Here is a 111,748-nt window from a genome sequence, read left to right on the forward strand (position 1 = left end):
CGCAACAATCTCGCTTACGCCTACGAGTCGGCGGGGGATCTGAAGCGGGCCATCTCTCTCTATACGGCCACTTTGGCCCAGCGCGAGCGGGTCCTGGGCAACACCCATCCCGCTACCCTGACCAGCCGCAACAATCTCGCCAGCGCCTACCAGTCGGCGGGGGATCTGAAGCGAGCCATCCCCCTTTACACGGCCACTCTGGCCCAGCGCGAGCGGGTCCTGGGCAACACTCACCCAGCTACCCTGACCAGCCGCAACAACCTTGCCAGCGCCTACGAGTCGGCGGGGGACCTGGAGCGAGCGATCCCTCTCTACACGGTCACTCTGGCTCAATGTGAGCAGGTTCTGGGCGACACCCACCCCGACACCCTGAGCAGTCGCAACAATCTCGCTTACGCCTACGAGTCGGCGGGGGATCTGAAGCGGGCCATCTCTCTCTATACGGCCACTTTGGCCCAGCGCGAGCGGGTCCTTGGCAGCACTCACCCCGATACGCTGACCAGCCGCAACAACCTCGCCTACGCCTTTCAGACGGCGAGGGACTTGAAGCGGGCCATCCCCCTCCTGGAGGCCACTTTGGCTCAGCGCGAGCGGGTCCTTGGCAGCACTCACCCCGATACGCTGACCAGCCGCATCAACCTCGCCAGCGCTTACGAGTCTGCGGGGGACCTGGGCCGGGCCATCCCTCTCTACACGGCCACCGTCGCACAGTGTGAGCGGGTCCTGGGCGAGACCCACCCCTCCACTTTGATCAGCCGCAACAATCTCGCCTACGCCTACGAGTCTGCGGGGGATCTGAAGCGGGCCATCCCCCTCTACACCACCGCCCTCGCCCGGCGCGAGCAAGTCCTGGGCACCACTCACCCCGACACCCTCGCGAGTCGCAACAATCTCGCCTACGCCTACCATGCGGCAGGGGACTTGGAGCAGGCGATTCCCCTCTTCGAGGCCACCCTCGCTCAGTGCGAGCAGGTTCTTGGTGACACCCACCCCGACACGCTGAGCAGTCGCAACAATCTCGCCAACGCCTACCATGCGGCAGGGGACTTGGGGCGAGCCATCCCCCTCCTGGAGGCAACCCTGGCTCAGCGTGAACGGGTTCTGGGCAGCACTCACCCCGATACTCTGACCAGCCGCGACAACCTTGCCGGCGCCCGTCAGCAGGCCGGGCTGTACAGCAGGGAAGTACAGCAACCTCAGTGACCGAAGCTGTCCCTCAAGGGCTGCCCAAGACCGGTTGACCACAATGGATACGGGGCTGTCTCTTCGCAGAGTTCGCCGCCCGCCAAGTCGTCAGTCACGAGGCGACCTCGGTGGGGCATGGGGCCCCTTGGTCACTCTTCCTCGCTCGCCATCGCGTTGATCGCAGCCGCTGCGATGGCGCTGCCGCCTCTGCGGCCTCGCACGATCAAGTGGTCCAAGGCGGCGGGGTGTTCGGCCAGGGCTTCCTTCGATTCTGCTGCGCCTACGAAGCCGACCGGGACGCCGATCACCGCGGCCGGGCGCGGGGCTCCCTCCTCCATCAGTTCCAGGAGGCGGAAGAGGGCCGTGGGGGCGTTGCCCACGGCCACCACGGCGCCGTCCAGGCGGTCGCGCCACAGTTCCAGGGCGGCCGCGCTGCGCGTGGTGCCCAGTTGCGCCGCCAGGCCCGGTACCGACGGGTCGGAGAGCGTGCAGATCACCTCGTTGTCCGCCGGCAGCCGCTTGCGCGTGATGCCGCTCGCGACCATGGAGACATCACAGAGGATGGGTGCGCCCGCACGCAGGGCTTCGCGGGCGCGGGCCACCACCTGGGGCGTGTACGCGAGGTCGTCGACCAGGTCCACCATGCCGCAGGCGTGGATCATCCTGACCGCGACCTGGCTGACGTCGGCGGGCAGTGCCGCGAGGTCCGCCTCCGCGCGGATGGTGGCAAAGGATTCGCGGTAGATGGCCGCGCCGTCCTTCTCGTAGTCGAACACTGTCTTCTCGCTCATCCGTTGACGTCGTTCCGGGCGCGAGCATACCGATCATGGTTCGAACGGCGGTTCCTTCGGGGGTGGGGGCGGTGCCTGGGGCGGGCCGGCGGCATTGCCCCACGACCCCGCCCGCGCCTCACGCCCCCGCCCCGGCGCCGGTACCCCAACCCCGTTCCGGGAAAGACGCCTCCCTACGCCGTCTCCTCCACCACCCCGCTCAGCGACAACGCGAACCGCCCCTCCGTGTCCGTCCACCAGTGGGACAGGGCGAAGCCCGCCGTGGCCAGTTCGCGGCGGACGCCGTCCGCGCGGAACTTCGCCGAGATCTCGGTGCGGATCTCCTCGCCCTCGGCGAGGTGGACCGCCAGGTCCAGTGCCGGGACCTTCACGGTCTGCGTGACGCCCGACCGCAGCCGCATCTCGATCCACTCGTTCTCGGGGTCCCACAGCGCCACGTGCTCGAAGGTGTCGAGGTCGAAGTCGGCACCGAGTTCGCGGTTGACGACGCTCAGCACGTTCTTGTTGAACGCCGCCGTGACGCCGGCCGCGTCGTCGTAGGCGGTGACGAGCACCGACGTGTCCTTGACCAGGTCGGTGCCGAGCAGCAGGGTGTCGCCGGGCGACAGCAGCGACCGTACGGACGCGAGGAACGTCGCGCGCTCGGCGGGCAGCAGATTGCCGATCGTGCCGCCGAGGAAGGCCACGAGCCGCGGCCCGGGGGTGTCCGGGAGCGTGAGACCGGCGGTGAAGTCGGCGATCAGCGCGTGGACGTTCAGGCCGGGCCGCTCGGCGATCAGCGCGTGACCGGCCTGGGTGAGCGCGCTCTCGCTGACGTCCACGGGCACGTACGTGTGCAGGTCCGGCATCGCGTCCAGCAGATGGCGGGTCTTCTCCGAAGATCCCGAACCCAGCTCGACGAGTGTGCGCGCACCGCTCGCGGCGGCGATCTCGGCGGCCCGCGACAGCAGGATCTCGCGTTCCGCGCGCGTCGGGTAGTACTCGGGCAGTTCGGTGATCTTCTCGAACAGCGCGCTGCCGTGGGCGTCGTAGAACCACTTCGGCGGCAGGGTCTTGGGCAGGTGTCCGAGGCCGTTCAGGACATCGGCGCGCAGGGCCGCGTCCGTGGCGTCCTCGGGAAGGGTGCGTGTCAACAGGAACGGACTCACGTACGGGGCTCCTTGTGCGGTGCGGGTGCCATGTCGTCGTCGCTCATGTCCTTGAGCGGGGTGAGCAGTACCTCGGTGTGGTTCGCGGTGAGGAGGGTGCGGTCGGGGACCTCCCGCCAGAGCGGGTCGTCGTCGTACGGCTCGGAGGCCACGAGGGTGCGCCGGCCGGGCTCGGACAGGTACCAGAGGGTGTCGCCCCAGGCCGTCGCGGTGATCGTCTCGCCGTTGGTGAGGAGGAGGTTGAGCCGGGACCCGGGGGCCGCCTCGGCGACCTCCAGGACGGTGTCGGCCAGCGCCTGACCCTCCTCGTCGCCGGCGCGCAGCCGGTGCAGGACCAGGGCCCACACGAACGCCGAGTCGCAGCGGGCCTCCAGCGACAGCAACTCGGCCGCGGGCAGGCCCGCCACGAGCGGGGCGAGACTGTCGGGCCAGCCGCGGACGGCGCCGTTGTGGCTGAACAGCCAGGGGCCCGCGGCGAACGGCGCCGCCGCGGCCTCCCCGTCCGCGCCCGCCACGGTCGCGTCCCGCACGGCGGCGAGCAGCGCCCGTGTCCCGATCACCCGGGCCAGGTCGGCGAACGACTGGTCGCCCCAGATCGGCCCCGTGCGCCGGTAGCGGGCCGGCACCGGGTCCCCGTCGGCATACCAACCGACCCCGAAGCCATCGGCGTTGACGGTCCCGTGCCGCTGGTGCCGGGGCGCCCACGACTGCCGGAACAGGCTGTGCTCCGGTGCCACGAGGAGCGTGCCGAGCTTCTCCTCGCTTCCCAGATACGCCAGGTGACGGCACATCAGGCGGTCCCGTCGCGGGCCGTGCGGAACCCGGAGAAGATCTGCCGCCGGATCGGATAGTCCCAGTTGCGGAACGTGCCCCGGCAGGCCACCTGGTCCACCGCGAACGAACCGCCGCGCAGCACCTTGTACTCCGGACCGAAGAACACCTCCGAGTACTCCCGGTAGGGGAACGCGACGAACCCGGGGTAGGGCTCCAGATCGCTCGACGTCCACTCCCACACGTCGCCGATCAACTGCCGTACGCCGAGCGGCGAGGCGCCCGCCGGGTAGCTTCCCGCCGGGGCCGGGCGCAGATGCCGCTGGCCCAGGTTGGCGTGGACCGGCGAGGGGTCCTCGTCGCCCCACGGGTAGCGCGTGGACCGATCGGACACGGGGTCGTGGCGGGCCGCCTTCTCCCACTCGGCCTCGGTGGGCAGCCGCCGCCCCGCCCAGCGCGCGTACGCGTCGGCCTCGTACCAGCACACGTGCAGCACCGGCTCCTCGGGCGGTACGACCTCGGTCACCCCGAAGCGGCGCCGCAGCCATTGTCCGCCCTCGCGTCGCCAGAACAGCGGCGCCTCGATGCCATGGGCGCGGATGTGGTCCCAGCCGGCCGGGGTCCACCAGCGCTCCTCGCCGTAGCCGCCGTCCTCGATGAACGCCTGGTACGCGGCGTTCGTGACCGGAGTGGTGTCGATGAAGAACGACGGGACCGTACGCCGGTGCGCGGGCCGCTCGTTGTCGAGCGCCCACGGTTCGGTGGAGGTTCCCATCACGAACGGGCCCCCGGGCACCAGGACTTCGGCCGGACCGGTGAACGGCGGGGCAGGCGCGGGGTCCGGCGCCGTGAGGGCGGCGGGTCCTCTGCGGAGCTGATGGGTGATCAGCATGGTCTCGTCGTGCTGCTGTTCGTGCTGCGCGATCATGCCGAACGCGAACCCGGACCGGGTCAGCCGGTCGCCCTCGAACGCGGCGCCCTCCAGGACGTCCAGCGCCCGGCCGCGCACCTCGGCCGCGTACGTACGGGCCTCGGCGGGCGGCAGCAGCGGCAACGAGGGGCGTTCGGCCCGGGAGTGCTCGAACGCGTCATAGATCCCGTCGATCTCGGGCCGCATCGCCTCACGCCCCGCGACCGCCCGCAGCAGCCACAGTTCCTCCTGGTTGCCGATGTGCGCGAGGTCCCAGACGAGCGGGGACATCAACGGCGAGTGCTGCGCGGTGAGATCGGGGTCCTCCACGCAGGAGGTGAGCAGGGCGGTGCGGTCACGGGCGGTGGTGAGCGCGTCCAGCGCGCGCTGCCGGAGCGACTCCGGATCCGTGCGCGGACCGGAAGCGGTCGTGTCGGAAGCGGTCGTGCCGGTCATGTGTTCATGTCCTTCCCGTCGGACAGGCCCTGGCGGCGGCCGGCCGGGTGCCGCCCGGACAGGCCGTCGTGATGAGCCGCGGCCGCACCGACCAGGTCGTCGGCGGGGCAGCGGCCCCGGGCCACGTAGCGTTCGGTGAACTCGGCCACCGCGTCGAGCACTTCGGTGGTGGCGCCGAGCCGGGGCAGTGCCTCGTACGCGGCCGCGAAGCAGACCGCCGCGGCCTCGCGCAGCTCCGGATCGGCGAGGCCGAACCGCGCCGCGTCCTGCCACAGCGGGTTGCGCGGCGCCGGTGCCGGCCCGGCCCGTTCCGCGAGCGGCTTGACGGTCCGGTAGGCGATCTCGGCCGCGTCCGGGTCGTCGAACAGCGCCGCCGTCACCGCGAGCGGGACGATCCAGCCGTCCTCACCGGGCTGCGCGTCGATCATCCGGAGCTCCAGATGACCGCGTGGCCGTACCGGCGGGAACAGCGTGGTCATGTGGTACGCGAGGTCCTCCCGGCCCGGTGGCGCGGCGGACCGCGTCCAGTCCCGGAAACTGAGGCCCTCCGGGACCTCCCAGGGTCCCTCGGAGGCGCGTACGCACATCACCGGCGCGTCCAGCACGCGCCGGGCCCAGGCCGCGCGGGGGTCGCCGTCCAGCGGCGGCGCGTCGGTGCGGCCGGGGTCCATCGACGCCCACAGCGACTGACGGGTGGAACGCCAGCCCGTGTGCCGCCCGTGGGCCATCGGGGAGTGGGCGAACGCGGCCACCAGGACCGCGCCGAGCTGATGGGCCAGCCACCAGCGGCGCCCGTGCCCGAGCGGGCCCGGCTCCTCGTACCCGGCGTCCACGCACACCTGGACCGAGGCGGACGTGCACATCATGGCGCGGCCCTCGGGACCCGCGCGGTCGAGGTACCGCTCCATGGCGTCGTATCTGGGCTCATGGAGATAGCGGCTCGGGGGGTTCCAGGGGTCCTGGCCGAAACCGCTGAGGCCGAGGCCCGCCTCGCGCAAGGTGGCGCGTACGGCGTCGAGGTCGGCCGAGACGGATCGCACGCACTCCATCAGGGAGGCGGCGGGTGCGGAGCTGAGCTCGAGCTGTCCACCGGGTTCGACGGTCAGGGCCGAATTCAGGGGCAGGGTCCGCACGGCGGCGTACGCCGCTTCGAGTCGTTCAGGGGGTATCGGGAGCCGCGGTCCCCGCAGCTCGTGGATGAGCCATTCCACCTCGACACCGAGCAGGCGGGGCGGACCGGTCTTGAAACAGATGCCACGGACCAGTGCCTCCACCTCGGCCTCGGTGACGGAGGAGCGTCGTCGCTCCGTACAGTCACTCACCGAATCGGACATGTCGGGATCCTCCTGAGATTCCACCATGCCGCCGGCCTGGGGCCTGGTGGGCCGGACCGGCGATGACCGTTCCACCCAAGACCCTCTCGGCGGTTCGCACAAGGGTGCAAATCATTTCTTTGTGGACTGGTAGGCACTCTTTGCGGGGCCGCGAAACTCTGTTGCGCGGCAGGACCAGCATCGCTCACGATGCGTTCATGGGCACGACGGGGGAGCGCACGCAGGCCGCGTCCGTGGCGCGTACGGGGGTGGCGCCATGAGCGCGCGCCTGCGTGCGATCGCCCGTGAGACCGAGGAGATCGTGGCGGCCGGGGGCTACCGCGGACCCTCCGGGTCGGCTGTGTCCATCGCCGCGGCGGTCGAGGCCGCGCGGGCCGGGACGGTGCTGAACGGACCGGAGCCGGTGGGCATACCCTCGGTGACACCGGTCGTGACGTCCTTCGAGGTCACGGGCGAGAGCAGCCTGGAGGCGGCCCGCCGGCTGGTCTCGGCGGGCGGGGACCCGGTCGCCGTGCTGAACTTCTCTTCGGCTCGCAACCCCGGCGGCGGCTATCTGAACGGCGCGCAGGCGCAGGAGGAGGCCCTCTGCCGGGCCTCCGCGCTGTACACCTGTCTGCTGCGGGCCCGTGCCTTCTACGACCATCACCGCGCCCACCGTGACGCGTTCTACACGGACCGTGTCATTCACTCGCCCGGCGTACCGGTCTTCCGGGACGACCGCGGCGGGCTTCTCGACGAGCCGTTCCGGGCCGGTTTCCTGACCGCGGCGGCACCGAACGCCGGGGTCGTCCTGCGCACCGCCCCGGAACGGGCGGCCGACCTGCCGGGCGCGCTGGCGGTCCGTGCCGAACGCGTCCTGGAGACGGCCGCCGCCCACGGCTACCGTCGCCTGGTCCTCGGCGCCTGGGGCTGCGGAGTGTTCCAGAACGACCCCGCGCAGGTGGCGCGGGCCTTCCACGGGGTGCTGGCCGGTGGCCGCCTCGACGGGTACTTCGACCAAGTGGTCTTCGGCATCCTGGACCGCACACCGGGCCGGACCACCCGGGCGGCGTTCGAGCACGTGTTCGCGCCAGAGCCCCGCCCGGTGTGAAGCCCGCCCGATGTGCCTCTCGGGCCGTCTGAATCCCCGCCCGATGTGATCCTCGGGCCGGTGTGAAACCCCGCCGGGCGTCTCGGCTGCGAGCGGCAGCCCTTCCCATCCCAGCCCGGCCGAGCGGCGCGGCTGCCAGGCAGGAGACCGGGGAGCCCGGGAACGGACGCGCTCAGCGCCAGCCGTACCGCTCCCGCAGCCGGTGCACGACGGAGTTGAACCGCATCCGGTCCAGCGCGCACGCCTCCCGTCGCATCCCGTCCTCGTGCAGCCGCAGCACGCGGTCCACGTTCACCCAGGAGTCCCGCCCGGTCCGGTCCCACGGTCCGCTGCCGATCGGCACCCACTCGCGGTCGCCGATGTGCGCCTTGCTGGAGAGCTGGACGGCGAGCAGCGTGCCCTCGGCCTCCCGGGCCACGACCAGCACCGGGCGGTCCTTGCCCCGGCCGTCGTTCTCCTCGAAGGGGACCCACGTCCAGACGATCTCACCGGGATCGGGGTCGCCGTCGTGCGCGGGGGAGTACTCGGTCTTCACGGGGCCGACCTCGCGGGGCTCGGCCTCGGTGGTGGCGGAGGGGCCGTAGCGGCCGGGGACGGCTTCTTCGGTGTCATCGGTAAAGGCAGTCACGCGGGCCACCGTAAAGCCTGCGTGCCAGGTCGCGGCGGGCGGGTCCGGGCCGGACCGCTCCGAGACGTCTGCGAGGTCGGTCCAACTCCCGTGCGGCTCCCACCGTACGGAGTGCGGTGCGCCGGGGGGACACGGCGACGGGCGTACGGGAGCTGTGGCCAACTCCCGTACGCCCGCGCCCTGCTGATCAGAACCGTCGGCGCCTGTGCGCCCGGGCCCTGCTGATCAGAACCACTGACGCTGGTATGCCTCGGCGCACCTGCCTCTCACCGGCACCGGTACGCCGCGGCGCATCGGTCTCACCCCTCGTTCTTCTCCACCGGAACCTTCTCGCTGACCGGCGGCACGAACCCGTTGAGCTCCGCCGCCGGGTTCTTGGCCGGGGTGCTCTCGGGGTTCATCGAGGCGAGCAACTGGCGTGCCAGGCCGAGGCCCGTGCCGCCCATGGTGAGCGCCTTGGCGAACAGGTCCGCCATGCCGTCGGCGCCGTTGAGCAGCACCATGTGGTCCACGTTGCCGAACGCGCTCGCGCCCGCCTGGACGATCTCCGGCCAGTTCTCGGCGAGTTGCTGGGCGACCACGGCCTCCTGGTTCTCGGCCAGCGCGGCGGCGCGGGCCTGGATGGCCTCCGCCTCCGCGAGACCCTGGGCCCGGGTCGCCTCGGCCGCCGCCAGGCCCTTGGCCTGCGCCGCCGCGGCCTCGGCCTCACCGGTGGCGCGGGTCGCCTGGGCGGCCGCGGCACCGCGTGCCTTGGTCGCCTCGGCCTCGGCGTTGGCCGCCGCCTTGACCCGGGTCGCCTCCGACGCCGCGGCGAGCTCGGTCTCCCTGGCCTTGGCCTGCGCGGCCGAGATCCGCGCGTCGCGCTCGGCCTCGGCCCGTGCCCGGATCTCGTACGCCTTGGCGTCGGCCGGCTTGCGGACGTCCGCCTGGAGTTGCTGCTCGCGGCGGTGCGCCTCGAGCTCGGCGACCCGTGTCTCCTGGACCACGACATCCTGCTGAGCGGCCGCCGCGGCGAGCGGGCCGGCCATCTGGGCCGTCGCCGCCGCCTTGTCCCGCTCGGCCTGGTAACCGGCCTGCTGGATCTCGCTGTCCCGGGTCGCCTCCGACATCCGCGCCGCGGCCTTCTGCTCGGCCTCGGTGGCCAGCCGGTTCGCCTCGGCCTGCGCGATACGGGCATCACGCTGGACGGCGGCGGCGTGCGGCATGGCCAGGTTCCGGATGTAGCCGGTCGGGTCCTCGATCTCGTGGATCTGCAGCGAGTCGACGATCAGGCCCAGCTTCTCCATCTCCGTACCGCAGGCGGCCCGGGTCTGACCGGTCAGCTTCTCCCGGTCGCGGATCATGTCCTCGACGGTCAACCCGCCGACGATGGAACGCAGATGGCCGGCGAACACGTTGTGCACCCGCTCCGCCATCATCTTCTGCTGGTCGAGGAAGCGACGCCCCGCGTTGGCGATCGACACGAAGTCGTCGCCCACCTTGAAGATGACCACGCCCCGCACCTTGAGCGGAATGCCCTGGGTGGTCACGCAGTCCACGTGCAGTTCGGTCTCGTTGAGGTCGAGCGAGATCTTCCGCACCGCCTGCACGCCGGGGAGGACCAGCGTGCCGCGTCCCGTCACGATGCGGAATCCCATGCCTTCTTCGAGACCTTCGGTCCGATGCTTCGAACCGGAGATGATCAACGCTTCGTTGGGCTCCGCGACACGCCACATGAGCTTGAAGACCACAACGATGAAGATCAGGGCGAGGACTACCGCCCCCGCCACGACGCCGACAACCATCGGCATACGCCCCCTTTGGATGGTGCCCTTTCGGCACCGAACGAACGGGAGTGTGCTCCTCGCCGACAGCCGGGTACAGGGCTGCGCGAATCCTTGTTGCGTTCTTGACGCATACGGCTCTCACCTGGGACGAGCGCAGCTCAACTGTCGTATGGAGAGCATCGGTTCGCCCTCGGGAAAGGGAGCGGGAAGCGACGCCCGGGGTGGGGGAGCGGGGCGTCGTTCAGCCCTCGTACGCGGGCGAGACGTACACCGTGCGCGGCGGCAGGTACTCCACCACCATCACCACCGTGCCCCGCTCGATGCGGTCCTTGGGCGCGGCGGGGTACGCGAGGAAGTGCTCGGCTCCGCCCCGCACCCGGACGATCACCTCACCGACGAGCCCGGGCCCGACCGTGCCGGTGACGCGTCCCATCAAACCGACCATCGAGGCATCGTCCATGGCCACAGAGTAGAGCCGGAACTCGCCTACGCGGCAGGGGAGTCCACCACGGCTTCGTGCGGGGGCCACAGGTCGTGCCAGCGCAGGTCCGCCTCCAACTGGGCGGCCAGGGACACCAGCAGCGGCTCGCTGTCCGCCGGGCCGAGCAACTGCGCGCCGACCGGCAGGCCTTCGCCGACGAAGCCCGCGGGGACGTTGACGCCCGGCCAGCCGAGGACGTTCCAGGGCCAGGCGTACGGGCAGGCCGCGATCATGGCCCGGTCGGTGCGCAGACCGCTCAGGCCGAGCATCGCGCCGACGGCAGGCGGGGGAGCGGCGGTGGTGGGCGCGAGCAGCACATCGTAGGTGTCGAAGAGGGCGCCGACGCGCTGATGCAGTGCCGCCTCGGCCCGGCGGGCCACCCGCAGGGGCGCGCCGCCGAGCAGCCGGCCGAAGCGCGCCGCGCCGTGCGTGCGCGGGTCGAGGAGTTCGGGGAACGGTACGGCGCGCACGTGCTCGGCGATACCCGCCGTGGCGCGCGGCACGAACGTGAGCCCGATGGGCCCGTAGCGGGGATCGGCCTCCTCGACCGTGTGCCCGAGGCGGGCGAGCCGCTCCGCGAGCGCGCGGACCTTCGCCCGTACGGCGGGGTCGAGCCGGGCGGGCACCGCCGTGAAGGGCGGCTTCAGCGACAGCGCGATGCGCAGCCGGCCCGGGTCGCGGCCCACGGCGTCGTGGACGCGCAGCCTGGCCGGCCGGTGCAGATCGCCCGCGTGGCTGCCGCTCGCCGCGTCCAGCAGCAGGGCGGCGTCCGCGACGGTGCGGGCGAGCGTGCCGTTGACCGTGATGCCCTGGAAGGACTCCGGGCGGGGCCAGGTCGAGATGCGGCCGCGCTGCGGCTTGATGCCGACCAGGTGGGTCCAGGCGGCCGGGATGCGAACGGAGCCCGCCCCGTCCGAGCCCAGCGCCGCGGGGACCAGGCCCGCGGCCACGGCGGCCGCGGAGCCCCCGGAGGAACCGCCCGGGGTGTGCCCGTGGTGCCAGGGGTTGCGGGTCGCGCCGAAGGCCGGGCCCTCGGTGAAGGGCCACTGGCCCAGCTCGCAGGTGTTGGTCTTGCCGACCACGACGGCCCCGGCCGCGCGCAGCCTGCGGACGGCCTCGCCGTCCTCGGGCACCGGCGGGAAATCCCCCGCGCAGCCGAACGCGGTCGGTTCGCCCGCCACGTCCATGTCGTCCTTGACCGCGACCGGCACCCCGAGGAGCGGCCGCCTGCCGCCGGCGGCCAGTTCCGCGTCCGCCGCGTCGGCCTCCGCGAGGGCGGCCTCGGCGCGTACCCGCCGGAAGGCGTTCACGGTGGGCCGGGCCGCCTCGATCCGGGCGAGCGTCCGCTCGACCAGCTCGCGCGAGCTCACCTCGCCCGCGGCCAGCGCACGCGCGCTCTCCGTCAGTCCTGGGGCACGGTCGGGATCCATCCGGGTCACCTCCGAAGCGGTCGTCTACCGAACGGTAACCTCTGCGCCCGCAAGACGGTACCGGGCCCTCAACCTCCTTTACGGACGCGGGAGTTCCGTAAACGCCGGGCTCGATCGGGTGACCCGGCGCGAGACGGTGTCCGGGCCCTCTGCAAGGATGCCTCGCGTCATGGCGCAGATACCGAAACAGTCCGCCGGCCGGCCGGCGCCCGCACGACGTCCCGTACCGACCAGTGCCGACGTGGCACGCCTCGCGGGTGTCTCCCGCGCGACCGTCTCGTACGTCCTGAACAACACCAGCGCGGTCCGTATCAGTGAACCGACCCGGCGCCGGGTCCGCGAGGCCGCCGAGGAGCTCGGATACGTTCCGCACGCGGCCGCGCGCAGTCTGCGCGCCGGACACAGCCGCATGGTCCTGATGCCCGCCCCGACCGCACCCGTGGGCCCGCTCTACCACCGGTTCTTCGCCGAGCTCCAGGCCGAGCTGGGCCGGCTCGACTACACGGTCGTGCAGCACGGCAGCGTCGGCCTGCGCGGCGACGAGGCCGCCCGCGCGTGGGCCGAGCTGCGCCCGGTCGCCGTCCTGGTGCCCGGCAGCGGCCTGGGCCCCCAAGGTGTCGCCGTCCTCAAGCGGGCGGGCGCCCGCGCCGTGGTCACCCTCGGACCCGAACGGGTCGAGGGCGCCCACGCGCTGCTCATGAACCACGACCGGGTCGGCCACTGCGCGGGTGTCCATCTGCTCTCCGGAGGCCGTCGCCGCATCGGTGTGGTGATGCCCGCGGAGAGCGGCCTGGAGATCTTCTCCAGGCCCCGCCTCGACGGCGTCCGGCGGGCCCTGCGCGGCACGGACGCGACGGTGACCGAACTGCCGCTGGCGTACGAGGAGGAGGCCGCCGCCCGGCTCGCGGCGCGCTGGCGCTCCCTCGGCCTCGACGCGGTGTTCGCGTACAACGACGAGTACGCGATGCTCCTCATGCGCGCCCTCCAGGACGAGGGCGTCGCCGTGCCGGAGGAGACCGCCGTCGTCGGCGCCGACGACCTCATGCTCGGCCGGCTGCTGCGGCCCCGGCTGAGCACCGTGCATCTCGATCTGCCCTCCGGCCGCGACCTCGCCGAGCTCGTCGACCGCGTGGTCCGCGAACCGGGTGCCGAGCCGGAGACGCACGAGGTGCTCGGCGCGCGAGTGGTGCACCGCGCGTCGAGCTGAGAGAGGCTGGTGCCGCGGCGGGCGGACGGTGGCCCGCCGCGCGGCACCCGGCCCGTCCGCCCGGCCCGTGCACGGCGGGACGGCCCCGTGCCGGACCTCGGACCCGGCGGCATCGGACACCGGAGGAGCGTCATGCGGACCACGGTCGGCATCATCGGCGCGGGCCCGGCAGGACTCCTGCTGGCCCGGCTGCTGCACCGGACGGGGATCGACTGCGTCGTCCTGGAGAGCCGGGACCGGGCGTACGTCGAACACCGCCAGCGCGCCGGCATGCTGGAGCAGGGCACGGTCGACGCCCTGCGCGAGTGCGGCGCGGGCGCGCGGCTGGACGCCGAGGGGCTGGTCCACCACGGGATCGAGCTGCGCTTCGAACGGGAGCGCCACCACATCGACTTCCCCGGGCTCACGGGCGGCCGGACCGTCACGATCTACGCCCAGACGGAGATCGTGAAGGACCTCGTTGCCCTTCAACTCGCGGACGGGCCACCCCTGTTGTTCGGGGCCGAGGCGCTCGCCGTGGAGGATCCGGACAGCGCCTCGCCCCTCGTGCGGTTCACGCACGAGGGGCGGGAACGGGCGCTGAACTGCGACTGGGTGGTGGGCTGCGACGGTGGCCACGGCGTCGCGCGCGCCGCGTTCCCGGCCGGCACGGGCCGCTCGTACGCCCACGACTACCCGTACTCCTGGCTCGGGATCCTCGCCGATGTGCCGCCCTCCTGCGAGGAGTTGATCTACGCCCGGGGTGCCGGCGGCTTCGCCCTGCACAGCATGCGTTCCCCGTCGGTGTCCCGGCTCTACCTCCAGGTCCCGAACGGCACCGACGCCGCCGACTGGCCCGACGAGCGTGTCTGGGACGAGTTGGCCGCGCGGTTCGCGGTCGACGGGGACTGGCGGCTGGAGCGGGGACCGGTCACCGCCAAGTCGGTCACCCCCATGCGCAGTTGGGTTCACGAGCCGATGCGCCACGGGCGGCTCTTCCTGGCCGGGGACGCCGCCCACATCGTGCCGCCGACCGGCGCCAAGGGGCTCAACCTCGCGGTGTCGGACGTACGGCTCCTGGCCCGCGCGTTCGCCGCGCTGCACAGCACCGGTTCGACGGACCTCCTGGACCGCTACTCGCGAACGGCCCTCGAACGGGTGTGGCAGGCCACCCGTTTCTCGTACGACATGACTAAGATGTTGCACGCTCAACCAAATGAGGATGCCTTCGAACACCGGATGCAGCTCGCGCGACTGCGCCGGATCACGGCATCGCGTTCCGCCGCCGCCGAACTGGCAGCGAACTACACGGGACTTCCGCTGGACCCCCAGCCGCAGGAGTCACCGAAGTCCCGCTGGTGATCAGTGAACGAACGGAGAGCCGACATGCCGCTGCTCGACCCCACGACCTGGCAGTCCCGCCCCCTCTCGGGCGATGAACACACCGTCACCGAACCCGCCACCGGCGAGAGCCTCGGCAGCGTCACCCTCGCCGCCGCCGAGGACGTCGCGAGTGCCGCGCGGACCGCGCGCGCCGCACAGACCGAATGGGCCAGGACCCCGCACTTCGTCCATGCCGCCGTGCTGCGCCGGGCGGGCGACCTCTTCGCCGCGCACGCCGACGAACTGCGCGACTGGATCGTGCGGGAGTCCGGCTCCATCCCGGGCAAGGCGGACTTCGAGCTGCACGTCGCCGCCCAGGAGTGCTACGAGGCGGCCGCCCTCGCCTCCCGCCCCACGGGCCAGGTCCTGCCGTCGGAGGCCCCGCGGCTGTCGTACACCCGTCGCGTCCCCGTGGGCGTCGTCGGCGTGATCGCGCCCTTCAACGCGCCGCTCATCCTCTCGATCCGCTCGGTCGCCCCGGCGCTCGCGCTCGGCAACGGCGTCGTCCTGAAGCCGGACCCGCGCACGGCCGTGTGTGGCGGCCTCGCGCTCGGAGCCGTCCTCGCCGAGGCGGGACTTCCCGACGGGCTGCTCCAGGTCCTGCCCGGCGGCGCCGAGGTCGGCCGCGCCCTGGTCACCGACCCGCTGATCCCGGTCATCTCCTTCACCGGCTCGACCGCCGCGGGACGCGCGGTCGGTGAGGCGGCCGGACGCCATCTCAAGCGCGCGCACCTGGAGTTGGGCGGGAACTCCGCCCTGGTCGTCCTGGAGGACGCCGACATCGAGGCGGTCATCTCGACGGCCGCCTGGGGCTCGTTCTTCCACCAGGGCCAGATCTGCATGACCACCGGCCGCCACCTGGTCCACGCCTCGCTGTACGAGGAGTACGTCGAACGACTCGCCGCCAAGGCCGACTCGCTCGCTGTCGGCGACCCGCACCGCGAACAGGTCCACCTCGGACCCGTCATCGACGACGCCCAACTCGCCAAGATCCACGGGCTGGTGGAGTCCAGCACCGCCGGCGGCGCCAAGCTGGCCGCGGGCGGCACGCACGACCGGCTCTTCTACCGGCCCACCGTCCTCGCCGGAGTCGACGACACGACCCCGGCGTACGCGGAGGAGGTCTTCGGCCCGGTCGCGCCCGTCCGCTCCTTCGGCACCCTCGACGAGGCGGCCGCCCTGGCCTCGGCGGGGCCGTACGGCCTCTCGCTGGGGATCGTCACCCGGGACACGGCCCGCGGCCTCGACCTCGCCGAACGCATCCCGACCGGGATCGCGCACATCAACGACCAGACCGTCAACGACGAGGCCGTCGCACCCTTCGGTGGTACCGCCGCCTCCGGCACCGGCGCCCGCTTCGGCGGCGAGGCCAACCTGGACGCCTTCACCGACCTGCGGTGGACGACGGTGCGCGGCGACGTGGCCGGCTACCCCTTCTGACGTGACCGGCTGCCCTGCCAAGGGGAACCGGCGGCTTCCGGCTTCCAGTGGGGAACCGGCGGCGCGGCGGGCCGAGGGGCTACTCGGCGTTCTCGGCGCCGCCGGTGCCCTGCTCCTTGGCCGCCGCCTGCTGGGCCGCGACCGACTTGCGGACCTCGTCCATGTCCAGCTTCCGGGCCTGCCCGATGACGTCCTCCAGGGCGGCCGCGGGCAGCGCCCCGGGCTGGGCGAAGATCGCGACCTGGTCGCGCACGATCATCAGGGTCGGGATCGACTGGATCTCGAAGGCCGCGGCCAGCTCCGGCTGCGCCTCCGTGTCGACCTTGGCGAAGACCAGGTCCGGGTTGGCCTCGGCGGCCTTCTCGTAGACCGGGGCGAACTGACGGCACGGCCCGCACCACTCCGCCCAGAAGTCGATCAGGACGAACTCGTTGTCCGTGACCGTCTGGTCGAAGTTCTCCTTGGTGAGCTCAACGGTGCTGCTCATTCCACTTCCCTCTTCCTCGTGTCCGGGTCATGCCGCTCAGCACAACGCCACCCACCGGGGGCCTATTCCGGGCCCCTACCCGTGTGGCCACGGCGCACGCCAGCAACCAGACTGGCCCCATGACGGAAACGGAATCCATCGCCTACGACGTCGTGGTGCTCGGTGCCGGGCCCGTGGGGGAGAACGTCGCCGACCGCGCCCGCGCCGCCGGCCTCTCCACCGCGGTCGTGGAGAGCGAGCTCGTCGGCGGCGAGTGCTCGTACTGGGCCTGCATGCCCAGCAAGGCCCTCCTTCGCCCGGCCATCGCCCGCGCCGACGCCCGCCGTGTACCCGGCCTGTCCGCCGCCGTACAAGGCCCCCTCGACGCCTCCGCGGTGCTCGCCCACCGCGACTGGTTCACCTCGGACTGGAAGGACGACGGACAACTCGCCTGGCTCGACGGCATCGGTGCCGACTTCCACCGCGGACACGGCCGGCTCGCCGGACCGCGCACCGTCGCGGTCGACGGGCCCGACGGCGAACGGCGCCTGCTGACCGCCCGGCACGCGGTCGCGGTCTGCACCGGCACCCGCGCCCTGCTCCCCGACCTGCCGGGCATCGCCCAGGTCAAGCCGTGGACGAGCCGTGACGCCACGAGCGCGCACGCCGTACCCGGACGACTGATCGTGGTGGGCGGCGGTGTCGTGGCCGCCGAGATGGCCACGGCCTGGCAGGCGCTCGGCTCCCGGGTCACCCTCCTGGTCCGCGGCAAGGGCCTGCTGCCCCGCATGGAGCCCTTCGCCGGCGAACTGGTCGCGGAGGCCCTGACCGAGGCCGGCGCGGACGTCCGCACCGGCGTCTCGGTGACCGCCGTCTCACGCGAGAACTCGGCCGTGGTCGCCCTCACGGACACCGGGGAACGCTTCGAGGCCGACGAGATCCTGTTCGCGACCGGCCGCGCGCCGCGCACCGACGACCTCGGCCTGGAGACGGTCGGCCTGGAGCCGGGCAAGTGGATCGAGGTCGACGACAGCCTCCGGGCCGTCGGCAGCGACTGGCTGTACGCGGTCGGCGACGTCAACCACCGTGCCCTGCTCACCCACCAGGGCAAATATCAGGCCCGTATCGCGGGTGCCGCCATCGCCGCCCGTGCCGCGGGCGTGCCGATCCTGGAGACGGACCCCTGGGGGGCGCACTCCGCCACCGCCGACCACGCGTCCGTCCCGCAGTGCGTGTTCACCGACCCGGAGGCGGCGGCCGTGGGCCTCTCCCTCGCGGAGGCGGAGCAGGCCGGGCACCGGGTCCGGGCCGTGGACGTCGACATGGCCTCGGTGGCCGGTGCCGGGCTGTACGCGGACGGCTACCGGGGCAAGGCCCGCATGGTCGTCGACCTCGACCGCGAGATCATCCTCGGTCTCACCCTGGTCGGTCCCGGCGTCGGCGAACTCATCCACTCCGCGACCATCGCCGTCGTCGGCCAGGTCCCGGTCGACCGCCTGTGGCACGCCGTCCCGTCCTATCCGACGGTCAGCGAGGTCTGGCTGAGGCTGCTGGAGGCGTACCGGGACGCGTGACGGGGATGCGTGACCGGGCCGCGCCCGGCGTGCCCGCCCGGGAGTCGGACGGGCACGCCGGGCACCCGGGCACGCCGGGCACGCCGGGCACCCGGATGCCCGGCGGCGTGGATGCCCGGACGCCTGACGTGCCGGGCCCGGTCCCCGGTGGCCGGTGGCCGGTGTCCCGCGTCAGGACAGGGACACCAGTTCCCGGTACTCGTCGCTCCACAGGTCCTCGTCCGCGTCCGGGAGCAGCAGCACCCGGTCCGGGCGCAGGGCGTCGACGGCCCCCTCGTCGTGGGTGACCATGACGAGCGCGCCCGGATACGTGGACACCGCGGCCAGGACCTCGGCGCGCGAGGCGGGGTCCAGGTTGTTGGTGGGCTCGTCCAGGAGCAGCACGTTCGCGCCCGAGTGGACCAGCCCCGCCAGGGCCAGCCGGGTCTTCTCGCCCCCGGAGAGGACACCGACCCGTTTGCCGGCGTCGTCGCCCGTGAACAGGAACGAGCCGAGCACCCGCCGTACCTCCCCGTCGTCCAGGTGCGGCGCCGCGGCGGCGAGGTGGTCGCGGACCGTCCCGGCGGGGTCGAGCGTGTCGTGTTCCTGCGCGAAGTAGCCCACGCGCAGCCCGTGCCCGCGCACCACCCGCCCGCCGTCCGGATCGTCGTGACCGGCGAGCAGCCGCAGCAGCGTCGTCTTGCCCGAGCCGTTCGGGCCGAGGATCACCAGGCGGCTGCCCCGGTCGACGGCGAGATCGACGCCGCCCAGGACGCGCAGATCGCCGTACGACTTGGCCAGCGCGACCGCGCCGAGCGGCACGCGTCCGCACGGTGCCGGCTCGGGCAGCCGGATCCGGGCCACCTTCTCCGTCTGCCGGACCGGTTCGAGACCGGAGAGCAGGCGGTCGGCGCGGCGGTCCATGTTCCTGGCCGCCACGGCCGTCGACACATGGGCGCGCATCTTGTCGGCCTGCGCGTGCAGCGCCGCCGCCTTGCGTTCGGCGTTGGCGCGCTCGCGGGCCCGCCGTCGCTCGTCGGCGTCGCGCTGGGTGAGGTAGGCCGCCCAGCCGGTGTTGTGGACGTCGAGCGTGGCGCGGTGCGGGTCCAGGTGGAAGACGCGGTTGACCACGTCGGCCAGCAGGGAGGTGTCGTGGCTGATGAGGACGAGCCCGGTCCGACGGCTTGCCAGGAACCCGCGCAGCCAGTGGACCGAGTCGGCGTCCAGGTGGTTCGTCGGCTCGTCGAGGAGCAGGGTGCCTTCGTCGGCGAACAGGATGCGGGCGAGTTCGACGCGCCGCCGCTGTCCGCCGGACAGGGTGCCGATCGGCTGGTCCATCACCCGGGTGGCCAGACCGAGACCCGCGGCGACCCGGGCCGCCTCGGCCTCGGCCGCGTATCCGCCGCGTGCCTGGAACTCGGCCTCGGCACGCGCGTAGGCGTTCATGGCCCGTTCGGATCCGTCGGCCATCGCGGCCTCGGCCGCCCGCAGGGCCCGTACGGCACGGTCGAGACCGCGGGCCGACAGGATCCGCGCGGTGACCGTGACCGCGGGGTCCGCCGCGGCCGGGTCCTGTGCGAGGTGACCGACGGGTCCGGTACGGGAGACGGAGCCGGCGGCGGGCCGCGTCAGCCCCGCGAGGGTGCTGAGGAGGGTGGTCTTGCCGGCGCCGTTACGGCCGACCAGGCCGATGCGGTCGCCGGGGGAGACGGTGAAGGAGATGTCGGACAGCAGCAGGCGCGCACCGGCGCGCACGTCGACACCGCGAACGGTGATCATGGGAAAACGCTCCAGAAGTCAATCGGCTCGAGGACACACGTGTGGCGTGGAAGCGGGTCCTGGAGCTAAGAGACGCGGGGCGTAGACATACCCGCAGGCTAACGAAACCGGTGCCGGAGCGCCTGCGAATTTCCGCCGGGGCCCGGCACGGGGCCGGGGGAGCGGCCCGGGCGGCACCAGGTGCGCCCCCGGCGCGGGATCGAGGCGGGCGGGTCACGGCACCTTGGCGAGTGCGCGTGCGGCGAGGGCGTGCCTGGCCCGGGCGGACCGAAGGGGGGCGGGCCCCGAGACGGCCCTGGGCGAGCCGGCTTCGGCTCATGGCGAGGGGTCCGTACGGCACCGGGTGTGGCCCGGCGCGGGGCCGAGGCGGGCGGGTCACGGCGCCCTGGCGAATACTCGCGCGGCGAGGGCGTGCCTGGCCTCGGCGGACCGAAGGCGATCGGGCACGGCATCCTGGCGTGTGCCGACCCGGTACGGGCGTGAGCTGGCCCCGACAGCCCCGACAGCCCCGAGGCGAGCGCACCCCGACTTCTGGCGAGGACCCGGCACGGGCGCAAGTGCCCCGGCGTGAGTGCCCGGCGCCGCACCGGGCGGGTGGCCCGGCGAGCGGTCGGCGAGGAGCCTCGGGATCAGTCCGGCAGGGTGAAGCCCAGGGTCTCGGCCGCGTGTTCCGGGGTCGGCTGGGACCAGAGTTCCGCAGCGGCCTGGTTCGAGGACAGCGAGCGCAGCTCCGCGCGGTCGAGGTAGAGCATGCCGTCCAAGTGGTCCGTCTCGTGCTGGACGATCCGCGCGGGCCAGCCGCCGAACACCTCGTCGACCGCTTTCCCGTGTTCGTCGAGCGCCCTCAGCCGCACCTCGGCGTGCCGGGCCACCACGGCCTGCCAGCCCGGAACGCTCAGACAGCCCTCGAAGAACGCCGCTCGCCCGGGGCCGATCCCCTCGTACGAGGGATTGACCAGCACCCGGAACGGCTGCGGCACCCGCCCACGGGCGAGGCGCACCTCGTCGGAGACCGGCGCGGGGTCCTCGATGACCGCGATCCGCAGCGGCACGCCGACCTGCGGCGCGGCGAGGCCGACCCCCGGCGCCGCGTGCATCGTGGCGCGCAGGGCGGCCACGAACCGGGCGAGGAGCCCCGGGTCGAGCTGCCCGTCGAACGGCTCCGTGCCCCGGCGCAGCACGGGGTCACCGGCCGCGACGATCGGCAACGGGCCCTCGTGGCCGAGAAGTTCCTCGACCAGGTCGCTCAGGGGGATGCGCGGGGCGCTGCGGTCAGGTTCGGATGCCATCGCGCCAGGATGCCAAGCCGGGACGGGGCGATCGAGGCGGCACGGGGGAGTGCCGCGACTTTCCTCGTGTGGCTCGGGACACACGACGGTCGGTCCGGTGCCCCGCCGCCCGTCTGTCCGCCCACGCGACGCACGGAAGGCCGGTCACCGAGGTGACCGGCCTTCCGTGAGAGCCCCGGGACCCGTAGTGAGACCCGCAACGAGACCCGGATCAGGCCCCGTCGAACTCGCCCCCGAGCGCGGACGCGATCCGCAGGTGCGACGCGGCCTCGTCGGGCCGGCCGAGCCGTTCGAGCGTGCGTCCCAGCATCAGCCGGGCGTAGTGCTCGACCGGGTCGAGCTCCACGAGCGTGCGCAACTCGGCCTCGGCGCGGCGCAGTTGAGCCGAGTGATAGTAGGAGCGCGCCAGCAGCAGCCGGGGTCCCGTCTGCTCCGGCACCTCCTCGACCAGCCCGTCCAGCACACGTGCCGCCGCGGAGTAGTCCTTGGCCTCGAAGAACATCCGCGCCCGCTCCCAGCGTTCCGCGGCCGTCCCGTGGTCGTAGTACGTCGTGTCCACCACCGACCTCCTTCGACGGGCCACAACCGGGCCGGTTGGTTGAATATTCCACGACCCGATTCACGGCCCGGTCCACGACCCGATTCACGGCCCGGTCCGCGCCCTGGTCCGCGGGCCCGCGCGTAGGCCCGTGGACGAGCCCGGGCGCGCCGGCGCCCCGGACCGCTACGCGCCGGCGAGTTCCGCCTCGGCCCGCTCCGTGACGAGGGCCAGTACGCGACCGGCGGCGGCCAGGTCCTCGGCCGGGATCCCGGCGTACACCCGGGCCGCGATCGCGTCGCCCGCGGCGCGGATCGACGCGAACAGCTCCCGGCCGCCGTCCGTCAGGGACACCTGCCCGGGCGCCGGCTCCACCAGGAGCCCGCGTGCCGTCAGTTCCTCGACGGTCCGCCGGGCCGCCGACTCCTCGATCTTCAGGGCGCCGGTGAGGCGGCCCGTGACCCGCGCCGCCTCGGCGGTGCCGCCGTGGTCGGACACGGCCCGCAGGGCCACCGACTGCTCGAACGTGGTGCCGCTGCGAGCCAGCACCCGCTCCAGGGCGGCGCGGCTCGCGTAGTGGGCGAGGCCGATGACCTGGCCGTTGACAGGGGGAACAGAGGTGGTCATGACTACTCCTCGGGTGAATCCTCTTCGTAAGGGGGTGACGCCTCGCCGGGCCGCTTCCCGGCTGCGGTGTGCGCGTCGAGCGGTACGTCGAGCAGGACGGCCAGTTCGTCGCTGAACGCCCGTGTGCGTTCGCCGCCGAGGCCGCCCAGTGGTTCGAGAAGCCGCTCCAGAAGGCCCTGGACCACGGAGATGGCGCGGCGGGTGACCTCGCGCCCGTCCTCGGTGAGCGTCAGCCGCACCGCCCGGGGGTCCGCCGGATCCCTGGTGCGGTCGAGCAGGCCGGCCGTCTCCAGGGAACGAGCCAGCTTCGACACGTAGAGCGGTTCGAGCCCGGTGTGGTCGGCGAGTTGGCGCTGACTGGGGTGCCGTCCGTCCCGGTGCATGCCGTACAGGGACGCCACCAGCGAATACTGCGCGTGCGTCAGGCCCAGCGGGCCCACCGCCCGGTCCACCGCGACGCGCCATTTCATCGACAGGCGCCAGACGAGGAATCCGGGCGTCGCGTTCTCGGAAACCGGCTTCGCTGTACTCATGAAAGAAACAGTACATGGCTACTATGTCCATGGCTACTATTTTTCGGAAGGTCCACCGCGCCGGTTCTGGGCCATGTGCCCCTCAATGGGCGGATAGATGGACTGACGAGAAGCCTCCGGCGGGGCTAGGTTGGGCGCCATGAGCAATCTTGATCGGGAGCCGGTACCCGCCCCCTGCGGCGGCCGCGGGTTCGTGGTGGCCGAGCCGGTGCGTGAACTCCTCAGCCCCCGCCGGGTCAAGCTCGGCGAGTCGACCGAGGTCCGCCGTCTGCTGCCCAACCTGGGCCGGCGCATGGTCGGTGCGTGGTGCTTCGTCGATCACTACGGTCCCGACGACATCGCCGACGAACCCGGCATGCAGGTCCCGCCGCACCCGCACATGGGCCTGCAGACCGTGAGCTGGCTGCACGAGGGCGAGGTGCTGCACCGCGACTCGACGGGCAGCCTCCAGACGATCCGCCCGCGCGAACTCGGCCTGATGACCTCGGGCCGCGCCATCAGCCACTCCGAGGAGAGCCCCCGCGCGCACTCCCGTCTGCTGCACGGCGCACAGCTCTGGGTCGCGCTGCCGGACAGTCACCGGCACACCGACCCGCACTTCGAACACCACGCCGAGCTGCCCGTCGTCACCGCCCCCGGCCTGCGGGCCACGCTCCTGCTGGGCACGCTCGACGGAACGGCCTCGCCCGGCACGACGTACACGCCCATCGTCGGCGCCGACCTGGCCCTGACGAGCGGCGCGGAGGTGCGCCTGCCCCTGGAGCCCGACTTCGAGTACGCCGTCCTCGTCATGTCCGGCGAGGCCCATGTCGACGGCGTGCCGGTGCTCCCGGGCTCCATGCTCTACCTCGGCTGCGGCCGCACCGAACTCCCGCTGCGCGCCATGTCGGACGCGGGCCTCATGCTGCTCGGCGGTGAGCCGTTCGACGAGGAACTGATCATGTGGTGGAACTTCATCGGCCGCACCCAGGAGGAGATCGAACAGGCCCGGGACGACTGGGCCAAGGGTGCGCGCTTCGGTGAAGTGAGGGGGTACGACGGTGCGCCGCTGTCGGCGCCGGAACTGCCCCCGCTTCCGCTGAAGCCGCGCGGAAGGGTGCGCTGACCGGAGCGCCGGCGGGGCGATCGCGCCGGCGGCGAGCGCGCTGGTGAGACCACCCTGGTGGAGCGTGCCCGGCAAGAAGCCCGGCAGGGCGGGAAGGCCGGCCGACGTGTGACACCCTCGTCCGCCGGCGGCCGATGTGCGACGACCTCGCCCGCCGGCGGCCGACGTGCGACATCCTCGCCCGCCGGCCGGCCGATGTGCCGCGACCTCGCCCGCCGGGAACTCCCCGCCGACGGACCAGACCGGCCGCGGACAGCTCCCCAGGGCGTCTACACGGTCCGGTTCGATCCGCGGGTCCGGTCCGAGGTCGTACGAACCGGCCTGGCCCGCTGTACGAGAGACGTGGCGGCCTTCTCCCACTCGGGGTGCTCGAAAGTGAACCCGGCCGCGCGCAGCCGCCCCGGCACGACGCGACGGCTCTTGAGTAGCAGCTCCGTGTCCGAGCGCAGTGCGAACGCCCCCAACTCGGCCATCCAGCGCGTCGCCGGCAGGCCCAGGGGGACGCCCCAGGCCGTACGCAGCGCCCGCATGAAGGCGCGGTGCGGAAGCGGCCCGGGCGAGGCGAGGTTCACCGGCCCGTCGAGGTCGTCCCGGGCGATCAGGAACTCCACCGCTCGCACGAAGTCCTCGTCGTGGATCCAGGAGACGTACTGCGCGCCGCCGGCGACCGGACCGCCCAGCCCGAGGCGCGCCAGCCGCGACAGCACGTCGAACACGCCGCCCCGATCCGGGCTCATGACCATCGCCGAGCGCAGCGCCACCTTGCGGGTCGCTGGAGTCTGCGCCTCGGCCTGCGCCCGCTCCCAGTTCCTCGCGATCTCGACGCTGTACGCCCAGTAGTCCGGCACCCCGGCCTCCGTGCCGCCGATCACCCCGGTCGCCTCGTCGTTCGCCGTGTCGAAGCTGTGGGCGTAGACCGTCGCCGTGCTCATCTGCAGCCAGACGCGCGGTGGCCGCGCGGCGGCGGCGATGGCCTCGCCGACCACCCGCGCCGAATCCACCCGGGAGTCCATCATGGCTCGCAGGTTCTCGGTGGTGTAGCGGCAGGAGACGCTGCGTCCGGCCAGGTTGATCACGGCATCGCAGCCGTCGATCGCCGCGGCCCAGGGGCCGAGCGTGGCCCCGTCCCATCCGACGTCGTGCGCCCGCGCGGGATGCCGGGTCACCACCGTGACCTCGTGGCCGGCCGCCGTCAGCGCGCGGTCGAGAATCGTGCCCACCTGTCCGGTTCCCCCGGGCAGCACTACCTTCATCGGACCCCCTCAACTTCCCTCGGCGTCAGCGTAGTCCCTCGTTTTGAACATGTTCAACTCGGGATTCCGGTGCATGTCGGCGCGAGGCGGCCGGCTCGGGTGGCGGGCCCCGTTCGATTTATTCGGCCCAGGCGCGCTCCAACTGGGTGTGGAAGGTGGCGGGCCGGCGCCCGATCAGCTCGGCCAGCGTCGGGTCGACAGCGGTGAACTCGCCATTCCGCGCCGCCGCGAAGATGCTCAGCATCAGGTCCGCGATCGGGGCCGGGGCGCCGTGCGCGAGGACCTGCTCGCGGAAGGTGTCGTCGGGGACGACGGTGCGGGTGAAGGGCCGTCCGGTGGCTCGCGTCGCGATCTCCGCGACGTCCCCGAAGTCGAGCGCCGCCGAGGCGGTGAGCGGCGGAGTGGCCCCTTCGAAGCGGGCGTCACCGAGGAGGATCGCGGCCGTGGCCTCGGCGAGGTCGTCGTGGCCGGTCCAGGTCACGGGGCCGTCGGCGGGGAGGGCGATGTCGCCGGTGTGACGGGCGGACTCCAGGAACTGCAAGGCGCTGGAGGCGTAGAAGCCGTTGCGCAGCGCGGTCCAGGGCAGGCCCGTGGCGCGCAGCATGTCCTCGGTCCGGGCGTGGTCGCGGCACGCCTGGAAGCGGGAGTCGTGGGCGGCGCCCATCTGGCTGGTGTAGAGGATGCGGCCGGCGCCGGCCTTCACGGCGGCGTCGACGGCGGCGCGGTGGCCGGTGACGCACTCCTCGCCCGTGCGGTCGAGGGAGACGAGGAGCAGGTGCTCGGCCCCCTCGAAGGCGTGCGCGAGCGAGGCGGGGTCGTCGAAGCTGCCCTGCCGGACGCGGACGCCGCGATCGGCGAGGTCCCCGGCCTTGCGGGGGTCGCGGACGCTGACGCCGACGCGGTCGGCGGGGACGCGTTCCAGGAGGTGCTCGACGGTGCGGCGGCCGAGCTTTCCGGTGGCTCCGGTCACGATGATCATGGCGTTCTCCCGGCGATGGTTTCAGTGGAATCACTTCAACGATAGCACCGATACTTCCAGTGGAATCAAATTCTCGATATCATCGGTACATGGTCAGAAGCGACTCCCCCGACACCCCTCGTCACCGCATCGTCGAGGCGGCCGTAGAGCTGCTGGAGAAGGGGGGCCCCGACGCGATGAGTACCCGAGCGGTCGCCGCCGCCGCCGGGATGCAGCCGCCGGCGATCTACCGCCTGTTCGGCGACAAGGAGGGGCTGCTGGAGGCGGTCGCCGAGCACGGCTACGGGCAGTTCCTGGAGAGCAAGCGCGCGCGGCTCGACCTCGACCCCGAGGACCCGGTGGAGGAGCTGCGCAGCGGCTGGGACCTGGTCGTGGAGTTCGGGGTCTCGCGCCCCGAGCTGTTCGCGGTGATGAACAGAGCCACCGGTCGGGGCGTGGACACGGCGCACCGTGCGGGCCTGGAGATCCTCTACGGCCGGGTGCGGCGACTGGCGGCCGGGGGATGGCTGCGGGTCGACGAGGAACTGGCCGCCCAGATCATCCAGGCCACCGGGCAGGGCGCGGTCACCACCTGGCACTCCACTCCCGCGGAACGCCGCACGCCAGAGCTGCTGACCGTCCTCCGCGAGGCCATGGTCGCCGCCGTCACCCGTGCCGAACCGACGGTGCCCGCCACCGAGACCGGCCCTGCCGCCGCGGCCCGCGCGTTGCGCGCGGCTCTCCCCGACGACGCCGATGTCCTGAGCGACGCCGAGCAGCGGCTGCTGCGCGAGTGGCTCACCCGCCTGGCGTCGGACGGTGGCACCTCGCGCGCCTGATCGCGGTCGGCGCGAGAGTCGTACCGTCGAGGCATGGACCCACGACGAACCGAGAGGGGTGCGATCACGTGAGCCGAATCCTGGTGACCGGCTCGGCGGACGGGCTGGGGCGGGCCGCGTCGGACGCGCTGCTGTCCGCCGGCCACGACGTCGTGGTGCACGCCCGCAACGAGCGGCGCGCGGCAGCCGTGCAGGACCTGGTCGGCCGCGGGGCGGGCCTGGTCGTGGGTGATTTCACGGATCGTGACGCGGTGCGGCGCATCGCCGCCGAACTCGACGCCGCCGCACCGCTCGACGCCGTGATCCACAACGCCGGCGTGTGGAGCGGGCCCGCCGTCATGCCGGTCAACATCATCGCCCCGTACCTGCTCACGGCCCTGCTGCGCGGGCCGCGCCGGCTCGTGTACCTGAGCAGCGGCTCGCACTACCAGGGATTCCCCTCCACCGACGGGATCGACTGGCGGGGCGACGGGCCCGGCTCGTACGCCGACAGCAAGCTGTTCGTGACGGCGCTCGCCGCCGCTGTGGCCCGACTGCGCCCCGAAGGGCCGAGCAACGCCGTGGACCCGGGCTGGGTGCCCACCAGGATGGGTGGCCCCGGGGCTCCCGACGATCTCGAACTCGGGCACCGGACACAGGTGTGGCTGGCCACGAGCGACGATCCGCAGGCCCTGACCAGTGGCGGCTACTGGTATCACCGGCAGCGGCAGGAGGCGCATCCTGCCGTGCACGACCAGGCCTTCCAGGACCGCCTGTTGCGCACGCTGGGCGAGGAGACCGGTACCGCCCTCGCCTGACCGGGGGCGGGGGAACGGGACCTGCCGCCTTCCCCGGCTCGGGGCGGACCGAGGAAGGCGGCGCGCGGTCCTGTGCGTCCGTCGGGTCAGACGGTCGGGACCGCGCCCACGGAGTCGTTCCGGACGTCGCGCCGGGACAGGGCGAGGTAGGCGACGAAGCCCACGATGGCGACGGTCCAGGAAGCGGTGACCGGGCCGAGGCCGAGGCCGAGACCTCCGCGCGCGTGGCCGAGCGCCATCCAGTCGGCGACCGACGCCCCGAGCGGGCGGGTGATGACGTACGCGGTCCAGAAGGCGGCGACCGCGTTCAGGGAACCCCAGCGGTGGGCGACGGCCGGGACCGCGATGGCGACGGCGTACAGGACGGCCGAGCCCAGGTAGCCGAGGCCGACCGTGGCGGACAGGTCCCCGGCCGCCGTGCCGAGCGCGAAGGTGGCGAGCACGGTCGCCCAGTAGAAGACCTCGCGGCGGCGGGTGCGGATGCTGTGGATCGAGAGGGTGCGCTCGCTCGCGTACCAGAGGGCGAACACGGCGCCGAGCACGACCAGGAACAGCGGCGTCGAGATCGCGTAGGGAACGCCGAGACCGACGTGGAGCACGTCCGCGGCCATGGTGCCGAACACGCTGACCATGACGATCGCGGTCCAGTAGATCCAGGCGACGTAGCGCCGGACGGCGAACTGGAGCGCCAGCGAGGCCGCGAGAGCCAGTCCGCCGAGCCCCACGGCGGGTACGGGCCCGAGCCGCTGGGCCAGGAGGTCGGAGGCGGTCTCACCCATGCCGGTGGTCAGCACCTTGATCACCCAGAAGTACAACGTGACTTCCGGGACCTTGCTCGCCAGGACGGCGGCGGGCGGGACGGCTGGGGAGGGACGGGTGAGATGGAGGTGCTCGGTGCTCATGGGCGGCACCATGACACGCCCGGACCCTCGCGCCACAGAGGGCTTTGCCATGGCTTGGACGCTTCTGGAGCAGGACTTGCCAGGAGCCGCGACGAGCCTGAACACAACCTGAACGGCCCGGCGGAACGCCTGGTCAGCGCCATGATCCCGGTGATACGAAAGGAGGTCGCGCGGGGTTCGCCGCCCCGCCGCGCGAAGCGTCGTTCACGCTCCCCCGACCAGGACGACCTCCAGGGTGCGGGGACCGTGCACGCCCTCCACCCGGTCCAGCTCGATGTCGCTGGTGGCGGACGGGCCGGAGATCCAGGTCAACGGGCGTGCGGGGTCGAGTCGTTCCATCGCCTGGGGGACCGAGGCCACCACCTGCCCGGGGACCAGGACGACACAGATGTGGTGGTCCGGGATCAGGGTGATCCGGCGTCGGCCCTGGTCCGGGCCGCCGTCGAGGACGATCGTCCCGGTCTCGGCGACGGCGAGGGCGCAACCGGTCACCACGCTCTCCACCTCGTCGAGCTCACGGGGCGTGCTCACGGCACGGTCCTCGACCCGGGCGGGTTGCGCCGCCGACATCCACGCGGGCGGCAGCCCGGGCGGCACGAGCACGTGCCGGGACCCGCGTTCGGCGAGCAACCGTGCGACGACGTGCGGCAGTTCGTCCTCGGTGGCGCGGTGCACGATCGCCCGGTAGTCCGCCAGGTTCTCCGCGAGCAGGTCCACCGTCTCCGCGACACTCCGAGCGCCGTGTTCCCGCAGATAGCTCCGGCCGACCGCTTGCTCGTAGCGGGCGTCCGGATCGGGCCGTCCGGGCCCGGGCGGGGTGTCGTCCCGGGGCACGTCCGCGAGGGCCCGCCGCACCCGTCCGAGGACAAGATCCCTGCTGTTCACTTCGTCATGTCCTTTCCACCCCGGGTGCGTTGCCACCACGCGCGGAACGATTCCGCCGGAACCGTGGGGAGTTCACGGGTCCCGCTCCACGCCCGGCCGGGGCCCGGCAGGGTCCGCGGATGGAAGCGGCGGGTCCCGGACGCCAGGCGCTGCCCGGCGCGCAGGGCTCCGGGACGGCTGAACGCCCAGCGCGCCGCGCGCATCGCCGCCCGCTCGGCGGCGTGTCCCCCGGCCGGCTTCAGGACGACCGTGTTGCCCTCCCGGGTCGCCCGCCCGCCCTGGACGATCCGCTCCCGCAGATGGACGAGCACCTCGGGGATGTCGATCGCGACCGGACAGACCTCGTAACAGGCGCCGCACAACGAGGAGGCGTACGGCAGGGAGGCGTCGATCTCGCTCGCGGTGCCCCGGAGCTGGGGGCTGAGGATCGCGCCGATCGGGCCCGGGTAGACCGAGCCGTAGGCGTGGCCGCCCGCCCGCTCGTACACCGGGCAGACGTTGAGGCACGCCGAGCAGCGGATGCAGCGCAGCGCCTGGCGTCCGACCTCGTCGGCGAGCGTGTCGGTGCGGCCGTTGTCCAGCAGGACCAGATGGAACGTCCGGGGACCGTCCCCGTCCGTGGTGCCCGTCCACATCGAGGTGTACGGGTTCATGCGCTCGGCCGTCGAGGAGCGCGGCAGGGTCTGGAGGAACACCTCCAGGTCCCGCCAGGTCGGCACGGTCTTCTCGATGCCGACGACCGAGATCAGGGTCTCGGGGAGCGTCAGGCACATCCGCCCGTTGCCCTCGGACTCGACGACCACGAGGGTGCCGGTCTCGGCGACCATGAAGTTGGCGCCGGAGATGCCGACCTTGGCGCGCAGGAACTTCTCGCGCAGATGCAGGCGTGCCGCCTCGGCCAGTTCCGCGGGCGTGTCGGTGAGCCCCTCGGGCGCCGGCCGGCCCCAGGCGCCCATCTCGCGGGCGAAGATGTCACGGATCTCGCCGCGGTTGCGGTGGATGGCCGGGACGAGGATGTGCGAGGGCCGGTCCTTGCCCAACTGCACGATGAGTTCGGCGAGATCGGTCTCGTACGCGTGGATGCCCGCGGCCTCCAGCGCCTCGTTGAGCCCGATCTCCTGCGTGGCCATCGACTTGACCTTGACGACCTCGCTCTCGCCGGTCGCCTTCACCAGGTCCGTGACGATCCGGTTGGCCTCCTCGGCGTCGGCGGCCCAGTGCACCACGCCGCCCGCGGCGGTCACCGACTCCTCCAACCGCACCAGGTAGTGGTCGAGATGACGGAGCGTCTGGTCCTTGATCCGCTTGCCCGCCTCGCGCAGCTCGGCCCAGTCGGAGACCTCGGCGACGGCCTTGGCGCGCTTGGCGCGGATGGTGTGGGTGGCGTGGCGCAGATTGCCGCGCAGGGTCGCGTTGCCGACCGCCTCGCGCGCGGCCTCCGGGAAGGCCGGCATGCCGACGAACGTTCCGCTCATGCCCGCGACTCCTCTGCCGTGCTCGCCAGGATCTCCGCGATGTGCACCGGCCGCATCCCCGTCCTGAGGCGGCCCATCGTGCCGCCGATGTGCATCAGACACGAGTTGTCCGCGGCGCACAGCACCTCGGCGCCCGTCGACTCGGCGTTGCGCACCTTGTCGGCGCCCATCGCGGCGGAGACGTCGGCGTTCTTGAGGGCGAAGGTGCCGCCGAAGCCGCAGCACTCCTCGGCGCCGGGCAGTTCCCGCAGTTCCAGCCCCCTCACGGCCCGGAGCAGCCGGAGCGGCCGGTCGCCGAGTCCCAGGCCGCGCAGCCCGTGGCAGGTGGGGTGATACGTCACGGTGTGCGGATAGTACGCGCCGACGTCCGTGACACCGAGGACGTCCACCAGGAACTCGGTGAGTTCGTACGTCTTCGGCACGACCGGCGCCAGCGTCCTGGCCAGCGTGTCGCCGCGGCCCTCCGCGCGGGCCCGTTCACCCATCCGCGGATACAGCTCCCGCACCATCGCCCCGCACGATCCGGACGGCGTCACGACGGCGTCGTACTCCCCGAACACCTCGGCGAAACGCCGGGCCAGCGGCTCGGCCTCATGGCGGTAGCCGGTGTTGTAGTGGGCCTGACCGCAACAGGTCTGCCCCATCGGGAAGTCGACGTCGACCCCCAGTCTGGACAGCAGGTTCACCACCGCGCGGCCCGTGTCCGGATACAGCGTGTCGTTGACACAGGTCAGGAACAGGGCGACACGCATCGCGGCTCCTCGGGGTCGGTCATGGACGGGTGCAGGGTACGCGGCGGGTACGCCGGGAAGGCGGCGCGCGCCCGCCGTCCGGGCGGCGCGTTCCACCGAACGCCCCACGGTGTGCGGCGCTTCACGGCGCGCCGAGCCTCGTCTCGGCCGCGCGCCACGCCGCCGTGTCGCCCCGCGGCTCGTAGCGCCGCAGCGGCTGGGTGCGCGCCACCAGGTCGCGCATCTCGGCGCGGTCGCCGACCAGCCCGTGCGCCCGCGCCTGGACGAGGACGTTGCCGAGCGCGGCCGCCTCCGCCGGGCCCGCCACGACGGGCAGCCCGCAGGCGTCGGCGGTGAGCCGGCACAGCAGCTCGTTGCGGGCGCCGCCGCCGACGATGTGCACGGCGTCGACCGGATGTCCGGTCAGGGACCGCGCCTGCTCGATCGCCCGGCGGTGCGCGAGCGCGAGGGAGTCGAGGATGCAGCGGGTGATCTCGGCGCGGGAGCCCGGCACCGGCTGGCCCGAGGCCCGGCAGGCGTCCGCGATCCGCGACGGCATCCGGCCCGGGGCGAGGAACGCCGTGTCGCCCCCGTCCACGACGGACCGCAGCGGCGCCACCTCCGCGGCGGCCGCCAGGAGTTCACCCAGGTCGGGGCCGCCCCACTCCCGTACGCACTCCTGGAGCAGCCACAGCCCCATGATGTTGCGGAGATGGCGGACCGTGCCGTCCAGGCCCAGTTCGTTGGTGAAGTTGGCGGCCCGGCTCGCCTCGGTGAGCACGGGCGCGTCCAGTTCGAGCCCCACCAGGGACCAGGTGCCGGTGCAGATGTAGGCGAAGCGTTCCCCGGTCGCGGGGACCGCGGCCACCGCCGAGGCCGTGTCGTGCGAACCGACCGTCGTCACCGGCACCGGGCCCCTCGTCCCGGTCTCCTCCAGCACGCGCGGCAGCAGCGTTCCGGCCGGGTCGCCGGGACGGCGCAGCGGCGGGAACAGCCGCAGATCGATCCTGAGCCGCTCCGCGAGGCCGTACGACCAGTCGCGTGTCCTCGGATCGATCAACTGCGTGGTGGAGGCGTTGGTGAGCTCGGTGCCCATCTCACCCGTGAGCCAGTACGCGAGCAGGTCCGGGACGAGCAACAGATGCCGGGCCGCGTCGAGTTGGGCGGAGGAGCGGGCCGCCGTGAGCTGGTACAGGGTGTTGAAGGGCGCGTACTGCAGCCCGGTCGCCCCGTAGAGTTCGGCGGCCGGCACGCTCGCCCACACCTTCTCCGCGACACCCTCGGTGCGCGCGTCGCGGTAGTGCACCGGGTTGCCCAGGAGGGCTCCGTCGGCGTCCAGCAGACCGTAGTCCACCGCCCAGCCGTCGATGCCGACGGAGTCCACCTGCCCGGCCGCGCGCAGTCCGTCGAGGACACCCGCGTACAGCCCGAGGACGTCCCAGCGCAGCCCCTCCGGGACGCGTACCGGCCGGTTCGGGAAGCGGTGCGCCTCGGTCAGGTCGAGCGTGCCCGGCCCGACGCGGCCGACCATGACGCGTCCGCTGGACGCGCCGAGGTCGACGGCGGCGAAGCTCTTGCGGTCCGTCATCGCAGGAAGGCGGCGGCGACGCCGGCGTCGACCGGGATGTGCAGCCCCGTGGTGTGCGTCAGGTCCCCGCCCGTCAGGGCGAACACGGCGGCCGCGACATGCTCCGGGAGCACCTCCCGCTTGAGGATGGTCCGTTGGGCGTAGAACTCGCCGAGCTTCTCCTCCTCAATGCCGTACGTCGCCGCCCGCTGCGCGCCCCAGCCGCCGGCGAAGATGCCGGACCCGCGCACGACACCGTCCGGGTTGACACCGTTGACCCGGATCCCGTGTGCCCCCAACTCGGCCGCCAGCAGCCGCACTTGGTGGGCCTGGTCGGCCTTGGTCGCGGAGTAGGCGATGTTGTTCGGGCCCGCGAAGACGGCGTTCTTGGAGGCGATGTAGACGACGTCGCCGCCCAGCTTCTGCGCGATCATGACCCGGGCCGCCTCGCGCGAGACGAGGAAGGAGCCGCGCGCCATGATGTCGTGTTGGAGGTCCCAGTCCTTCGCGGTGGTCTCCAGGAGCGGCTTGGAGACGGAGATGCCCGCGTTGTTGACCACCAGGTCGACACCGCCGAAGGCGAGCACCGCGCTCTTGAAGGCCTCGGCGATCTGCTCCTCGGAGGTGACGTCCACGGCCACGGCCACGGCCTTGTCTGGGCCGCCGAGTTCGGCGGCGACCCGCTCGGCGCTGGGGGCGTCGAGGTCGGCGACCACCACGCACGCGCCCTCGGCCACCAGCCGTTCGGCGATCGCCCGGCCGATCCCGCTGCCCGCGCCCGTCACCAGGGCGACCCGGGTCGCGAGCGGCTTGGGCTTCGGCATCCGCCGGAGCTTCGCCTCCTCCAGGGCCCAGTACTCGATGCGGAACTTCTCCGACTCCTCGATCGGCGCGTACGTCGAGACGGCCTCGGCCCCGCGCATCACGTTGATCGCGTTGACGTAGAACTCGCCCGCCACCCGGGCCGTCTGCTTGTCCTTGCCGAAGGAGAACATGCCGACTCCGGGGACCAGCACGATCGCCGGGTCCGCTCCCCGCATCGCGGGGGAGTCGGGCAGCGCGTGCCGCTCGTAGTAGGCGGCGTACTCCCGGCGGTACTCGGCGTGCAGCTCCGCGAGCCGCGCGACCGCCTCGTCGAGGGAGGCGGCCGGCGGGAGGTCGAGGACGAGCGGCCTGACCTTGGTGCGCAGGAAGTGGTCCGGGCACGAGGTCCCGAGAGCCGCGAGGCGCCCGTGCTCGGTGCGGGCGAGGAAGTCGAGCACCTCGTCGGAGTCGGTGAAGTGGCCGACCTGCGGGCGGTCCTGGGAGGCGACGGCCCGGATGTGCGGGGCGAGCGCGGCGGCCCGCTCACGACGTTCCGGCGCGGCGAGCGCCTCGTACCCCTGGACGACGGGTCCGAACGGCCCCGCCTTCCCCCGGCCGGCCAGGAAGTCCTCGGCGGTGCGGATGATATACAGCGAGTTGCGCTCGCACTCCTCGGCGGTGGCGCCCCACGCGGTGATGCCGTGGCCGCCCAGGACGCAGCCGACGGCCTCCGGGTTGGCCTCCTTGACCGCCGCGATGTCCAGCCCGAGCTGGAATCCGGGCCGCCGCCAGGGGACCCACACCACGCGGTCGCCGAAGCACTCGGCGGTCAGCTTCTCCCCGTCGGCCGCGCAGGCCAGCGCGATCCCCGAGTCGGGGTGCAGATGGTCGACGTGCGCCGCGTCGACGAGCCCGTGCATCGCCGTGTCGATGGACGGAGCGGCGCCGCCCTTGCCGTGCAGGCAGTAGTCGAACGCGGCGACCATCTCGTCCTCGCGCTCGACGCCCGGGTACACCGAGGTCATCGCGCGCAGCCGGTCGAGCCGCAGCACCGCGAGCCCGTCCTCGGTGAGGGTGCCGAGGTCCCCGCCGGACCCCTTCACCCACATCAGTTCCACGTCACCGCCGGTCACGGGGTCGGTGTCGGTGCCCTTCGCGGAGGTGTTGCCGCCCGCGTAGTTGGTGTTACGGGGATCGCCGCCCAGCCGACGCGACCGCGCCAGCAAAGCCTCGGCTTCCGGATGGGGTGCCATGTTCCAGGTCCTTTGAGAGAGGGGGAGGGGGAGCGCCCCGTCAGGGACGCGGGTGCGCGTGGAGGAGTGGGGAGGAGGAGCGCCTCGTCAGGGGCGCGGGCCCGCATGGAAGAGAGGCGAGAAGGAGCGCCCGTCAGGGGTGCGGGGAACTGCGCGACGAGCCACGACGCATCGCGCATCCCGCGGACTACGGTGTGGGGCAGACGCGACACGGGCTCGCTCGGACGAGAGGGAAGAGGAGCGCCCGTCAGGGGCGCGGGGAACTGCGCGACGAGCCACGACGCATGGCGCACCCCGCAGACCACGGAGTGGGGCAGACGCGACACGGCGGGGGCCGACGGGGCCGACGGGCCGACGAACCGACCGCGCCGGCCGGTCCAGCCCCCGCCGAGGGCCCCGCCCCAGAGAAGCGGACCCGAGCAACGGGCTAGGCCCCCCACCCCGCCTGGTTCCCCCCGACCCGCTCGGCAGCGATCCGCTCCCCCCACCCGGACCGCCGATACGCGGCCACCGGATCCGGGTCGAGCCCCAGCTCGGTGCGAACCTCCGCGAGCAGCGGCCGCACGTCCGTGCTGTAGGCGTCCATGAGCACCGCGTTGGCGGCCAGCACATCCCCGCTCCGCTGGGCCTCGGCGAGCGCGGCGCCGTCCACCAGGAGCGCCTTGGCCGTCGCCTCCTGCACGTTCATCACGGACCGGATGATCGCCGGGATCTTCGCCTCGATGTTGTGGCACTGGTCGAGCATGAAGGCGACGTCCGGCGTGAAGCCGCCGCCGCGGATCACCTCGTACATGATCCGGAAGAGCTGGAAGGGGTCGGCCGCGCCGACCATCAGGTCGTCGTCGGCGTAGAAGCGGGAGTTGAAGTCGAAGGCGCCGAGCTTGTTCTCGCGCAGCAGCGTGGCGACGATGAACTCGATGTTGGTGCCGGGGGCGTGGTGCCCGGTGTCGACCACGACCTGCGCCTTGGGGCCGAGCTTGAGGCAGTGCGCGTACGCCGTGCCCCAGTCGGGGACGTCGGTCGCGTAGAAGGCGGGCTCGAAGAACTTGTACTCCAGCAGCATCCGCTGGTCGTCGCCGAGCCGCGCGTAGACCTGGGAGAGGGCCTCCGCCAGCCGGTCCTGGCGTGCGCGGAGGTCGTCCTGGCCGGGGTAGTTCGTCCCGTCGGCGAACCACAGCTTCAGGTCCCGCGAACCCGTCGCGTCCATGATGTCGACGCAGTCGAGCAGGTGGCCCACGGCCTTGCGGCGCACGGCGGCGTCCGGGTGGCAGACGGAGCCGAGCCGGTAGTCGTCGTCCTGGAAGGTGTTGGAGTTGATCGCGCCCAGCTTCAGACCGCGCTCCTCGGCGTGCTTCGCCAGCGCCGCGTAGTCGTCGGTCCGGTCCCAGGGGATGTGCAGCGCGACGGTCGGGGCCGCGCCGGTGAACTCGTGCACCTTGGCCGCGTCGTCCAGCTTCTCCCACGGTGTGCGGGGCACACCCGGTTGCGCGAACACCTTGAATCTGGTTCCCGAGTTCCCGTACGCCCACGACGGCGTCTCGACGGCCTGGGTCTTGAGCGCGGCCTTCACCGCGGCGAACTCGGTCACTTCGGGGCTCCTACGACTTCGGGTGCGACAGCTTCAGGGAAAGGGCTGCTCTGAAACGATTCAGCAGCGAAGTTATGAGCCCCCCGAAGGGCTGTCAACCCCTCCGGCGCGGACCGATCACCGTGACCCTCTTGTGACACCGGACCGTCGAAGAATTTCGAGACGAACCCATTGACGCGACCTGGGTGGCATGCCTAACGTCCCGGCAATCCAATTGAAACCTTTCACGACGCTGTGGGGCCGTCCCGCCGGCGTCGTCGAGGAGCCCCTCATGACCCACCCGTCCGACACGGGACCGGCCCCGGTGCTGGCGCTGAAGGACCTCTCGAAGTCCTTCGGCGCCGTGCGCGCCCTGCGGGACGTGTCCCTGGAACTGTTCGCCGGTGAGGTGCACGCGCTCGCCGGAGAGAACGGCGCGGGCAAGTCGACCCTCATCAAGACGCTCGCCGGCGTGCACCGACCGGACGCCGGCCAGGTGCTGCTGGACGGCCGACCCACCGTCTTCCACGGCCCCGCCGACGCCCGCGACGCGGGCATCGCGGTGATCTACCAGGAGCCCACGCTCTTTCCCGACCTGTCCATCGCCGAGAACATCTTCATGGGCCGTCAGCCCCGGCGGGCGCTCGGTCGCATCGACCACAAGGCGACCCACGCGGCGACCGCGGCCCTCATGAAGCGCCTCGGCGTCGCGCTCGACCCCGATCGTCCGGCGCGCGGACTGTCCATCGCCGACCAGCAGATCGTCGAGATCGCCAAGGCGCTCTCCTTCGACGCCCGCGTGCTGATCATGGACGAGCCCACCGCCGCCCTCACCGGCAGCGAGGTGGCCCGGCTGTTCGGCGTGGTGCGCACCCTGCGCGAGCAGGGCTCCGCGGTGCTGTTCATCTCGCACCGGCTGGAGGAGATCTTCCAGATCTGCGGGCGCGTCACGGCCCTGCGCGACGGGGCCCTGATCTCCAGCGAGCCGCTGGAGGGCATGACGGAGGACGACCTCGTCCGCAGGATGGTCGGCCGCGACCTCGACGAGCTCTACCCCAAGCAGGACGTCGAGGCGGGCGACGTCGCCCTCAGCGTGCGGCGGCTGACTCGGGAGGGCGTCTTCACCGACGTCTCCTTCGAGGTCCGGCGCGGCGAGATCGTCGGACTCGCCGGACTCGTGGGCGCCGGCCGCACCGAGGTCGCGCGGTCGGTGTTCGGCGTGGACCGCTGGGACGCCGGAGAGGTGGAGGTCGAGGGCCGCGCGCTGACCAACGGCGCCCCCTCCGTCGCCATGGCGGCCGGACTGGCCCTCGTCCCCGAGGACCGGCGCGCCCAGGGCCTGGTGATGGACATGTCCATCGAGCGCAACATCGGCCTGACCGGGCTGCGGACGACGGTCAGGGCGGGCCTGATGGACCGCGGGGCCGAACGCAGCCGTTCCCTCGACTGGGCGGTCAGGCTCCAGGTGAAGTACGCCCGGATCGCCGACACCGTCGCCACGCTCTCCGGCGGCAACCAGCAGAAGGTCGTCCTCGCCAAATGGCTGGCCACCGGCCCCAAGGTGCTGATCGTCGACGAGCCGACCCGTGGCATCGACGTCGGCACCAAGGCCGAAGTGCACCGGCTGCTCGGCGAGTTGGCCGCCGACGGGGTGGCCGTCCTGATGATCTCCTCCGACCTGCCCGAGATCCTCGGCATGGCCGACCGCGTGCTCGTGATGCACGAGGGCCGGCTCACCGCCGAGATCCCACGCTCCGAAGCCACCGAGGAATCCGTGATGGCCGCCGCCACCGGGAGGGCCGCCGCATGACACCCGCCGACAGGGCCGCCCGCATGACATCCGGCGGGCAGGCCGCCCGCACGACATCCGGCGGGCAGGCCACCCGCATGACCACGATCATCCCCCGGAGGGCCGCCGCATGACGGTCACCGCGCCCACCCCCGCCCCCGCCACCGAGGTTCCCAGGTCCAGCGGCACCCGGCTCGTGGACCGCGTCTTCAAGATGCGCGAACTCGCCATCCTGGCCGTCTTCCTGGTGATGATCGCCGTCACCCAGCTCGGCAACAGCGAGTTCCTGTCCGAGCAGGGCATCAAGGACCTGCTGCTCAACGCGACGATCCTCGTGCTGGTCGCCACCGGCCAGTCGCTCGTCGTCATCACCCGCAACGTCGACCTGTCGGTCGGCTCGACCCTCGGCATCAGCGCCTTCGCGGCCGGCACCTACCTCCAGGGCGGCGGCGACCCCGTCGTCGCGGTCCTCCTCGCGGTGCTGCTCGGCGTCGGCTGCGGACTGGTCAACGGCGCGCTCGTCAGCCTCGGCCAGGTGCCCGCCCTCGTCGTCACCCTCGGCACCCTCTACATCATCCGCGGGCTCGACTCCATCTGGGTCGGCTCCCGTCAGATCACCGCGGCCGATCTCCCCGGCGGCTTCGTCGACTTCGGCTCCGGCGGCCTCTCTGCGGTCCCGTATCTCGCGCTGATCGCCCTGGCCGTCCTGGTGGTGGCCGCGTACTACCTCAAGCACTTCGGCAGCGGTCGCGAGCTCTACGCGCTCGGCTCCAACCCGGAGGCCGCGCGGCTCGCCGGCATCCCCGTCCGTAAACGCATCCTCACCGCGTACGTCGTCTGCGGCGGCCTCGCCGGACTCGCGGGCGCCCTCTATCTCGCCCGGTTCGGCAACGTCGACTCCGGAACCGGCAACGGCTACGAACTCACCGTCGTCAGCGCCGTCGTGGTCGGCGGCGTCGTCTTCACCGGCGGCTCCGGCAGCGTCTACGGCGCCGCGCTCGGCGCCCTGCTGCTCACCTCGGTCAACAGCGTCCTGCCCGCCCTCGGTGTCAGCTCCGTCTGGGTGCTCGCCATCAACGGTGTCCTGCTCATCCTCGCCATCGCGGTCGACCGGGTCGTCGCGCTGCGCGTGGCCTCCGCACTGAAGAAGAGGAACGCCCGCCATGGCTGACTCCGCTCTCGCGCGCGCCGTCCGCTGGGACACGGTCGTCGGCGCCCTCCTGATCGTCCTGCTGCTCTTCTCCTTCTCCTTCGTGGACGGCTTCGGCAACGCGCTCAACCTGTCGTTCCTGATCGGCAACACCCTGCCGATCGCTCTGATCGCCCTGCCGATGACCCTGCTCGTGGTGGCCGGCGAGATCGACCTGTCCGTCGCCTCCACGGCTGGGCTCTCCGGCTCGGTGATGGGCGCCCTGTGGAACCAGGGCATGGCGATCGAGACGATCATCCCGCTCTGCCTGGTGCTCGGCGTGGTGTGCGGGCTCGTCAACGGCCTGCTGGTGACCCGGCTCGGACTGCCCTCCCTCGCCGTCACCATCGGCACCCTCGCCGCCTACCGCGGCATCGCGCAGATCGTGCTCGGCTCCGACGCCGTCACCGACTTCCCCACCCAGTACCAGGACTTCGCGGCCGGACGCATCGGGGACAGCTTCGTCCCGCAGGCGCTCCCGCTCTTCCTGGTACTGCTCGCCGTCGCCGTCGTCGTGCTGCACGCCACCCCCTTCGGGCGCTCCGCGTTCGCGATCGGCGCCAACGAGGAGGCCGCCCGCTTCGCCGGCATCCGGGTCAGGCGGCAGAAGCTGATCCTGTTCGTCGCGACCGGCTTCATGGCCTCGCTGACCGGGGTGTTCTGGGCCCTGCACTACGCCAGCGCCCGCTACGACAACGCCACCGGCCTCGAACTGTCCGTCGTGGCCGCCGTCCTGCTCGGCGGCATCGACTTCGACGGCGGCAAGGGCACGCTCGGCGGCGCGATCGCGGGCGTCTTCCTGCTCGGCTCGCTCCAGAACGTGATGAGCCTCCTCAACGTGTCCGCGCAGTCGCAGATCGTCGTCACCGGCGTCCTGCTCGTCGTCTCCGTGCTCGGCCCCCGGGTCGGGCGCCAGATCTCCGTGGCGAGGGCGGGCCGCAGAGCCGCCGCCCCGACGCCGGTCCCGTAACTCCGCTCGGCTCAGCCCCGTACGCGTCACCTCGGTCCGCTCACCCTCGTAAAGGAACCCTCAGTCATGCGCACATCATCGATCCGCCGTACCTGCGCGGCGCTCGCCGCCGTCACCTCCCTCGCCCTGGCCGTCTCCGCCTGCGGTGGCACGACCAAGAACGACGTCAAGGACTCGGGCGGCTCCGGCGCCGCCGCCGGCGCCACGGCCGACCCGAACGCGGCCACCAAGAAGGGGCTCACCGTCGGCTTCCTGCCCAAGGCGGTCAACAACCCGTACTTCACCTCCGCGGACAAGGGCGGCGAGAAGGCGCTGACGGAACTGGGCTCCAAGTACAAGGAGGTCGGCACCAACAGCGCCACCGACACCAGCGGCCAGGTGAGTTACGTCAACACGCTCACCCAGCAGCAGGTCGACGCGATGGCCGTCTCCGCGCAGGACCCCGGGGCCCTGTGCACCGCGCTCAAGCAGGCCATGACGAACAAGATCAAGGTCGTCACGTACGACTCCGACACCAAGGCCGAGTGCCGCAACGCCTTCGTCTCGCAGGCGAGCGCCGAGGACCTCGGCCGCACCGAGGTGCAGCTGCTCGCCGAACAGATCGGCTACAAGGGCGAGATCGCGATCCTGTCCGCCGGGCAGACCGCCACGAACCAGAACACCTGGATCGACTACATGAAGCAGGAGCTGAAGGACCCCAAGTACAAGGACGTCAAGCTGGTCAAGATCGCCTACGGCAACGACGAGGCCCAGCAGTCCTTCCAGCAGACGCAGGGCCTGCTCCAGGAGCACCCGAACCTGAAGGGGATCATCTCCCCGACCACGGTGGGCATCAAGGCGGCCGCGCAGTACCTGTCCGGCTCCAAGTACAAGGGCAAGGTCAAGCTGACCGGCCTCGGTACCCCCAACGACATGCGCAAGTACGTCAAGAACGGCACGGTCGAGGGCTTCGAGCTGTGGGACCCGGCCAAGCTCGGCGAGCTGGCCGCGCGCACCGCCGTGGCGCTCGCCTCGGGGCAGATCACCGGCAAGGAGGGCGAGACCTTCAAGGCCGGCGCCATGGGCTCCTTCACCATCGGCAAGGACGGTGTGATCAGCCTCGGCAAGCCGACCGTCTTCGACGCGAAGAACATCGACCAGTTCGACTTCTGACGTCCCGCCGGGCCGGCGCCGCCACGGCGGGCCGGCCCGACTCCCAGGCCCCGGAGGGTCATCGATGCAGCGCGTGTGCTTTCTGCTGAAGGTCCGTGCGGACCGCCTCGACGAGTACCGCGAGCGGCACGCCGCCGTGTGGCCCGAGATGCTCGACGCGCTCTCGGCCACCGGCTGGCACAACTACTCGCTCTTCCTGCGCGAGGACGGTCTGCTGGTCGGCTACCTGGAGACCGAGGACTTCGCGGCCGCGCGGGCCGACATGGAAGCCACCGACGTCAACGCCCGCTGGCAGAAGGAGATGGCGCCGTTCTTCACCGCGTTGGACGGCGCCCGACCCGACGAGGCCATGACGCCCCTCACCGAGGTGTTTCACCTCGCCTGACGCGCACCGCCCGGCCGGCCCGCGCACCCGTACCGCCCGTTCCGCCGGCCGGCCTCGCGCACCCGTACCGCCCGCACGGGCCGAACCCGTCCGCCCGCAGCCCGATCGAGGAGCCCGTACATGAGACGACGCACCGTACTGACGACGGCCCTGCTGGGCACCGTGGCCGGTCCCGCGCTCGCGGCGGGGACGGCCCGGGCGGCCGTCCCCGGCCCCTCCGTGACGCGGACCGGCACCACCCGACTCGACCCGCAGGCCCTCTACTTCGTCTCCTACGACGGGCTGGTCAACAACAACTCGTTCCAGAAAAACGGCCTGTTGACCTACCGCGGCCACCAGTACGCGGCCTGGTACACCGGTGACCGCAGCGCGGTCGTCGCCCGCCGCGTCCTGGGCGCCTCCACCTGGTCCACGATCACGCTCGGCCACAAGCTCAAGAGCGACGACTCCCACGACGTGATCTCCATGGGCGTCTCCCGGACCGACGGCCGGCTGCACCTGAACATGGACTCCCACAGCGACGGCTTCTTCTACGTCAAGTCGGTGGCCGGGCTGCTCGACAACCCCACGTCCACGGCCTGGACCTCCGCCGTCCTCGGGGCCGTCCAGACCTCCCTGGACGGTCTGGCGCTCACCCCGCAGTTCACCTATCCGCAGTTCGTGGCGACGCCGGAGGGCCGCCTCCAGCTCTCGTACCGCGTCGGCGTCTCGGGGAACGGGCGCAACGCGCTGGCGGAGTACGACGGTTCGTCCTGGACCGCGCTCGGCGAGTGGTCCGCCTCCACCGGGACCTACACCGGCGCGCACGGGTCGAGCACCGCCCGCAACATGTACCTGCACGGGATCGACTACGACGTGAACGGGCGGCTGCACTCCTTCTTCACCTGGCGCGAGCAGAACGCCGCCGTGATGTGCAGCCCCGGCGGCATCACCAACCACGACACCGGATACGTCTACTCCACCGACCGGGGCCGGAGCTGGCGCAACGACGCGGGCACTGTCGTCGGCACGACGGGAACCGCGGGCACCGTCGCCGTCACCGACCCCGGACTCGTCGTCGACCCCCTCGACCCCGACCACTCCCTGATGAACCAGGAGAGCCAGGCCACCGACTCCGCGGGCCTGCCGCACGCGATCATCAGCTACGTGCCCGGACGCTTCGGGCAGTGCACCACCGACTACGTGAAGGACCGTACGGCGAACGGCCGGGCCTTCCACCTGCGCAAGGGCTCCGCGGGCGGCTGGACCAAGACCGAGATCCCCCTCGCCCTGAACTCCAGCCAGCGCACCAGACTGGTCCTCGACCGCTACGACAACGCCTACGCGATCCTGCCGTACGGGCGGATCGCGGGCGCCTCGAAGTCCTCCGGGCACACCGACTGGACCCTCCTGTTCGACGGCGCCGGCCTGAACGCCTTCGGCGAGGTCGTCATCGACGAGACACGCGTCCCACAGGACGGAACCCTGTCCGTCATGTACCAGGAGAAGTCCGCCGGCACCACGCCGTCGGCCCTGCACGTCGCCGATTTCCGCCTGCCCGCCTGACCCCTGGCTCCGGCCCTCTCGCGGATAATGTGAGGGCCCGCCCGCCGCTACTCGCTCTACTCGTGGAGGTTCCCGCCCGATGGTCCAGTCGGTGGGTATCAAGGACGTCGCCCGTGCCGCCGGAGTCTCGGTCGGCACGGTCTCCAACGTGATCAACCGCCCCGACTCGGTGGCATCCGAGACCAGGGCCCGCGTCCTGTCCGCCATCGACCGGCTCGGCTACGTGCGCAGCGAGTCGGCACGCCAGCTCCGGGCCGGACGCAGCCGGATCATGGGGCTCCTCGTCCTCGACATGGGCAACCCGTTCTTCGTGGACGTGGCGCGCGGCGCCGAGCGTGCCGCGCGGGAGGCCGGGCTCGGGGTGATGGTCTGCAACAGCGCCCAGTCCCCGAGCGAGGAGGCCGACTATCTGTCGCTCTTCGCCGAGCAGCGGGTGCGCGGCGTGCTGCTGACGCCGTCGGACGCGAGCGGGCGCAACATCGAGGCGTTCCGCCGCAACGGCATCCCGTTCGTGCTGGTCGACCGGGTGGCCGAGGGCACCACCGAGTGCTCGGTCTCCGTGGACGACGTGGCGGGCGGCGCGCTGGCCGTCCGGCACCTCGTGGACGCCGGGCACCGCTCGATCGCGTACGTCAGCGGACCACCCGGGCTCAGCCAGGTGAGGGACCGCCGTACGGGCGCCCTGAACGCCCTGCGTGAGGCGGGCCTCGGCCCGGAGAACCTGCGCGAGCTGCCCACCGAGCGCCTGGACGTGGCAGCCGGGCGCGACGCGGGCGCCCGGCTCCTCGGCCTCGCCGAGCGGCCCACCGCCGTCTTCTGCGCCAACGACCTGCTCGCCCTCGGCCTCCTCCAGGCGATGTACGCGGCCGGCGTCGGCGTGCCCGACGACCTCGCGATCGTCGGCTACGACGACATCGAGTTCGCGGCCGCCGCGGCCGTCCCGCTCACCTCCGTGCGCCAGCCCGCGGTCACCATGGGAGCCCTCGCGGCCGAGCTGCTCCTGGAGGAGATCGACGCGGAGACCGCGCCCACGCCGCACGAACACCGCCGCGTCGTGCTCCAGCCGGAACTGGTCGTGCGCCGCTCCAGCCTGGCGGCGCGCTGACCAGCGGTTCAGTTCCCCGTCACCGGCCCGCTGAGTCACTGTTCAGTTCGTCTTCCCGGTCCCCGGCCCGCGGAGCCCGGGCGACATGTGCTGAACTGGGACGCAGCCTGGAATCCGTACGACTCGGGAGACCTGTTGACCGTCAGCTACCGCCAGCCCGGTGTCGTCCTCACCGACCACCGTTTCACCGTGCCGCTCGACCACGACCGACCGGCGGGCGAGACCATCGACCTGTTCGCCCGCGAGGTCGTCGCGAGCGACAAGGCGCACCAGAACCTGCCGTGGATGGTCTACCTCCAGGGCGGCCCCGGCTTCGGGGCGAATCGTTTCGTCGGCCGTCAGGCCTGGCTCGACCGGGCCCTGAAGGACTTCCGCGTCCTGCTCCTCGACCAGCGCGGCACCGGACACTCCACACCCGCCAACCGGCAGACCCTCCCGCTGCGCGGCGGCGCCCGCGAGCAGGCCGACTACCTCGCCCTCTTTCGCGCCGACTCCATCGTCCGCGACTGCGAGGCCATCCGGCCCGCCCTCACCGGCGGCGCCCCCTGGACGGTCCTCGGCCAGAGCTTCGGCGGCTTCTGCACCGTGCACTACCTCTCCAGCGCCCCCGAAGGGCTGAGCGCCGCCGTCGTCACCGGCGGTCTGCCCTCGCTCGACGGGCACGCGGACGACGTGTACCGCGCCGCCTACCCGCGCATCGAACGCAAGGTCGCCGCGCACTACGCCCGCTACCCGCAGGACGTCGAGCGCGCCCGCCGCATCGCGGAGTACCTGCTCCAGCACGAGCCGGTGCTCGGCGGCGGCTACCGCCTGACCGCCGAGGCCTTCCAGTCGCTCGGCATCCTCCTCGGCGGCAGCGACGGCAGCCACCGCCTGCACTACCTGCTGGAGGACGCCTTCGTGCGCACCCCGCAGGGCCACGCGCTCTCCGACGCCTTCCAGGAGGAGGTCCAGTCGCTCCTGTCGTACGCGGGCCACCCCCTGTACGCGCTCGTCCACGAGGCCATCTACGCCCAGGGCGGCCGGCCCACCGCCTGGTCCGCCGAGCGGGTGCGCGCCGAGTTCCCGCAGTTCGACGCGGCCAAGACGCTCGCGGACGACGGGCCGCTGCTGTTCACCGGCGAGTCCGTGCACCCCTGGATGTTCGAGTCCGACCCGGCTCTGCGCCCGCTGCGCGACACCGCCGAGGAGCTGGCCGCCCGCACCGACTGGGCGCCGCTGTACGACCCGGCCCGGCTCGCGGTGAACGAGGTGCCGGTGGCGGCGGCGGTCTACCACGACGACATGTACGTCGACGCCGGCCACTCCCTGGCCACCGCCCGTGCCGTGCGGGGTCTGCGCACCTGGGTGACCGACGAGTTCGAGCACGACGGGGTGCGGGCCGGCGGTCCGCGCGTCCTGGACCGGCTGCTCGCGCTCACGCGCGACGACGTCTGATCCGGCCGTCCTCCTCTAGGATTCTGACGGACCGTCAGAATCCTGAGGGGGTACGGATGATCGACACCACCCGCACGGACGTCCCGGAGGACGAGCGACGCCTGCGCCTCGACGTCGAGGACGGCATCGGCGTCCTCACCCTGTGCCGGCCCGCGAAGCTCAACGCCTGGAGCTGGGAGGCCACCCGTCAACTCGGCCTGATCGCCGACCGGATCCGCTTCGACCCGTCGGTCCGGGCGGTGCTCCTGCGGGCCGAGGGGCGCGCCTTCTGCGCCGGGATCGACGTGAGCGCCCCGGGCGGCGCGATCACCGGCCGCTCGGGTGCCGAGCGCGCCCGCGCCTACTACGAGGGCATCCGCTGGGCGCACGAGCGCTTCGCGGCCTTCGCGCGGCTGCCGCAGCCCGTCGTCGCGGCCGTCCAGGGCTACTGCCTCGGCTTCGGGTTCGAGCTCGCGCTGATGGCGGACATCAGGATCGCCTCCCGCGACGCCGTGTTCGCCCTGCCCGAGGCCCAGTTGGGGCTCGCCGTCGACGCCGGCGGAGACCTGCGGATCGCCCGCGAGGCGGGCGCGGGATGGGCGAAGTACCTGGCGCTGACCGGGAGACGGCTCGACGCGGCGACGGCAGAACGCCTGCGCCTCGTCCAACTCCTCACGGACGAAACCGCGTTGGACGAGACGGCCCGAACCGTCGCCGCCGAGATCGCGGCGAACGCGCCGCTCGCCGTGCAGGGCGTCAAACACGGCATCGACGCCTACGCCGAAGCCCCGCTGACCGCCGCCCTCGACCGGACCGCCCTGTCGGCCGCGCTCACCCTCACCTCGGACGACGCGGCCGAGGGATACACGGCCAAGGGCGCCCGCCGCGCGCCCCGCTTCGAGGGGAAGTGACCCACGTGTTTTGATCGGTCACTGTTGTGTACGACGAGACAGGCAGGGGGGACCGATGCACGACAGTGAACTTCTCGCGGACAGGTTCGAGGAGCACCGGGGCCAGCTGCGGGCGGTGGCCTACCGGATGCTCGGATCGCTGAGCGAGGCGGACGACGCCGTCCAGGAGACATGGCTGAAGCTCGGCCGCACCGACCCGGACGAGATCAGGAACCTGGCCGGCTGGCTGACCACCGTGACCGGCCGGGTGTGTCTGGACATGCTGCGGTCCCGCACCGCGCGCCGCGAGGACCCGCTGGAGCCCTCGGGCACCTTCGTGCCCGACCCCGTCGTCAGCCCCCTGGACCGGATCGACCCCGAACAGGAGGTGCTGCTGGCCGACTCGGTCGGTCTGGCCCTCCTCGTGGTCCTGGAGACGCTGGAGCCCGCCGAACGGCTCGCCTTCGTCCTGCACGACATGTTCGCGGTGCCCTTCGACGACATCGCGCCCATCGTGGGCCGGAACACCGCCGCCACCCGGCAGCTCGCCAGCCGGGCGCGACGGCGCGTCAAGGGAGCCGCCCCCGAGCCCGAGCGGGACGCCGTCCGGCAGCGCGAGGTCCTCGACGCCTTCCTCGCGGCGTCACGCGGAGGCGACTTCGAGGCGCTCGTCGCCGTCCTCGACCCCGATGTCGTGCTGCGCGCCGACGCGGGCGCGCTGGTCGGCGGCGTGACCGTGTCCAAGCTGGTGCGCGGGGCCGAGGCGGTGGCCGGTCAGGCCCTCGCCTTCCGCCGGTTCGCGGCGAGTTCGCGGCTCGTCCGGGTCAACGGGGAGGCGGGTGTCGTCGCGATCGTGGACGGCCGGCCGCAGTCGGTCATGGGCGTCACCGTCGCCGACGGCAGGATCGTCGCGATGTACATCCTGGCCGACCCCGACCGGCTCGCCCGGCTCGACCTTGCGGGGGACAAGCCGGGGGAGTGACCGTCAGCCGGTGAAGGGACCACGCCCCAGTTGGTCCCGCACCGGCGTGACCGGCGGGGCGACCAGGTCCCTTCGCTGCCAGTTCGCGCCGTCGACCACCAGGGTGTGACCGGTGATGAAGCGGGCGTAGGGGGACGCCAGGAAGGTGGCGGCCCAGCCGAGCTCGCGGGGCACGCCGACGCGCAGGGCCGGCTGCCGCCGGCCGAGCGCGTCGGCCGCCCCGTCGCGCGTGCCTGAGTCGTCCGGCGTGTCTTTGCCACCCAGTGCGTTCCCGGGGTGCCGGTCATCACGGCCGGGGGACCGGTCATCCCGCTCGCCGTCGCCGTCCGGGCCGGCCCCGGCGCGCCGAGCGCCCTGGCCGGGCCCGTGGTCCCCGGGGCTGGAGCCGGCCCCGCCGCCCGTGCCGCGGGCCAGGTTGCCGCGGATGTCCTCCGTCATGTCCTCGTGCGGCATCAGCCCCGGCACCAGACCGTTGACCTGGATGCCGTACGGTCCCCACTCGACCGCCAGGGTCCGCACCAGGCTCTCCACGCCGGCCTTGGCCGCCGCGCTGTGCGCGAAACCGGGACCGCCGGTCCAGGCGTAGGACGCTCCGACGTCGATGACCGAGCCCGGCGTGCCCGCCGCGAGGTGACGCCGGCCGAACTCACGGGTCATCAGAAACGTTCCGGTGAGCGTGATGTCGACCACGGCCTGCCAGGCGTTGGGGGACATGTCCTCGGTGGCGACGGGGAAGTTGGCGGCCGCGTTGTTGACCAGCACGTCGGGCAGCCCGCCCTCGTCGAACACCTCGGAGACACGCTTCGGGTCCCGGATGTCGCAGACCGCGGACCTGACCCGCGTGCCCAGCTTCGCCAACTCGGCCCGGGCGGGCGCCAGATGACGCTCACGGCGGCTGACGATCAGGAGGTCGGCGCCCAGCCGGGCGAACTCCGCCGCGATCGCCCTCCCGAGTCCGGTGCCGCCGCCGGTGACCAGCACCAGCGAGCCGTCGAACGTCCCGGCCGGCAGGGCGCTCGCGCCCAGCGGGGGAGGGGCGGGGAGACCGGGGAGCGCGATGTCGTCCATGGCGCACTCGATACCCGGTGCGCCGTCAGACATCAAGAGCGGGAGCGAGCACATCGCGGCGGGGACGCGGGGCCGCCGAATCGGCCCGGCTCAGGGCGGGTGGAGAGGTCAGTAGGCTGGAGGACATGCCAGAGGAAGTCCGTACATCCCCGGATCCCCGTGACGAACTGCGCGCCGACTGCGGGAGCTGCTTCGGGCTGTGTTGTGTCGCGCTGCCCTTCGCCCGCTCGGCCGACTTCGCGATCGACAAGCGCGCGGGGGAGCCCTGCCCCCATCTGCGCGAGGATTCCCGGTGCGGCATCCACACCCGGCTGCGGCCCGCGGGCTTCACGGGCTGCACGGTCTACGACTGCTTCGGGGCCGGGCAGCACGTCTCCCAGGTGACCTTCGGCGGCGAGGACTGGCGCTCGGGGCCGAAGGAGCGCGCCCGGCTGATGTTCGACGTGTTCCCCGTCGTGCGCCACCTGCACGAACTGCTGTGGTACCTGAACGAGGCCCTGACGCTGCCCGCCGCACGTCCGGTGCACGCCGACGTCCGGCGTCTGATCTCCACGACCGAACGCCTCACCCGGCAGGGCCCCGAGGAGCTGGCCGCGCTGGACGTCGGCGCGCACCGGCGGAAGGCCGGCGAACTGCTGCTGCGGGCGAGCGAACTCGTACGGGCCGAGTCCGGCGGGGGCAGGCGGAAGGACCGGCGTGGCGCGGATCTGATGGGGGCCCGGCTCAAGGGCGCCGACCTGCGGGGCGCGAGTCTGCGCGGGGCGCTGCTCGTCGCCGCCGACCTCACGGGGGCCGATCTGCGCGGAGCCGACCTGATCGGCGCCGACCTCCGGGACACCGACCTGACCGACGCCGATCTGACCGGGGCCCTGTTCCTCACCCAGCCGCAGCTCGACGCGGCCCGCGGCAGCGCCGGCACCCGCCTCCCGGACTCGGTCTCCCGCCCCGGCCACTGGATCGCCCGAGCTGAGAGCCCCACCTCCCGGAGCTGAGAGACCCGCTCGGGCCGACAGCCGCACCCCTCCCGTCGGCAGCCCACGCCGGGAGGGGTGCGGCCTCACTCGCTCGCGCCGGCCAGGGTCTCCGTCCGCCCGGGGGCCCTGGGCGCGCGCCGTTCCAGATGCAGGCGCAGCCCCTCGGGCATCAGGGTCAGCCGCTCGGCCACCCGCAGCCGGTAGTCGGGGTCGGGCCGCAGGTCGTAGCGGCGCAGCAGCAGTCCGAGGACCAGCGTCGCCTCGTGCAGCGCGAACTGGCGGCCGATGCAGGCGCGCGCCCCGGTGCCGAAGGGCTTGAAGGTGTGCGCGGGCCGGGCCCGTACCGCCTTCGCGTCGAAGCGGTCCGGATCGAAGCCCTCCGCGTCGGCGCCCCACACCTGCGGGTCGCGGTGCAGCATCGCGGTCAGGACCAGCGCCCACGCGCCCTGCCGCATCGGATGGACGCCGCCGAGCACGGTGTCGTGGCGGGCCTCGCGCGCGAACGCCGGTGCCGTAGGCCACAGGCGCAGCGACTCGTCGAGGACCCGGCGCACGTAACGGAGTTTGGCGACCTGCTCGTAGCCGGGCCGGTCCGTGCCGCCCCAGACGCGGTCCACCTCGGCCCGGGCGCGGGCGGCCGTCTCCGGGTGCCGGGAGAGGTAGTGCAGGGCGAAGGACAGGGCGCCCGAGGTGGTCTCGTGGCCGGCGATGAGGAAGGTGATGACCTGGCGGCGGATGTTCTCGGGGGTCAGCCGTTCCCCGGTCTCGGGGTGGGCCGTCTCCAGCATGCGGTCGAGCAGGTCGCCGTCGCCGCCCCCGCCCCGGCGGGAGGCCACGACGGCGTCGACCGTGCGGTTGAGGTAGGCCATGTCCGCCGCGTTGCGCCGGGTGGCGCCCCGCAGCAGGACGGGCGCCAGCGGGACCGGGACGACGTTGAGGCGCTGTGCGTAGGTCAGCGTGCCCACCATCGCGTTCACGAAGGGGTGCGGCCGGGAGCGCTCGAAGGAGGCGAAGTCATGGCCGAAGCCGGTTCTGGCGATCGTCTCCAGCGTCAGTTTCGTCATGTCGCCGGGCACGTCCACGGCACGGCCCGCGGTCTGTTCCCGGTCCCAGTGGCCGGTCAGCCGCTCGGTCACGGCCAGCATCATGGGGTGGTAGCCCTCCATGGCCTCGCGGCCGAAACCGGGGGCCAGGACGTCGTGCGCGAGCTGCCAGTTGGGCTCGTGGTTGTAGGCGGTGAACAGTCCGTCCCCGGCGACCGGACGGAGGTTGGCGACGCCCAGGCCCACGTGTTTGGCGAACCGCGACTCGTCGGCGAGTTCGGCGGCGAAGTCCGCGCCCCAGACGAAGACGATCTCGTTGCGGAAGGCACGGCGCCGGAAGATCGGTCCGAGCCGCTTCCCGAACTTCATGGAGTCCTGGAGCGGGGAACGGACGTTCGCGCCCAGCACGTCGCCGACCAGCGGGACGCGGCGCGGCGGGTGCGGGATGCGGTGGAGCTCCGGCCAGCCCAGTTCCGCGCTGCGGAACCCCTTCGGCCGCGCCGCCGCCTTCGTCTCCGCCATGACGCCATCTCCCTTGTGACTCGGGCAGGTTGAGTCTGTTGTACGTGAGTTCAATAGCGGAGTTCAGTCTGATCCCGTTGTTGAACCGGCGTCAAGTAAAGTGCGGGCATGACGGGGAAGCAGGGGGAGCGCGCACGCCGCCGGCTCAGTACCGAGGCGCGCCGGGAGCAGCTCCTGTCGGTGGGCGCCCGCCTGTTCTCGGAGAGTCCGTACGACGACGTCTGGATCGAGCAGGTCGCCGAGATCGCCGGAGTCTCACGGGGGCTGCTGTACCACTACTTCCCGACGAAGCGGGACTTCTTCGCCGCCGTGGTCGAGCGGGAGAGCGGGCGGATGCTGCGGATGACCGCGGCGGTACCCGGTGTCCCGGTGCGCGAGCAGCTCGGCGCGGGCCTGGACACCTTCCTCGGGTACGTGCAGGAGCACGCGCACGGGTTCCGTGCCTTCCACCGTGCCGACGCGGCCGGTGACCAGGCCGTGCGCAGGGTCTATCAGCAGGCCCTGGCCGCGCAGGAGCGGCAGATCCTCTCGGCCCTGGCCGCGGATCCCGAGCTCGGCCGGTCCGCCGAGGACCGGCCCGAACTGCGGATCGCCGTCCGGGGATGGCTGGCCTTCACCACGGCCGTGTGCCTGGAGTGGCTGCGGGACGCGGACCTGACCCGGGACCAGGTGCGGGATCTGTGCGCGCGGGCGCTGCTCGGCGCGATCACGCCCTGAGGTCCGCTCTGCGCGGCGGCCGTGACGCCCCTTTCGGGTGGGCAGGGGTCGACGCACACTTCTTCGATCGGCGAGGTGTGGTTGGCGTACGCCCGGATCTTCGATAGGTTAGGCAAGCCTTACCTAAGGAGGAAGCTGATGGGTGACCGTCACACCTGGACGGCCGCGCCCGCCGCGGCGGAGCACGCCCGCTCGGTGCTCGCCGCGGCCTGGTCCTGCGCGGTGAGCGCCGAGGGCGGCCGCGAGGAGTTCGTCGGCGCGCACTCCGTCACCGCCGACGGCCGGGTGCTGCTGCGGGTGCCCGAGGACAGCGCGCTGCTCGCCGCGGCCATCTGCTCCCCGCGCGGAGAGCCGTCCGCCGTCCTGGAGTTCGCGGATGTCGCACCGGTCCCCGTACGGAACCGGATCCGGGCCCGCCTCTGGCTCGCCGGCTGGTTCGTCCCCGAGGACGGGGAGCTCTCGTTCCGGCCCACCCGCGCGGTGCTGCGCCGGCCCGGCGGGACCGTGGTCGTCGATCTGGACGAGCTCGCCGAGGCCCGGCCCGACCCGCTCGCCCTCGCCGAGGCGCAGCTCCTGACCCATCTCGCCGACGCCCACCCGGACGCCGTCGAGCGGCTCACCCGTCTCGTCGAACCGGACAGCCTGCACGGCGCCGTGCGCGTCCAGCCCCTCGCCGTCGACCGCCACGGACTCACCCTGCGCATCGAACGGGCGCGCGGCAACGGCGACGTACGCCTGCCGTTCCACGCGCCCGCCGACGACGTCTCCCAGCTCACCGAGCGCATGCACGTCCTGCTCACCCAGGCGAGCCTCGCCTCCTGCCCCCGTCCGCTACAGCGGCAGCGCACAGACCGCGAGGGGTGAGGCGAACGGCGCGCCCGCGCGCCGGAGTTCACCGCTCTCCTGGTCGACCGCGAAGACCGTCACCGTGCCCGACCGCTGGTTCGCCGCGAACAGCAGCCGCCCGTCCGGCGAGAGCGCGACGTGCCGCGGGAAGGCGCCGCCCACCGGCACCGCGTCCAGCAGCCGCAGCCGGGCTCCGTCCGCCTCGACGGCGTACCGCGTCAGGCTGTCGTGGCCCCGGTTGGCGAGATACGCGTACGACCCGTTCGGCGTCACGACGAACTGGGCCGGGTAGCTCGTGCCGCCTCCCGTGCCCGTGGACTGTGCCTCGCCCACCGAGAGGCGGCCCGTCGCCGGTTCGTAGCCGCACACCGTCACCGTGTTGTCGGCCTCGTTGGCGAGATACGCGTACCGGCCGCCGGGGTGGAACGTGAGATGGCGCGGACCCGCGCCCGGCCGCGTCCGCGCCCGGGAGACCTCGGTGAGCGTGCCCCGGGTCTCGTCCAGCCGGTAGGTGTACACCGTGTCGGTGCCCAGATCGACGGCGAGCAGATGGCCGCCGTCCGGAGCGGTGACGAACTGGTGCGCGTGCGGGCCCTGTTGGCCGGGACCGGGCGCCGGGGACGTGTGTCGGACCAGATCGGTGCGCTCGCCGAGCGCGCCGGAGGCCTCGACGGGATGCACCGCGACGCTCCCCGACGCGTAGTTCGCGCTCAGCAGCCAGCGGCCGCTCGGATGCACGGACAGATGGCAGGGACCCGAGCCGCCGGTGGAGCGGCTGCCGAGCACCTCTCTCCCCGGCAGCCCCACGGCCGTCACCGCGCCCGCGTCCTGCTCGTCGACCGCGTACAGCGCCCGGCCGTCCGGATGCACGGCGAGGAAGGAGGGATTGTCGACGCCCGTCACCACACCGCCGCCGGTGACCGCGCCGGTCGCCGGGTCGTACGTGGCGACACCGATGCCCTTCCCGCCGCCGTCCCCGGAGGTGTACGTGCCCAGGAACAGCCGACGCGGACCGGCGGAGGGAGCCGTCGACGGGGGCGCCGACCCGGACGCCGACGCCGAGGGACCGGCCGGCGGCGCCTTCGGGACCGGGGCCTTCGGACGAGCGGTCGTCCCGGCGGGGTCCGCCTGGGGTGCCGCGCACGACGGGACCGCCGTGACCGTGGCCGCCCCCGCGAGCGCGGCGACGAAACGGCGTCTGGTCCAGCCGCCGCCCGCGTCGCGCGACGGCCCTGCACCACTGCTCATGCCTGCACCTCGGGGTGTCGGTTGCCTCGGCCGGAACGGCCACCTTGGCGTGCGACACCCCTCACGTGCAACAACGGCCCCCCGCGGCGCGCCCCACGCAACGCGCGAGGAGCGCCGACGGGATCCACGCGTCGCGCGACGCCGGGACCTACCAGTCGCCGTCCCCGACGGGCTTGCCCGGGGCGTCACCGAGCGGCTGCACCTGATGCGGCGAGGGCTGCTGCCAGGGCTCGTGGTCGTCGCCCAGCCAGTCGCCGACCGGCTGCACCGAACCCAGCTCGTCCGTGGGCGCCAGGTCGGCGGCGTCCTGGTCGTAGTAGTCGAACCAGGGGAGCCCCGCGCGGGTGTACGCCGCACGGTCCACCGGGGACGGCGGGGGCGCCTCGCCGGTGATGCGGCGCCACTCCGGAGGCGTCACGAGGTGGACGAAGACGCGTCCGGCCGGCTCCTTCGCCCAGGCCTTCAGCGGCCGGTCGTCGCGATAGACCTCCTGGCGCATCGAGCCGCCGACGCCGAGACCCATCGCCGGGGCGCTGCGCGCACGCGGGGCACCCCCGGCGGGCGCGGCGCCGGGAGCCGCCCCGGGTGCGGGTGGCGCGGCCATCATCGGCATGGCCGCGCCGTACCCGCCCGGTGCCTGGGGCATCCGGCTGAGCGCCTCCGTCCGGCGGCGCTCCGCCTCCCGCCACGCCGCCAGCTCTCCGGCCTCGAGCGGGAACGACTGGAGCTGGACACCGCCCCAGACCTCCTCGCCGGTGACCTGGCCCTCGACCGTCGCCCCGAGACCCAGCGGTACGGCCACGAACTGGCGGACCGTCCCCTTGCCGGAGTTGATCCCGTCGAGCCACGGCTGCCGGGGGAGGACGACGTAGTTCTGCGGATCACGGGTGAGCCGGGAGCTCCACGGTTTGCCGGAGACGGCGCAGACCTTGCCCACGCCCACCTGCAACGCGGCCGGCTCCGCCGTCCCGGCGAAACTCAGCCACATGGCCTCGCGCAGATACACCGGCAGCATCACACCGCCGCGCGCCCGCCACTCGGCGGGCACCCGGTCGCCGTAGTCCTCGACGCGCCGGACGGGGAACTCCCCGAGCCCCGGCGGCAACGCGTGCGTGCCCGTCTCGGGCAGCCGCAGTGTCCGTATGAACCGGACCTGCAGCCCGCCCGGCAGCCGCAGTGCGTTCCCGTCGATCCGCACGGTGTCCTCGGTCATCCGCCCGCCCCCTCGTTCTCCTGCCACCGGCCACGCCGTGCGGCTCACCGCCACGGCGTCGTGCCGTTTCCGCTCACGGAACTCGTCATCTAGAACGCGCGGAGGCGTCGGAACGGTTCCTCTTCCGGCGCGGCGGGCGCAGCCGGTTCCGCAGCCGGGTCAGGCGCGGCCGGCGCTCGCGCTGCTCACGGGTGCAGCGGTCCAGCTCCTCGAACAGACGCCGGGTGCGGTGCTCGGTGTCCAGCTCGTCGAGGATGCGGGTGACCTCGGTCAGGACGGAACCGTGGAGCTGCCACTGGCTCGGGTCGCGCTGGACCTCCTCCAGGAAGAGCTGGGCCAGCTTGTCGCGGGTGGCGGCGGCGGTGGCGAGTTCCGCGCTGAGCCGCTCCTCGGCGGACACCGCGTTCTGGGTGACATCGGTGGTCACCAGCACCGCGAAGCTGACGATCGCGTCGGCGACCTCCGACAGCAGTTCCTGGAGGACGGCTCCGGCCTGCGGTTCGAACAGGGGCCGCGGCTCCCGCTCCTTGGCCAGGTCGGTGAGACTGCGCGCCAGGACCCGCAGGACCACCGTGCAGATCTCCAGGGTGTCCAGGCCCGTGCGCAGCACGACCCGGTGCATCAGCCCCTCGCGCACCCGCGGGTTGAGCTTCAGGCTGTCCTCGGCCTGCCGCAGGGCCGCGTCCACCCCGGCGATGTCGTTGTCCAGCCGGCGGGCCTCGTGCAGCCGCTCGGCCGCCACGTGGAAGGGCGTGTTCGAGGCGGCCCCCTCGCCGACCCGCAGCATCAACTGCCGCATCCGGCGTGCCAGGTCCTCGATCTGCTCCCCGGCCATGTCGACCCACACGGGCGGCGCGAGCACCAGATTGCAGGTGAGGCCCACGACCGCGCCGATCAAGGTCTCCAGCACGCGGGCCCACGCGGTGTCGCCGACCCGGGTGACACCGAGGACCAGCATGGCGCTGATCGCCACCTCGGGCACGAACTCGCTGACCCGGACCAGATGCCCCACCGCCAGCGAGGCGAGGATGATCAGCCCCAGACTCCACCAGGTCAGGCCGACCAGGCTGCTGAAGCCGATGGCGATGACGACGCCCACCACCACGGAGTTCACCCGCCGGATCGCGGTGGTGATCGTCGAGTACAGGGTGACCTGTACGACCAGCAGCGCGGTCAGGGGCGCGGTCAGCGGCGCGGGTTCGGGACTGAGATGGATGGCCACCACGTACGCGATCGTCGCGGCGGCCGTCGAACGAAGTGTCTGGACGACCACCGGCTCCCGGCGACGCTCCACGATCTTCGCGACGGACGCCGTCCACTCACCACGTGCCTCGTGCATCCTTGGGGCCTTCCCGTTTAACACGGGTACCGAACGTGTCGATTGCGGACCGTATCTGTCCGCAAGGGATCCTAGATTGAAGGTATCGACCGGGACGGACCGCATCAGGAGGCACCGGAATGAGCGCGACGAGCAACGTCCAGGGCATCGAACTGCTGACGCTGTCGCACGACCGGCTGCGCGCCGTGGTCGCCGGCGTGCCGGAGAACGCCTGGTCGGCGCCGACGCCGTGCGCCGAGTGGACGGCGGCCCAGGTGCTCAACCACGCCCGGCTGGACCAGCAGGCGTACGGCGCCGCGGTCACCGGCACCGGGTGGCCCGAGTCGGACGCCTTCCACCCGGACGCGGCTCTGGAGGCCGACGTCACGGCCGCGCTCGACAAGGTCCTCGCCCAGGTCGCCGGCGTCTACGCGGGACTGCCCGCCGACGCGCGGGAGGTGGCCACCCCGCTCGGGCCGCTGCCGTTCGGCGTGGCGGCCGCCGCGGCCGCGATGGACGCCGGTGTGCACGCCTGGGACATCGCGGTGGCGACCGGCCAGGCATCGCCTCTCGACGACGACCTGGCCGGCGGCATCCGGCTCGCGGCGGACCGGCTGGCCGACCACCTCCGCGACTCCTTCGGTGTGTTCGCCCCCGCGCGTGAGGTCCCGGAGGGCGCAGGGCCGGCCGAGGCGCTGCTCGCCTTCCTCGGCCGCGACCCGCACTGGACGCCGGCCGGGTCCTGAAGAGTCCTGGGCCGGCCGTGAGCCCCACGGCCGGCCCAGCGAAGTCGCGTCGTTCGCCCGGGGTCCGTGCCAGGCGTCGCCGGCCAGGCGAGACCTTGCGGCACGCCCTAGTCGCGCAGCTTCGCCAGGAAGGCGGACAGATGGCCGACCGTCCGGGCGATCTGCTGCTCCGTCGTGAGGGTCTCCTCGAAGCGGCTTCCCGACCGGAGCGCCTTCTTCCCCCTCACGTAGAGGGAACAGGCGAGGTCGGCGCAGACGTAGACGCCGACCGAGTTGCCCTCGCGGCCCGCGGCGCCCGCCTTGCGGGCCGTCATCAGCGCGACCCCGTCTCCCGGGTGCGTGGTCAGACACAGCGAGCACATGCTGCGGTGCGCGAGCCCGCGCCGGGAGGACGCGAGACGCAGGGTGACGCCCAGGAGGCCGCCGTCCCGTTCGGTGACGAGGAAGCCGCGGTCGGGCGCACCGGGATCTCGCCAGCCCAGGAAGTCGAGATCGCCCCAGGGTCGTTCGTCGAGATCGCGAGGCGTCGCCAGCCGCTTCGCCTCGCCCCTGGTGCAGTTGATGAACGAGGTACGGATGTCCTGCTCGGTGAGCGGTCTCATGGGGTCTCCCGGTATCGACGATAAAACCTAGGGGTCCTAGGTTTTCGTCGAAGGTACCTAGTCCCGGGAGTGGGAGCCAGTGGATTTCGGGGGACCCGCGGAGGCGCGGACAGGAGGGAGCGGGCCGGATACGAGCGGGGCCTCCGCCACCGGCGTCGCCGCATCCCTGGTCAAGACGGCCGGCCGGCAGCGGCCACCGGACTGCAGGACCGTTCCGCCGGGCGAGCCCCGTCCTGCGACCGCGCAGCCCGGCAGGCTTCCGGCGCCGGGACTGCGACCGGTTCGAGCAGCGCGCCGTGCGGTCAGGTCAGTAGCCGCCCGGTGACGACGACGGGGTCTTGGTGATGGCCTTGCCGTCGGTGCCCAGCACGTACCACTTGGCGCCGAAGGCGTCGAGCCCCTGCCCGTTCGTCTGCCCGGCCTTGGTGTCATCGACGAACGTGTAGAGCGGGTGCCCCTTGTACGTGACCTGCTTCGAGCCGTCGCTGCGCGTGATGGTCGACAGCAGCTTGCTGTTGACGCCGCCTCCCGCCGTCGGCTTCCCGTTCGCCTTCAGCGGTGGCCAGGCCTTGGCGCAGTCTCCGTTGCAGGTGGACTTGTTGGTCTTGTCGGCCTGGAAGAGGTAGAGGGTGTGCCCCTTGCTGTTGACCAGGATCTTGCCGAGCGGGCCGGACTTGGTGGACACGGTCGCGGAGGGCGAGGCGCTCACCCCCGATCCCGCTGCCTGTACGCTGCGTGCCCCGTCGTGGCTGGTGCCACCGGCGTACGCCACGGTGGCCGAGGACAGGAAGAGTGCCGTTCCGGTGGCTGCGATGAATGCTCGGGTGTGGTGCTTCACGAGAAGTCCTCCGGCTGCGATCGCCTCGGAGTGTCTTGCGGCCGCTGTGCCTCAGCGCGCCTCGCGTCTCCCTTCCATTACACGCCAAAGGCGACAGCCCGTCCACGGGGCCAGTGGTGCTGTGGATGATCGGCGTGCCGGCTCATCGCTGAGGTGGGGAGACGCCGTGCCGATCACAAACCAACAGGTCGCGGGACACGCGTTCTTGCCGATGATGTACGACGACCCGTGCTTCCCTGATCACGTAGTCGACGGGGAAGACGATCCGGCTGCGGCTGCGGCTGCGGCTGCGTCGGCCGGTGAAGCTGACCGGTCCACCTCTCCTGGCGAAAGGCATGTCATGAAGTTCGCGGTCATCGGCGGTACCGGGCTGATCGGGTCGCAGGTCGTCAAGAATCTGAACGCCGCCGGACACGAGGCGGTACCGCACTCGCAGTCCACCGGCGTCGACATCATCAGTGGCCAGGGACTGGACGAGGCGGTGGCGGGAGCCGACGTCGTCGTCAACCTGACGAACTCCCCGACCTTCGACGAAGCCTCCCTGGCCTTCTTCCAGACTTCGATGGACAACCTCCTGGCCGCGGCCCGCAAGGGCGGCGTCGGCCACTTCGTCATTCTCTCGATCGTCGGCACGGACCAGGTGCCGGAGCTGGACTACTACCGGGCCAAGGAGCTCCAGGAGAACATCCTCGCGGCCGGACAGATCCCCTACTCGATCGTCCGCGCGACGCAGTTCATGGAGTTCATCGACGCGGTCCTGTCCTGGACCGCCGACGGCGACACCGTCCGGCTGCCTGCCACGCCGATCCAGCCGATCGCCTCCAAGGACGTGGCCGATGCGGTGGCGGAAGTCGCCGCGGGCGCCCCGCTGGGGGGCACGCGCAACATCGCCGGGCCCGAAGTCTTCCCCCTGGACGAGTTGGGCCGGATCACCCTCACCCACAAGGGCGACGGTCGCACCGTTGTCACCGACCCCACCGCCGGCATGTTCGCCGTCGTCAAGGGCGACGTCCTCACCGACAAGGACGCCCACCTCGCCCCCACCCGCTACGTCGACTGGCTCTCCTGAACCGCCCGACGAGGAGGCCGACGCGGCGCGCTGTTCGGGCCCCGCCTGCTCGTCGACCTCGGCAACGGGACAAGCCGATCCAGTCGCACATGGAGATCATGACCCGGCCGGGCGGTTCACCCGGCCGGGACCGCCTCCGGCAGACCGAGCGAGGTGGCGGCGTGACGCCACACGGACGCGAGCGCCCCCTCCAGGGTGACCATGGGATCGCGCAGCATCAGGCGGATGCCGTAACCGTCGCTCAGGGACAGTACGAGCGTGGCGAGTTCGTCCACGTCGGTCGGCGTGAACTCACCCGACTCGATGCCCCGCCGCACCGCGCCGCTCACCCACGCGTGCAGCTCGGCGTACAGGTCCACGGCGAACACCCGGGTCGACTCGTCGCGCAGCGCCCGGACCCACAGCTCCTGCCACAGCCGCCAGTCCTGGTGCAACACGGGGTCGGTCGGCAGCAGGCTGCGCAGGATGCGTGCCAGGACGACCGCCGCCGGTGCGGTCTCCGCGTCGCGCTCCAGATCCACGGCCGTGCTGGCGAAGGAGTGGGCCATCGCTTCCGTGAACAGCTTCTCGCGCGTGTCGAAGTGGTAGTGCAGCAGCGCGGTCGACACGCCGGCCTGCTCCGCGACCATGCGCATGCGGATCTTCTCGAAGCCGATCTCGGCGATGGCCTCGCACGCCGCGGTCAGGATGCGCTCGCGCGTGTCCGCCGTGCGGACCTTGCTGGACACTCTGCGACTCCCCTCGTCCGGCGGTCGTACACCGCCGCCATTGTCCCTCACGGCCGTTCGGCCCGCGCCGCCGCCTCGTGCGCGGACCGCGCCTCGTACGTGTGGAAGCCGCGGCCCGACTTGCGACCCAACAGACCGGCCTCCACCATCCGGGACAGCAGCGGGGGCGGGGAGTACGTGGGGTCCCGGAACTCGGCGTAGAGCGACTCGGCGATGGCCCGGGTGGTGTCCAGACCGATGAGGTCTGTCAGCGCCAGCGGCCCGAGGGGGTGCGCACAGCCGAGGACCATGCCGCGGTCGACGTCCTCGACGCTCGCGACGCCCGACTCGACCATGCGGATCGCGGCCAGCAGGTACGGGACGAGCAGCGCGTTCACCACGAAGCCCGCCCGGTCCCGGGTGCGGATGACCTCCTTGCCGAGCGTGCCCGTCACGAAGGCCTCGGCCCGGTCCGCGGTGTCGGCCGAGGTGAGCAGCGACGGGACGAGTTCGACCAGCCGCAGCACCGGCACCGGGTTGAAGAAGTGGACGCCGAGGACCCGCTCGGGCCGGCCCGTCGCCGCGGCGAGCTGCACGACCGGGATCGACGAGGTGTTGGTCGCGAGGACGGCGCGTTCGCCGGTGACGACCGTATCGAGCCGGGTGAACACGTCGAGCTTGAGCCGCTCGTCCTCCGCCACCGCCTCGATCACCAGATCCCGGTCGTGCAGGGCCTCGAACTGGTCGGCCACGGTGATCAGCACGGCGGCGGCCTCGCGCCGTTCGGCCGTGAGCCTGCCGTGCGCGACGGCCTTGTCGAGAGAGTGGCCGATGCGCCGCCGGCCCGCGCGGGCCGCTTCGGCGTCGCGTTCCACGACCGTCACCGGCAGGCCGGCGCGCGCGCAGACCTCGGCGATGCCGGCCCCCATCAGGCCGCAGCCGACGACCCCCACGCGTTCGATGTCGGTCATCCGTTGTCCTCTCTGCGTCGAAGGTCCCCGGCGTCCCCGGCGTCCCCGGCACCGGGGACGCCGGGGACGCGTGACGGTCCGCGGGGGCAGGGGCGGGCGCCCGCCCCTGCCGGTGTCATCGGGTGACGGGCAGGTCCAGCACCCCCGGGCCGCGCTTGATGAGCTCGTTGGCGATGATCAGCCGCTGGATCTCGGAGGTGCCCTCCCAGATCCGGTCCACGCGCAGCTCCCGGTAGAGCCGTTCCACGGCGTACGCGCGGTCGTAGCCCCGCCCGCCGTGTATCTGCAGGCACCGGTCGATGACCCGGCCCGAGGCCTCGCTGGCGGCGAGCTTGGCGATGGAGGCCTTGGCGTGCAGGGTCTTGCGGTCCTCCGCACCCGCCTGGTCCACCTCCCAGGCCACCTGGTGGGTGTAGGCGCGGTTGACGGCGATGTCCACGGCGCAGTCCGCGAGCATGCCCTGGACCAGCTGGTACGTGGCGATCGGCGCGCCGAACTGCTCGCGCTCCACGGCCCAGTCACGGGACAGTTCCAGGGCCCGCTCGGCCGCGCCGGTGGTACGGGCCGCGATCATCAGGCGCTCCTCGGTGAACCAGGAGCGGGTGATGTCGTATCCCTCGCCGATGCCGCCGAGCACGGCGTCCTCGTCGACCTGGACGTCGGTGAAGGTGAACTCGGGGTGCTCGTAGACGAAGGTGTGCATGAAGCGCGGCACGCGCGTCATCTCGATGCCCGGGGTGTCCTTGTCGACCAGGAACAGCGTCGGTGCGCGCTCCGGACCCGCCGCCGCGAGGACGATCATGAAGTCGGCGTGGTCGCCGACGGTCACGAACCACTTCTCCCCGTTGAGCACCCACCCCCGGTCGTTCTTCGTCGCCGTGGTGGCGATGTTCTGCGGGTCCGACCCGGCGCCGCGTTCGGTGACCGCGTAGCAGTCCCGGCGCTCACCCTTGATGACCGGGACCAGGAAACGCTCGCGCTGCTCGGGCGTGCAGAACCGCAGCGCGTTCGCGGGCCGCCACACCATGTCCCACAGGGCGCCGGTCAGTCGGCCCAACTCTTCCTGGACGGTGACCTGTTCGGCGATGGTGAGGCCCGCGCCGCCCCATTCGGCAGGCATGTTGACGGCCTGGAGGCCCGCGTCCAGGACCGCGTCGCGGATCTGGGTGTGCGCGCTCGCGGGCAGCCCGTTGTCCTCCTCGCACCGGTTCTCGTAGGCGGCGATGAAGTCGGTGAGGGCACGCGCGTCGGCCTTGAGCCGTGCCTGGCGCGGGGTGAGGCGGAAGTCCATGGAAGTCCTCGCTGTGTGGTGGTCTGGCGTGGGCGTGGGCGTGGGCGTGGGCGTGGGCGTGGGCGTGGGCGGGGTCAGTGCGTGGGGAGAGCCAGCGCGCCGGTGCCGCGCTTGATGAGCTCGTTGGCGATGATCAGCCGCTGGATCTCGGAGGTGCCCTCCCAGATCCGGTCGACGCGCAGCTCCCGGTAGATGCGCTCGACGGGGTAGGAGCGGTCGTAGCCGCGGCCGCCGAAGATCTGCAGGCACCGGTCGGCGACCCGGCCGGCCGCCTCGCTGGCGGCGAGCTTGGCGGTGGAGGCCTTGGCGTGCAGGGTCTTGCGGTCGGTGTGCGGCTGGTCGGCCTCCCAGGCGACCTGGTGGGTGTAGGCGCGGTTGACGGCGATGTCCACGGCGCAGTCCGCGAGCATGCCCTGGATCAGCTGGTAGTTGGCGATGGGGGCGCCGAACTGCTCGCGCTCCACGGCCCAGTCACGGGCCAGTTGGAGGGCCCGCTCCGCGGCGCCGACGGTGCGGGCCGCGATCATCAGACGCTCGTCGGTGAACCACTCCTTGGTCAGTTCGTAGCCGTTGCCGACGCCGCCGAGCACGTCCTCGTCGGCCACGAAGACGTCGGTGAAGGTGAACTCGGGATGCCCGTTGACGGCGGAGTGCATGAAACGCGGCACGCGGGTCATCTCGACGCCGGGAGCGGCCTTGTCCACGAAGAACAGCGTGGGCAGGCGCTCGGGGCCCGCGTCCGCCTGCACCAGCAGGAAGTCGGCGATGTCGCCGCAGGTGACGAACCACTTCTCGCCGTTCAGCAGCCAGCCGCCCTCGGTGCGCGTGGCCGTGGAGGTGCCGGAGGACGGGTCGGATCCGGCGCCCGGCTCGGTGACGGCGAACGCGTCGAACCTCTCCCCGCGGATCACGGGCAGCAGGTACTTCTCGCGCTGCCGTTCGTCGCCCTGGGCCAGGACGTTCGCGGGCCGCCAGGGAATGTCCCACAGGCAGTTGGTGGCCTTGCCGAACTCCTCCTCGACGATGACCTGGTCGAGCAGGCTGAGCCCGGCGCCGCCCCATGCGGCGGGCATGTTGATGGCGTAGACGCCGGCGTCCATCGCGGCCCGGGTCAGTTCGGTGACCAGTTCCTGCGGCAGGGGACCGCCGGCCTGCTCGGACTGGTCCTCGTAGCGCATCAGCAGCCGGGCGTAGTCGGCCGCGCGCCGCTTCAGGTCGGACTGTTCGGGGGTGTAGCGCATGTCCATGGTGACCACCTCTTGGGTCGGGGGAGGGCGGGGGCGGGCGGGGCGCCCGGGCGGGTACGGGGGTGTCGCTCAGCCGAGGACGGCGCGCGAGTCCAGGGCGAGCGCACCGCGGGGGCCGACGAGGAGCGGGTTCACCTCCAGCTCGGCGATCTCCGGGTGGGCGGCGGCGAACGCGGTGATCGTCTCGATGGCCGCGGCGGCCGCGGCGACGTCGACGGGAGGCCGGCCGCGCACCCCGTCGAGCAGTGCGGCGGTGCGCAGTCCGCGCAGCAGGTCCAGGGCGCGGCCGGCGGTCACCGGCGCCAGGGTGAAGGCGACGTCGCGCAGCGACTCGGCGAGCACCCCGCCCAGGCCGACCATGGCGACAGGGCCGAACCGCGGATCGCGGTTGACGCCGACGATCAGCTCGATGCCGTCGGACAGGTCCGCCATGGCCTCCACGGAGTAGGCGGGCGCGCCGAGCCGGGCGTGCATCTCGCGGAAGGCGGCCAGCACCTCGTCGGTCCCGGTCAGACCGAGGGCCACACCGCCCGCGTCCGACTTGTGCAGCAGGTGCAGGGCCTTGAGCACGTACGGGCCGGGGAACCCGGCGACGGCGGCGAGCAGTTCGGACTCGTCGTGGACCTCCCGGGCGGTGGGGAAGGCGAGGCCGGCCGCTTCGAGGGCCGCGCGGATCCGCGTGTACCCGGTCTCCTCCATCGGCGCGGCGGGCAGGGGGAGGGGGACGATGCCGGGCGCGGTACGGCCGGCCACCGTGGCGGCGAGGGTGCGCGCGGCGTCCTCGGTGGCGTCGAAGACGGGGATGCCGGCGGCCGCGAGGGTGCGGCAGCTGGGGGAGCCGGGATACATCGACTGCACCACCAGCGGTTTGGCGGTGGCGCCGTGCCGGGCGGCGATGAGCTGTGCCGCCTCCCGCTCCCCGTCCGCCAGCGCCCTACCGCCGCCGCCGAGACCGCCCTCGGAGGCCGCGTAGCCGCCGAAGTAGCCGGTCATGAGCACGGCGTCGACCTCCTCGGCCGCGAGCAGCGCCTCGACGGTCGCCGCGTACGAACCGGGGTCCTGCTCGCCCATGCCCGCCAGGTCCACGGGGTTGGCGACGGCCGACTGCTCCCACAGCACCTCGCGCAGCCGCTCCCGGGTCGGCGCGCCGATCTCCGGCACCGAGAGTCCCGCGGCCTCCACGGCGTCGGCGGCGATCACGCCGTGGCCCCCGCCGTCGGTGAGGACGGCGACCCGGCGGCCGGCACCGCGGCGTGGTCCGGCCGCCGCGGCGAGCACGACGGTGAGTTCGCGCGGGGTGGCGACCAGTTCCACCCCGGCGTCCCGGCAGGCCGCCGTCACCACGTCGGCCGAGGTGGTCAGCGCCCCGGTGTGCGACTGCGCGCTGCGCGCCGAGGCGTCGCCGCGCCCGGCGGTGAGCAGCACCACCGGCTTGCCGGCCACGGCCGCGGCCTCGGCGAAGGCACGTCCGTCCGCGAAGTCCTCGGCATAGACCGCGATCGCCCGGGTGTCCTCGTGCCGGGCGCAGTCCGCGAGCAGGTCGACGAGGGTGACGTCGGCCTGGTTGCCCAGCGACACGAACCGGGAGAAGCCGAGGCCGTGCGGGGCGAAGCGCAGCTGGAGTTCGAGGGCGAGGTTGCCGCTCTGGCTCAGGAGCGCCACGCCGCCGGGCGTGAAGGTGTCGGAGGCCAGGAAGAGGTCCGTCGTATTGTCGGCGATCCCCAGGCAGTTGGGGCCGACCATGACGGCTCCCGCGGCCCGCACCCGTTCGGCGACGGCCTGCTGACGTGCGCGGCCGGCGGTGCCGGTCTCCGCGAAGCCGGCGGTGATCGCGACGATCGCGCGTGCCCCGCACCCCAGGGCCTCGTCGACGGCCGCCTCGAACCCGGCGGCGGGCACGCAGACCACGGCCAGGTCGACCGGTTCGCCGATCGCGCTCAGGCTCGGTGCGGCGGTGCGGCCGAGCACCGTACCGCCCCGCCGGTTGACCAGATGGACGGGACGGCGACCGTTCGCGCGGACGGCCTGGGCGGCTATGGCGTGGCCGTACTTGGCGGGGTCGTCGCTGGCGCCGACCACGGCGACGGAGACCGGGTCGAAGAGGGCCGAGAGGTCACGTCCCATGTCACTTCACCAGCCGCAGCGCGGAGTTGGGGCAGGCGGCGACGGCGGCCACGGCGGCGTCCTCGCCGCCCGGCGGCACGCAGGTCTCGATCAGTTGCGCGTAACCGAAGTCGTCGAGGTCGATCAGCTCGGGCGCGGGTTCGCGGCACAGGCCGTAGCCCTGGCAGAGAGTGGCGTCCAGCAGCAGTTTCATGGTGCGGCCCTTTCTGGGAGGGGAGGGGAGCGGAGCGAGGGGGCGGGGGAGGGCGTGTCAGGGCACGGCCACCAGGAATCGGCGTCCGTCCTCGGGGGCCACCGCGCCGGCGCAGCCGGGACAGTCCCGGTGTTCCTCGAGACGGTCGGGGAAATGGGTGAGGAGGCTGGCGGCGATCCGCGCGGCGGCGTCCAGGAGCCCGCAGGCCCCGCGTCCGGGCAACTGCCCGGACCAGCGCCGCAGCCTGTCCGGAGTGCCCGGGTCGGCCGTGCCGCGGGCGACGGCGGACAGGGCCCCGGCGAGCGCCCCGGTGCCGGAGACGCACACCCCGCACTGCCGGGCGCTCTGGGCGGCGAGATAGGCGGTCGCCTCGCTCGCGACGCCGACCGGACAGTCCCCGGGGTGCAGGAAGTACAGGGCCCCGCAGCCGAGTGCGCCACCGGCGGCGCGCAGCCCCTCCAGGTCGAGCGGCAGGTCCGCCCAGCCCGCGCCGTGCAGTCCGCCGAACAGTCCCCCCAGCAGAACGGCCTCGGCCTTGCCGTGCCCCCAGGCGTCGGCGAGGGCGTCCAGGCGGGTACCGGCGGGGACCTCGGCCAGGGCCGATCGGCCGTCGGACCCGGACAGGGTGACCAGATGGGCGCCGGCGACCTCGGCGGCGGCCTCGGGCCGGGAGTGCAGCAGGGCGACGCGGGCCAGTGTCTCCACGTTGGCGACCAGCGTCGGCGCCCCGCCGACGCCGCGTTCGAAGGGGCGCGGGGGTTTGGCCGTAGGCAGCGCCGGACCGCCGTCGATCCGCCGTACGACCGCGCTCTCCTCCCCGGCGACGTAGGAGTGGGGCGTGCGTACGACGTCCACCCGCAGGCCGGCGGGCCGCTCGGCGAGGGCCCGCAGCACGGCCCGCTCGGCCCGGGCGTCGGAGAGGTAGACGCAGCCGCGCCCGGCACCGGTCACGGCGGCCGCCAGGCGCAGGCCGTCCAGCACCAGGTGCGGCCGGTATCGCAGCAGCCAGCGGTCCTTCACGGAGCCCGGCTCGCCCTCCTCGCCATTGGCCACGACGACGGGCGTGCCGGGAGCGTCGCGGACGGCGCGCAGTTTGACGGCCGCGGGGAATCCGGCGCCGCCCCGGCCGCGCAGCCCCGCCGCGCCGATCCGGTCGAGCAGCGTGCCGGGAGCGGACACCGGCGCGTACCCGCCGGCGGCGAGATAGCGGGAGGAGTCCTCGTACGAGGAAGGGCCCGCGGCGCTGCCGGGCGGCCGGGCGAGCAGCCCGTGCCGCCCTTCGGGGAGTAGGGAGAATACGCCGGTCATACGGTGCTCCAGTGCTCGCCGCAGCGGGATCTCAGGCGGTCCACCGCGTGTTCCAGGGCCTGCCGCTGGGCTCTGGTCCGGTCGTAGCCGGAGCCGGGCAGGCCGATCAGCATCCGGTGGTGGTCGAGGACCACCTCACCGGCCAGCAGAGCCGGTCCGGGACCGGCCGGCCCCGGCTCCTCGGCGGCGGCCACCACCAGGTCGGTCACCTCGCCCAGGTAGCGCAGCCAGCTTCGCTGCGTGCCGCGCAGCACCAGCCGCTCTACGTGCCGTCTCTCCTCGGCCACGAGGACCGACGGCGGCCGGCCGGCCGCCGAGGCCCGCAGCGCGGCCACGGCCACGGGCAGTTCCTGTTCGGGCTCCGGTGTGAGACCGAGCCATGCCAGATGTCGGCGAGCGCTCATGTGCGTGCCTCCGGGGGCGCTCCCCGCTCCCGGCGGGGGAGCGGGGAGGCGCGGCGACGGCGTGACGGGGGAGATGCTCCGCCGCTCGCTGTGCGTGGCGGGGAGCCGTGCGGAGTACCGGCCGGGGCCGTGTACCGCGTGACGTGCGGCTGTCCTGATCGGGAGGGCCGGGCTGCGCGGATCGGTGGTCCGCGGGCGGCCGGGACGACCCACCGTTGTCCCTGCGGGATCGGCCCGTCCGCCTGGAGCGAGAGACTAACTAACTAATTAGTCAGCCCACAAGCCTTGACTTGCCACCGCGTCGGTCCCAGTCTGACTAACCAATTAGTCAGCCGGATCCCGCGGGCCCCCATGGGGAACCCGCGGCCCGTCCCGGTCACAGCCTCACCGCCCATCGCCGCCCCGCGCGGCGCGGAGGAGGACTTCATGAACCCCTCGACCACCCAGGCGGCCACCGCGCCGCCCGGTCCGCCGAGCGAGACCCCCGATCACCCCGGCGAGGCCCTGTCCGCCCGCTACTACACGGATCCGGCCGTCGCGGCCGCGGAGACCGAACGCGTCTTCGCCAAGTCCTGGCAGCTCGTCTGCCACGAGTCCGACCTCCCCGGCCCGGGCGCCCGGCTGACGGCCACCGCCGCCGGCCGGGAGGTCCTGGTCGTGCGCACCGAGGACGGCGGCCTCGCCGCCCACCTCAACGTCTGCCGCCACCGCGGAACCCGCCTGGTCACCGGCCCGGAGCCGGAGGGCAAGGCGATCCGCTGCCCGTACCACGGCTGGACCTACAAGCTCGACGGACGCCTCGTCGGCGCCCCCGAGGCGCGCCGGATCCCCTGCCTGGACAAGCCCCGGCTCGGACTGCACCCGGTCAACGTGGAGTCCTTCCTCGGCTTCGTCTTCGTCAACCTCGACCTGGAGGCCACCCCGCTCGCCGAGACCTGCGCCGGGCTCGCCGAGGCCGTCGGCCACTACGCGGGACCCGGCCTCACACCGGTCGGCAAGCACCGCATCCACGACGTCACCGCCGGCGAACAGCAGAACGCCAACTGGAAGGTGATCGTCGACAACTACCTGGAGGGCTACCACGTCCCCGTCGCCCACCCCGCGCTGATGCGACTGCTCGACTACCAGGCGTACACGGTGGACGTACAGGAGAACTACGTCCTGTTCGAGTCACCGCTGCGGGACAAGCCGTCCTCCAACTGGACGGAGCGCCTCTACCAGCGGCTCGCCACCCCGATGCCGGGGCTGACCGAGGCCGACCGGCGGGTCTGGCGTTACGCAGTGATCTATCCGAACACGCTCATCGACTTCTACCCTGACCACGTGCTCGCGTGGACCGCCCTGCCGACCGCCCAGGACCGGGCGGCGATCCCCGGCGCGTTCTACACGAGGCGCGGGGAGAGCCTGCGCACCAGGATCGCGCGGCGGCTGAACATCCACATCGGCTGGGTGACGAACGACGAGGACGCCGAACTGGTCGAGCGCGTGCAGGCGGGCCTGTCCACGCCCGGCTTCGAGCCCGGCCCGCTCTCGCACCGCGAGGCCGCCGTCGGCTGGTTCGCCCGCCGGATCCGCCGCGACCTGGAAGAGGACGGCCGGTGACGCCCCGCCGTCCCGCGGCCGGGCCCCACCGGCGCGTCGCACTCCTCCCGGCCGGCTTACCCCGGCACCACTGACGCACGTCCGTACCCTTCCCAGACCGGTCCTCACCACGGAGTCACAGGGCCTCCGCGAGCCGACCAGCCGGTCCCGCCCTGGACTGTCGTGCCGTTCCTCGACGGAGAGGACGCTCCATGTCCCCCGAGGTACCACCACCGACCCGACGCGCCCTGCTGCGGGCGGGCGCCGGCGGCCTGCTGGGCGCCGCGGTCGGAGGCTGCGGGTTCATGCCCGCCAGAACACCCGACGACAAGGACCTGGCCCCGGTCCGCGCACGCGTCGACGGCGATCTCGTCTACTTCAACTGGGCCGACTACGTCGACCCGTCCGTCTTCAAAGGGTTCGAGAAGGAGTACGGCGTCAGCGTCGTCCAGTCGAACTTCGACTCGATGGAAGGCATGGTCGCCAAGCTCAACGCGGGCAACCGCTACGACATCGTCTTCCCCAGCGCCAAATGGGCCCAGCGCCTGGCTCGCGGCGGCCGGCTGCGCCGGATCGACCACACGCAGCTCAGCCACGCCAAGGACGTGTTCGGCGCCCACTCCTACTTCGCCGACCCCTGGTACGACCCCGGCTCCGCGCACACCGTCCCCTTCACCGCCTACAAGACAGGCATCGGCTGGCGGCGCGACCGGATCGGCGAGCTGACCGGATCCTGGAAGGACCTGTGGAGCGACCGGGCCAGGGGCAAGGTCTTCCTGCTGGACGACCGTGACGAGGTCCTCGGCATGGGAGCCCTGGAACTCGGCCTCGACGTCAGCACCGGCGACCCGGGCGACCTCGACCGCATCACCGACCTGCTGGGCACCCTGCGCCCACGGCTGCGCGGCTTCTCCAGCGACAGCTACAACAACCTGCTCAACGGCAACGCCGTCATGACCCAGGCCTGGAGCGGCGACATGGCCGCCATGCTCAACCAGGCCAAGGACCCCTCCGTGTTCGGCTTCCAGGCGCCCAAGGAGGGGACACCGATCAACTCCGACTGCTACGCCATCCCCTGGAACGCCCCGCACCCCGGCACCGCGATGCTGTTCATCGACTTCATGCTCCGGCCGGAGAACGTGAAGAAGAACATCGAGTACATCGGCTACCCCATGCCGGTGGCCGGCTCCGAGAAGGTCTACGCCGAACTCGTCAAACCCTTCCCCGAGTGCCTCGTCACCGAGGCCGACCTCAAGGCCGACCTGTTCTTCCGCAACGGGAGCCACGCGGCCGAGGACGCGCGCGACACCGCCTGGACCCATGTGAAGGCGGGCTGAGACATGACACCGACGCCTCCCCCCTCGCGCCCCGGCCGCGGCCCGGACGCCACCGGCACCCGCATGTGGACCTGGTTCATGCTCCCCGGCACCCTGTGGATGACCGGGTTCCTGATCGCCTCCCTGGTGCTGGTCGCCGTCCTCACCGTCGGCACCACCGACGAACTCGGCAACCCCCGCTTCGGGTTCGACCTCTCCAGCATCCGAGCCCTGGCCGACCCCGCCTACACCGAGGTACTGGCACGCTCCCTCGGCTACGCCCTGCTGACCTGCGTGATCTGCCTGCTGATCGCCTACCCGGTGGCGTACACCATCGCCCTGCACGGCGGCCGCTGGAAACACGCGCTCATCGCCGCGATCGTCGTGCCGTTCTTCGCCAACTATCTCGTGCGCATGTATGGCTGGTCGGTGGTCCTGTCCGACGACGGACCGCTGCTGCGGGCCCTGCGCGCCGCGGGACTGGCCGACGGCGACACGAAGATCCTCAACACCGGCGTCGGCGTGATCGCGGGACTCGTCTACGGATTCGTCGTCTTCATGATCATCCCGCTGTACGCGGCCCTGGAGCGGCTCGACGTCTCCCTCATCGAGGCCGGCCGCGACCTCTACGGCGGCCCGGTGCGGACCTTCCTCCACGTCACCCTGCCCGCCACCCGGCAGGGCGCGGCGGCCGGACTGGTCCTCGTCTTCCTGCCCGCCATGGGCGACTTCGTCAGCGCGCAACTGATGGGCGGACCGGACCAGATCATGATCGGCAACCTCATCCAGGACAAGTTCTTCCAGGGCCAGAACTGGCCGCTCGGATCCGCGCTCACCCTGCTGCTCATGCTCGTCCTGCTGGTCGGGATGCTCGGCTACCTCAGGCGCACCCGCAAGGACGAGGCGGAGGCCCGCCGATGACCCAGCTCAGCCCGCCCACCACCACCGCGGCCCCCGCCACCGACCGGCCCGCCGCACGCACCCGCACCCGGCGCGGCCGCGCCGACCGCAAGCCCCGCGTCCTCGTCGCCGTCACCGCCCTCTTCTTCGCGCTGCTCTACCTGCCCATCGCCGTGGTGACGCTGTTCTCCTTCAACTCCCAGAAGTCCCTCACCGTCTTCAGCGGGTTCAGCCTGCGCTGGTACCGCGCCTTCGTCCACGACGACGTCCTGATCTCCTCGCTGGGCACGAGCCTGCGCATCTCCCTGGTGGCGACGGCCGGCTCGATCGTCCTCGGCGTCGCCCTGGCCCTCGGACTGGTCCGGTGCCGCACCCGGCTCGGCTCCCTGGCCGGCCTGATCATGCTCGTACCCCTGATCACCCCCGAGATCGTCACCGGCGTCGCGTCGATGCTCCTGTTCAAGGGCCTGGGCGTGACCCTGTCCACCGGCACGGTGATGGTCTCGGAGATCACCTTCTCCATCTCCTACGTCACCGTGATCCTCCGCTCCCGGGTCGCGGCCCTGAACCCCGAGGTGGAGGAGGCCGCGATGGACCTCGGGGCCACCCGCTGGCAGGCGGTCCGCCTGGTCACCCTGCCCGCCCTGCTGCCCGCGGTGCTCGCCGCCGCCGTACTGATCTTCGCGCTCGTCTTCGACGACTTCGTCCTCGCCTACTTCACCACCGGCGTCGACCCCCAGCCGCTGTCGGTGCGGATCTACTCGGCGATCCGCTTCGGGGTGCAGCCCACCATCAACGCCGTCGGCACGCTGATGCTCGCCGGATCCATCGGCCTGATCGCCCTGGCCCTCTTCATTCCGCGCCTGTTCGGCCGCCGCGGCGGCCTCGACATCCTCTCCGGGAGCTGACCCATGGACGAGACCCACGCCGTCCGCCTCGCCGGCGTCTCCAAGCGGTTCGCGGACACCTACGCCGTCCGCGACCTGAACCTCGACATCGAGGCCGGCCTCTTCTTCTCCCTGCTCGGCCCCTCCGGCTGCGGCAAGACCACCTCACTGCGCATGATCGGCGGCTTCACCGATCCCACGGAGGGATCGGTGCTGCTCGCGGGCGAAGACGTGACCGCGCTGCCCCCGAACAAGCGCAACGTCAACACCGTCTTCCAGAGCTACGCCCTGTTCGACCACCTCAGCATCGCCGACAACGTCGCCTTCGGCCTCAAGCGCAAGGGCGTCGAGAAGGCGGAGATCCGGCGCCGCGTCGGCGAGATGCTGGAACTGGTCCAGCTCGACGGCTTCGCCGGGCGCAAGCCCCGCACCCTCTCCGGCGGCCAGCGCCAGCGCGTCGCCCTCGCCCGCGCCCTGGTCAACCGGCCGGCCGTCCTCCTGCTCGACGAACCGCTCGCGGCCCTCGACCTGAAGCTGCGCCGCCAGATGCAGGTGGAGCTCAAGCAGATCCAGCGCGAGGTCGGCATCACCTTCGTCTTCGTCACCCACGACCAGGACGAGGCACTGACCATGTCGGACCGGATCTGTGTCATGAACGAGGGCCGCGTCGAGCAGTGCGGCACCCCCGAGGACGTGTACGAGCACCCCGCCGGCCGCTTCGTCGCCTCCTTCATGGGCACCTCCAACCTGATGACCGGCACCTACCGCGGCGGCGAGGTCACCCTCGACCAGGGACCCGCCCTGCCCGTCGGCCCCCGAGCCGCCATCGCCGACGGCACCTCGGTCAGCGTCTCCGTACGCCCCGAGAAGGTCTGGCTGTCCGACTTCGAACCGGGCATGCCGGTGCTGCGCGGAGTCATCCGCGAGACCGTCTACTGCGGCCCCACCACCACCTATCTGATCGAACTCGCGCCCGGCGTCACCCTGTCCGTGCTGGAGCAGAACACGGCGCGCGCCCGCATGGAGGACCGCTGGAGCGGCGGCGAGACGGTCGAGTTCGGCTGGCGGCCCGAGCACTGCCTCGTCCTCGCCTGACCGCCCCCACCCGATCTGAAAGCGAAACCGATGCATCACGACGTGATCGTTCTCGGTGCCGGGCTGGCCGGGCTCGCCGCCGCCCGGGACCTGGCCGCCGCCGGCACCGACGTACTCGTCCTGGAGGCCAGGGACCGGGTCGGCGGCCGGGTCGAACAGGCTCGCCTCCCCGACGGCCGTACCGTCCAGCTCGGCGGGGAGGTCGTCGGCCGCGCCCACACCGCCTACCTCGACCTCGCCGCGGAACTGGGACTGAAGCTGGTGCCCAGCTACGTGGCCGAGCCGGGCCGGATGGTCCGCGCCACGCCGGAGGGCAGCTCCGCCGGTGAGCCCCCGCACTGGTTCGGCGACGGCGACGCGGCCCTCCACGCCCGGCTCGGCGCCGAGTTCGCCGCCCTGGCCGCCACCGTCGACCCCGGCGACCCCTGGTCCCACCCGGACGCGGCCGCCCTGGACCGGCTGTCCGTGGGTGCCTGGCTGCGCTCCCGGCACGCCACCCCCGCCGTCGTCCGCCTGTGGGAGATCGGCCAGCTGGCCCTCGCCGGAGGCTCCTACGAGCGGATCTCCCTGCTGGCCGCACTGCGCAAGAGCGCCGTCGTCCCCGCGTCCGGCCCGGGCGACTACGACTACGACGACTGGGAAGGGCTGCGGCTCGCCGAGGGCTCGGCGTCCCTGGCCGAGGTGATGGGCCGCGAACTCGGCCCCCGCGTTCGCCTCGGCTCACCCGTCGCCGCCCTCGACGTACACCCCGGCCGCTGCACCGTCCGCCTCGTCACCGGCGAGGTCCTCACCGCCGGGGCCGTGGTGAGCGCCCTGCCCGTGGGACCGCTGCGGTCCGTCGCCGTCAGCGGCGTGAGCGAGGCGCGCCTCGCCTCCCTGCACCGGCAACGGCAGGCGACGGCGGCCAAGTTCGCCGCCGTCTACGACCGTCCCTTCTGGCGCGCGGACGATCTGAACGGCCTCTCCGAGTCCGAGGGCGTCCTCGGCAGCACCTGGCCCCAGAACGAGGGCGTCCTGTCCGCACTGGTCCCGCCGGAGCGCTACGGCGTCCTGCTGGGCACCCCGCCCCACTTGCGCACCCCCGAACTGCTCGCCGAGATCGCCGGCCTGTACGGCGACGAGGCCCGCCGACCGCTCGCCTGCTACCTGCGGCTGTGGGGCAGCGACCCCTGGACACAGGGCTACGTCACCCAGTGGCCGCCGGGCGAGGTGATGGCCGTGGGGCCGTCGCACGGCACCCACGAACCCCCGTTCTACGTCTGCGGATCCGACCAGTGGGTCGCCGGATACATGGAAGGCGCCGTCCGCACCGGCCGCGCCGCAGCGAAGGAGGCACTGCTCCGTGGCTGACAACGCCCGCCCGGCAACCGTCCTCAACCACATCGGCGGCAAGGAGACACCCGCCGCGTCGGGCGCCACCCTGCGCCTGATCGACCCGGCCACCGGACGCCTCCACGGCACCGCTCCGCTCTCCGGCACCGACGACGTCGACGACGCCTGCCGCGCGGCCGAGAACGCCCAGCACGTGTGGTCGGCCACCACCCCGCAGCAGCGCCAGGGCGCGCTGCTGCGCATCGCCGACGCGCTGGAGCGGCACGCCGACGCCGTGGCGAGCGCCGAGGTCGCCGACACCGGCAAACCCCGTGCCCTCTTCCTCGCCGACGAACTGCCCGCGATCGCCGACGTGCTGCGCTACTTCGCCGGCGCCGCGCGCAACCTGCCCGGCGCCGCGGCCGCCGAGTACACCCCCGGCCGCACCTCCGTGCTGCGCCGGGAACCCATCGGCGTCTGCGCGCAGATCACCCCGTGGAACTACCCGCTGATGATGGCCGTGTGGAAGATCGCCCCAGCGCTCGCCGCCGGCAACACCGTCGTCCTCAAGCCGTCCGACAGCACGCCCTCCTCCGCCACGCTCCTGGCCCGGCTGGCCGCCGAGCACCTGCCGCCCGGTGTACTCAACGTCGTCTGCGGCGACCGTGACACCGGCCGCCTGCTGGTCGCCCATCCCGCCGTGCGGCTCGTCGCCCTCACCGGGAGCGTCCGCGCCGGACAGCAGATCGCCGCGGCCGCGGCCGCCGACCTCAAACGGCTCCACCTGGAGCTCGGCGGCAACGCACCCGTGCTGATCCACGAGGACGCCGACCTGGACGACGCCGTAGGGCAGCTCTCGTCGCTGGCCTTCTACAACGCGGGCCAGGACTGCACCGCCGCCACCAGGGTCCTGGTCCACCACCGGATCCACGACGCCTTCCTCGACGCCTTCGCCGAACGGGCCGCCCAGCAGGTCCCCGGCGGCCCCGACGACCCGGACGCCGACTTCGGCCCGCTCAACAACGCGGCCCAGCTCGCCTCCGTACGCCGTCTGCTGGAGACCCTGCCCGACCATGCCGAGGTCGTCACGGGAGGCGTGCAGCTGGACCGGCCCGGGTACTTCCACCAGGCCACGGTGGTCGCGGGGGTGCGCCAGGACGACGAGATCGTGCAGAGCGAGGTGTTCGGTCCGGTCGTGACGGTCCAGCCGTTCACCGACGAGTCCGAGGCCTTCGAACTGGCCAACGCCGTACCGCAGGGACTCGCCGCCAGCGTCTGGACACGCGATCACGACCGGGTCATGCGCGCGAGCCGCGCCCTGCGCACCGGGATCGTCTGGGTCAACACCCACGGCACCACGGTGTCGGAGATGCCGCACGGAGGCGTACGGCACTCCGGTCACGGCAGCGATCTGTCGCTCACCGGGCTGCTCGACTACACGCAGGTCAAGCACGTCATGATGTGACGGGCCGCCTGGGTGCGCCAGGTGGTGGCCCCCGAGCTGACGGCCGCCCTGGACGAGATCGGCCGGGGTGCGAACACCCCGGCCGACAGAGGTTTCCGGGACACGCCCTAAGGTTTCGTGCCCTCCGGGAGACTAGGCCGCCTTGCTGGCGCCCCCGCGGTGTCCCCGGACGATCTCCGCGTAGCGGTGACCGCTGCCCTTGATCGTGCGCACCTGCGTCTTGTAGTCGACGTGCACGAGCCCGAACCGCTTGTCGTAGCCGTACGCCCACTCGAAGTTGTCGAGCAGCGACCAGGCGAAGTAGCCGGCCAGCGGAGCACCCTTGCGGACCGCCGAGGCGCAGGCCGCCAGATGCTGTTCGAGGTAGGCGACGCGCTCCGGGTCGTCCACGGTGCCGTCGGGACGTACGACGTCCGGATAGGCGGAGCCGTTCTCCGTGACGTACAGCTTGCGGGCGCCGTACTCGTTCGTCAGGCGCAGCAGCAGACGTTCGATCCCCGCGGCCTCGACCTCCCAGTCCATGGCCGTGACGGGCACGCCGGTCCGGCTGATCTGCCGCGCGTACGGGGCCGGACCGGTCGGGTCGTCGACCACGTGGGACGGGAAGTAGTAGTTCAGCCCCAGCCAGTCCAGCGGCGCCGCCATCGTCTCCAGGTCCCCCGCGACCTCCGGGAGTTCGACCCCGTAGACCTCGACCATGTCGGCGGGGAAGCCGCGGCCGTGCACCGGGTCGAGCCACCAGCGGTTGGTGTGCCCGTCCTGCCGCTTCGCCGCCGCGACGTCCTCCGGACGGTCGGTGGCGGCCACGATGCTGCCCAGGTTGTTGACGATGCCGATCTGCGCTCCCGGCACGGCCGCGCGGATCGCCTGCGTGGCGAGACCGTGCCCGAGCAGGAGGTGGTACGAGGCGCGGACGGCGGCCGTGAGATCGGTCAGGCCGGGGGCCATCCGCCCCTCCAGGTGGCCGATCCAGGCCGAGCACAGCGGCTCGTTGAGGGTGGTCCAGTGCTGGACGCGGTCGCCGAGCCGCTCCGCCACCGCCGAGGCGTAGGCGGCGAGGTGGTGCGCGGTGTCACGGGCGGGCCAGCCGCCCCGGTCCTGGAGCACCTGCGGCAGGTCCCAGTGGTAGAGCGTGACCGAGGGCGTGATGCCCGCCTCCAGCAGACCGTCGATCAACGCGTCGTAGTAGTCGAGGCCCTTGGCGTTGACCGGGCCGTCGCCGCCCGGCATCACCCGGGGCCAGGCGACGGACAGCCGGTAGGCGTTGGTGCCGAGCCGGCGCATGAGATCGATGTCCTCGCGCCACCGGTGGTAGTGATCGCAGGCGACGTCCCCGTCGTCGCCGTTGTCGATCTTGCCGGGCGTGTGCGAGAACGTGTCCCAGATGGAGGGGGAGCGGCCGTCCTCGGCCACGGCACCCTCGATCTGATAGGCCGACGTGGCCGTGCCCCAAAGGAAGTCCTCCGGGAGGGCGGCAAGGTCGATGGTCACTGAAGTCCCTTCGTCGTCAATGGTGTCGATGTCCTCGGCGGGGCCGGTCACTTGACGGCTCCCGCCGTGAGCCCGGCGACCAGATAGCGCTGGAGCAGCAGGAAGCCGGCCACCACGGGGACGCTGACGACCAGCGAGGCGGCCATGATCTGGTTCCAGTACACGTCGTTGAGCGTGGAGTAGCCCTGGAGGCCGACGGCGAGGGTCCGCGTGGCGTCGTTGGTCATCACCGACGCGAACAGCACCTCGCCCCAGGCGGTCATGAAGGCGTAGACGGCGACCGCGACGATGCCGGGGATGGCCGCCGGGACGACGACACGGAAGAGCGCCCCGAGCGGCCCGCAGCCGTCCACCAGCGCCGCCTCGTCGAGATCGCGCGGCACCGAGTCGAAGTACCCGATCAGCATCCAGATCGAGAACGGCAGCGAGAAGGTCAGATACGTGAGGATCAGACCGCCGCGCGAGCCGAACAGCGCGATCCCGGTGGCGTTGCCGATGTTCACGTAGAGCAGGAACAGCGGGAGCAGGAACAGGATGCCGGGGAACATCTGGGTGGACAGCACGGTGACCGTGAACACGCGCTTGCCGCGGAAGCTGTAACGGCTGACGGCGTAGGCGGAGAACACGGCGATCACGACCGAGCAGCCCGTGGCCGCCCCGGCCACGATCAGCGAGTTCACGAAGTACTTCGCCAGCGGCACCGTCGACCAGATGTCGATGTACGGCCGGATGGTCAGCCCGCTCGGCAGCCAGCGGAACTTCCCCGAGACGTCCGCGAGCGGCTTGAGCGAGCTGGAGACCATGACGTACACGGGCACCAGGACGAAACCGCTGAGCAGGGTGAGGAAGATCCGCCGGGACCACAGGAAGGACCGCGGCGGGGCCATCGGGGAGCGGGGCGTGGTGGAGGTGCTAGACATCGGCCGTCTTCCTTCCCCGGGAGGTCAGCAGCAGGTAGGCGCCGGTCACCACGAGCAGGAAGAGCAGCAGCAGCACGGACATCGCCGAGCCGGTGCCGAAGTTCCAGGTGACGAAGGAGGCCTGGTAGATGTGGACCGAGATGAGGTCCGCCGCGTCCGGGGCGGTCTTGCCGAACAGGACGAACGGCGTGTTGAAGTCGTTGAACGTCCACAGGAACAGCACCAGCACCAGCACCTGGTTGACCGGACGCAGCGACGGCAGGGTGATGCGGCGCAGTTGCTGCCACAGACCGGCGCCGTCCAGGGCGGCGGCCTCGTACAGCTCGCCCGGGATGTTCTGCAGCCCCGCCATGACGATCAGGAAGGCGAACGGCCAGCCCTTCCAGACGGACACGGTGAGCAGCGCGTAGAAACTGTTGTCGCCGATCAGCCAGAAGGACGGCTTGTCGGTGAGGTGGAGCTGGTCGTGCAGGACGTGGTTCACCAGGCCGTTGTCGTGCTGGAACATGAACACCCAGGTGATCACGGCCGCGTAGACGGGCAGCGCGTACGGCACCAGGAACAGGGCCCGCAGCACACCCCGCCCCACGAAGTTGTCCTGCATGTAGATCGCGGCGGCCGTGCCGATGAGCCAGCACAGACCGACCGAGAGCAGCGTGAAGGCGATGGTGACGAAGAAGGAGTGCAGCAGCGCCTTGCCGACCGGCTCGTCGAAGTGCACCGACACCGAGTAGTTGTCGAAGCCGGCCCAGGGCGCCGTGCCCCAGTCGCGGATGTAGAACTGCGTGAGCTCCTTGAAGCTCATCACGATGCCGATCACCATCGGCACCAGGTGCACCAGGAGTTCGAGGACCAGCGCGGGCAGAAGCAGCAGGTAGGGGAGTCCGATGCGCTTGATCCGCCCGGTGCGGCGCGGGCCGCGCGCCGCACCGGGGGAGCTCTTGCGCACCGTCCGCTCGCCGGGTTCGGCGGAAGCGGCGGTCGTGGTGGTCATGACGGTGTCCGCACTCACTTCTTCGGCATCTGCTGCTGGGCCTTCTCGAGCGCCGCCTTCACCGACGCGGTGGTCACCGCGCGACCGGCGGCGGCGTCCGCGAACAGGCTCTTGACGGCGGTGCCGACCGCGGTCTCGAACTGGGACTCGTCGGCGACCTGCGGAAGGGCGGCGGCGCTCTTGGCCAGGGTGTCCTTCAGAACCGCGTTCGAGGGGGAGTTGAACGCGGTGTCCGTCTGGGCGGTCTTGACCGGCGGGATGGAGCTGTAGGCGCCGTTGAGGATCTTCTGCTCGGCGTCGCTGGTCAGGAACTTCACGAACTTCGTGGCGCCGTCGAGGTTCTTGGTGTTCTTGAACACGGCGAGGTTGATGCCCGCGACCATCGAGTTGACGTTGGTGCCCGTGCCCGGGGTGCCGGACTGCACGGGGACCGGGGCGATGCCGTACGAGTCCTCGGCCATGCCCTGCGACTTGAGGTTGGCGGCCGCGGACTGCCACAGCAGCATGGCGTTCTTGCCCTTGGCGAAGTCGCTCACCGACTGGTTCTGCGCGTACTCCGCGTTGCCCGGGGCGATGATCTTGTCCTTCGCCATCAGGTCCACGTACTGCTTCACCGCGGCGACGGCACCGTCGTTGGTGAAGTCCGCCTTGCCGTCGGCGGTGAAGAAGTCGGCGCCGTGCTGCTTGGCGAAGACGAAGGCGTGGTGGATGTTCTCCGAGGCGTTGGAGCCCTCGGCGCCGAGGCCCCACTTGCCGTTCTTCGAGAGCTTCTTGCCGTCCGCGACCAGCTCGTCCCAGGTGGCCGGCGGGTTGGCGATCCCGGCGTCGGCGAACATCTTCTTGTTGTAGTAGAGCGCGTACGCCATCGAGTACAGCGGCACCGCGGCGGGGTCCTTGCCCTCGGCGCCCGTCGAGCCGAGCGCGGAGTCGACGAAGCGGTCCTTGCCGCCGATCTTGTCGAAGTTCTTCGCGTCCCAGGGCAGCAGCGCGCCGGTGGCCTGGAGCGAGGCGCTCCAGGTGTTGCCTATGTTGAGCACGTCCGGGCCCTGGCCCGAGGTGGTGGCGGTGAGGATCCGGTTCAGCAGGTCGGACCAGGGCACGACCTCCAGCTTCACCTTGATGCCGGTCTGCTTCTCGAACTTGGCCAGCTCGGGGGCGAGCGTCTTCTTGTCGATCTCGATGCTGGCGCCCTGGTTGGACGCCCAGTACGTGAGTGTCTTCGGCGAGGCGTTGGACCCGCCGCTCGACGAGCCGCCGCCACAGGCGGTCGCGGCGGTCAGCAGAGAGATGGTGACCGCACCTGCGGCCGCGGCTCGGATTCTGCGCATGGCTGCTTATGTCCCTTTCCCGGAGGGAGTCATGACGGCGTCCGCGTTCACTTCCCGAACGACCCTCATGGCTTAATTTAGGACGTGAGTTAAGACCCGGAAGAAAGTCGCGTCAAGGGATCGCGCAGGGGTATCTTGCAGGTCGGGCATGCCGGAAGGGACTTCACATGGCGGGGCGGAACGGTCGGACAGTGCGTGACCTGCGGCGGGGCAACCGGACCGCCGTACTACAACGGTTGTATTTCGACGGCCCGATGAGCCGCTACGAACTCGGTCCCGCGACCGGGCTGAGTTCCGGATCCATCAGCAACGTGGTCGCCGAACTCGTCGCCGACGGCCTCGTCGAGGAGGCCGGAAGCGTCGACTCCGACGGCGGACGCCCCCGCACCCTGCTGCGTGTCGTGCCCGGCAGCGGCCACATGATCGGCGTCGACGTCGGCGAGACCCGGGTCCGGGTCGAGCTGTTCGATCTGACCCTCACCGAACTCGCCCGCACCGAGCGACCGTTGGAACACCCGGGATACGAGACCGACCGGCCGCTGCGGCGTCAGGAGTACGACGTCGACGTCATCGTGGGCCACATCCGCGACGGCATCGCCGAGGTCCTCGCCGAGGCGGACATCGCCCCCGAACAGCTCCTGGGCGTCGGCATAGGAGTGCCCGGCATCGTCGCCCGCACGCCCGAGCAGGGCGCGGTCGTGCACGGCCAGACCATCGGCTGGGACGCCGTCCCGCTGGAGTCCCTGCTCCGCTCCGCCTGCGAACTCCCCGACACCGTCCCGTACTTCGCGGACAACGGCGCCCGCACCCTCGGCCAGGCCGAGATGTGGTTCGGCGCCGGCCGCGGCGCCCGCAACGCGGTGGTCGTGCTCTTCGGCTCCGGTGTCGGCGCCTGCCTCGTCACCGAGGACGTCGAGAACGGCCGGTCCGTCGAATGGGGGCACCTGACCGTCCGCGTCAGGGGCCGCCGCTGCCGCTGCGGCGCCCTCGGCTGCCTGGAGGCGTACGCGGGAGCCGAGGCGCTGCTCGACCGCTGGCGCGAGGAGGGCGGGCGGCCCCCGGAGGGCACGGACGAGGAGACCGCGCTCACCGCGATGCTTGCCGCCGCCTACCCGCCCGAGGGCGCCGAGCCCGACCGCGTCGCGCTCGCCGTCCTGGAGGAGACCGCGGAGTACCTGGGCGCGGGCCTCTCCGACCTGATCAACCTCTTCCAGCCCGAACGCATCCTCATCGGCGGCTGGGCCGGCCTCCAGCTCGGCTCCCGCTTCCTGCCCGCCGTCCGCCGGTACGCCTCCTCGTACGCCCTGCGCTACCCCGCCCAGCACGTCACCGTGGACCTCGGCCGGCTCGGCCCCGACGCCGTCACGGTCGGCGCCGCGATCCTCCCGCTGGCCGACTTCTTCGCCCGCGGCGGCCGGCGCGCGGAGCCCGCGCCGACGGGGCCGTCACCCGCCTGGCGCACGGCCCTGGAGGAACGCGCGCCGCACTGAGCCCGGCACCCGGTACCCCGCGTCCGCATGACCCCCGGGGTAATCGACCCCTTGGCCGCCTCCCGGAACGATGAAGGGCACAGCGACCCGAACGCGCACCACCGGATCCCGGGAGGACCCATGCCGTACTACGCGAGCCCCGTCGACGGCGCCCGGCTGCACTTCGTCGACTACGGCCCCGCCGACGGCCGGGTGGCCGTCTTCGTCAACAGCGCCTACTTCGGCACGGAGATGTGGGAGCACCAGATGCTGCCGCTCGCCGAAGCCGGTCACCGCTGTGTCGGGTTCGACCGGCGCGGGCACGGCCGGTCCGACGACGTCTGGGGAGGATCCGACCTCGACAGCCTCGCCGACGACGTCGACGGGCTGCTCCGGCACCTCGATCTGCGGGAGGTCACCCTGATCGGACACTCCGTGGGGACCGCCGAGGTGGTCCGCTGCCTGACCCGGCACGGGGCCGGGCGGGTGGCGAGGATCGCGCTCGTCGCCGGTCTGGCACCGGGCCCCGCGCGGACCGTGAACCATCCGGGCGGCGTCGACCCGGCGCTCGTCGAGGCGGGCAACCGGGAGTTCCGCCAGGACCGGGCCGCGTTCTTCGCGGACGGCGCCGACGCGTTCTTCGCCCGCGGCCTGCCCGGCAACGACCTCTCCGGGGCGTACGTACGCTCCATGGTCGACCGCTGCCACGGCGCGACCGCGCGGGCCGGAGCCGCCCTCGGCGACCTCGTCGTCACCCTGGACGTCGCCCCCGAACTGGCCGCGATCGACCTGCCCGCCCTGGTCGTCCACGGCACCCACGACGCCTCGGCGCCCCTGGACCTGACCGGCCGCCGGGCCGCGGACCTGCTGCCCGACGGCACGCTCAAGGTCTACGAGAACGCCGGCCACGGCCTGTTCGCCACCCACCGCGAACAACTCACCGCGGATCTGAGGGAGTTCATGGCGGACGACGGCCGCGTGTGACGCTCGGGCGCCGGCGCGGCTCAGCCGAAGGCGTTCACGCCGGTCAGCTCGGCCGACAACTCCCACAGCCGGGCGGCCTGTTCGGGATCGATGGCGTAGGCGCTCACGCCGGTCCGGGTGCCGTCCGCCGGAGCCGGTTCGGCGATGTCGCAGTCCTCGCAGTACACCCCGCCCATGCCGGCGAGCTGGGGCGAGGTCGCGGCCCACACCTGGGTGGCCGCACCCTGCTCGGGCGACTTGAAGCCCTCCGGGTTCAGCGGGGTGCCGTTCTCGTCGATCCAGCCGCGCTCGACCATCTCCGCCCTGGGCAGATGGCGCTGGAGCGGGGTGAGGATGCCGCCGGGGTGCAGCGAGAAGGCCCGTACACCGAAGTCCCGTCCGCGCCGGTCGAGTTCCACGGCGAAGAGCACGTTCGCCGTCTTCGCCTGCCCGTAGGCCTCCCACTTGTCGTAACCGGTCCGCCAGTGCACGTCGTCCCAGCGGATGCCGGAGTTGTGGTGGCCGGCGGAGGACACGGACACGACCCGTGCGCCGCCCGGGGCGATCGCCGGCCAGAGCCGGTTGACCAGCGCGAAGTGGCCGAGGTGGTTGGTCGCGAACTGCGCCTCCCAGCCCGGTCCGACCCGCGTCTCCGGACAGGCCATGACGCCGGCGCTGTCGATGACGATGTCGACGACGCGGCCCGAGGCGAGGAACCGCTCGGCGAAGGCGCGCACGCTGTCCAGGTCGGCGAGATCGAGTTCGTCGGTCTCGGTGCCGTCGATGCCGGCCAGCGCCTCGCGCGCGGTCGCGGGGCGCCGCGCGGGGACCACGACCCGGGCGCCCGCCTTGGCCAGGGCCCGGGTCGTCTCCAGGCCGAGCCCCGAGTAGCCGCCCGTGACGATCGCGAGCTTCCCGGAGAGGTCGATGCCCTCCAGGACGTCGTCCGCGGTGCTCCGGGCGCCGAATCCCGAACCGATCTTGTGCTGTGCAGTGCTCATGCCCGCACGCTACGAATTGGAGCGGACTCGAAGTCAAGCGGACACGGCCGCGGTGGCGCACGGCCGGCCCCGGGACGAGAAAGACCCCGACCGGATGGGGGAATCACGGTCGGGGTCGTCTGTGTGGGCGCCGATGGCGGTCGCCTCGCGGCGAAACGCTCCACAGGGCTTCAGCCGGACGATCGTCCCTGCGGGCTTGGGTGAGGCCCGGGGACACTGTCCCATCCACACCCACGGTTTGTTCAACGGGTAACTACCTGCGGGTGTTCCCCGGATCGGCGCCCTCGACGGTGACGTGCGTCACGGGATCTCCCTGGTCCGGGCCCAGGTGAGCACGTCCTCCAGGGTCCATGTGGTGACCACACGCTCCGGCGGCACCCCGCACTCCTCGGCCCGTGCGCACCCGTAGATCTGCCAGTCCAGTTGTCCGGGGGCGTGCGCGTCGGTGTCCAGGGAGAACAGGACACCCGCGTCGACCGCCCGGCGCAGCAGCCGGCGCGGCGGGTCGAGGCGCTCCGGGCGGCTGTTGATCTCGACGGCCGTGCCGGTCTCCGCGCAGGCCGCGAAGACGGTGTCGGCGTCGAACGCGGACTCGGGGCGACCGCGGCCCGTGATCAGCCGGCCCGTGCAGTGGCCGAGGATGTCCGCGTGCGGATTGCGCACGGCGGCGACCATGCGGCGGGTCATCGGCCCCGCGTCCATCCGCAGCTTGGAGTGCACGGACACGACCACCACGTCCAGTTGCTCCAGCAGCTCCGGCTCCTGGTCGAGCGATCCGTCGTCCAGGATGTCGCACTCGATGCCGGTGAGCAGCCGGAACGGCGCCCAGCGCTCGTTGAGGGCGGCGACGAGCGCCAGTTGCTCGCGCAGCCGCTCCGGCGACAGGCCGTTCGCCACGGTCAGCCGGGGCGAGTGGTCGGTGAGGACCGCCCATGCGTGACCGAGCCGTGCCGCCGTGCGCCCCATCTCCTCGATCGGGCTGCCGCCGTCCGACCAGTCGGAGTGCAGATGGCAGTCGCCGCGCAGCAGCTCCCGCAGGCCCGCACCGCCCTCGACGAGGGGTCCCGAGGCCTCCCGTTCCACCTTCTCCAGGTAGCCGGGCACCTCGCCGGCCAGCGCCTCCCGCACCACCTGCGCGGTCTTCGGGCCGATGCCCTTGAGCGACTCCAGCGTCCCGTTCGCGGCGCGCTCGCGGACCTCGTCGGCGGGCAGCCCGGCGAGCAGGGTCTGCGCGGTGCGAAAGGCCCGTACGCGATACGTGGGCGCCAGGCTCCGCTCCAGCAGGAACGCGATCCGGTCCAGGGCCTCGACGGGGTCCATCGGCACTCCTCCCTGCGGTCGCGTCGGCCGCCGCACGCTTCCCCCAGCGTTGCCCAGCCGTCGCCGGACCGCACGGCGGACGCCCGGGGGCGGGGAGCGCCGGGCTCGCTGGCGCGGTCTCACCCGACCGGGGGAACGCCAGGACGCCCCCTGTTTCGCCGGTGCCCGGCCGCACGGGCGCCGGGCCCTCGGCGCTCCGCCGCTGACCAGCGGGAAGAGCCGAAATCCCCTTACGCTCTAGTCATGACCGAAAGCGCGAGCCCTCACATCTCCCACCCACGGATCATGGTGCTCGGGGTGCAGCCGGGCACGCCGCCGTTCCGGATCATGGAGATCGACGGCGAGATGGTGGGCGAGGCGAAGGCGATCACGGACGTCCTGGAGTACGCGGCCGCGTACGGCATCACGGTCGACGATCTGGACGACCCCGACGTGGTCCGCTGGGTGGGCGGCGACAAGCTCACCTGGCATCCACGCTGACGCGCGCGACCGGGCGAACGGCCCCACGCGAGGGCCCCGGGCGGACGGGCCCCTGGATGTCCTCCACCGGGCCTCGGCCGTGCGAGAGGTCCGGCACGCGGTGCCCCGCCGGACCCCCGGCCACGCGAAAGGGCCCGGCGGGAGTGCCCCGCCGGACCCTTGGCCGCTCGCCCGAGCCGCCCGTCAGCCCACCGTCCACTTCTGGTTGGCGCCACCGGTGCACGTCCAGATCTGCAGCCGGGTGCCGTTGGCCGAGTTGTTGCCCGTGACGTCCAGGCATTTGTTCGCCTGCGGATTCACGATGTCGTGAGCCGCGGTGACCGTCCATTTCTGGTTCGCGCCGCCGGTGCAGTCCCAGAGCTGGACCGTCGAGCCGTCCGCCGTGCCGTTGCCCGTGACGTCCAGGCATTTGCCGAGCGCGCGGATCGTGCCGTCGGCGGACACCGTCCACTGCTGGGCGCCGGTCCCGTTGCAGTCGTAGAGCTGTACGGGTGTTCCGTTGGCGGAGTTGGCGGCGGCCACGTCCACGCACTTGCCCGCGAGGCCCTTGATCGCGCCGCCGGTGCCGCCCGAACCGTCGCTCGTGGTCACCTTCACCTCGTCGACGACGAGTTGCTGCGGGAAGGAGGTGGAACCGTCGGGGTCGCCCGGCCAGTATCCGCCGACCGCGAGGTTCAGGATCAGGAAGAACGGCTTGTTGAACACCCAGGTGTTGCCGCCCAGATCGGCGGGCGTGCGGCGCTGGTAGACCGTGCCGTCGACCGACCAGGTGATCGAGTTGGGCGCCCAGTCGACCGCGAAGGTGTGGAAGGCGTCCGCGAAGGCCTGGCCGTTCGGGAGGGTGTAGCCCGCGCCGATGCCGGCGGAGCCCGAGTAACCGGGACCGTGGATCGTGCCGTGCACGGTGGAGGGTTCGAAGCCGACGTTCTCCATGACGTCGATCTCGCCGGAGTTCGGCCAGCCCACCTGGCCGATGTCGCTGCCGAGCATCCAGAACGCCGGCCACATGCCCTGCCCGCGCGGGATCTTCATCCGGGCCTCGACATGACCGTACGTCGACGTGAACTTCCCCGAGGTGTTCATCCGGGCCGACGTGTACTGGCATGTGCCGTACCAGCACTGGTAGTTGGCGGGGTTCTCCTTGCGGGCCGTGATCACCAGATGGCCCTGGCCGTCGAGCGCGGCGTTCTTGTTGCCCGACGTGTAGTACTGCCGCTCATGGTTGTTGACGTTGTCGCCGGTCTCGAGCTGCCACTTGGAGGAGTCGACGGCCGAACCGGCGGGACCGTCGAAGGTGTCCTGGAACGTCACGGCCGCCGCGGCCGCCGCCGGAGCCGCGTGGGCCGGAGCGGCGGCCACGGAGGCGGAGGCGACGAGCGCGGCGGACAACGCGGCCAGGAGACATCGGCGGAGCAGGCGTGGGGAGTCCATGACTCTCATTTCCGTACGGCCGCCCATGACGGGAGCGCCGACTGAGGTGGGGGGTCGATGGTGGGGGGTCCATGCTTCGCCTCTTGATTTAAGGAGTGAGGAAACGACGTGTCAATACTCTGGTACGGACCAGCAGTTGAGGTCGGGGTCAGGCGCGCGAGCGCTTGCGGGGGTGGACGGCCCGGCCGAGACGGCGGCCCAGGAGGAGGTAACCCACCAGCGCGCCGGTCGTGTTGAGGATGACGTCGTCGATGTCGAAGGAACGGCCGGTGATGAGGGCTCCCTGGACGAGCTCGACCAGGAGCATGACCACCGCCGTGAGCACGACGACGCGCAGGATGCCGCGGGTCTTCGGGAACACCACCGGCATCAGCACGCCGAACGGCACCCCGAGCAGGAGGTTCCCGCCGATCTGCTTGACGGCGTCGCGCAGTTCGGGCTGGTCGAGGTAGGCCCGCAGCGAGGCCCCGGGGTGAAGGTTGTTGTGGATCAGTGCCGTGGACGCCGGTGAGGGCTCCAGGGTCAGCCGGGCCAGCGCGACGGCGAACGCCACCATGGCCGCGAACGCGATCAGCATGGCCAGCAGCCGGAAGGGCAGGGCCAGGGCGCCGGTCTCCCGCGCCGGCTCCGGAGGCGGGGTCCGCTCCGCCGTCCGGCGGCCGAGGAGCGACCACCGCCGCTTCTCCGGCCCGCTCCGGTCCGTCTTCGAGGACCCCTTGCCCCGGTCGGTCTTCGGCGCCGACTTGCCTCGCACGGCCTTCGGCGCGGGCTTCGCCCGGTCCGATCCCGATTTCGGTGCCGGCTTCCGCCGGCCGGCCACGGCCTTGGCGGCGCGAGCGCGCAACGCGGTGCGGACCATGAGACCCTCCCCTTTTCAGCTGTCCTCTGGTGCAGCCCGCTTACCCCGGGCGGCGCCGAGAATGCCCGCCGTTCCGGACCGGGGCGGACTTTGCGACAAGGGGAGGTGTCTCGGGCTTTCAGGCGTCCTTCGCCTTCGCGTAGTCGGTGGCCATGCCCCCGGCGAAGTCGTACACGATGACCTGTTCGTCGCCCACGACCCAGGCGTCGTGTCCGGGCGGGCAGACGAAGACGTCTCCGGGACCCACCTCGCCCTCTCCGCCGTCGTCCATGACCAGGTGCATGCGTCCCTGGACCACATAACCGTTGTGGTGGATCTGGCACGTCTTCGTTCCGGCGATGGGACCGACCGACTCGGACCAGCGCCAGCCCGGCTCAAAGGTTCCCACGGCGAAGTCGAGCCCGCTCATGTGCACCGCCTCGAGGTGGCCCCGCGGGAAGTCGCGTCGCTCGTCGGGCTTGTCCACCGTCTTGATCTCCAGCATGACGGCTTCCTTCCGTTGCCTTCCTCCATCGTCCGCCCGCCGCGAGGGCACTGTCATCCGGAGGAACGCCGCCGTGACGCGCGTCGGCGCCGGGTGCGGTGGTGTGCCCGCCTCCGGCGCCGACGCCTCCGCCCGCTTCCGGGCCCCTCCTGGACTCAGGTCCCGTAGACGACCGTCACGTCCGTGAAGCCGAGCGAGCGCAGCAGGCCCTCGAGCATGCTGGTCGTGTTCTCCTCGGCCCGTGCGGTGAGGCGGCTGTCCTTCGCGGCCTTGCCGATGTGCTGGGCGGCGAGGCGCTGCACGGCCCGCTCGTCGTTCGGGTTGTCCGAGAAGACGTCACCGAGCCGGTCGAGCAGACCGCGCTGTTTCGAGACGGCGTAGGAGTGGTCGGGGTCGAGGGCGGGTTTCCCCAGAGCCGCGTGCGGCAGCCGGAGCGTGGCCGACGTACGGTCGCCGTTGACCGTCACGTCCTTCTGACCGATGCGTCCGAGATCGACATAGGCGTCGACGGTGCCGGCTCCCACGTACAGCGTGCGGGTGCCGCGGATCGCGTCGGGCAGGTACTTCGCGTCCTTCTCCAGGTCCACGACCACCTGGAAGTTGCCCGACGCGGCGTCGTAACGGCTCATGTCCTGGATGGACTTGAGCAGCGCCGGGCCCGAGTTGTCGTGGGTCTCCGTGCCGAACACATCGCGCAGCCCCGGCAGAACGGCCAGCCGCAGCCCGGCGAACAGCACCACGAGCACCAGCACGAAGGCGGAGACCACCTTCGCCCAGCCGGGCATGCGTTTGATGGACGTCGTCATGTCGACGGTCCTCCTTTCGCCTGTCCGTGTACCCCCCAAGCCCCCTGACAGGCCGCCGGGTTGGTCCCCGGATCGCGTGACGGACGCGCGCGGCGCGGTCGCCCCGGGTGGCGAACGGGCGGATCGTGCGCCAGGTGCCCGGGGGCGAAGGAGTGGACCGTGCGCCAGGCGTCCGGAGCCAGGGGAGCGGACTGCGGTCGGGTGCCCGGGGCGGCGTGGCCCGTGCCCCGCGCGCGGGGTGCCCCGGGGTGCCGTCGCCGCCGGGCGGGGCCGTTGCCGGTACGGCATCCCGCGAGCCGATCCGCAACCGGAAAACCCCCGGTCGAAGGCCCGAAAGCGGCCCAGTAGCATGAGGTGCGAGCTCCGGGCCGATCTTGTGCCCGGCGACGCGATCCGGTTCGACCATTGCGAGGAGCGGACGTGCGTGACATCGCCGTGTTCAGCGGTAGTGCCCATCCAGAGCTCGCGGCCGAGCTCTGCGCCCACCTCGGTGTGCCCCTCAGCCCGACCCGCGTCAGCCGGTTCGCCAACGACTGCCTCGAGGTGCAGCTCCAGGCGAACTGCCGGGAGCGTGATGTCTTCCTGGTGCAGCCCCTCGTCACTCCGGTGCAGGAGCACCTGGTCGAACTGCTGATGATGTGCGACGCGGCGCGCGGTGCCTCCGCCGGGCGGATCACCGTGGTCATGCCGCATTATTCGTACGCGCGTTCGGACAAGAAGGACATGCCGCGGATCTCCCTGGGGGGCCGGCTCGTGGCGGACCTGCTGGTGGCGGCCGGAGCGAGCCGGGTCCTCGCGATGACACTGCACTCCCCGCAGGTGCACGGCTTCTTCTCGGTGCCCGTCGACCATCTGCACGCCCTGCGGGAGCTCGCCGCGCACTTCCGTGCCAACGACCTGTCGCGCACGACGGTGGTCTCGCCCGATCTCGGCAACGCCAAGGAGGCCGCGGCGTTCGCGCGGCTGATCGGCGCCCAGGTGGCGGCCGGTGCCAAGCAGCGGTTCGCCGACGACCGGGTGAGCATCTCCTCGGTCATCGGCGAGATCGCCGGGCGCGATGTCATCGTGCTGGACGACGAGATAGCCAAGGGCAGCACCGTTCTCGAACTCCTGGACCGGCTCCGCGAGTTGGGGCCGAAGTCGATCCGGGTCGCCTGCACCCACGGACTGTTCGCGGCGGGTGCGCTCAAGCGGCTCAGCGAACAGCCCGACGTCCTGGAGATCGTCTGCACGAACACCGTGCCGGTCCCGGACGAGGAGTACACGGAAAAGCTGAGCGTCCTGTCCATCGCCCCGGCCCTCGCCGAGGCGGTCCGGCGCATCCACAACGGCGAGTCCGTCAGCGCCCTGTTCGACGCGCCCCGGAACCAGTAGACGGGCTTCACGCCGAGTGGGGCCGCCCGGAGCCCTTCACCCGCGGCGGTCCGTGGGTCACGTCCGCTCTTCGTCGCCGCGTCGGGGCACGTTGAAGGCGAGGACGGCGGTGTCGTCGTCCACGCCGGTGCCGAGGGTGTCGAGGAGATCCCGGATCGCGGCCACGGCGTCACGGGCGGTGGTGGGCGCGAGCTCCCGGGCGAACTCCAGCAGGGCCTCGTCGCCGTAGCGGCCGTCGACGGCACCGCGGTGGCGGGCCTCGGTGAGACCGTCGGTGTGCAGGAACAGCGTGTCGCCGGGGTCGAGGCGGACCGAGGTGGTGGCGATGTAGGCGTCCGGCAGGACGCCGATGAGCTGGCCGCCCGGGGTCGGCAGCCAGTCGGCACGGCCGTCGGACCGCATCAGCAGGGCCGGCGGGTGGCCGCCGCTGGCCAGGACGACCTGGAAGCCGCCCTCGTCGCCGTCCGGGGTGAGCACGCCGAAGACGACGGTGCAAAAACGCGGGTCGTCGCCGTTGTACTCGTGATTCAGGACCGTGTTGAGATTGGCCAGCACCGCCGCGGGGGCGGGGTCGTACACGGCGGCCGCCCGCAGGGTGTAGCGCGCCAGAGAGGTGACGGCCGCGGCGGCCGCGCCCTTGCCGCAGACGTCGCCCAGGAAGAACCCCCAGGTGCCGGAGGCGAGGGGGAACAGGTCGTAGAAGTCGCCGCCCACCTCGTCGACGGAGGCGACGTGGTAGGACGCGGCGACGTCCAGTCCGGGCACGTCCACCAGGACGGGAGGCAGCAGCGTCTTCTGCAGGGTGGCGTTCAGCCGCTTCAGGCGTTCGCGTTCCCGGTCCGATTCCTGACGGGCCCGCAGCAGTTCGGTCTCGTACGTGCGGCGGTCCCGGGCGTCGACGACGGTCGTACGGATCAGCAGCGGCTGTCCGTCACTGCCTCGGCGCATGACGGAGGTCACCAGAACCGGGAGCCGGTCGCCCCCGGCGGTCTGCAGCTCCAGGGCGATGCCGCTCACCTCCCCCTGCATGCGCAGCAGCGGGCCGAAATGCGTCTCGTGGTGGAGCCGGCTTCCGACCGTGAGCAGATCGGCGAAGTCCTTCCGGCCCACGAGGTCGCTGTTCTCGTATCCGAGCCAGTCGAGCAGCGTCCGGTTGATCTTCGCGATACGGCCGTCGAGGGTCGTGGACAGGTACCCGCACGGCGCGTGCTCGTACAGATCCTCCACGCTGTCCTCGAGCAGTGCGGAGAACATGGCCTGGTCGTCACCGGGACGGGCGTTCGGGGGAGACCCCTCGCTCCTCCCGCCGTGGCCGGTCGCGCTCATCATCGGCCCGCTCCTGCGAAGGCCGCGACCGAGGCGGCCCCCTCCTCGGAGGCGGCGAACCGCGCACCGGACCCGATGGCGTTCAGCGTGATCAGCCCGCTGCCAGGAATCCGCGCCCGCACGAACGCTCCCCCCTCCGGCGGGGGGATCGCGTCCGTGGAGCACCGTGGTTCCCGCTCGACACGTCCATGAAGCCATCCTCGCAGACCGCCCCCGTGCGCTCCGGCCGAACGCCCTGGTCGGCCCGTGGTTCCCGCGCGATGTCTCCACGACGTGTGGATCACCCCCTGGAGGGCACTCAGCGCGAAGAGAGCCACGGAACACGGGCCAGCCGTCCATCGGAGGCACACAGTGACGACCCAGACGCTCACCCCCTCGGTGTCACCGTTCCTGCTGGCGCCTCCCGGGGTGTACCGCCCCCAGGACGACACACGCCTGCTGGCGCGGGCGCTGAGCCGTGAGTCCATGGGATCCCGGACCCGGGTGCTGGAGCTGGGGACGGGCAGTGGCGCCCTCGCGCTGGAGGCCGCGAGACGGGGAGCGCGGGTGACGGCGGTCGACATCTCCAGACGGGCCGTACTGACCGCGCGCTTCAACGCGATGATCGCCCGGAGGCGCGTCACCGTGCGCCACGGCGACCTCACGGGCGCGGTACGGGGACAGTCGTACGACCTCGTGATCAGCAATCCGCCCTACGTGCCCTCGCCCGATGCCCGCCTCCCGCGCAGGGGCGCGGCTCGGGCCTGGGACGCGGGACACGACGGCCGGATCCTGGTCGACCGCATCTGTGATGCCGCGCCCACGGTGCTGCGGCCGTCCGGCGCCCTGCTCGTGGTCCACTCGGGACTCTGCGGTGTCGACGCCACCCTGGACCGGCTGGCCCGCGCCGGCATGAGCGCGGTGGTCACGGACCGGGCCAGGGTTCCGTTCGGGCCGGTACTGCGCTCCCGTCTGCCGTGGCTGCGCCGGCGGGGCCTGCTCGGTGACGAGGCCGAGGACGAGAAGGAAGAGCTGGTGGTCATCCGTGCCGAACACGCCTGAAAGGCCGCGCCGGGTCCGGGTCGACCCCGACGGGCCGCTGCTCGTGGAGGGGCCCGTCGAGGTGATCGGCGAGGACGGCAGCGTCACCGTCTCCCACCGTTTCACCGTCGCCGTCTGCACCTGCCGGCGCAGCCGCACCTATCCGTGGTGCGACACGAGCCACCGCCGCCGTGCGAGGCCGGACGGCGGGACGACCGGGCCCGCCGGGCCGTCCGGGGACGATCGCCCGGAGCCCGCCGACCCGTCCGGCCCGGCGACCGGGGCGGAGGGAGCCGCGTGATGTCCGACCGACCGGAGGCCCGGCTGGGCAGCCCGCCGCTGCCCACCCCGCGCGGAACCCTGTCCGCCGGCGTCGTCTCCGCTCTCGCCCACGGACGTCCGGTGCCCGGACCGGAGCGGGCGGCCGAAGCCGATCCCTACGGTGACGATCTGCACCTCGCTCTGTATGTGCTGTACGAACTGCACTACCAGGGATTCGACGGCGTGGACGACGACCGTGAATGGGACCCGGGACTTCTGGCCCTGCGCCGCGCCCTCGAACACTGTTTCCTCACCGCTCTGCGCGTCGACGTCCCCCCTCCGGTGTCCGCGAAGGAGGCTCTCGACGAGCTGCAGATCGAGCCGGTCGGCCATGACGGAGCGAGCGTCTCGCACTATCTTCAACGCGACGGGGAACCGGGCCAGTTGGCGGAATACATGGCGCTGCGCTCGCTCTACCACCTCAAGGAGGCGGATCCGCACGCCTGGGTCATTCCACGGCTGCACGGCCGGGCCAAGGCGGCGATGGTGGCGGTCGAGTACGACGAGTTCGGCGCCGGGCGCCCGGAGGAGATCCACGCCGGGCTGTTCGCCGACCTCATGGAGGACCTCGGTCTGGAGACGGTGTACGGCCACTACCTCGACGCCACCCCGGCCGAGGCGCTCGCCACGGTGAACCTGATGTCCCTCTTCGGGCTGCACCGGGCGTTGCGGGGCGCGCTCGTCGGACACTTCGCCGCGGTCGAGGTGACGTCCTCCCCGGGCTCGCGCAGACTGGCGAAGGCGCTGCGGCGCACCGGGGCAGGACCCGCCGCCGTCCGTTTCTACGACGAGCACGTCGAGGCGGACGCCGTCCACGAACAGGTCGTACGACACGACGTGGTGGGCGGACTGCTGGAGAGCGAGCCCGCCCTGGAACCGGACGTCGTCTTCGGCGTCCAGGCCACCACGCTGCTGGAGGACCGGCTCGCCGCCACGCTCCTCACCGCCTGGCACGACGGACGCAGCGCCCTGCGTGCCCCCGCGTAGGACGGCGGACAGGTCCGGAACCTCGTGCCCCGCGACCCCGCCACCGCCCGGCCGACGGTGACGAAGGGCGGTCAGGTGCGCGGCGGGCGGGTGGCGGTGTCGAGGTAGAAGGCGTCGATGCTCTGGACCGCCTGCTCAAACTCCTCCAGGTTGACCGGCTTCGTCACGTAGGCGTTCGCATGGCTGCTGTACGCGTCGGCGACGTCGTCGGGCGCGGTGGACGTGGTGAGCACGACGACCGGGATGGTCTGGAGGTTCTCGTCCTGCTTGAGGATGCGCAGCAGGTCGCGTCCGTTCATCCGGGGCATGTTCAGGTCCAGGACGATCAGGTCGGGGCGCACCGCGGAGGGCGCGCGCAGGTGCTCGAGCGCGGCGACCCCGTCGGTGACCTGGACCAGGTTGCGGGCCCCACGCTCGGAGAGGGCTTCCTCGATGAGCAGGGCGTCGGCCATGTCGTCCTCGACGAGCAGGACGTCGAAGGGCCGAGCGGGGGTGGTCATCATCGGATGCTCCATGGGTGCTTCGTGGGTGTGGTTGAAGAGCCCGGGCCAGCGGCGCCGGGCACCTTGGCGGCTCATGCCGCAGGCAGCACCGATCTGCGGGTACCCGGCACCCGTGCGGGCGGCGGCCTCGGCCGCGTCCCGCTGGAGGCGCTCGGCCGCCTGCTGGAGCTGGTCCAGTATGTGGAGCAGGGCCAGGGGCCGCGCCGAATCCCCCTCCGCCCGGGCCGGGGTTTCTTCCAGCAGTTGCAGGGCGAGGTGCCTGGCGAGCCGGCCGACCGCCGCGTCCGCGACACCTGCCGTCTCCTCGGGAGTGGTTCGCAGAACGAAATTCGTGCCAGGCATGTGCTGCACCTTAGGTCTCGAACCGACCCCACGACAACCGTTGTTGTCGAACACCCTCTACAGTGGCCGCTGCCCCCTGTCTCGCAGGCGGCCGGCACAGCGGAGGGGTACACGGCATGAGCGGGACCACGAGAGCGCGTGCGGGGGAGTCCTCCACGTGGACGACCCGGCGGTGGCTGCGCGTCGGAGCGGCCGTCGCGCTGACGGTCCTCACCCTCCTCGCGGTGACGGGAGCGTGGGTCCTGCAACGGACGCAATCGATCAGCACGAACCTCGTGGACGTGAAGTCGCCCGCCCTGAGCACGTCGTTCCGCCTGGAGTCGGCCCTGCTGAACCAGGAGACCGGCATCCGCGGATACGGGGTCACGGGCACCCCCGACTTCCTCACCCCCTACCGGCAGGGGCTGACCGACCAGGCGACCTACACGGCTCGCCTGACGGAGCTGCTCCACGGTGACTCGGCCGCCCTGAAGGACCTGAAGACCGTGCGGGACACCGCGGAGGTCTGGCAGCGGACGATCGCCCGCCCGATCGCCGCCGCACCCGCCGGTAGCCCCTCGCCCCTGACCGCGGAGCGGGCCGCCGCGGGCAAGAAGGTGTTCGACGCGCTCCGCAGCGCCCTGAGCGCCCAGCAGCAGCGGCTGCGGACGGAGCGGGCCCGGGCGGTGGACGACCTCGACACCACGATGGTCCTGCGGAACTGGCTGTTCACCGCGATCGCGGTCGTCATCGCCGCTCTCACGGTGCTGGTCTTCGAGGGACTGCGCCGCGGCGTCACCGGACCCCTGGACCAGCTCGGCGCGGACGCCCGCGCCGTCGCCGGCGGCGACTTCGACCACCCCATCACCCCCGTCGGACCGGCGGACCTGCGCCTGCTCAGCGGCGAGATCGACTTCATGCGCCGGCGCCTCGTGCGCGAGCTGGCGTTCGCCGAGGAGGCACGTCTGCGCCTCGACGCGCAGGCCGCCGACCTGCAACGCTCGAACGCCGAACTGGAACAGTTCGCGTACGTGGCCTCCCACGACCTCCAGGAACCGCTGCGCAAGGTCTCCAGCTTCACCCAGCTCCTGCAACGCCGCTACGGCGGCCAACTCGACGCCCGGGCCGACCAGTACATCGACTACGCGGTCGACGGCGCGAACCGCATGCAGACCCTCATCAACGACCTCCTCGACTTCTCCCGCGTCGGCCGCGTCCACCACGAGCTCCAGAGCGTCGATCTCGGCTCGGTGCTGGAGCGGACCCTGTCCTCCCTCAGCGTGAGCATCGAGGAGACGGGCGCCTCGATCACGCACGAACCGCTGCCGCACCTGGTCGCCGACTCCACCCAGATGGGCATGCTCTGGCAGAACCTCATCGGCAACGCCGTCAAGTTCCGCCGGCCCGACCAGGCACCCGAGATCCACATATCCGCCGTACGGGAAGACGCGCTGTGGCGGTTCACCGTCACCGACAACGGCATCGGCATCGCCCCCGAATACGCCGAGAAGGTGTTCGTCATCTTCCAGCGACTCCACACCAAGGACGCCTACAAGGGCAGCGGCATCGGCCTGGCCATGTGCAAGAAGATCGTCGAGTTCCACGGCGGCACCATCTCCGTCGACCCCGATCACCGGGACGGCACCCGCATCACGTTCACCCTCGCCGAGCGACCCCCCAAGATCATGGGCCCCTCCACCCTGCCGGAGGCGACCCGCGCCGACACGGAACCGGCCCTGTGACCGCGGCCGCCACCGACACCCCCGGCAGACCCTCGCCCGAACCGGCGTACCGCATCCTGCTCATCGAGGACGACCCGGCGGACGCCCTGCTGGTCGAGGAACTCCTCCACGACACGGGCCTGCGCTTCGAGCTCACCACGACGGCGACCCTCGCCGAAGCGCGGGGCGAACTCGCGGCCCGGGCCATCGACTGCGTCCTCCTCGACCTCCACCTGCCGGACATGTCGGGGACCGAGACCATCGCCGCCGTCCGGGAACTCGCCCCCCACACCGCCGTGATCGTCTTCACCGGCCTGTCCGAGACGCAGGCGGGAGCCGAGGCGATGGCCGCCGGCGCCCAGGACTACCTCGTCAAGGGCAAGGTCGAGGCCGACCTGCTGCACCGGACCGTCCGCTACGCCGTCTACCGCAGCCAGACCGAACGCGTGACGGCCGAGGCCCAGAAAGCCCGTCTGCACGCCGAGGAGAACGGCCGTCTGCAACGCGGCCTGCTGCCCCAGCCCATCCTCGGCACCTCCACGGTCACGGTGACGACCCGCTATCTGCCCGGTGCCGAAAGAGCACTGCTCGGAGGGGACTTCCTCGACGTCGTGGAGGGCGACGACGGACTCCTGCACGCCGTCGTCGGCGACGTCAGCGGACACGGCTCGGACGCCGCCGCGGTCGGCGTCTGCCTCCGCATCGCCTGGCGCTCGCTGGTCCTCGGCGGGCATCGCGGCCCCGGCCTGCTGCACCTCATGGAACGCATCCTGATCGCCGAACGCGGCCCCCAGCCCCTGTTCGCCACCTGCACCCTGCTGACCCTCGACCAGCACGCGAACACGGCCACCCTCCATCTGGCGGGCCACCACGAACCCCTGCTCACCACCGCTGACGGCACCCGGGAACTGGTCGCCGCACACGGAATGGCCCTGGGGATCGCCCCGCGGCTCGGCACCTGGCCGGCCACGGTGATTCCTCTGCCGGCCGCCGGCGCCCTGACCCTCTACACCGACGGCCTCACCGAGGGACACAACGGCTCGGACAACGAGCGGCTCGGCGTCGAAGGACTCCTCGCGCTGATACGCGACGAGCCGGCGACGGACCCGGCCGTCCATGTCGACCGCCTCATCGACCGGACCCAGGCGCTGAACGCCGGGCGTCACACCGACGACCTGGCCGTGCTGCGCCTGGACTGGGACCACCGGTGAGGTCCGGACCGCACCCGTAGGCGGAGTCCGGTTCAGTCGGTGGTGAGCATGCCGTCGCGGAGTTTGGCGAGGGTGCGGTTGAGGAGGCGGGAGACGTGCATCTGGGAGATGTTGAGGTGCTCGCCGATCTGGGCCTGGGTGCATTCGTCGACGAAGCGCATGTGGATGATGCGTCGTTCGCGGTCGTCGAGTTTCGCGATCATGGGGGCGAGGGCGTTGAAGTCCTCGACGAGTTCGAGGGCGTTGTCGTCGGTGCCGATGAAGTCGGCGAGGGCGGCTTCGCCGTCGTCGCTGGAGCCGATGGTGGCGTCGAGGGAGGCTGAGGTGTAGCCGTTGGAGGCGACGCGGGCTTCGTTGACCTCTTCCTCGCTCAGGCACATGAGTTGCGAGAGCTCTTTGACGGTGGGGGTGCGGCCGAGGCGGCTGCGGAGTTCCTCGGTGGCCTTGGCGAGGTGGATGCGGGCTTCCTGGAGGCGTCGGGGGACGTGGACGGCCCAGGAGGTGTCGCGGAAGAAGCGCTTCATCTCGCCGACGATGTAGGGGACCGCGAAGGAGGTGAACTCGACTTCGCGGGTGAGTTCGAAGCGGTCGATGGCTTTGATGAGGCCGATCATGCCGACCTGGACGACGTCTTCCATCTCGTCGTGGCCGCGGCTGCGGAAGCGGCCGGCGGCGAAGCGGACGAGGGTCATGTTCATCTCGATGAGCGTGTTGCGGGCGTACTGGTACTCGGGCGTGCCCTCTTCCAGCACGGCGAGCTGGTCGAAGAAGAGCCGGGAGAGCTGCCGTGCGTCCTTGGGCGCGACCCGTGAGGGGTCCGCTATGTCCGGCAGGTCCGTGGTCGGCGGTGCCGCCGCCTCGGTGTGTGCCGCTGTCGCATCGGTCCGTAGCGTTGTCGCCTCGGTCACCGTCATGTCAGACCCCTCCCACGGTTCCAGCCCCCGTGTCGCCGGCTGCTGGAGGCCGACAACAGGGCGGTTACCCCCATTCGGACAACCCATGCCGCGCGACGGGCGCCCCGGTGCGGCCGAGGCGGTCCCGCCGGGCGGAGACCGACGTCCGGTGAATCAGTTTCCCAGGCCCGAAAGAGCCTCCTTGACCTTGGCGACGGCGAAGCCCCAGCCCTGCGCCACGGTCGGCTTGCCCGGCACGGCCATCTCCTCCGGGTTGGTCAGTACGTCCAGCACGACCGGTCCCGGGGTGTCGAACGCCCGGCGCACGCTGTCGTGGAGCTCGGCCGGATCGGTGACCCGGATCCCTGTGATGCCCAGGGCCGTGGCCAGGGCGGCGAAGTCCGGGTTGTCCAGTTCGGTGCCGAACTCGGGCAACCCCACCTGCTCCTGTTCCAGCTTGACCATGCCGAGGCGTCGATTGTCGAAGACGACGAGCTTCACCGGCAGCCTGTACGTCCTGATCGTCATGAGATCCCCCAGCAGCATGCTGAGTCCTCCGTCGCCGCAGAACGCGACGGTCTGCCGGTCCGGCGCCCAGAGCTGTGCCCCGAGGGCCTGCGGCATGGCGTTGGCCATGGAGCCGAGGTTGTAGGAGCCGATCAGGCGCCGGGTGCCGCTCATGGTGACGAAGCGGGAGAGCCAGACGGTGGCCATGCCGGTGTCGGAGGTGAAGACGGCGTCCTGGTCCGCGTACGCGTCCACCGCCGCCGCCAGCGCCTCGGGGCGGATCGCGTGGTCCCGGTTGTCCAGGGCGGCGCGCACCTTCCCGGTCGAGCGGCGGTCGTGGTCAGGGCGCGCCAGCCGCCGCTGACCCTCCTGCCAGTGGACGAACCGTTTCCGGGCGTCGTCCAGGTGGGCGCGGTCGGAAGCCGCCTTCAGCAGGGGAAGCAGGCCGCGCAGCGTCGCTCCGACATCGCCGGCGAGTCCCACGGTCACCGGGACCCTGCGTCCCAGGTGCTCCGCACGGTCGTCGATCTGCACGACGTCGGCGTCCTTCGGATACCACTCGCGGTACGGGAAGTCGGTGCCCAGCATGAGCAGCGCGTCGCCGCTGTCGAACGCGTGGGCGGCGGCGGGGTTGCCGATGAGGCCGGTCTGGCCGACCTGGAAGGCGTTGTCCTCCTCGAAACCCTCCTTCGCCTTGAGGGTGAGCACCATGGGCGCGGCGAGCAGCTCGGCGGTCCGGAGCACCTCGGCGCGGGCGTCACGCGCCCCGCGGCCCACGAGGAGGGTGACGCGAGCGGCGCTGTTGAGCAGCTCGGCGGCCTCGGCGAGTGCCGGGTCGTCGGGGCGGGTGACGGGACGGTCGAGAGCGAAGCGCGCCGGCCGGTCCTCACTCAGTGCCTGGTCACCCAGGTCGCCCGGAACGGTCAGGACGGCCACTCCGCCCTGGGCGACGGCGGCGCGTACGGCCGATTCGAGCATGCGCGGCATCTGGTCCGGGGAGGTGACGGTGGCGCGGAAGACGGCCACGTCGCGGAAGAGCAGGTCGTTGTCGACCTCCTGGAAGTAGTCGCTGCCGATCTCGGCCAGGGGGACCTGACCGCAGATCGCGAGCACGGGGGTCCGGCTCTTGGCAGCGTCGTACAGCCCGTTGAGGAGGTGGACGGATCCCGGTCCCACCGTCCCCATGCACACGCCGACGGTTCCCGAGAGCTGGGACTGGGCCCCCGCGGCGAAGGCCGCGGCCTCCTCGTGCCGGCAGCCGATCCAGCTCAGGCCCTCCGTGGTGCGGATGGCGTCGGTCAGCGGGTTCAGCGCGTCCCCGACGACTCCGAAGACGTGACCGACGCCCAGCTCCTTGAGTGCGTCGACGATCACATGGGCGACGGTACGTGCCACAGGAATGCCTTCCGGTCCGGTGCGGCCCCCGCGGTACGAGGGCACGGTTCAGTGGGTGAAGCGGTCCGGGTGGGCCGACTGCCAGTCGGGTGCCCAGCTCTCGGGTGCTGATGCGAGCAGTTGTCCGGGAGCGAGCCATTCATGCAGCTCGTCGTAGGAGCGGACGGTGTGCGGATCCACCCGTTGGAGCAGCATGGCCGGACGCAGGCCGCCCGGATCGTCGACGCCCATCGCCGCCATGATCTGGAGGGCGCTCTTGACCGTCGCCTCCTGATAGCGCCGTACGCGCCGGGACTTGTCGTCGACGTCGACGGCGCGGCCGCGACGCTCGTCCTGCGTGGCGACCCCCACGGGGCAGGTGTTGGTGTGGCAGCGCTGTGCCTGGATGCATCCGACGGCGAACATCATGGCCCGGGCCGCGTTGGTGTAGTCGGCGCCCTGGATCAGGCGCTTCACCAGATCACTGCCGGTGGCGACCTTGCCGCTGGCGCCGATCTTGATCCGGTCGCGCAGCCCGACGCCCACGAGGGCGTTGTGCACGGTCATCAGGCCCTCGCCGAGCGGCAGTCCGACGTTGTCGGCGAACTCGAGCGGCGCCGCACCCGTACCGCCCTCGGCGCCGTCGACGACGATGAAGTCCGGTGTCGTCCCCTCCGCCAGCATGGCCTTGCACACGGCGAGGAACTCACGGCGCGAGCCGACGCACAGTTTGAACCCGACGGGTTTGCCGCCGGCCAGTTCACGCATCCGGCCCAGGAAGCGGACCAGTTCGCGGGGTGTGTCGTACACCCGGTGGAAGGGCGGCGAGACGACCGTCTCTCCCTGCGGTACGCCGCGCACCTGGGCGATCTCCGCGTTCACCTTGGCTCCCGGCAGTACGCCGCCGATGCCCGGCTTGGCCCCCTGGCTGATCTTCAGCGACACGCACTTGACCTGATCGCGCGCCGCCTTGTCGGCGAACTGCCGCTCGTCGAAGCCTCCGTCCTCCGTCCGGCAGCCGAAGTAGCCGGTGCCGATCTCCCAGACGAGGTCGCCGCCCGGGCGCAGGTGGTACTCGGAAAGACCGCCTTCCCCGGTGTCGTGGGCGAAGGAGCCGAGCTGAGCCCCGGTGTTGAGAGCCAGCACGGCATTGGCCGACAGCGAGCCGAAGCTCATCGCGGAGACGTTGAGCAGGGCCATGTCGTACGGCTGGGCGCAGTCGGGTCCGCCGATCCGTACCCGGGGCGGGGTGTCGGGCACGGAACGCGGAGCCATGGACGGAGTGAGGTACTCACTGCCGGCCCGGTAGAGATCGAGCTCCGTGCCGAACGGCTCCTCGGCGGCGGTTCCCTTGGCCCTCTCGTAGACGATGCTGCGCGTGTCGCGGTCGAAGGGGCGGCCGTCGAAGTTCCGCTCGATGAAGTACTGCTGGAGTTCCGGCCGCAGCCGCTCCAGCGCGAACCGGAGATGACCGACCAGGGGGTAGTTCCGCAGAACCGAGTGCCGCCGCTGGACGAGATCGTGGACGGCCACCAGCGCGGCCACGACCAAGGGGGCGGCGACGCCCCAGTACCAGGGGGACATGAGCAGGGCGGCGACGAGACCGCCCACCGCGAGAAGGCCGAGCAGGGCGACCAGACATGTCTTCAGCACTCCGTCCTAGTGTCCACAAGCCCGGTCGCCAATCACGAGCCTCGCCCGGGGGCGAACGGCTCGATGCCGCGGCGTGCCAACAGCCTCTCGTGTCAGACGCGTTGACACTTCCCGCGGTGCGCCCCACGATGACCGGGCGGTCACATGACCGCCCGGTCACACGTCATCGAGGACGACCTTCCCTCGATGGTTTCCGCTTCCCCGCGCACAACCGCACCCAGAACGAGGTGATCGCATGACACGTCGATTGTCACGGTTCGTGATCGTTCTCCTGCTCAGTGCCGCAACCGCCTTCGCCGTCGCGCCGACGGCGGGCGCGCTTCCCGCCGCGAGACCCGCGGCGGTCGTGGACCCTTCCACCACCGGGTCCTTCCCCGTGGCCTACTCCGATGTGACGGTCTCGGCCTCCGGCCGCTCGTACAGCGCACGCGTCTGGTACCCGGGAGCGACGGCCGGCGCCGACGCGGCCGTCGCACCGGGCGCCCATCCCGGACTCGCCTTCGGACACGGCTTCTTCCAGGGCATCACCCAGTACGAAAGCCTGCTCAGGCACTACGCGTCCTGGGGCTTCATCACCGTCACACCGAAATCGCAAGGCGGCCTCTTCCCCGACCACTCCGCCTTCGCCGACGACCTGAACGCCGGTCTCACCTGGCTGACCGGCCAGAACACCACCAGCGGCTCGCGCTTCGCGGGCGCCGTGAACACGGACCGTCTCGGGGTCTCCGGTCACTCCATGGGCGGCGGCGCCGCGCTGCTCGCCGCGGCCCGCAACCCCGCCGTCAAGAGCGTGTCCACGCTGGCGGCGGCGGAGACCAGCCCGTCGGCCGTCACCGCCTCGGGAAAGCTGACCGTGCCGGCCCAGTACGTCGGAGGCAGCGCCGACACGATCGCGGGCGTCGCCGGCAACCAGCGGAAGATGTACGACGCCAAGCCCGCCCCCGCCCAACTGCGCGTCATCACCGGCGGTTTCCACTGCGGATTCGAGGACAGCTCGGGATTCGGGTGCGACAGCGGGACCATCACGCGCGCTGCGCAGCAGAAGCTGACCCGGGGCATCACCACCGCCTACCTGCTCTACACCCTCGGCGGTGACTCCTCGATGTACGACCAGGTATGGGGCTCAGCGGCCCAGAGTCAGGCGGGGGTCGTGTACACCGCCAAGCCCTGACCCGGGCCCGGGACGCCGAGTGGTGCGCCGCATGCCGGGCGGTGTGCGGCGCACCGCGGCGCTACGCGGCGGCCTGGGTGCGGCGCAGCGGAGCGCCGGCCCGGTGGAGACTGCGCAGGGCCTGCCGGTAGGAGGCGGCCAGACTGGTCTCCAGATAGTCGACGCCCAACTCCTCGCAGTAACGACGGACGATGACCTGTGCCCTGCGCAGGTTCGGACTCGGCATGCTCGGGAACAGGTGGTGCTCGATCTGGTAGTTCAGGCCGCCCAGGGCGATGTCGGTGAACCAGCCACCGTGCACGTTGCGCGAGGTCAGGACCTGACGGCGCAGGAAGTCCGGGCGGTCCTCGCCGGTGAGGACCGGCATGCCCTTGTGGTTGGGGGCGAAGATCGAGCCCAGGTACACCCCGAAGAGGCCCTGGTGGACGGCGATGAAGGCGAACGCCATGCCGGGCGGCAGCACCAGGAACACCGCGGTGAGGTAGACGACGAAGTGACCGAGGAGCAGGGCCCCCTCCGTCGTCCGGTTCTTGAGCGCGGGGTTCACCAGCGACCGGACACTCGCCACGTGCAGGTTGAAGCCCTCCAGGGTGAGGAGGGGGAAGAACAGGTAGGCCTGCGAGCGGCCGATCAGCCGGGGCAGCCCCGTGGCGACGTCGGCCTGGCTCCGCGTCCAGACGAATATGTCCGGGACGATGTCGGGGTCGAGTTGCTGATGGTTGGGGTTGGCGTGGTGCCGGGTGTGCTTGTCCTGCCACCAGCCGAACCCCATACCGATCCCGGCGTTCCCGGCGATACGCCCCGACCTCTCGCTCGCCCTGCGCAGCCGGAACACCTGACGGTGGGCGATGTCGTGGGACACCAGCGCGACCTGGCCGAAGGCCACGGCGAGCAGCGCCGCGACCGCCAGCGTCCTCCAGTCGGCGCCGACCAGGACGAACGCGGTCCAGGCGCCCGCGTACAGGGCGGCCACGACGGTGAGGCGGACGGTGTAGTAGCCGGGGCGCCGGCTCATCAGGCCGCTGTCGGCGATCCTCTTCGACAGCCGGGCGAAGTCACTTCCCGGGCCCGGCACGGCACGGACAGTGGTTGCTTCGATCACGGTCGTGACCCTCTCGGTGGACGGAGCCCGGAGCGGTGCGTCGCGGGCTCACTCCACGCAGTCGGTCGGCGGGGTCACGGCCCAGCCGTCTCCGCGGGGAGGCGGCTTCCGCAGCGTGAGGTGGTTGTCCGGACTGGGTACCCCGGAATCCGCTGTCCGCACCTGCCTTTGCGGCGGCGAGTACGATGGGGGTGCGTCCGTGACCCCGGCGCGTCCCGTCGATCGACGGCGTCGGGCCTCCGGACGGTGGACCCCTTCCCCGCGTGTGCCAGGTGTTCCCCGGCCACTGCCGGTGACCGTTTCTCGGCGACCCCGCTGCTCATCTCCAGCCGGCCCGCCCACAAGCCTCTTCGCCTGGTTCCGGTGCGGGCCGGGGAAGCCGAGGCACCGTTGTGCATACGATGACTCTGAACCGGTGCGACGACCGGGCGACCGTCTTCGTGGAGGGTGAGATCGACTTGGCCACCGTCTCGGGCGTCCGCTCGGCCCTGGCCATGTGTCACGCCTACAGGATGACCGGCATCGACGTCGATCTCAGCGCGGTCCGATTCTGCGACGCCAGCAGCCTGAACGTGTTCCTCGCCGCCGAGCGTCGTGGAGCGTCCGGAGCGCACGTGATGCTGCACCACTCGCCCCCCGTCGTCCGACGGCTCCTGAGGACCACCGGTACGGAATTCCTGCTCGCCGCGGATTCCCCCGCCGAGCCGCGCTCGGGCGGACTCCCGCCGCCGGCCAGTGGCACCGCATGATCAGTGACCGCATGGCGAAGATCCTGCGCCTGCTCCAGACCGATGCCTGGTCGGAGGCGGTGGCCGACGCGGCCGAGCCGCTCGGCGTGGACGGGATCTCCGTCAGTGCGGGCGGCGGGCCGGGCGTCGCGGAGATCCTGTGGTCCTCCGGTGCTGTCTCGGACGGTTTCGAGGACCTCCAGATCACGCACGGCCAGGGGCCGGGACCGGACAGCCTGGCCTCCGGCACGGCCGTGCGCGTGCACGACCTCGCCCGCGTGCGCGAGGACCGCTGGCCCGGACTCGTGGCGGACGCCGCCGGTCTCGCCGTGCAGGCGGTGTTCTGCTTCCCCTTGCGGATCGGGGCCATCACACTGGGAGTACTGACCCTGGTCAGAAGCGTTCCCGGACCCGTGACACTCGCACAGGGTGACGACGCCAACGCCCTCGCGGCCGCGTTGACCAGACGCGTGCTGGACCTCGGGTTCCCGCTGCTGTCGTCACCGGAGGACGAGGACCAGGTGTTCCACCACGCGGTCCTGCACCAGGCGACCGGCATGGTGAGCGTCCAACTGTCCGTACCGCTGGCGGAAGCCCTGCTCAGGCTGCGTGCCCACGCCTACAGCAACAACCTCAACCTGACCGACACGGCCCGGGACATCGTGGCAAGACGTCTGCGGCTTGCCCCCGAGCTGCCCCCGACGAACGTCATCGACGACGCAGACGAGGACTGATCTCCATGACAACCCGAAACCAGCAGCTCACCGAAGTCTTCGTCGAAGTGGCTGACTCGCTGATCGAGGACTTCGACGTCATCGACTTCCTGCAGAACCTGTCCAGGCGCTGCGTGGAACTGCTGGACGTCGCCGCCGTCGGCATCCTGCTCGCCGACGAGAACGACCGGCTCCATCTCCTCGCCGCCTCCGACGAGCACACCCGGCTCCTGGAACTCTTCGCGCTCCAGCACGACCAGGGCCCCTGTGTCGAGTGCTACCGCCACGGCCGGCCGCGCGTCCACATCAGCCTCACCGACCCCGAGGCGGTCGCGAGCTGGCCCCAGTTCACCCGCAGTGCCCAGGACACCGGGTTCGTCGCCACCAACGCGATGCCGCTGCGGCTGCGCGGACGGATCATCGGCGCGCTCAGTCTCTTTCAGAAGACCCCCTCGCCCCTGGCCGCCGCAGACCTCGAACTCGCCCAGGCACTCGCCGACGTGGCCACCATCGCGATCCTCCAGCAGCGCACGCTCGCGCACAGCGAGGCCGAGCGCGACCAGCTTCAGTACGCCCTCAACAGCCGCGTCGTCATCGAACAGGTCAAGGGCATTCTCGCCGAGCGCTGGCAGATGAGCGTGGACGAGGCGTTCGGCGTCTTCCGCTCCTACGCCCGCGCCCACAGCCGCAAACTCTCCGAACTGGCCCGGGCCATCACCGACGGCACACAGGACACGGACGCCATCCGCGCGTTCGACAGGGGTTGATCCCGGGAGCGAACCGGCGGACTCGTCCTGCCGTGGCCGCCGTACCGGCAGGAGTACGCTCAGAAGCGCCGAGGGCATGTCGTACGCCGGTGATCGCACGGGCGTCGTCCTCGTCGCTGGACAGATGCGGGCCGCGAGGCCCAGGCAGGTTCCGCCCCGTGGCATCCGACGCCGCGTACCGTCATCCCGTTCCGAGGCCGCGCACGAGCGCGCGGCGCCGGGCGGAGGACCGCAATGGACGCCCCTGGACCGTGAAGCCGTCCGGCCCGTCGCGGACGCTCCGGGCCGGTGACGTGCACCGGCCGACCCCGGCCCGTGTCGCGGCACGCCGAGCGTGAATCCGATCGACCGTGTCCCGTCCAGGAGTTCTCATGACCGTCGCTCTTCCGCCGCCCCCGTTCCCCTCGCCGACCAGCGCCCGGCTGTGCCTGTCGGCCGCACCGGCACAGGGCCGCATGCCCCGTCGCATCGACGGTGCCTGGTGGCCCCGCTCCGACGATCTGACGACCGAACTGCCCCGGCTGCTGGCCGAACTGCCTCCCGACTGGGGGCACATCAGCAGCGTCCTGGTGGACGAGGCGGTATGGGCCCCGTTCCCCGGGCGGCTGCTCGTCGCCGGTCAGGTGGTGCGCCTGCGCCGGACGACCGGTCGGCACGCCCCGTCCACCGCCTGCCTGCTGGCGCCCGGCCGCGGCCGATGGGACCTGCTGGTCGTACCGCCCGAGGCCACGGAGGCGGAGGCCGGGTGGCTCGCCCACAGCGTGGGCACCGCCTGGGAGGAGAAGGAGGAGTCACCGGGCGGCTGAGGGTTCCGCCTCCGGGCCCTCAGCGCGGGTCCGGGACGGTCTCCGGGAGGCCCAGTGCCGCCTCCGGCGAGGCCGAGGGCGGCAGGATCCGCGAGAGCCCGGTCAGCCGGAACATCCGCAGGGTCAGCGGATGGGCGCAGACCAGGTGCAGCCGGCCGCCCCGTTCGAGCACGCGGGCCCGGGCGCGGTACAGCAGGCGCAGGCCCGAGCAGTCGAAGAACTCGACGCACCGCAGGTCGATCACGACCTGCGGTGCGGGGTCCGAGGTCACCGCGTCCAGCAGCGGGGTGATCTCCGTCGCGGCGAGCAGGTCGATCTCCCCGTGCAGTTCCAGGACCACATGGCCGTGGTCCTGGTGGATCCGCACATGCCGGGTGCACGGCGCGAAATCGCTCGCCACGCTGCCATCACCTCCAGGCGGCTGTCGGTCCGCTCCCGGGTGACACGGGAGCAAGTCCGGTTCCTGCTCTGCAAGTTACCCTCGTTGAGGTGAATTCCAGCATGTTCGATTGACATATGTCTTCGCTGTGCGTGGGGAGTTGGCCGGATGTGCCTGGACGGCCGGTCACCCGGGCGCGGGCGCCGGTAACCCGGGCGCGGCGCCGGTCACCCGGGCCCCCGCTCCCGGTTGCCTCGCACCGAGGCGGCCCGGCGGACCGCCCGGCGCCGAGGCCGTCACGCCTGGTCGACCACCAGCACGAGCTTCCCGGTGGTCCGGCCCGTGTCGCCCAGCGCGTGCGCCTTGGCGGCCTCGGCCAGCGGGAAGGTCTCCGCGACCGTGGCGCGCAGCGCGCCCTTCTCGACGAGATCCGCGACCGCCCTCATCCCCGTCTGGTCGGCGTCGACGAGCATCCGGACCGCCCGGACACCGAGCCGTTCGGCCTCCTCGTAGAACGCGTCGGATCCGACCGGCAGGATGGAGACGACCACGCCACCGGGACGCAGGACACGCAGGGAGCGCAGCCCCGTCTCGCCGCCGATGGTGTCCAGGACGACATCGACGTCGCGCACGGCCTCGGCGAAGTCGACGCTGGTGTAGTCGACGGGCTCGTCCACGCCGATGGACCGCAGGAAGTCGTGCTTGCCCGCGCTGGCGGTGCCGATCACATGCGCGCCGAGGGACTTCGCGATCTGCACGGCCACATGGCCGACCCCGCCGGCCGCCGCGTGGATCAGCACCCGCTGTCCCGGCCGCACGTCGGCCCGCTCGGTCAGCGCCTGCCAGGCGGTCAGGGAGACCAGCGGGAGGGCCGCGGCCTGGGTGTGGTCGATCGTCGAGGGCTTACGGGTGAAGGCCCGGGCCGGACCGGTCACGTACTCGGCGTGCGAGCCGTGGCCGAAGGGGTAGGGCAGCATGCCGAAGACCTCGTCGCCGGGCTGGAAGAGGGCGACGCCGATCCCGGTCGCCTCGACCACGCCGGAGACGTCCCAGCCGAGGACGAAGGGCGGCTCGCCGAGGAACCCGCCGTTCTCGCGGTGCTTCCAGTCGGTCGGGTTGACGCCCGCGGCCCGTACGCGGACCAGGATCTCGTTCGGTCGCGGCGAGGGCCGCTCCAGGGTCACTTCCTCAAGAACCTCGGGGCCGCCGAGGACGGTCTGGCTGATGGCTCGCATCGTGTTCACAGTGCTCATGGTGAACCAGCCTGCCCGGAGCCGCCCCGGCGGAAAATGGCATGATTGCCAACCTTCGATAAGATCGTGCCATGAGGAAAACGGTGCGGAACCTGGTACGGGCCGAGCGGGCGGACACGACGGGGTGCGGGGAGCGGAGCGAGCCGGGACAGCGCGTGGAGCGGGTCGCGGTCCTGGCGCTCGACGGCGTCTACCCCTTCGAGCTGGGGATGCCCAGCCGCATCCTCGGCGCGGCGGACGGCCGCTACGAGGTGGTGACCTGCACGCTCGACGGCGGGCCGGTCCGCACCGACGCCGACTTCTCCATCACCGTCGACCACGGTCCCGAGGTCCTGCGGACGGCGGACACGGTGGTGATCGCCGCCGTCACCCCGGCCGCGCTCCCCATCGGCCGTGCCGACGAGGTCGCCGCCGCCCTGGCGTACATCCGTCCGGGCACGCGGATCGTCTCGATCTGCACGGGCGCGTTCGTGCTGGCCGCCGCCGGTCTGCTGGACGGGCGCCCGGCCACCACGCACTGGCATGTGGCCGACGAGTTCAGGCGGCTGTTCCCGCGGGTCGACCTGGACCCGGACGTCCTGTTCGTGGACGACGGCGACATCCTCACCTCGGCCGGAGCCGCGTCCGGAATCGACATCTGCCTGCACATCGTCCGCCGTGACCACGGCAGCGAACTGGCCAACAAGGTGGCCCGGCGCTGTGTGGTCCCGCCGCTGCGCGAGGGC

Annotated in this window: 103 protein-coding genes (1 of these 103 only partly in view); 46 read left to right on the forward strand and 57 right to left on the reverse strand. The window is 72.1% G+C overall.

Features of this window, described 5'->3' with window-relative positions; genetic code table 11:
• On the forward strand, positions 1-1,203 hold a 1,203-nt coding region (locus ACFRIC_RS04735; protein ID WP_382779358.1), incomplete at its 5' end, for a tetratricopeptide repeat protein.
• A gap of 131 nt (positions 1,204-1,334) precedes the next feature.
• Here the strand turns inward: ACFRIC_RS04735 and ACFRIC_RS04740 are convergent.
• From ACFRIC_RS04740 to egtA, 5 genes are all read right to left on the reverse strand, one after another.
• Entirely contained in the window at positions 1,335-1,961 is a 627-nt protein-coding gene (locus ACFRIC_RS04740) for a precorrin-8X methylmutase (protein ID WP_382780795.1), read from the reverse strand.
• A gap of 188 nt (positions 1,962-2,149) precedes the next feature.
• On the reverse strand, positions 2,150-3,124 hold the full coding sequence (gene egtD, locus ACFRIC_RS04745; RefSeq protein ID WP_382779362.1) for an L-histidine N(alpha)-methyltransferase: 975 nt from the start codon (positions 3,122-3,124) through the stop codon (positions 2,150-2,152).
• Complete coding sequence (gene egtC, locus ACFRIC_RS04750; RefSeq protein WP_382779365.1) at positions 3,121-3,915, reverse strand: ergothioneine biosynthesis protein EgtC; 795 nt, start codon at positions 3,913-3,915, stop codon at positions 3,121-3,123. The genes egtD and egtC overlap by 4 nt, the downstream gene beginning before the upstream one ends.
• Positions 3,915-5,261, reverse strand: coding sequence for an ergothioneine biosynthesis protein EgtB (gene egtB / locus ACFRIC_RS04755; RefSeq protein ID WP_382779368.1), 1,347 nt, complete (start codon positions 5,259-5,261; stop codon positions 3,915-3,917). The genes egtC and egtB overlap by 1 nt, the downstream gene beginning before the upstream one ends.
• Positions 5,258-6,595, reverse strand: a complete 1,338-nt coding sequence (gene egtA / locus ACFRIC_RS04760) for an ergothioneine biosynthesis glutamate--cysteine ligase EgtA (RefSeq protein ID WP_382779371.1) — start codon at positions 6,593-6,595, stop codon at positions 5,258-5,260. The genes egtB and egtA overlap by 4 nt, the downstream gene beginning before the upstream one ends.
• Positions 6,596-6,851: 256 nt before the next feature.
• On the opposite strand from egtA, the gene ACFRIC_RS04765 reads away from it, so the two are divergent.
• Positions 6,852-7,685, forward strand: coding sequence for a TIGR02452 family protein (locus tag ACFRIC_RS04765; RefSeq protein ID WP_382779374.1), 834 nt, complete (start codon positions 6,852-6,854; stop codon positions 7,683-7,685).
• Between the two features lie 172 nt (positions 7,686-7,857).
• Here ACFRIC_RS04765 and ACFRIC_RS04770 read toward each other — a convergent pair whose 3' ends face one another.
• The 4 genes from ACFRIC_RS04770 to ACFRIC_RS04785 form a co-directional block, all read right to left on the reverse strand.
• Complete coding sequence (locus tag ACFRIC_RS04770) at positions 7,858-8,313, reverse strand: type II toxin-antitoxin system PemK/MazF family toxin (RefSeq protein ID WP_382779377.1); 456 nt, start codon at positions 8,311-8,313, stop codon at positions 7,858-7,860.
• A 299-nt stretch (positions 8,314-8,612) separates the two neighbouring features.
• Positions 8,613-10,103 (reverse strand): SPFH domain-containing protein, encoded by a 1,491-nt coding sequence (locus ACFRIC_RS04775; RefSeq protein ID WP_382779380.1) that lies wholly within the window; start codon positions 10,101-10,103, stop codon positions 8,613-8,615.
• Positions 10,104-10,320: 217 nt separating this feature from the next.
• Positions 10,321-10,539, reverse strand: a complete 219-nt coding sequence (locus ACFRIC_RS04780; RefSeq protein WP_382779383.1) for a hypothetical protein — start codon at positions 10,537-10,539, stop codon at positions 10,321-10,323.
• A gap of 26 nt (positions 10,540-10,565) precedes the next feature.
• Positions 10,566-11,990 (reverse strand): amidase, encoded by a 1,425-nt coding sequence (locus tag ACFRIC_RS04785; protein WP_382779386.1) that lies wholly within the window; start codon positions 11,988-11,990, stop codon positions 10,566-10,568.
• A 157-nt stretch (positions 11,991-12,147) separates the two neighbouring features.
• Between ACFRIC_RS04785 and ACFRIC_RS04790 the strand changes: the two genes are divergently transcribed.
• The 3 genes from ACFRIC_RS04790 (at position 12,148) to ACFRIC_RS04800 (ending at position 15,999) form a co-directional block, all read left to right on the forward strand.
• Positions 12,148-13,197 (forward strand): LacI family DNA-binding transcriptional regulator, encoded by a 1,050-nt coding sequence (locus tag ACFRIC_RS04790; protein ID WP_382779389.1) that lies wholly within the window; start codon positions 12,148-12,150, stop codon positions 13,195-13,197.
• Between the two features lie 132 nt (positions 13,198-13,329).
• Entirely contained in the window at positions 13,330-14,538 is a 1,209-nt protein-coding gene (locus tag ACFRIC_RS04795; RefSeq protein ID WP_382779392.1) for a 4-hydroxybenzoate 3-monooxygenase, read from the forward strand.
• 24 nt (positions 14,539-14,562) lie between these two features.
• Entirely contained in the window at positions 14,563-15,999 is a 1,437-nt protein-coding gene (locus ACFRIC_RS04800; RefSeq protein ID WP_382779395.1) for an aldehyde dehydrogenase family protein, read from the forward strand.
• Positions 16,000-16,078: 79 nt separating this feature from the next.
• On the opposite strand, the gene trxA is transcribed toward ACFRIC_RS04800, so the two are convergent.
• A complete protein-coding gene (gene trxA / locus ACFRIC_RS04805; protein ID WP_382779398.1) occupies positions 16,079-16,486 on the reverse strand; it encodes a thioredoxin in 408 nt (135 codons plus the stop codon).
• Between the two features lie 119 nt (positions 16,487-16,605).
• Between trxA and ACFRIC_RS04810 the strand changes: the two genes are divergently transcribed.
• Positions 16,606-18,039 carry a dihydrolipoyl dehydrogenase family protein gene (locus ACFRIC_RS04810; protein WP_382779400.1) on the forward strand — a complete coding sequence of 478 codons (1,434 nt, stop codon included), beginning with the start codon at positions 16,606-16,608 and terminating at the stop codon, positions 18,037-18,039.
• A 171-nt stretch (positions 18,040-18,210) separates the two neighbouring features.
• Here ACFRIC_RS04810 and ACFRIC_RS04815 read toward each other — a convergent pair whose 3' ends face one another.
• The 5 genes from ACFRIC_RS04815 to ACFRIC_RS04835 form a co-directional block, all read right to left on the reverse strand.
• Positions 18,211-19,797: an ABC-F family ATP-binding cassette domain-containing protein gene (locus ACFRIC_RS04815; RefSeq protein WP_382779403.1), complete on the reverse strand. Its 1,587-nt coding sequence runs from the start codon at positions 19,795-19,797 to the stop codon at positions 18,211-18,213.
• A 629-nt stretch (positions 19,798-20,426) separates the two neighbouring features.
• Positions 20,427-21,086 (reverse strand): peptide deformylase, encoded by a 660-nt coding sequence (locus ACFRIC_RS04820; protein ID WP_382779406.1) that lies wholly within the window; start codon positions 21,084-21,086, stop codon positions 20,427-20,429.
• Between the two features lie 211 nt (positions 21,087-21,297).
• Positions 21,298-21,645, reverse strand: a complete 348-nt coding sequence (locus ACFRIC_RS04825; RefSeq protein WP_382780798.1) for a tetratricopeptide repeat protein — start codon at positions 21,643-21,645, stop codon at positions 21,298-21,300.
• Positions 21,646-21,810: 165 nt separating this feature from the next.
• Complete coding sequence (locus ACFRIC_RS04830) at positions 21,811-22,251, reverse strand: MarR family winged helix-turn-helix transcriptional regulator (RefSeq protein ID WP_382779409.1); 441 nt, start codon at positions 22,249-22,251, stop codon at positions 21,811-21,813.
• Between the two features lie 2 nt (positions 22,252-22,253).
• Positions 22,254-22,784 (reverse strand): MarR family winged helix-turn-helix transcriptional regulator, encoded by a 531-nt coding sequence (locus ACFRIC_RS04835; RefSeq protein WP_382779412.1) that lies wholly within the window; start codon positions 22,782-22,784, stop codon positions 22,254-22,256.
• Between the two features lie 139 nt (positions 22,785-22,923).
• Here ACFRIC_RS04835 and ACFRIC_RS04840 point away from each other — a divergent pair, with 139 nt between their 5' ends.
• Positions 22,924-23,889, forward strand: coding sequence for a pirin family protein (locus tag ACFRIC_RS04840; RefSeq protein ID WP_382779414.1), 966 nt, complete (start codon positions 22,924-22,926; stop codon positions 23,887-23,889).
• Between the two features lie 269 nt (positions 23,890-24,158).
• On the opposite strand, the gene ACFRIC_RS04845 is transcribed toward ACFRIC_RS04840, so the two are convergent.
• The gene (locus tag ACFRIC_RS04845; protein ID WP_382779417.1) at positions 24,159-25,142 is read right to left on the reverse strand and encodes a TIGR01777 family oxidoreductase; all 984 of its coding nucleotides are present in this window, start codon (positions 25,140-25,142) and stop codon (positions 24,159-24,161) included.
• 118 nt (positions 25,143-25,260) lie between these two features.
• Positions 25,261-26,121, reverse strand: coding sequence for an SDR family oxidoreductase (locus ACFRIC_RS04850; protein WP_382779420.1), 861 nt, complete (start codon positions 26,119-26,121; stop codon positions 25,261-25,263).
• A gap of 89 nt (positions 26,122-26,210) precedes the next feature.
• Between ACFRIC_RS04850 and ACFRIC_RS04855 the strand changes: the two genes are divergently transcribed.
• Both ACFRIC_RS04855 and ACFRIC_RS04860 read left to right on the forward strand, forming a co-directional pair.
• Complete coding sequence (locus tag ACFRIC_RS04855) at positions 26,211-26,939, forward strand: TetR/AcrR family transcriptional regulator (protein WP_382779423.1); 729 nt, start codon at positions 26,211-26,213, stop codon at positions 26,937-26,939.
• Positions 26,940-27,007: 68 nt separating this feature from the next.
• Complete coding sequence (locus ACFRIC_RS04860) at positions 27,008-27,736, forward strand: SDR family NAD(P)-dependent oxidoreductase (RefSeq protein ID WP_382779425.1); 729 nt, start codon at positions 27,008-27,010, stop codon at positions 27,734-27,736.
• An 86-nt stretch (positions 27,737-27,822) separates the two neighbouring features.
• Here the strand turns inward: ACFRIC_RS04860 and ACFRIC_RS04865 are convergent, their stop codons facing one another.
• The 7 genes from ACFRIC_RS04865 to rhaI form a co-directional block, all read right to left on the reverse strand.
• Entirely contained in the window at positions 27,823-28,638 is an 816-nt protein-coding gene (locus ACFRIC_RS04865) for a hypothetical protein (RefSeq protein WP_382779428.1), read from the reverse strand.
• A gap of 204 nt (positions 28,639-28,842) precedes the next feature.
• Positions 28,843-29,523, reverse strand: a complete 681-nt coding sequence (locus tag ACFRIC_RS04870) for a lactate utilization protein C (RefSeq protein ID WP_382779431.1) — start codon at positions 29,521-29,523, stop codon at positions 28,843-28,845.
• Positions 29,520-30,998: a LutB/LldF family L-lactate oxidation iron-sulfur protein gene (locus ACFRIC_RS04875; protein ID WP_382779434.1), complete on the reverse strand. Its 1,479-nt coding sequence runs from the start codon at positions 30,996-30,998 to the stop codon at positions 29,520-29,522. The genes ACFRIC_RS04870 and ACFRIC_RS04875 overlap by 4 nt, the downstream gene beginning before the upstream one ends.
• Entirely contained in the window at positions 30,995-31,750 is a 756-nt protein-coding gene (locus ACFRIC_RS04880; protein ID WP_382779437.1) for a (Fe-S)-binding protein, read from the reverse strand. Before ACFRIC_RS04880 ends, ACFRIC_RS04875 begins: the two co-directional genes overlap by 4 nt.
• Positions 31,751-31,871: 121 nt before the next feature.
• Positions 31,872-33,317: a rhamnulokinase family protein gene (locus ACFRIC_RS04885; RefSeq protein ID WP_382779440.1), complete on the reverse strand. Its 1,446-nt coding sequence runs from the start codon at positions 33,315-33,317 to the stop codon at positions 31,872-31,874.
• Positions 33,314-35,353: a bifunctional aldolase/short-chain dehydrogenase gene (locus ACFRIC_RS04890; protein WP_382779442.1), complete on the reverse strand. Its 2,040-nt coding sequence runs from the start codon at positions 35,351-35,353 to the stop codon at positions 33,314-33,316. Before ACFRIC_RS04890 ends, ACFRIC_RS04885 begins: the two co-directional genes overlap by 4 nt.
• Positions 35,354-35,780: 427 nt before the next feature.
• Positions 35,781-36,941, reverse strand: coding sequence for an L-rhamnose isomerase (gene rhaI / locus ACFRIC_RS04895; RefSeq protein WP_382779445.1), 1,161 nt, complete (start codon positions 36,939-36,941; stop codon positions 35,781-35,783).
• 271 nt (positions 36,942-37,212) lie between these two features.
• On the opposite strand from rhaI, the gene ACFRIC_RS04900 reads away from it, so the two are divergent.
• The 10 genes from ACFRIC_RS04900 to sigJ all read left to right on the forward strand — a co-directional run bounded on the left by ACFRIC_RS04900 (position 37,213) and on the right by sigJ (position 48,343).
• Positions 37,213-38,730: a sugar ABC transporter ATP-binding protein gene (locus ACFRIC_RS04900; protein WP_382779448.1), complete on the forward strand. Its 1,518-nt coding sequence runs from the start codon at positions 37,213-37,215 to the stop codon at positions 38,728-38,730.
• Positions 38,731-38,839: 109 nt separating this feature from the next.
• Entirely contained in the window at positions 38,840-39,880 is a 1,041-nt protein-coding gene (locus ACFRIC_RS04905; protein ID WP_382779451.1) for an ABC transporter permease, read from the forward strand.
• Positions 39,873-40,868, forward strand: coding sequence for an ABC transporter permease (locus ACFRIC_RS04910; RefSeq protein ID WP_382779453.1), 996 nt, complete (start codon positions 39,873-39,875; stop codon positions 40,866-40,868). The genes ACFRIC_RS04905 and ACFRIC_RS04910 overlap by 8 nt, the downstream gene beginning before the upstream one ends.
• A 66-nt stretch (positions 40,869-40,934) precedes the next feature.
• Positions 40,935-42,020: a rhamnose ABC transporter substrate-binding protein gene (gene rhaS / locus ACFRIC_RS04915; RefSeq protein ID WP_382779456.1), complete on the forward strand. Its 1,086-nt coding sequence runs from the start codon at positions 40,935-40,937 to the stop codon at positions 42,018-42,020.
• Positions 42,021-42,084: 64 nt separating this feature from the next.
• Complete coding sequence (locus tag ACFRIC_RS04920; RefSeq protein ID WP_382779458.1) at positions 42,085-42,405, forward strand: L-rhamnose mutarotase; 321 nt, start codon at positions 42,085-42,087, stop codon at positions 42,403-42,405.
• A 120-nt stretch (positions 42,406-42,525) separates the two neighbouring features.
• Positions 42,526-43,950: a BNR repeat-containing protein gene (locus ACFRIC_RS04925; RefSeq protein ID WP_382779461.1), complete on the forward strand. Its 1,425-nt coding sequence runs from the start codon at positions 42,526-42,528 to the stop codon at positions 43,948-43,950.
• Between the two features lie 79 nt (positions 43,951-44,029).
• Positions 44,030-45,055, forward strand: coding sequence for a LacI family DNA-binding transcriptional regulator (locus tag ACFRIC_RS04930; protein WP_382779464.1), 1,026 nt, complete (start codon positions 44,030-44,032; stop codon positions 45,053-45,055).
• Between the two features lie 135 nt (positions 45,056-45,190).
• Entirely contained in the window at positions 45,191-46,492 is a 1,302-nt protein-coding gene (locus ACFRIC_RS04935) for an alpha/beta fold hydrolase (RefSeq protein WP_382779466.1), read from the forward strand.
• A 56-nt stretch (positions 46,493-46,548) separates the two neighbouring features.
• The gene (locus ACFRIC_RS04940; protein ID WP_382779469.1) at positions 46,549-47,382 is read left to right on the forward strand and encodes an enoyl-CoA hydratase/isomerase family protein; all 834 of its coding nucleotides are present in this window, start codon (positions 46,549-46,551) and stop codon (positions 47,380-47,382) included.
• 55 nt (positions 47,383-47,437) lie between these two features.
• Positions 47,438-48,343, forward strand: coding sequence for an RNA polymerase sigma factor SigJ (gene sigJ, locus ACFRIC_RS04945; protein ID WP_382779472.1), 906 nt, complete (start codon positions 47,438-47,440; stop codon positions 48,341-48,343).
• A gap of 3 nt (positions 48,344-48,346) precedes the next feature.
• Here sigJ and ACFRIC_RS04950 read toward each other — a convergent pair whose 3' ends face one another.
• The gene (locus ACFRIC_RS04950) at positions 48,347-49,411 is read right to left on the reverse strand and encodes an SDR family oxidoreductase (protein WP_382779475.1); all 1,065 of its coding nucleotides are present in this window, start codon (positions 49,409-49,411) and stop codon (positions 48,347-48,349) included.
• 125 nt (positions 49,412-49,536) lie between these two features.
• Here ACFRIC_RS04950 and ACFRIC_RS04955 point away from each other — a divergent pair, with 125 nt between their 5' ends.
• Positions 49,537-50,403, forward strand: a complete 867-nt coding sequence (locus ACFRIC_RS04955; protein ID WP_382779478.1) for a pentapeptide repeat-containing protein — start codon at positions 49,537-49,539, stop codon at positions 50,401-50,403.
• A 65-nt stretch (positions 50,404-50,468) separates the two neighbouring features.
• On the opposite strand, the gene ACFRIC_RS04960 is transcribed toward ACFRIC_RS04955, so the two are convergent.
• Positions 50,469-51,950, reverse strand: coding sequence for a cytochrome P450 (locus ACFRIC_RS04960; protein ID WP_382779482.1), 1,482 nt, complete (start codon positions 51,948-51,950; stop codon positions 50,469-50,471).
• Positions 51,951-52,058: 108 nt separating this feature from the next.
• Here ACFRIC_RS04960 and ACFRIC_RS04965 point away from each other — a divergent pair, with 108 nt between their 5' ends.
• Both ACFRIC_RS04965 and ACFRIC_RS04970 read left to right on the forward strand, forming a co-directional pair.
• Positions 52,059-52,667 (forward strand): TetR/AcrR family transcriptional regulator, encoded by a 609-nt coding sequence (locus ACFRIC_RS04965; RefSeq protein ID WP_382779485.1) that lies wholly within the window; start codon positions 52,059-52,061, stop codon positions 52,665-52,667.
• Between the two features lie 138 nt (positions 52,668-52,805).
• Complete coding sequence (locus ACFRIC_RS04970; protein WP_382779488.1) at positions 52,806-53,531, forward strand: DUF2470 domain-containing protein; 726 nt, start codon at positions 52,806-52,808, stop codon at positions 53,529-53,531.
• Here the strand turns inward: ACFRIC_RS04970 and ACFRIC_RS04975 are convergent.
• The 3 genes from ACFRIC_RS04975 to ACFRIC_RS04985 all read right to left on the reverse strand — a co-directional run bounded on the left by ACFRIC_RS04975 (position 53,499) and on the right by ACFRIC_RS04985 (position 57,313).
• Positions 53,499-54,761: a lactonase family protein gene (locus tag ACFRIC_RS04975; protein ID WP_382779491.1), complete on the reverse strand. Its 1,263-nt coding sequence runs from the start codon at positions 54,759-54,761 to the stop codon at positions 53,499-53,501. The two genes, ACFRIC_RS04970 and ACFRIC_RS04975, sit on opposite strands and share 33 nt — an antisense overlap.
• Positions 54,762-54,909: 148 nt before the next feature.
• Positions 54,910-55,974 carry a hypothetical protein gene (locus ACFRIC_RS04980; RefSeq protein WP_382779494.1) on the reverse strand — a complete coding sequence of 355 codons (1,065 nt, stop codon included), beginning with the start codon at positions 55,972-55,974 and terminating at the stop codon, positions 54,910-54,912.
• 85 nt (positions 55,975-56,059) lie between these two features.
• Positions 56,060-57,313: an aromatic acid exporter family protein gene (locus tag ACFRIC_RS04985; protein WP_382779497.1), complete on the reverse strand. Its 1,254-nt coding sequence runs from the start codon at positions 57,311-57,313 to the stop codon at positions 56,060-56,062.
• A gap of 119 nt (positions 57,314-57,432) precedes the next feature.
• On the opposite strand from ACFRIC_RS04985, the gene ACFRIC_RS04990 reads away from it, so the two are divergent.
• Positions 57,433-58,038: a TIGR03086 family metal-binding protein gene (locus tag ACFRIC_RS04990; protein WP_382779500.1), complete on the forward strand. Its 606-nt coding sequence runs from the start codon at positions 57,433-57,435 to the stop codon at positions 58,036-58,038.
• 107 nt (positions 58,039-58,145) lie between these two features.
• Here ACFRIC_RS04990 and ACFRIC_RS04995 read toward each other — a convergent pair whose 3' ends face one another.
• Complete coding sequence (locus tag ACFRIC_RS04995; RefSeq protein WP_382779503.1) at positions 58,146-58,640, reverse strand: FBP domain-containing protein; 495 nt, start codon at positions 58,638-58,640, stop codon at positions 58,146-58,148.
• 307 nt (positions 58,641-58,947) lie between these two features.
• Positions 58,948-59,478: a hypothetical protein gene (locus ACFRIC_RS05000; RefSeq protein WP_382779505.1), complete on the reverse strand. Its 531-nt coding sequence runs from the start codon at positions 59,476-59,478 to the stop codon at positions 58,948-58,950.
• A 340-nt stretch (positions 59,479-59,818) separates the two neighbouring features.
• Between ACFRIC_RS05000 and ACFRIC_RS05005 the strand changes: the two genes are divergently transcribed.
• The gene (locus ACFRIC_RS05005; protein WP_382779507.1) at positions 59,819-60,547 is read left to right on the forward strand and encodes an SDR family oxidoreductase; all 729 of its coding nucleotides are present in this window, start codon (positions 59,819-59,821) and stop codon (positions 60,545-60,547) included.
• A 116-nt stretch (positions 60,548-60,663) separates the two neighbouring features.
• Here ACFRIC_RS05005 and ACFRIC_RS05010 read toward each other — a convergent pair whose 3' ends face one another.
• From ACFRIC_RS05010 to ACFRIC_RS05045, 8 genes are all read right to left on the reverse strand, one after another.
• Positions 60,664-61,275 (reverse strand): TetR/AcrR family transcriptional regulator, encoded by a 612-nt coding sequence (locus ACFRIC_RS05010; RefSeq protein ID WP_351131895.1) that lies wholly within the window; start codon positions 61,273-61,275, stop codon positions 60,664-60,666.
• 47 nt (positions 61,276-61,322) lie between these two features.
• Positions 61,323-62,225, reverse strand: a complete 903-nt coding sequence (locus ACFRIC_RS05015; RefSeq protein ID WP_382779510.1) for a 3-hydroxybutyryl-CoA dehydrogenase — start codon at positions 62,223-62,225, stop codon at positions 61,323-61,325.
• Positions 62,226-62,340: 115 nt separating this feature from the next.
• A complete protein-coding gene (locus tag ACFRIC_RS05020; RefSeq protein ID WP_382779514.1) occupies positions 62,341-63,516 on the reverse strand; it encodes an acyl-CoA dehydrogenase family protein in 1,176 nt (391 codons plus the stop codon).
• A 74-nt stretch (positions 63,517-63,590) separates the two neighbouring features.
• A complete protein-coding gene (locus ACFRIC_RS05025) occupies positions 63,591-64,763 on the reverse strand; it encodes an acyl-CoA dehydrogenase family protein (RefSeq protein ID WP_382779518.1) in 1,173 nt (390 codons plus the stop codon).
• Between the two features lie 69 nt (positions 64,764-64,832).
• Positions 64,833-66,887: an acetate--CoA ligase family protein gene (locus ACFRIC_RS05030; protein WP_382779520.1), complete on the reverse strand. Its 2,055-nt coding sequence runs from the start codon at positions 66,885-66,887 to the stop codon at positions 64,833-64,835.
• 1 nt (position 66,888) lies between these two features.
• Positions 66,889-67,080 (reverse strand): ferredoxin, encoded by a 192-nt coding sequence (locus ACFRIC_RS05035; RefSeq protein WP_382779524.1) that lies wholly within the window; start codon positions 67,078-67,080, stop codon positions 66,889-66,891.
• Between the two features lie 57 nt (positions 67,081-67,137).
• Positions 67,138-68,388, reverse strand: a complete 1,251-nt coding sequence (locus ACFRIC_RS05040) for an NADH-ubiquinone oxidoreductase-F iron-sulfur binding region domain-containing protein (RefSeq protein WP_382779527.1) — start codon at positions 68,386-68,388, stop codon at positions 67,138-67,140.
• A complete protein-coding gene (locus ACFRIC_RS05045; RefSeq protein WP_382779530.1) occupies positions 68,385-68,792 on the reverse strand; it encodes a hypothetical protein in 408 nt (135 codons plus the stop codon). Before ACFRIC_RS05045 ends, ACFRIC_RS05040 begins: the two co-directional genes overlap by 4 nt.
• A gap of 426 nt (positions 68,793-69,218) precedes the next feature.
• Between ACFRIC_RS05045 and ACFRIC_RS05050 the strand changes: the two genes are divergently transcribed.
• The 7 genes from ACFRIC_RS05050 to ACFRIC_RS05080 all read left to right on the forward strand — a co-directional run bounded on the left by ACFRIC_RS05050 (position 69,219) and on the right by ACFRIC_RS05080 (position 77,347).
• Positions 69,219-70,394, forward strand: coding sequence for an aromatic ring-hydroxylating dioxygenase subunit alpha (locus tag ACFRIC_RS05050; RefSeq protein WP_382779532.1), 1,176 nt, complete (start codon positions 69,219-69,221; stop codon positions 70,392-70,394).
• A gap of 191 nt (positions 70,395-70,585) precedes the next feature.
• The gene (locus tag ACFRIC_RS05055; RefSeq protein WP_382779535.1) at positions 70,586-71,710 is read left to right on the forward strand and encodes a spermidine/putrescine ABC transporter substrate-binding protein; all 1,125 of its coding nucleotides are present in this window, start codon (positions 70,586-70,588) and stop codon (positions 71,708-71,710) included.
• A 3-nt stretch (positions 71,711-71,713) separates the two neighbouring features.
• On the forward strand, positions 71,714-72,610 hold the full coding sequence (locus tag ACFRIC_RS05060) for an ABC transporter permease (RefSeq protein WP_382779538.1): 897 nt from the start codon (positions 71,714-71,716) through the stop codon (positions 72,608-72,610).
• On the forward strand, positions 72,607-73,497 hold the full coding sequence (locus tag ACFRIC_RS05065) for an ABC transporter permease (protein WP_382779540.1): 891 nt from the start codon (positions 72,607-72,609) through the stop codon (positions 73,495-73,497). Before ACFRIC_RS05060 ends, ACFRIC_RS05065 begins: the two co-directional genes overlap by 4 nt.
• Positions 73,498-73,500: 3 nt before the next feature.
• Positions 73,501-74,571, forward strand: coding sequence for an ABC transporter ATP-binding protein (locus tag ACFRIC_RS05070; protein ID WP_382779543.1), 1,071 nt, complete (start codon positions 73,501-73,503; stop codon positions 74,569-74,571).
• 30 nt (positions 74,572-74,601) lie between these two features.
• The gene (locus ACFRIC_RS05075; protein ID WP_382779547.1) at positions 74,602-75,921 is read left to right on the forward strand and encodes a flavin monoamine oxidase family protein; all 1,320 of its coding nucleotides are present in this window, start codon (positions 74,602-74,604) and stop codon (positions 75,919-75,921) included.
• Positions 75,914-77,347 (forward strand): aminobutyraldehyde dehydrogenase, encoded by a 1,434-nt coding sequence (locus ACFRIC_RS05080; protein WP_382779550.1) that lies wholly within the window; start codon positions 75,914-75,916, stop codon positions 77,345-77,347. The genes ACFRIC_RS05075 and ACFRIC_RS05080 overlap by 8 nt, the downstream gene beginning before the upstream one ends.
• Positions 77,348-77,479: 132 nt before the next feature.
• On the opposite strand, the gene ACFRIC_RS05085 is transcribed toward ACFRIC_RS05080, so the two are convergent.
• Genes ACFRIC_RS05085 through ACFRIC_RS05100 form a run of 4 tightly spaced genes read right to left on the reverse strand, consistent with a single transcriptional unit; the run spans position 77,480 to position 82,080 of the window.
• Complete coding sequence (locus ACFRIC_RS05085; protein WP_382780800.1) at positions 77,480-78,838, reverse strand: GH1 family beta-glucosidase; 1,359 nt, start codon at positions 78,836-78,838, stop codon at positions 77,480-77,482.
• A 47-nt stretch (positions 78,839-78,885) separates the two neighbouring features.
• Positions 78,886-79,758: a carbohydrate ABC transporter permease gene (locus ACFRIC_RS05090; RefSeq protein WP_382779552.1), complete on the reverse strand. Its 873-nt coding sequence runs from the start codon at positions 79,756-79,758 to the stop codon at positions 78,886-78,888.
• On the reverse strand, positions 79,751-80,752 hold the full coding sequence (locus ACFRIC_RS05095; RefSeq protein WP_382779555.1) for a carbohydrate ABC transporter permease: 1,002 nt from the start codon (positions 80,750-80,752) through the stop codon (positions 79,751-79,753). Before ACFRIC_RS05095 ends, ACFRIC_RS05090 begins: the two co-directional genes overlap by 8 nt.
• A gap of 14 nt (positions 80,753-80,766) precedes the next feature.
• A complete protein-coding gene (locus tag ACFRIC_RS05100; RefSeq protein WP_382779558.1) occupies positions 80,767-82,080 on the reverse strand; it encodes an ABC transporter substrate-binding protein in 1,314 nt (437 codons plus the stop codon).
• Positions 82,081-82,247: 167 nt separating this feature from the next.
• Between ACFRIC_RS05100 and ACFRIC_RS05105 the strand changes: the two genes are divergently transcribed.
• Together ACFRIC_RS05105 and ACFRIC_RS05110 are read left to right on the forward strand one after the other, a co-directional pair.
• On the forward strand, positions 82,248-83,570 hold the full coding sequence (locus ACFRIC_RS05105) for an ROK family protein (RefSeq protein ID WP_382779561.1): 1,323 nt from the start codon (positions 82,248-82,250) through the stop codon (positions 83,568-83,570).
• 120 nt (positions 83,571-83,690) lie between these two features.
• Positions 83,691-84,533, forward strand: a complete 843-nt coding sequence (locus ACFRIC_RS05110; protein ID WP_382779564.1) for an alpha/beta fold hydrolase — start codon at positions 83,691-83,693, stop codon at positions 84,531-84,533.
• A 20-nt stretch (positions 84,534-84,553) separates the two neighbouring features.
• Here ACFRIC_RS05110 and ACFRIC_RS05115 read toward each other — a convergent pair whose 3' ends face one another.
• Entirely contained in the window at positions 84,554-85,513 is a 960-nt protein-coding gene (locus ACFRIC_RS05115) for an SDR family NAD(P)-dependent oxidoreductase (protein WP_382779567.1), read from the reverse strand.
• Positions 85,514-85,813: 300 nt separating this feature from the next.
• Entirely contained in the window at positions 85,814-86,833 is a 1,020-nt protein-coding gene (locus ACFRIC_RS05120) for a PHP domain-containing protein (RefSeq protein ID WP_382779570.1), read from the reverse strand.
• 243 nt (positions 86,834-87,076) lie between these two features.
• On the opposite strand from ACFRIC_RS05120, the gene ACFRIC_RS05125 reads away from it, so the two are divergent.
• Entirely contained in the window at positions 87,077-87,313 is a 237-nt protein-coding gene (locus tag ACFRIC_RS05125; protein WP_361675434.1) for a hypothetical protein, read from the forward strand.
• 183 nt (positions 87,314-87,496) lie between these two features.
• Here ACFRIC_RS05125 and ACFRIC_RS05130 read toward each other — a convergent pair whose 3' ends face one another.
• The 4 genes from ACFRIC_RS05130 to ACFRIC_RS05145 all read right to left on the reverse strand — a co-directional run bounded on the left by ACFRIC_RS05130 (position 87,497) and on the right by ACFRIC_RS05145 (position 90,893).
• The gene (locus ACFRIC_RS05130) at positions 87,497-88,744 is read right to left on the reverse strand and encodes a ricin-type beta-trefoil lectin domain protein (RefSeq protein ID WP_382779573.1); all 1,248 of its coding nucleotides are present in this window, start codon (positions 88,742-88,744) and stop codon (positions 87,497-87,499) included.
• A gap of 148 nt (positions 88,745-88,892) precedes the next feature.
• Complete coding sequence (locus ACFRIC_RS05135; RefSeq protein WP_382779576.1) at positions 88,893-89,603, reverse strand: VanZ family protein; 711 nt, start codon at positions 89,601-89,603, stop codon at positions 88,893-88,895.
• A 118-nt stretch (positions 89,604-89,721) separates the two neighbouring features.
• The gene (locus ACFRIC_RS05140) at positions 89,722-90,087 is read right to left on the reverse strand and encodes a cupin domain-containing protein (protein ID WP_382779579.1); all 366 of its coding nucleotides are present in this window, start codon (positions 90,085-90,087) and stop codon (positions 89,722-89,724) included.
• A 155-nt stretch (positions 90,088-90,242) separates the two neighbouring features.
• On the reverse strand, positions 90,243-90,893 hold the full coding sequence (locus ACFRIC_RS05145; protein WP_382779582.1) for a DUF4230 domain-containing protein: 651 nt from the start codon (positions 90,891-90,893) through the stop codon (positions 90,243-90,245).
• Between the two features lie 420 nt (positions 90,894-91,313).
• Here ACFRIC_RS05145 and ACFRIC_RS05150 point away from each other — a divergent pair, with 420 nt between their 5' ends.
• Complete coding sequence (locus tag ACFRIC_RS05150; protein ID WP_382779585.1) at positions 91,314-92,267, forward strand: ribose-phosphate diphosphokinase; 954 nt, start codon at positions 91,314-91,316, stop codon at positions 92,265-92,267.
• 57 nt (positions 92,268-92,324) lie between these two features.
• On the opposite strand, the gene ACFRIC_RS05155 is transcribed toward ACFRIC_RS05150, so the two are convergent.
• A complete protein-coding gene (locus ACFRIC_RS05155; protein ID WP_382780803.1) occupies positions 92,325-93,593 on the reverse strand; it encodes a PP2C family protein-serine/threonine phosphatase in 1,269 nt (422 codons plus the stop codon).
• Between the two features lie 351 nt (positions 93,594-93,944).
• Here ACFRIC_RS05155 and ACFRIC_RS05160 point away from each other — a divergent pair, with 351 nt between their 5' ends.
• From ACFRIC_RS05160 to ACFRIC_RS05170, 3 genes are read left to right on the forward strand one after another with little or no spacing between them, the layout of a single operon-like run.
• Positions 93,945-94,634 carry a HemK2/MTQ2 family protein methyltransferase gene (locus tag ACFRIC_RS05160; RefSeq protein WP_382779588.1) on the forward strand — a complete coding sequence of 230 codons (690 nt, stop codon included), beginning with the start codon at positions 93,945-93,947 and terminating at the stop codon, positions 94,632-94,634.
• Positions 94,618-94,914, forward strand: a complete 297-nt coding sequence (locus ACFRIC_RS05165) for a CDGSH iron-sulfur domain-containing protein (RefSeq protein WP_382779591.1) — start codon at positions 94,618-94,620, stop codon at positions 94,912-94,914. Before ACFRIC_RS05160 ends, ACFRIC_RS05165 begins: the two co-directional genes overlap by 17 nt.
• Entirely contained in the window at positions 94,914-95,921 is a 1,008-nt protein-coding gene (locus ACFRIC_RS05170; RefSeq protein ID WP_382779594.1) for an iron-containing redox enzyme family protein, read from the forward strand. Before ACFRIC_RS05165 ends, ACFRIC_RS05170 begins: the two co-directional genes overlap by 1 nt.
• Positions 95,922-95,992: 71 nt before the next feature.
• On the opposite strand, the gene ACFRIC_RS05175 is transcribed toward ACFRIC_RS05170, so the two are convergent.
• Entirely contained in the window at positions 95,993-96,766 is a 774-nt protein-coding gene (locus ACFRIC_RS05175) for a response regulator (RefSeq protein ID WP_382779597.1), read from the reverse strand.
• A 116-nt stretch (positions 96,767-96,882) separates the two neighbouring features.
• Here ACFRIC_RS05175 and ACFRIC_RS05180 point away from each other — a divergent pair, with 116 nt between their 5' ends.
• Together ACFRIC_RS05180 and ACFRIC_RS05185 are read left to right on the forward strand one after the other, a co-directional pair.
• Positions 96,883-98,487, forward strand: a complete 1,605-nt coding sequence (locus ACFRIC_RS05180; protein ID WP_382779600.1) for an ATP-binding protein — start codon at positions 96,883-96,885, stop codon at positions 98,485-98,487.
• The gene (locus ACFRIC_RS05185) at positions 98,484-99,677 is read left to right on the forward strand and encodes a PP2C family protein-serine/threonine phosphatase (protein WP_382779603.1); all 1,194 of its coding nucleotides are present in this window, start codon (positions 98,484-98,486) and stop codon (positions 99,675-99,677) included. Before ACFRIC_RS05180 ends, ACFRIC_RS05185 begins: the two co-directional genes overlap by 4 nt.
• Before the next feature lie 32 nt (positions 99,678-99,709).
• Here ACFRIC_RS05185 and ACFRIC_RS05190 read toward each other — a convergent pair whose 3' ends face one another.
• From ACFRIC_RS05190 to ACFRIC_RS05200, 3 genes are all read right to left on the reverse strand, one after another.
• On the reverse strand, positions 99,710-100,591 hold the full coding sequence (locus ACFRIC_RS05190; RefSeq protein ID WP_382779606.1) for an RNA polymerase sigma factor SigF: 882 nt from the start codon (positions 100,589-100,591) through the stop codon (positions 99,710-99,712).
• 153 nt (positions 100,592-100,744) lie between these two features.
• The gene (locus ACFRIC_RS05195) at positions 100,745-102,472 is read right to left on the reverse strand and encodes a thiamine pyrophosphate-dependent enzyme (RefSeq protein WP_382779609.1); all 1,728 of its coding nucleotides are present in this window, start codon (positions 102,470-102,472) and stop codon (positions 100,745-100,747) included.
• 48 nt (positions 102,473-102,520) lie between these two features.
• Complete coding sequence (locus tag ACFRIC_RS05200; protein WP_382780806.1) at positions 102,521-104,035, reverse strand: FMN-binding glutamate synthase family protein; 1,515 nt, start codon at positions 104,033-104,035, stop codon at positions 102,521-102,523.
• A 304-nt stretch (positions 104,036-104,339) separates the two neighbouring features.
• On the opposite strand from ACFRIC_RS05200, the gene ACFRIC_RS05205 reads away from it, so the two are divergent.
• Positions 104,340-105,275 carry an alpha/beta hydrolase family protein gene (locus ACFRIC_RS05205; RefSeq protein ID WP_382779612.1) on the forward strand — a complete coding sequence of 312 codons (936 nt, stop codon included), beginning with the start codon at positions 104,340-104,342 and terminating at the stop codon, positions 105,273-105,275.
• A gap of 61 nt (positions 105,276-105,336) precedes the next feature.
• On the opposite strand, the gene ACFRIC_RS05210 is transcribed toward ACFRIC_RS05205, so the two are convergent.
• A complete protein-coding gene (locus tag ACFRIC_RS05210; protein ID WP_382779616.1) occupies positions 105,337-106,377 on the reverse strand; it encodes a fatty acid desaturase family protein in 1,041 nt (346 codons plus the stop codon).
• Between the two features lie 401 nt (positions 106,378-106,778).
• Between ACFRIC_RS05210 and ACFRIC_RS05215 the strand changes: the two genes are divergently transcribed.
• The 4 genes from ACFRIC_RS05215 (at position 106,779) to ACFRIC_RS05230 (ending at position 109,391) form a co-directional block, all read left to right on the forward strand.
• Positions 106,779-107,126: an STAS domain-containing protein gene (locus ACFRIC_RS05215; RefSeq protein ID WP_382779618.1), complete on the forward strand. Its 348-nt coding sequence runs from the start codon at positions 106,779-106,781 to the stop codon at positions 107,124-107,126.
• Positions 107,123-107,839: an ANTAR domain-containing protein gene (locus ACFRIC_RS05220; protein ID WP_382779622.1), complete on the forward strand. Its 717-nt coding sequence runs from the start codon at positions 107,123-107,125 to the stop codon at positions 107,837-107,839. Before ACFRIC_RS05215 ends, ACFRIC_RS05220 begins: the two co-directional genes overlap by 4 nt.
• A gap of 5 nt (positions 107,840-107,844) precedes the next feature.
• The gene (locus ACFRIC_RS05225) at positions 107,845-108,585 is read left to right on the forward strand and encodes a GAF and ANTAR domain-containing protein (RefSeq protein WP_382779625.1); all 741 of its coding nucleotides are present in this window, start codon (positions 107,845-107,847) and stop codon (positions 108,583-108,585) included.
• 371 nt (positions 108,586-108,956) lie between these two features.
• Positions 108,957-109,391 carry a DUF5994 family protein gene (locus ACFRIC_RS05230; protein WP_382779627.1) on the forward strand — a complete coding sequence of 145 codons (435 nt, stop codon included), beginning with the start codon at positions 108,957-108,959 and terminating at the stop codon, positions 109,389-109,391.
• A 19-nt stretch (positions 109,392-109,410) separates the two neighbouring features.
• Here the strand turns inward: ACFRIC_RS05230 and ACFRIC_RS05235 are convergent, their stop codons facing one another.
• The gene (locus ACFRIC_RS05235; protein WP_382779630.1) at positions 109,411-109,791 is read right to left on the reverse strand and encodes an STAS domain-containing protein; all 381 of its coding nucleotides are present in this window, start codon (positions 109,789-109,791) and stop codon (positions 109,411-109,413) included.
• A 275-nt stretch (positions 109,792-110,066) separates the two neighbouring features.
• Positions 110,067-111,023 carry an NADP-dependent oxidoreductase gene (locus ACFRIC_RS05240; RefSeq protein ID WP_382779633.1) on the reverse strand — a complete coding sequence of 319 codons (957 nt, stop codon included), beginning with the start codon at positions 111,021-111,023 and terminating at the stop codon, positions 110,067-110,069.
• A 71-nt stretch (positions 111,024-111,094) separates the two neighbouring features.
• Between ACFRIC_RS05240 and ACFRIC_RS05245 the strand changes: the two genes are divergently transcribed.
• A protein-coding gene (locus tag ACFRIC_RS05245; RefSeq protein ID WP_382779637.1) for a GlxA family transcriptional regulator crosses the window boundary here: on the forward strand, positions 111,095-111,748 show its 5' portion. It continues 369 nt past the right edge of the window; only the first 654 of its 1,023 coding nucleotides appear in the window; its start codon is at positions 111,095-111,097; its stop codon lies off the right edge, out of view.

The organism is Streptomyces sp. NPDC056738, assembly GCF_042790435.1.
Taxonomy (GTDB): Bacteria; Actinomycetota; Actinomycetes; order Streptomycetales; family Streptomycetaceae; genus Streptomyces.

Coding starts and splice junctions, on each gene's coding strand:
- egtC (WP_382779365.1), bottom strand. CDS start 3,915: ATGTGCCGTCACCTGGCGTATCTGGGAAGCGAGGAGAAGCTCGGCACG.
- egtB (WP_382779368.1), bottom strand. CDS start 5,261: ATGACCGGCACGACCGCTTCCGACACGACCGCTTCCGGTCCGCGCACG.
- egtA (WP_382779371.1), bottom strand. CDS start 6,595: ATGTCCGATTCGGTGAGTGACTGTACGGAGCGACGACGCTCCTCCGTC.
- ACFRIC_RS04765 (WP_382779374.1), top strand. CDS start 6,852: ATGAGCGCGCGCCTGCGTGCGATCGCCCGTGAGACCGAGGAGATCGTG.
- ACFRIC_RS04775 (WP_382779380.1), bottom strand. CDS start 10,103: ATGCCGATGGTTGTCGGCGTCGTGGCGGGGGCGGTAGTCCTCGCCCTG.
- ACFRIC_RS04780 (WP_382779383.1), bottom strand. CDS start 10,539: ATGGACGATGCCTCGATGGTCGGTTTGATGGGACGCGTCACCGGCACG.
- ACFRIC_RS04785 (WP_382779386.1), bottom strand. CDS start 11,990: ATGGATCCCGACCGTGCCCCAGGACTGACGGAGAGCGCGCGTGCGCTG.
- ACFRIC_RS04790 (WP_382779389.1), top strand. CDS start 12,148: ATGCCTCGCGTCATGGCGCAGATACCGAAACAGTCCGCCGGCCGGCCG.
- ACFRIC_RS04795 (WP_382779392.1), top strand. CDS start 13,330: ATGCGGACCACGGTCGGCATCATCGGCGCGGGCCCGGCAGGACTCCTG.
- ACFRIC_RS04800 (WP_382779395.1), top strand. CDS start 14,563: ATGCCGCTGCTCGACCCCACGACCTGGCAGTCCCGCCCCCTCTCGGGC.
- trxA (WP_382779398.1), bottom strand. CDS start 16,486: ATGAGCAGCACCGTTGAGCTCACCAAGGAGAACTTCGACCAGACGGTC.
- ACFRIC_RS04810 (WP_382779400.1), top strand. CDS start 16,606: ATGACGGAAACGGAATCCATCGCCTACGACGTCGTGGTGCTCGGTGCC.
- ACFRIC_RS04815 (WP_382779403.1), bottom strand. CDS start 19,797: ATGATCACCGTTCGCGGTGTCGACGTGCGCGCCGGTGCGCGCCTGCTG.
- ACFRIC_RS04820 (WP_382779406.1), bottom strand. CDS start 21,086: ATGGCATCCGAACCTGACCGCAGCGCCCCGCGCATCCCCCTGAGCGAC.
- ACFRIC_RS04830 (WP_382779409.1), bottom strand. CDS start 22,251: ATGACCACCTCTGTTCCCCCTGTCAACGGCCAGGTCATCGGCCTCGCC.
- ACFRIC_RS04835 (WP_382779412.1), bottom strand. CDS start 22,784: ATGAGTACAGCGAAGCCGGTTTCCGAGAACGCGACGCCCGGATTCCTC.
- ACFRIC_RS04840 (WP_382779414.1), top strand. CDS start 22,924: ATGAGCAATCTTGATCGGGAGCCGGTACCCGCCCCCTGCGGCGGCCGC.
- ACFRIC_RS04845 (WP_382779417.1), bottom strand. CDS start 25,142: ATGAAGGTAGTGCTGCCCGGGGGAACCGGACAGGTGGGCACGATTCTC.
- ACFRIC_RS04850 (WP_382779420.1), bottom strand. CDS start 26,121: ATGATCATCGTGACCGGAGCCACCGGAAAGCTCGGCCGCCGCACCGTC.
- ACFRIC_RS04855 (WP_382779423.1), top strand. CDS start 26,211: ATGGTCAGAAGCGACTCCCCCGACACCCCTCGTCACCGCATCGTCGAG.
- ACFRIC_RS04865 (WP_382779428.1), bottom strand. CDS start 28,638: ATGAGCACCGAGCACCTCCATCTCACCCGTCCCTCCCCAGCCGTCCCG.
- ACFRIC_RS04875 (WP_382779434.1), bottom strand. CDS start 30,998: ATGAGCGGAACGTTCGTCGGCATGCCGGCCTTCCCGGAGGCCGCGCGC.
- ACFRIC_RS04880 (WP_382779437.1), bottom strand. CDS start 31,750: ATGCGTGTCGCCCTGTTCCTGACCTGTGTCAACGACACGCTGTATCCG.
- ACFRIC_RS04885 (WP_382779440.1), bottom strand. CDS start 33,317: ATGACGGACCGCAAGAGCTTCGCCGCCGTCGACCTCGGCGCGTCCAGC.
- ACFRIC_RS04890 (WP_382779442.1), bottom strand. CDS start 35,353: ATGGCACCCCATCCGGAAGCCGAGGCTTTGCTGGCGCGGTCGCGTCGG.
- ACFRIC_RS04900 (WP_382779448.1), top strand. CDS start 37,213: ATGACCCACCCGTCCGACACGGGACCGGCCCCGGTGCTGGCGCTGAAG.
- ACFRIC_RS04905 (WP_382779451.1), top strand. CDS start 38,840: ATGACGGTCACCGCGCCCACCCCCGCCCCCGCCACCGAGGTTCCCAGG.
- ACFRIC_RS04910 (WP_382779453.1), top strand. CDS start 39,873: ATGGCTGACTCCGCTCTCGCGCGCGCCGTCCGCTGGGACACGGTCGTC.
- rhaS (WP_382779456.1), top strand. CDS start 40,935: ATGCGCACATCATCGATCCGCCGTACCTGCGCGGCGCTCGCCGCCGTC.
- ACFRIC_RS04920 (WP_382779458.1), top strand. CDS start 42,085: ATGCAGCGCGTGTGCTTTCTGCTGAAGGTCCGTGCGGACCGCCTCGAC.
- ACFRIC_RS04925 (WP_382779461.1), top strand. CDS start 42,526: ATGAGACGACGCACCGTACTGACGACGGCCCTGCTGGGCACCGTGGCC.
- ACFRIC_RS04930 (WP_382779464.1), top strand. CDS start 44,030: ATGGTCCAGTCGGTGGGTATCAAGGACGTCGCCCGTGCCGCCGGAGTC.
- ACFRIC_RS04940 (WP_382779469.1), top strand. CDS start 46,549: ATGATCGACACCACCCGCACGGACGTCCCGGAGGACGAGCGACGCCTG.
- sigJ (WP_382779472.1), top strand. CDS start 47,438: ATGCACGACAGTGAACTTCTCGCGGACAGGTTCGAGGAGCACCGGGGC.
- ACFRIC_RS04950 (WP_382779475.1), bottom strand. CDS start 49,411: ATGGACGACATCGCGCTCCCCGGTCTCCCCGCCCCTCCCCCGCTGGGC.
- ACFRIC_RS04955 (WP_382779478.1), top strand. CDS start 49,537: ATGCCAGAGGAAGTCCGTACATCCCCGGATCCCCGTGACGAACTGCGC.
- ACFRIC_RS04960 (WP_382779482.1), bottom strand. CDS start 51,950: ATGGCGGAGACGAAGGCGGCGGCGCGGCCGAAGGGGTTCCGCAGCGCG.
- ACFRIC_RS04965 (WP_382779485.1), top strand. CDS start 52,059: ATGACGGGGAAGCAGGGGGAGCGCGCACGCCGCCGGCTCAGTACCGAG.
- ACFRIC_RS04970 (WP_382779488.1), top strand. CDS start 52,806: ATGGGTGACCGTCACACCTGGACGGCCGCGCCCGCCGCGGCGGAGCAC.
- ACFRIC_RS04975 (WP_382779491.1), bottom strand. CDS start 54,761: ATGAGCAGTGGTGCAGGGCCGTCGCGCGACGCGGGCGGCGGCTGGACC.
- ACFRIC_RS04980 (WP_382779494.1), bottom strand. CDS start 55,974: ATGACCGAGGACACCGTGCGGATCGACGGGAACGCACTGCGGCTGCCG.
- ACFRIC_RS04985 (WP_382779497.1), bottom strand. CDS start 57,313: ATGCACGAGGCACGTGGTGAGTGGACGGCGTCCGTCGCGAAGATCGTG.
- ACFRIC_RS04990 (WP_382779500.1), top strand. CDS start 57,433: ATGAGCGCGACGAGCAACGTCCAGGGCATCGAACTGCTGACGCTGTCG.
- ACFRIC_RS04995 (WP_382779503.1), bottom strand. CDS start 58,640: ATGAGACCGCTCACCGAGCAGGACATCCGTACCTCGTTCATCAACTGC.
- ACFRIC_RS05005 (WP_382779507.1), top strand. CDS start 59,819: ATGAAGTTCGCGGTCATCGGCGGTACCGGGCTGATCGGGTCGCAGGTC.
- ACFRIC_RS05015 (WP_382779510.1), bottom strand. CDS start 62,225: ATGACCGACATCGAACGCGTGGGGGTCGTCGGCTGCGGCCTGATGGGG.
- ACFRIC_RS05020 (WP_382779514.1), bottom strand. CDS start 63,516: ATGGACTTCCGCCTCACCCCGCGCCAGGCACGGCTCAAGGCCGACGCG.
- ACFRIC_RS05025 (WP_382779518.1), bottom strand. CDS start 64,763: ATGGACATGCGCTACACCCCCGAACAGTCCGACCTGAAGCGGCGCGCG.
- ACFRIC_RS05030 (WP_382779520.1), bottom strand. CDS start 66,887: ATGGGACGTGACCTCTCGGCCCTCTTCGACCCGGTCTCCGTCGCCGTG.
- ACFRIC_RS05035 (WP_382779524.1), bottom strand. CDS start 67,080: ATGAAACTGCTGCTGGACGCCACTCTCTGCCAGGGCTACGGCCTGTGC.
- ACFRIC_RS05040 (WP_382779527.1), bottom strand. CDS start 68,388: ATGACCGGCGTATTCTCCCTACTCCCCGAAGGGCGGCACGGGCTGCTC.
- ACFRIC_RS05045 (WP_382779530.1), bottom strand. CDS start 68,792: ATGAGCGCTCGCCGACATCTGGCATGGCTCGGTCTCACACCGGAGCCC.
- ACFRIC_RS05050 (WP_382779532.1), top strand. CDS start 69,219: ATGAACCCCTCGACCACCCAGGCGGCCACCGCGCCGCCCGGTCCGCCG.
- ACFRIC_RS05055 (WP_382779535.1), top strand. CDS start 70,586: ATGTCCCCCGAGGTACCACCACCGACCCGACGCGCCCTGCTGCGGGCG.
- ACFRIC_RS05060 (WP_382779538.1), top strand. CDS start 71,714: ATGACACCGACGCCTCCCCCCTCGCGCCCCGGCCGCGGCCCGGACGCC.
- ACFRIC_RS05065 (WP_382779540.1), top strand. CDS start 72,607: ATGACCCAGCTCAGCCCGCCCACCACCACCGCGGCCCCCGCCACCGAC.
- ACFRIC_RS05070 (WP_382779543.1), top strand. CDS start 73,501: ATGGACGAGACCCACGCCGTCCGCCTCGCCGGCGTCTCCAAGCGGTTC.
- ACFRIC_RS05075 (WP_382779547.1), top strand. CDS start 74,602: ATGCATCACGACGTGATCGTTCTCGGTGCCGGGCTGGCCGGGCTCGCC.
- ACFRIC_RS05090 (WP_382779552.1), bottom strand. CDS start 79,758: ATGTCTAGCACCTCCACCACGCCCCGCTCCCCGATGGCCCCGCCGCGG.
- ACFRIC_RS05095 (WP_382779555.1), bottom strand. CDS start 80,752: ATGACCACCACGACCGCCGCTTCCGCCGAACCCGGCGAGCGGACGGTG.
- ACFRIC_RS05100 (WP_382779558.1), bottom strand. CDS start 82,080: ATGCGCAGAATCCGAGCCGCGGCCGCAGGTGCGGTCACCATCTCTCTG.
- ACFRIC_RS05105 (WP_382779561.1), top strand. CDS start 82,248: ATGGCGGGGCGGAACGGTCGGACAGTGCGTGACCTGCGGCGGGGCAAC.
- ACFRIC_RS05110 (WP_382779564.1), top strand. CDS start 83,691: ATGCCGTACTACGCGAGCCCCGTCGACGGCGCCCGGCTGCACTTCGTC.
- ACFRIC_RS05115 (WP_382779567.1), bottom strand. CDS start 85,513: ATGAGCACTGCACAGCACAAGATCGGTTCGGGATTCGGCGCCCGGAGC.
- ACFRIC_RS05120 (WP_382779570.1), bottom strand. CDS start 86,833: ATGGACCCCGTCGAGGCCCTGGACCGGATCGCGTTCCTGCTGGAGCGG.
- ACFRIC_RS05125 (WP_361675434.1), top strand. CDS start 87,077: ATGACCGAAAGCGCGAGCCCTCACATCTCCCACCCACGGATCATGGTG.
- ACFRIC_RS05130 (WP_382779573.1), bottom strand. CDS start 88,744: ATGGACTCCCCACGCCTGCTCCGCCGATGTCTCCTGGCCGCGTTGTCC.
- ACFRIC_RS05135 (WP_382779576.1), bottom strand. CDS start 89,603: ATGGTCCGCACCGCGTTGCGCGCTCGCGCCGCCAAGGCCGTGGCCGGC.
- ACFRIC_RS05140 (WP_382779579.1), bottom strand. CDS start 90,087: ATGCTGGAGATCAAGACGGTGGACAAGCCCGACGAGCGACGCGACTTC.
- ACFRIC_RS05145 (WP_382779582.1), bottom strand. CDS start 90,893: ATGACGACGTCCATCAAACGCATGCCCGGCTGGGCGAAGGTGGTCTCC.
- ACFRIC_RS05155 (WP_382780803.1), bottom strand. CDS start 93,593: ATGAGCGCGACCGGCCACGGCGGGAGGAGCGAGGGGTCTCCCCCGAAC.
- ACFRIC_RS05170 (WP_382779594.1), top strand. CDS start 94,914: ATGTCCGACCGACCGGAGGCCCGGCTGGGCAGCCCGCCGCTGCCCACC.
- ACFRIC_RS05175 (WP_382779597.1), bottom strand. CDS start 96,766: ATGCCTGGCACGAATTTCGTTCTGCGAACCACTCCCGAGGAGACGGCA.
- ACFRIC_RS05180 (WP_382779600.1), top strand. CDS start 96,883: ATGAGCGGGACCACGAGAGCGCGTGCGGGGGAGTCCTCCACGTGGACG.
- ACFRIC_RS05190 (WP_382779606.1), bottom strand. CDS start 100,591: ATGACGGTGACCGAGGCGACAACGCTACGGACCGATGCGACAGCGGCA.
- ACFRIC_RS05200 (WP_382780806.1), bottom strand. CDS start 104,035: ATGTCCCCCTGGTACTGGGGCGTCGCCGCCCCCTTGGTCGTGGCCGCG.
- ACFRIC_RS05205 (WP_382779612.1), top strand. CDS start 104,340: ATGACACGTCGATTGTCACGGTTCGTGATCGTTCTCCTGCTCAGTGCC.
- ACFRIC_RS05215 (WP_382779618.1), top strand. CDS start 106,779: ATGACTCTGAACCGGTGCGACGACCGGGCGACCGTCTTCGTGGAGGGT.
- ACFRIC_RS05220 (WP_382779622.1), top strand. CDS start 107,123: ATGATCAGTGACCGCATGGCGAAGATCCTGCGCCTGCTCCAGACCGAT.
- ACFRIC_RS05225 (WP_382779625.1), top strand. CDS start 107,845: ATGACAACCCGAAACCAGCAGCTCACCGAAGTCTTCGTCGAAGTGGCT.
- ACFRIC_RS05230 (WP_382779627.1), top strand. CDS start 108,957: ATGACCGTCGCTCTTCCGCCGCCCCCGTTCCCCTCGCCGACCAGCGCC.
- ACFRIC_RS05240 (WP_382779633.1), bottom strand. CDS start 111,023: ATGAGCACTGTGAACACGATGCGAGCCATCAGCCAGACCGTCCTCGGC.